The sequence below is a fragment of the Microbacterium sp. CH12i genome (assembly GCF_000685355.1).
In the GTDB taxonomy this organism is placed as follows: Bacteria; Actinomycetota; Actinomycetes; order Actinomycetales; family Microbacteriaceae; genus Microbacterium.
In genome coordinates this window covers 109,601-221,287 of the sequence record NZ_JHET01000001.1, presented here as the reverse complement: position 1 = coordinate 221,287, position 111,687 = coordinate 109,601, and the positions used below count along the sequence as shown (strand labels likewise).

115 protein-coding genes, 1 tRNA gene and 17 pseudogenes (2 of these 133 only partly in view) are annotated in these 111,687 nt (G+C 64.0%); 39 read left to right on the top strand and 94 right to left on the bottom strand.

What is annotated here, in order from left to right; genetic code table 11:
• Positions 1-288, top strand: a pseudogene (gene aceB / locus DC31_RS01255) (malate synthase A); it begins 1,367 nt to the left of the window's first position.
• A gap of 126 nt (positions 289-414) precedes the next feature.
• Complete coding sequence (locus DC31_RS01250) at positions 415-783, top strand: hypothetical protein (RefSeq protein WP_036276017.1); 369 nt, start codon at positions 415-417, stop codon at positions 781-783.
• A gap of 85 nt (positions 784-868) precedes the next feature.
• On the opposite strand, the gene DC31_RS01245 is transcribed toward DC31_RS01250, so the two are convergent.
• Positions 869-2,593, bottom strand: a complete 1,725-nt coding sequence (locus DC31_RS01245) for an acyl-CoA dehydrogenase (protein ID WP_036276015.1) — start codon at positions 2,591-2,593, stop codon at positions 869-871.
• A 127-nt stretch (positions 2,594-2,720) separates the two neighbouring features.
• Here DC31_RS01245 and DC31_RS01240 point away from each other — a divergent pair, with 127 nt between their 5' ends.
• Complete coding sequence (locus DC31_RS01240) at positions 2,721-3,935, top strand: pyridoxal phosphate-dependent aminotransferase (RefSeq protein WP_036276014.1); 1,215 nt, start codon at positions 2,721-2,723, stop codon at positions 3,933-3,935.
• Here the strand turns inward: DC31_RS01240 and DC31_RS01235 are convergent.
• From DC31_RS01235 to DC31_RS01215, 5 genes and pseudogenes are all read right to left on the bottom strand, one after another.
• Positions 3,932-4,327: a VOC family protein gene (locus DC31_RS01235; RefSeq protein WP_036276012.1), complete on the bottom strand. Its 396-nt coding sequence runs from the start codon at positions 4,325-4,327 to the stop codon at positions 3,932-3,934. The two genes, DC31_RS01240 and DC31_RS01235, sit on opposite strands and share 4 nt — an antisense overlap.
• A 23-nt stretch (positions 4,328-4,350) precedes the next feature.
• Positions 4,351-5,487, bottom strand: a complete 1,137-nt coding sequence (locus DC31_RS01230; RefSeq protein WP_036276011.1) for a UDP-N-acetylmuramate dehydrogenase — start codon at positions 5,485-5,487, stop codon at positions 4,351-4,353.
• Positions 5,488-5,504: 17 nt separating this feature from the next.
• Entirely contained in the window at positions 5,505-5,903 is a 399-nt protein-coding gene (locus tag DC31_RS01225) for a MaoC/PaaZ C-terminal domain-containing protein (RefSeq protein ID WP_036276010.1), read from the bottom strand.
• Positions 5,900-6,367, bottom strand: a complete 468-nt coding sequence (locus tag DC31_RS01220; protein ID WP_036276008.1) for an FAS1-like dehydratase domain-containing protein — start codon at positions 6,365-6,367, stop codon at positions 5,900-5,902. The genes DC31_RS01225 and DC31_RS01220 overlap by 4 nt, the downstream gene beginning before the upstream one ends.
• A gap of 31 nt (positions 6,368-6,398) precedes the next feature.
• Positions 6,399-7,197 (bottom strand): annotated as a pseudogene (locus DC31_RS01215) (sulfite exporter TauE/SafE family protein).
• Positions 7,198-7,367: 170 nt separating this feature from the next.
• On the opposite strand from DC31_RS01215, the pseudogene DC31_RS01210 reads away from it, so the two are divergent.
• Positions 7,368-8,941 (top strand): annotated as a pseudogene (locus tag DC31_RS01210) (AMP-binding protein).
• A gap of 65 nt (positions 8,942-9,006) precedes the next feature.
• Here DC31_RS01210 and rplQ read toward each other — a convergent pair.
• The 7 genes and pseudogenes from rplQ to DC31_RS01175 form a co-directional block, all read right to left on the bottom strand.
• Entirely contained in the window at positions 9,007-9,726 is a 720-nt protein-coding gene (rplQ, locus tag DC31_RS01205; RefSeq protein ID WP_036276006.1) for a 50S ribosomal protein L17, sunset domain variant, read from the bottom strand.
• A gap of 34 nt (positions 9,727-9,760) precedes the next feature.
• Positions 9,761-10,749, bottom strand: a pseudogene (locus tag DC31_RS01200) (DNA-directed RNA polymerase subunit alpha).
• A gap of 126 nt (positions 10,750-10,875) precedes the next feature.
• Positions 10,876-11,274, bottom strand: a complete 399-nt coding sequence (gene rpsK, locus DC31_RS01195) for a 30S ribosomal protein S11 (RefSeq protein WP_036276003.1) — start codon at positions 11,272-11,274, stop codon at positions 10,876-10,878.
• Positions 11,275-11,303: 29 nt separating this feature from the next.
• Positions 11,304-11,678, bottom strand: coding sequence for a 30S ribosomal protein S13 (gene rpsM, locus DC31_RS01190; protein ID WP_036276001.1), 375 nt, complete (start codon positions 11,676-11,678; stop codon positions 11,304-11,306).
• Positions 11,679-11,853: 175 nt separating this feature from the next.
• Positions 11,854-11,970, bottom strand: coding sequence for a 50S ribosomal protein L36 (rpmJ, locus tag DC31_RS01185; RefSeq protein ID WP_036275999.1), 117 nt, complete (start codon positions 11,968-11,970; stop codon positions 11,854-11,856).
• A gap of 62 nt (positions 11,971-12,032) precedes the next feature.
• Positions 12,033-12,254, bottom strand: a complete 222-nt coding sequence (gene infA, locus DC31_RS01180) for a translation initiation factor IF-1 (RefSeq protein ID WP_017201569.1) — start codon at positions 12,252-12,254, stop codon at positions 12,033-12,035.
• A gap of 171 nt (positions 12,255-12,425) precedes the next feature.
• Positions 12,426-13,091, bottom strand: a complete 666-nt coding sequence (locus DC31_RS01175; protein ID WP_036275998.1) for a DsbA family protein — start codon at positions 13,089-13,091, stop codon at positions 12,426-12,428.
• Between the two features lie 367 nt (positions 13,092-13,458).
• On the opposite strand from DC31_RS01175, the gene DC31_RS01170 reads away from it, so the two are divergent.
• Positions 13,459-14,451 carry a hypothetical protein gene (locus DC31_RS01170; RefSeq protein WP_051606290.1) on the top strand — a complete coding sequence of 331 codons (993 nt, stop codon included), beginning with the start codon at positions 13,459-13,461 and terminating at the stop codon, positions 14,449-14,451.
• A 116-nt stretch (positions 14,452-14,567) separates the two neighbouring features.
• Here the strand turns inward: DC31_RS01170 and map are convergent, their stop codons facing one another.
• From map to DC31_RS00990, 37 genes and pseudogenes are all read right to left on the bottom strand, one after another.
• On the bottom strand, positions 14,568-15,416 hold the full coding sequence (gene map, locus DC31_RS01165) for a type I methionyl aminopeptidase (protein ID WP_036275994.1): 849 nt from the start codon (positions 15,414-15,416) through the stop codon (positions 14,568-14,570).
• A 17-nt stretch (positions 15,417-15,433) separates the two neighbouring features.
• A pseudogene (locus tag DC31_RS01160) lies at positions 15,434-16,029 on the bottom strand (adenylate kinase).
• Positions 16,026-17,347, bottom strand: a pseudogene (secY, locus tag DC31_RS01155) (preprotein translocase subunit SecY). The pseudogenes DC31_RS01160 and secY overlap by 4 nt, the downstream one beginning before the upstream one ends.
• Positions 17,348-17,449: 102 nt before the next feature.
• Positions 17,450-18,154, bottom strand: a complete 705-nt coding sequence (gene rplO, locus DC31_RS17360) for a 50S ribosomal protein L15 (RefSeq protein WP_081813655.1) — start codon at positions 18,152-18,154, stop codon at positions 17,450-17,452.
• Positions 18,154-18,339, bottom strand: coding sequence for a 50S ribosomal protein L30 (rpmD, locus tag DC31_RS01145; RefSeq protein WP_036275991.1), 186 nt, complete (start codon positions 18,337-18,339; stop codon positions 18,154-18,156). Before rpmD ends, rplO begins: the two co-directional genes overlap by 1 nt.
• The gene (gene rpsE, locus DC31_RS01140; RefSeq protein ID WP_036275989.1) at positions 18,339-19,085 is read right to left on the bottom strand and encodes a 30S ribosomal protein S5; all 747 of its coding nucleotides are present in this window, start codon (positions 19,083-19,085) and stop codon (positions 18,339-18,341) included. Before rpsE ends, rpmD begins: the two co-directional genes overlap by 1 nt.
• Positions 19,082-19,441 (bottom strand): 50S ribosomal protein L18, encoded by a 360-nt coding sequence (rplR, locus tag DC31_RS01135; RefSeq protein ID WP_036275986.1) that lies wholly within the window; start codon positions 19,439-19,441, stop codon positions 19,082-19,084. The genes rpsE and rplR overlap by 4 nt, the downstream gene beginning before the upstream one ends.
• 2 nt (positions 19,442-19,443) lie before the next feature.
• Positions 19,444-19,980 (bottom strand): 50S ribosomal protein L6, encoded by a 537-nt coding sequence (gene rplF / locus DC31_RS01130; RefSeq protein ID WP_036275984.1) that lies wholly within the window; start codon positions 19,978-19,980, stop codon positions 19,444-19,446.
• A 6-nt stretch (positions 19,981-19,986) separates the two neighbouring features.
• Entirely contained in the window at positions 19,987-20,385 is a 399-nt protein-coding gene (rpsH, locus tag DC31_RS01125; protein ID WP_036275983.1) for a 30S ribosomal protein S8, read from the bottom strand.
• A 166-nt stretch (positions 20,386-20,551) separates the two neighbouring features.
• The gene (gene rplE, locus DC31_RS01120; protein ID WP_036275981.1) at positions 20,552-21,142 is read right to left on the bottom strand and encodes a 50S ribosomal protein L5; all 591 of its coding nucleotides are present in this window, start codon (positions 21,140-21,142) and stop codon (positions 20,552-20,554) included.
• The gene (gene rplX, locus DC31_RS01115) at positions 21,142-21,501 is read right to left on the bottom strand and encodes a 50S ribosomal protein L24 (protein WP_036275978.1); all 360 of its coding nucleotides are present in this window, start codon (positions 21,499-21,501) and stop codon (positions 21,142-21,144) included. Before rplX ends, rplE begins: the two co-directional genes overlap by 1 nt.
• A 2-nt stretch (positions 21,502-21,503) precedes the next feature.
• Positions 21,504-21,872: a 50S ribosomal protein L14 gene (rplN, locus tag DC31_RS01110; protein WP_036275976.1), complete on the bottom strand. Its 369-nt coding sequence runs from the start codon at positions 21,870-21,872 to the stop codon at positions 21,504-21,506.
• Between the two features lie 26 nt (positions 21,873-21,898).
• Positions 21,899-22,215: pseudogene (gene rpsQ / locus DC31_RS20070) on the bottom strand (30S ribosomal protein S17).
• On the bottom strand, positions 22,215-22,532 hold the full coding sequence (gene rpmC / locus DC31_RS18910; RefSeq protein WP_036275974.1) for a 50S ribosomal protein L29: 318 nt from the start codon (positions 22,530-22,532) through the stop codon (positions 22,215-22,217). The pseudogene rpsQ and the gene rpmC overlap by 1 nt, the downstream one beginning before the upstream one ends.
• Positions 22,532-22,951 carry a 50S ribosomal protein L16 gene (gene rplP, locus DC31_RS01095; RefSeq protein ID WP_036275972.1) on the bottom strand — a complete coding sequence of 140 codons (420 nt, stop codon included), beginning with the start codon at positions 22,949-22,951 and terminating at the stop codon, positions 22,532-22,534. Before rplP ends, rpmC begins: the two co-directional genes overlap by 1 nt.
• Positions 22,951-23,709 carry a 30S ribosomal protein S3 gene (rpsC, locus tag DC31_RS01090; protein WP_036275970.1) on the bottom strand — a complete coding sequence of 253 codons (759 nt, stop codon included), beginning with the start codon at positions 23,707-23,709 and terminating at the stop codon, positions 22,951-22,953. Before rpsC ends, rplP begins: the two co-directional genes overlap by 1 nt.
• Positions 23,709-24,106, bottom strand: a pseudogene (rplV, locus tag DC31_RS01085) (50S ribosomal protein L22). The gene rpsC and the pseudogene rplV overlap by 1 nt, the downstream one beginning before the upstream one ends.
• A gap of 25 nt (positions 24,107-24,131) precedes the next feature.
• The gene (gene rpsS, locus DC31_RS01080; RefSeq protein WP_036275966.1) at positions 24,132-24,413 is read right to left on the bottom strand and encodes a 30S ribosomal protein S19; all 282 of its coding nucleotides are present in this window, start codon (positions 24,411-24,413) and stop codon (positions 24,132-24,134) included.
• Positions 24,414-24,425: 12 nt separating this feature from the next.
• Positions 24,426-25,265 carry a 50S ribosomal protein L2 gene (gene rplB, locus DC31_RS01075; RefSeq protein WP_036275962.1) on the bottom strand — a complete coding sequence of 280 codons (840 nt, stop codon included), beginning with the start codon at positions 25,263-25,265 and terminating at the stop codon, positions 24,426-24,428.
• A 21-nt stretch (positions 25,266-25,286) separates the two neighbouring features.
• Entirely contained in the window at positions 25,287-25,610 is a 324-nt protein-coding gene (rplW, locus tag DC31_RS01070) for a 50S ribosomal protein L23 (RefSeq protein WP_036275961.1), read from the bottom strand.
• Positions 25,607-26,269: a 50S ribosomal protein L4 gene (gene rplD / locus DC31_RS01065; RefSeq protein ID WP_036275958.1), complete on the bottom strand. Its 663-nt coding sequence runs from the start codon at positions 26,267-26,269 to the stop codon at positions 25,607-25,609. Before rplD ends, rplW begins: the two co-directional genes overlap by 4 nt.
• A 3-nt stretch (positions 26,270-26,272) precedes the next feature.
• Positions 26,273-26,932 (bottom strand): 50S ribosomal protein L3, encoded by a 660-nt coding sequence (gene rplC, locus DC31_RS01060; RefSeq protein WP_036275957.1) that lies wholly within the window; start codon positions 26,930-26,932, stop codon positions 26,273-26,275.
• 8 nt (positions 26,933-26,940) lie between these two features.
• Positions 26,941-27,249: a 30S ribosomal protein S10 gene (gene rpsJ / locus DC31_RS01055; RefSeq protein WP_030147986.1), complete on the bottom strand. Its 309-nt coding sequence runs from the start codon at positions 27,247-27,249 to the stop codon at positions 26,941-26,943.
• 710 nt (positions 27,250-27,959) lie between these two features.
• Positions 27,960-28,172 (bottom strand): hypothetical protein, encoded by a 213-nt coding sequence (locus DC31_RS01050; RefSeq protein ID WP_036275954.1) that lies wholly within the window; start codon positions 28,170-28,172, stop codon positions 27,960-27,962.
• Positions 28,173-28,318: 146 nt separating this feature from the next.
• Positions 28,319-29,509 (bottom strand): elongation factor Tu, encoded by a 1,191-nt coding sequence (gene tuf, locus DC31_RS01045; RefSeq protein WP_036275952.1) that lies wholly within the window; start codon positions 29,507-29,509, stop codon positions 28,319-28,321.
• 149 nt (positions 29,510-29,658) lie between these two features.
• Positions 29,659-31,771: pseudogene (fusA, locus tag DC31_RS01040) on the bottom strand (elongation factor G).
• Between the two features lie 90 nt (positions 31,772-31,861).
• Complete coding sequence (gene rpsG, locus DC31_RS01035; RefSeq protein WP_033106048.1) at positions 31,862-32,332, bottom strand: 30S ribosomal protein S7; 471 nt, start codon at positions 32,330-32,332, stop codon at positions 31,862-31,864.
• A 5-nt stretch (positions 32,333-32,337) separates the two neighbouring features.
• Positions 32,338-32,706 (bottom strand): 30S ribosomal protein S12, encoded by a 369-nt coding sequence (gene rpsL, locus DC31_RS01030; RefSeq protein ID WP_033106047.1) that lies wholly within the window; start codon positions 32,704-32,706, stop codon positions 32,338-32,340.
• Between the two features lie 204 nt (positions 32,707-32,910).
• Complete coding sequence (locus DC31_RS01025) at positions 32,911-35,772, bottom strand: SCO7613 C-terminal domain-containing membrane protein (protein WP_036275946.1); 2,862 nt, start codon at positions 35,770-35,772, stop codon at positions 32,911-32,913.
• Complete coding sequence (locus DC31_RS01020) at positions 35,772-36,158, bottom strand: hypothetical protein (protein ID WP_036275944.1); 387 nt, start codon at positions 36,156-36,158, stop codon at positions 35,772-35,774. The genes DC31_RS01025 and DC31_RS01020 overlap by 1 nt, the downstream gene beginning before the upstream one ends.
• A gap of 418 nt (positions 36,159-36,576) precedes the next feature.
• Positions 36,577-36,813 (bottom strand): helix-turn-helix domain-containing protein, encoded by a 237-nt coding sequence (locus DC31_RS01015; protein WP_036275941.1) that lies wholly within the window; start codon positions 36,811-36,813, stop codon positions 36,577-36,579.
• Entirely contained in the window at positions 36,813-37,292 is a 480-nt protein-coding gene (locus tag DC31_RS01010; RefSeq protein WP_036275940.1) for a DUF2975 domain-containing protein, read from the bottom strand. Before DC31_RS01010 ends, DC31_RS01015 begins: the two co-directional genes overlap by 1 nt.
• Positions 37,293-37,470: 178 nt before the next feature.
• Positions 37,471-38,118, bottom strand: a complete 648-nt coding sequence (locus DC31_RS01005) for a hypothetical protein (protein ID WP_036275939.1) — start codon at positions 38,116-38,118, stop codon at positions 37,471-37,473.
• Positions 38,119-38,169: 51 nt separating this feature from the next.
• Positions 38,170-38,667, bottom strand: a complete 498-nt coding sequence (locus DC31_RS01000) for a hypothetical protein (protein ID WP_036275937.1) — start codon at positions 38,665-38,667, stop codon at positions 38,170-38,172.
• 8 nt (positions 38,668-38,675) lie between these two features.
• Complete coding sequence (locus DC31_RS17965) at positions 38,676-39,263, bottom strand: hypothetical protein (protein WP_152545302.1); 588 nt, start codon at positions 39,261-39,263, stop codon at positions 38,676-38,678.
• Positions 39,260-39,730, bottom strand: coding sequence for a hypothetical protein (locus DC31_RS17960; RefSeq protein WP_152545301.1), 471 nt, complete (start codon positions 39,728-39,730; stop codon positions 39,260-39,262). Before DC31_RS17960 ends, DC31_RS17965 begins: the two co-directional genes overlap by 4 nt.
• A gap of 335 nt (positions 39,731-40,065) precedes the next feature.
• On the bottom strand, positions 40,066-40,674 hold the full coding sequence (locus DC31_RS00990; protein WP_036275935.1) for a hypothetical protein: 609 nt from the start codon (positions 40,672-40,674) through the stop codon (positions 40,066-40,068).
• Positions 40,675-40,818: 144 nt separating this feature from the next.
• On the opposite strand from DC31_RS00990, the gene DC31_RS00985 reads away from it, so the two are divergent.
• Positions 40,819-41,307, top strand: a complete 489-nt coding sequence (locus tag DC31_RS00985) for a YajQ family cyclic di-GMP-binding protein (RefSeq protein ID WP_036275932.1) — start codon at positions 40,819-40,821, stop codon at positions 41,305-41,307.
• Between the two features lie 56 nt (positions 41,308-41,363).
• Here the strand turns inward: DC31_RS00985 and DC31_RS00980 are convergent, their stop codons facing one another.
• A complete protein-coding gene (locus DC31_RS00980; RefSeq protein ID WP_036275930.1) occupies positions 41,364-42,464 on the bottom strand; it encodes a tyrosine-type recombinase/integrase in 1,101 nt (366 codons plus the stop codon).
• 12 nt (positions 42,465-42,476) lie between these two features.
• On the opposite strand from DC31_RS00980, the gene DC31_RS00975 reads away from it, so the two are divergent.
• From DC31_RS00975 to DC31_RS17955, 3 genes and pseudogenes are all read left to right on the top strand, one after another.
• Complete coding sequence (locus tag DC31_RS00975) at positions 42,477-43,091, top strand: hypothetical protein (RefSeq protein WP_036275927.1); 615 nt, start codon at positions 42,477-42,479, stop codon at positions 43,089-43,091.
• A gap of 57 nt (positions 43,092-43,148) precedes the next feature.
• Complete coding sequence (locus tag DC31_RS00970; protein WP_036275925.1) at positions 43,149-43,328, top strand: helix-turn-helix transcriptional regulator; 180 nt, start codon at positions 43,149-43,151, stop codon at positions 43,326-43,328.
• A 135-nt stretch (positions 43,329-43,463) separates the two neighbouring features.
• Positions 43,464-43,760 (top strand): annotated as a pseudogene (locus tag DC31_RS17955) (hypothetical protein); the annotation flags it as partial.
• Here the strand turns inward: DC31_RS17955 and DC31_RS00965 are convergent.
• Positions 43,645-46,290, bottom strand: a complete 2,646-nt coding sequence (locus tag DC31_RS00965; RefSeq protein WP_235201252.1) for an AAA family ATPase — start codon at positions 46,288-46,290, stop codon at positions 43,645-43,647. The pseudogene DC31_RS17955 and the gene DC31_RS00965 overlap by 116 nt on opposite strands.
• A gap of 402 nt (positions 46,291-46,692) precedes the next feature.
• Here DC31_RS00965 and DC31_RS00955 point away from each other — a divergent pair, with 402 nt between their 5' ends.
• On the top strand, positions 46,693-47,004 hold the full coding sequence (locus DC31_RS00955; RefSeq protein WP_036275921.1) for a hypothetical protein: 312 nt from the start codon (positions 46,693-46,695) through the stop codon (positions 47,002-47,004).
• A gap of 228 nt (positions 47,005-47,232) precedes the next feature.
• Here the strand turns inward: DC31_RS00955 and DC31_RS00945 are convergent, their stop codons facing one another.
• The 5 genes and pseudogenes from DC31_RS00945 to DC31_RS00925 all read right to left on the bottom strand — a co-directional run bounded on the left by DC31_RS00945 (position 47,233) and on the right by DC31_RS00925 (position 51,422).
• Positions 47,233-47,766, bottom strand: a complete 534-nt coding sequence (locus tag DC31_RS00945) for a signal peptidase II (protein ID WP_029264099.1) — start codon at positions 47,764-47,766, stop codon at positions 47,233-47,235.
• Positions 47,763-48,371 (bottom strand): cadmium resistance transporter, encoded by a 609-nt coding sequence (locus tag DC31_RS00940; protein ID WP_036275918.1) that lies wholly within the window; start codon positions 48,369-48,371, stop codon positions 47,763-47,765. The genes DC31_RS00945 and DC31_RS00940 overlap by 4 nt, the downstream gene beginning before the upstream one ends.
• Positions 48,371-50,295 (bottom strand): annotated as a pseudogene (locus DC31_RS00935) (heavy metal translocating P-type ATPase). Before DC31_RS00935 ends, DC31_RS00940 begins: the two are co-directional and overlap by 1 nt.
• Positions 50,292-50,651 carry a Cd(II)/Pb(II)-sensing metalloregulatory transcriptional regulator CmtR gene (gene cmtR, locus DC31_RS00930; protein ID WP_036275916.1) on the bottom strand — a complete coding sequence of 120 codons (360 nt, stop codon included), beginning with the start codon at positions 50,649-50,651 and terminating at the stop codon, positions 50,292-50,294. The pseudogene DC31_RS00935 and the gene cmtR overlap by 4 nt, the downstream one beginning before the upstream one ends.
• Before the next feature lie 240 nt (positions 50,652-50,891).
• Positions 50,892-51,422, bottom strand: coding sequence for a DUF305 domain-containing protein (locus DC31_RS00925; protein ID WP_036276247.1), 531 nt, complete (start codon positions 51,420-51,422; stop codon positions 50,892-50,894).
• Positions 51,423-51,712: 290 nt separating this feature from the next.
• On the opposite strand from DC31_RS00925, the gene DC31_RS18340 reads away from it, so the two are divergent.
• Entirely contained in the window at positions 51,713-51,940 is a 228-nt protein-coding gene (locus DC31_RS18340) for a hypothetical protein (protein ID WP_036275914.1), read from the top strand.
• Between the two features lie 700 nt (positions 51,941-52,640).
• On the opposite strand, the gene DC31_RS00910 is transcribed toward DC31_RS18340, so the two are convergent.
• The 3 genes from DC31_RS00910 to DC31_RS00900 form a co-directional block, all read right to left on the bottom strand.
• Positions 52,641-53,480 carry a F510_1955 family glycosylhydrolase gene (locus tag DC31_RS00910; RefSeq protein ID WP_036275911.1) on the bottom strand — a complete coding sequence of 280 codons (840 nt, stop codon included), beginning with the start codon at positions 53,478-53,480 and terminating at the stop codon, positions 52,641-52,643.
• Positions 53,481-53,624: 144 nt separating this feature from the next.
• Positions 53,625-54,233 carry a DUF305 domain-containing protein gene (locus DC31_RS00905; RefSeq protein WP_036275909.1) on the bottom strand — a complete coding sequence of 203 codons (609 nt, stop codon included), beginning with the start codon at positions 54,231-54,233 and terminating at the stop codon, positions 53,625-53,627.
• A 91-nt stretch (positions 54,234-54,324) separates the two neighbouring features.
• Positions 54,325-54,768, bottom strand: coding sequence for a DUF6153 family protein (locus DC31_RS00900; RefSeq protein WP_036275907.1), 444 nt, complete (start codon positions 54,766-54,768; stop codon positions 54,325-54,327).
• 169 nt (positions 54,769-54,937) lie between these two features.
• On the opposite strand from DC31_RS00900, the gene DC31_RS00895 reads away from it, so the two are divergent.
• The 3 genes and pseudogenes from DC31_RS00895 (at position 54,938) to DC31_RS00885 (ending at position 57,820) form a co-directional block, all read left to right on the top strand.
• Positions 54,938-55,198 (top strand): YHS domain-containing protein, encoded by a 261-nt coding sequence (locus DC31_RS00895; protein ID WP_036275904.1) that lies wholly within the window; start codon positions 54,938-54,940, stop codon positions 55,196-55,198.
• A gap of 71 nt (positions 55,199-55,269) precedes the next feature.
• Positions 55,270-57,478, top strand: a pseudogene (locus tag DC31_RS00890) (heavy metal translocating P-type ATPase).
• A gap of 21 nt (positions 57,479-57,499) precedes the next feature.
• Positions 57,500-57,820 carry a metal-sensitive transcriptional regulator gene (locus tag DC31_RS00885; RefSeq protein WP_036275901.1) on the top strand — a complete coding sequence of 107 codons (321 nt, stop codon included), beginning with the start codon at positions 57,500-57,502 and terminating at the stop codon, positions 57,818-57,820.
• A gap of 142 nt (positions 57,821-57,962) precedes the next feature.
• Here DC31_RS00885 and DC31_RS18335 read toward each other — a convergent pair whose 3' ends face one another.
• Positions 57,963-58,127 (bottom strand): hypothetical protein, encoded by a 165-nt coding sequence (locus tag DC31_RS18335; protein ID WP_160173186.1) that lies wholly within the window; start codon positions 58,125-58,127, stop codon positions 57,963-57,965.
• A gap of 495 nt (positions 58,128-58,622) precedes the next feature.
• On the opposite strand from DC31_RS18335, the gene DC31_RS00880 reads away from it, so the two are divergent.
• A complete protein-coding gene (locus tag DC31_RS00880; protein ID WP_235201251.1) occupies positions 58,623-58,904 on the top strand; it encodes a thioredoxin family protein in 282 nt (93 codons plus the stop codon).
• 233 nt (positions 58,905-59,137) lie between these two features.
• On the opposite strand, the gene DC31_RS00875 is transcribed toward DC31_RS00880, so the two are convergent.
• On the bottom strand, positions 59,138-59,479 hold the full coding sequence (locus DC31_RS00875; protein WP_051606287.1) for an ArsR/SmtB family transcription factor: 342 nt from the start codon (positions 59,477-59,479) through the stop codon (positions 59,138-59,140).
• Between the two features lie 83 nt (positions 59,480-59,562).
• On the opposite strand from DC31_RS00875, the gene DC31_RS00870 reads away from it, so the two are divergent.
• The gene (locus DC31_RS00870) at positions 59,563-60,870 is read left to right on the top strand and encodes an FAD-dependent oxidoreductase (protein ID WP_152545299.1); all 1,308 of its coding nucleotides are present in this window, start codon (positions 59,563-59,565) and stop codon (positions 60,868-60,870) included.
• Positions 60,871-60,923: 53 nt separating this feature from the next.
• Here the strand turns inward: DC31_RS00870 and DC31_RS00865 are convergent, their stop codons facing one another.
• Entirely contained in the window at positions 60,924-61,325 is a 402-nt protein-coding gene (locus DC31_RS00865) for an arsenate-mycothiol transferase ArsC (protein ID WP_200872840.1), read from the bottom strand.
• Between the two features lie 126 nt (positions 61,326-61,451).
• On the opposite strand from DC31_RS00865, the gene trxB reads away from it, so the two are divergent.
• From trxB to DC31_RS00840, 5 genes are read left to right on the top strand one after another with little or no spacing between them, the layout of a single operon-like run.
• Complete coding sequence (gene trxB, locus DC31_RS00860; protein ID WP_036275897.1) at positions 61,452-62,429, top strand: thioredoxin-disulfide reductase; 978 nt, start codon at positions 61,452-61,454, stop codon at positions 62,427-62,429.
• Positions 62,426-62,752: a thioredoxin gene (gene trxA, locus DC31_RS00855; protein ID WP_036275894.1), complete on the top strand. Its 327-nt coding sequence runs from the start codon at positions 62,426-62,428 to the stop codon at positions 62,750-62,752. Before trxB ends, trxA begins: the two co-directional genes overlap by 4 nt.
• On the top strand, positions 62,749-63,858 hold the full coding sequence (arsB, locus tag DC31_RS00850) for an ACR3 family arsenite efflux transporter (RefSeq protein ID WP_036275892.1): 1,110 nt from the start codon (positions 62,749-62,751) through the stop codon (positions 63,856-63,858). The genes trxA and arsB overlap by 4 nt, the downstream gene beginning before the upstream one ends.
• A complete protein-coding gene (locus tag DC31_RS00845; RefSeq protein WP_036275890.1) occupies positions 63,858-64,847 on the top strand; it encodes a metalloregulator ArsR/SmtB family transcription factor in 990 nt (329 codons plus the stop codon). Before arsB ends, DC31_RS00845 begins: the two co-directional genes overlap by 1 nt.
• Before the next feature lie 27 nt (positions 64,848-64,874).
• The gene (locus DC31_RS00840) at positions 64,875-65,282 is read left to right on the top strand and encodes an arsenate reductase ArsC (protein WP_036275889.1); all 408 of its coding nucleotides are present in this window, start codon (positions 64,875-64,877) and stop codon (positions 65,280-65,282) included.
• A 575-nt stretch (positions 65,283-65,857) separates the two neighbouring features.
• Here the strand turns inward: DC31_RS00840 and DC31_RS00835 are convergent.
• Positions 65,858-66,928, bottom strand: coding sequence for an alpha/beta hydrolase (locus DC31_RS00835; protein WP_036275886.1), 1,071 nt, complete (start codon positions 66,926-66,928; stop codon positions 65,858-65,860).
• Positions 66,929-67,002: 74 nt separating this feature from the next.
• Between DC31_RS00835 and DC31_RS00830 the strand changes: the two genes are divergently transcribed.
• Positions 67,003-67,401: a hypothetical protein gene (locus DC31_RS00830; protein ID WP_051606286.1), complete on the top strand. Its 399-nt coding sequence runs from the start codon at positions 67,003-67,005 to the stop codon at positions 67,399-67,401.
• Between the two features lie 9 nt (positions 67,402-67,410).
• Here DC31_RS00830 and DC31_RS00825 read toward each other — a convergent pair whose 3' ends face one another.
• From DC31_RS00825 to DC31_RS00815, 3 genes are read right to left on the bottom strand one after another with little or no spacing between them, the layout of a single operon-like run.
• Positions 67,411-68,784 carry an FAD-dependent oxidoreductase gene (locus tag DC31_RS00825; RefSeq protein WP_036275883.1) on the bottom strand — a complete coding sequence of 458 codons (1,374 nt, stop codon included), beginning with the start codon at positions 68,782-68,784 and terminating at the stop codon, positions 67,411-67,413.
• 37 nt (positions 68,785-68,821) lie between these two features.
• Positions 68,822-69,883 (bottom strand): polyprenyl synthetase family protein, encoded by a 1,062-nt coding sequence (locus DC31_RS00820; protein ID WP_036275880.1) that lies wholly within the window; start codon positions 69,881-69,883, stop codon positions 68,822-68,824.
• A 21-nt stretch (positions 69,884-69,904) separates the two neighbouring features.
• A complete protein-coding gene (locus DC31_RS00815) occupies positions 69,905-70,639 on the bottom strand; it encodes a class I SAM-dependent methyltransferase (protein WP_051606313.1) in 735 nt (244 codons plus the stop codon).
• Between the two features lie 143 nt (positions 70,640-70,782).
• Between DC31_RS00815 and DC31_RS00810 the strand changes: the two genes are divergently transcribed.
• Positions 70,783-72,069 carry an isochorismate synthase gene (locus tag DC31_RS00810; protein WP_036275879.1) on the top strand — a complete coding sequence of 429 codons (1,287 nt, stop codon included), beginning with the start codon at positions 70,783-70,785 and terminating at the stop codon, positions 72,067-72,069.
• On the opposite strand, the gene DC31_RS00805 is transcribed toward DC31_RS00810, so the two are convergent.
• The 5 genes and pseudogenes from DC31_RS00805 to DC31_RS20060 all read right to left on the bottom strand — a co-directional run.
• Positions 72,066-72,920: a PPK2 family polyphosphate kinase gene (locus tag DC31_RS00805; RefSeq protein ID WP_036275876.1), complete on the bottom strand. Its 855-nt coding sequence runs from the start codon at positions 72,918-72,920 to the stop codon at positions 72,066-72,068. The two genes, DC31_RS00810 and DC31_RS00805, sit on opposite strands and share 4 nt — an antisense overlap.
• A 39-nt stretch (positions 72,921-72,959) precedes the next feature.
• Positions 72,960-74,630 carry a 2-succinyl-5-enolpyruvyl-6-hydroxy-3-cyclohexene-1-carboxylic-acid synthase gene (gene menD, locus DC31_RS00800; protein ID WP_036275874.1) on the bottom strand — a complete coding sequence of 557 codons (1,671 nt, stop codon included), beginning with the start codon at positions 74,628-74,630 and terminating at the stop codon, positions 72,960-72,962.
• A complete protein-coding gene (locus DC31_RS00795) occupies positions 74,627-74,974 on the bottom strand; it encodes a PLD nuclease N-terminal domain-containing protein (protein WP_036275872.1) in 348 nt (115 codons plus the stop codon). The genes menD and DC31_RS00795 overlap by 4 nt, the downstream gene beginning before the upstream one ends.
• A 52-nt stretch (positions 74,975-75,026) precedes the next feature.
• On the bottom strand, positions 75,027-75,647 hold the full coding sequence (locus DC31_RS20065) for an MFS transporter (protein WP_327036781.1): 621 nt from the start codon (positions 75,645-75,647) through the stop codon (positions 75,027-75,029).
• Positions 75,648-75,935: 288 nt separating this feature from the next.
• Positions 75,936-76,402 (bottom strand): annotated as a pseudogene (locus DC31_RS20060) (MFS transporter); the annotation flags it as partial.
• Positions 76,403-76,584: 182 nt separating this feature from the next.
• Between DC31_RS20060 and DC31_RS00785 the strand changes: the two are divergent.
• Complete coding sequence (locus DC31_RS00785; RefSeq protein ID WP_051606285.1) at positions 76,585-77,226, top strand: TetR/AcrR family transcriptional regulator; 642 nt, start codon at positions 76,585-76,587, stop codon at positions 77,224-77,226.
• A gap of 152 nt (positions 77,227-77,378) precedes the next feature.
• Here the strand turns inward: DC31_RS00785 and DC31_RS16710 are convergent, their stop codons facing one another.
• From DC31_RS16710 to DC31_RS00750, 10 genes are all read right to left on the bottom strand, one after another.
• Positions 77,379-78,215, bottom strand: coding sequence for a sugar phosphate isomerase/epimerase family protein (locus tag DC31_RS16710; RefSeq protein WP_051606284.1), 837 nt, complete (start codon positions 78,213-78,215; stop codon positions 77,379-77,381).
• Between the two features lie 29 nt (positions 78,216-78,244).
• Positions 78,245-79,027: an SDR family NAD(P)-dependent oxidoreductase gene (locus tag DC31_RS00780; protein WP_036275869.1), complete on the bottom strand. Its 783-nt coding sequence runs from the start codon at positions 79,025-79,027 to the stop codon at positions 78,245-78,247.
• Positions 79,028-79,116: 89 nt separating this feature from the next.
• Positions 79,117-80,106 (bottom strand): sugar ABC transporter substrate-binding protein, encoded by a 990-nt coding sequence (locus DC31_RS00775; RefSeq protein WP_036275866.1) that lies wholly within the window; start codon positions 80,104-80,106, stop codon positions 79,117-79,119.
• Between the two features lie 81 nt (positions 80,107-80,187).
• The gene (locus tag DC31_RS00770; protein WP_235201265.1) at positions 80,188-80,880 is read right to left on the bottom strand and encodes an ABC transporter permease; all 693 of its coding nucleotides are present in this window, start codon (positions 80,878-80,880) and stop codon (positions 80,188-80,190) included.
• Between the two features lie 11 nt (positions 80,881-80,891).
• Positions 80,892-81,182 carry an ABC transporter permease gene (locus DC31_RS18585; RefSeq protein WP_200872839.1) on the bottom strand — a complete coding sequence of 97 codons (291 nt, stop codon included), beginning with the start codon at positions 81,180-81,182 and terminating at the stop codon, positions 80,892-80,894.
• Positions 81,166-81,420, bottom strand: a complete 255-nt coding sequence (locus tag DC31_RS18580; RefSeq protein ID WP_051606283.1) for a hypothetical protein — start codon at positions 81,418-81,420, stop codon at positions 81,166-81,168. Before DC31_RS18580 ends, DC31_RS18585 begins: the two co-directional genes overlap by 17 nt.
• 23 nt (positions 81,421-81,443) lie before the next feature.
• A complete protein-coding gene (locus tag DC31_RS00765) occupies positions 81,444-82,700 on the bottom strand; it encodes a sugar ABC transporter ATP-binding protein (RefSeq protein WP_051606282.1) in 1,257 nt (418 codons plus the stop codon).
• Positions 82,697-83,764, bottom strand: coding sequence for a zinc-dependent alcohol dehydrogenase (locus DC31_RS00760; RefSeq protein ID WP_036275864.1), 1,068 nt, complete (start codon positions 83,762-83,764; stop codon positions 82,697-82,699). Before DC31_RS00760 ends, DC31_RS00765 begins: the two co-directional genes overlap by 4 nt.
• 28 nt (positions 83,765-83,792) lie before the next feature.
• A complete protein-coding gene (locus tag DC31_RS00755) occupies positions 83,793-84,767 on the bottom strand; it encodes a transketolase family protein (protein ID WP_051606281.1) in 975 nt (324 codons plus the stop codon).
• The gene (locus DC31_RS00750) at positions 84,767-85,648 is read right to left on the bottom strand and encodes a transketolase (protein WP_200872838.1); all 882 of its coding nucleotides are present in this window, start codon (positions 85,646-85,648) and stop codon (positions 84,767-84,769) included. Before DC31_RS00750 ends, DC31_RS00755 begins: the two co-directional genes overlap by 1 nt.
• 241 nt (positions 85,649-85,889) lie before the next feature.
• On the opposite strand from DC31_RS00750, the gene DC31_RS00745 reads away from it, so the two are divergent.
• Both DC31_RS00745 and DC31_RS00740 read left to right on the top strand, forming a co-directional pair.
• Positions 85,890-87,371, top strand: coding sequence for an aldehyde dehydrogenase family protein (locus DC31_RS00745; RefSeq protein WP_036275862.1), 1,482 nt, complete (start codon positions 85,890-85,892; stop codon positions 87,369-87,371).
• Positions 87,372-87,489: 118 nt separating this feature from the next.
• The gene (locus tag DC31_RS00740; RefSeq protein ID WP_036275860.1) at positions 87,490-88,059 is read left to right on the top strand and encodes a MarR family winged helix-turn-helix transcriptional regulator; all 570 of its coding nucleotides are present in this window, start codon (positions 87,490-87,492) and stop codon (positions 88,057-88,059) included.
• A 9-nt stretch (positions 88,060-88,068) separates the two neighbouring features.
• Here DC31_RS00740 and DC31_RS17950 read toward each other — a convergent pair.
• A tRNA-Met gene (locus tag DC31_RS17950) sits at positions 88,069-88,141 on the bottom strand.
• Between the two features lie 160 nt (positions 88,142-88,301).
• Between DC31_RS17950 and DC31_RS00735 the strand changes: the two genes are divergently transcribed.
• Positions 88,302-88,580, top strand: a complete 279-nt coding sequence (locus DC31_RS00735; protein ID WP_235201250.1) for a DUF4229 domain-containing protein — start codon at positions 88,302-88,304, stop codon at positions 88,578-88,580.
• 3 nt (positions 88,581-88,583) lie between these two features.
• Here the strand turns inward: DC31_RS00735 and DC31_RS00730 are convergent, their stop codons facing one another.
• The 3 genes and pseudogenes from DC31_RS00730 to DC31_RS00720 all read right to left on the bottom strand — a co-directional run bounded on the left by DC31_RS00730 (position 88,584) and on the right by DC31_RS00720 (position 90,416).
• On the bottom strand, positions 88,584-89,555 hold the full coding sequence (locus tag DC31_RS00730; protein WP_036276230.1) for a 1,4-dihydroxy-2-naphthoate polyprenyltransferase: 972 nt from the start codon (positions 89,553-89,555) through the stop codon (positions 88,584-88,586).
• Positions 89,556-89,663: 108 nt separating this feature from the next.
• Positions 89,664-89,951 (bottom strand): DUF4287 domain-containing protein, encoded by a 288-nt coding sequence (locus DC31_RS00725; RefSeq protein WP_036275857.1) that lies wholly within the window; start codon positions 89,949-89,951, stop codon positions 89,664-89,666.
• Between the two features lie 14 nt (positions 89,952-89,965).
• Positions 89,966-90,416, bottom strand: a pseudogene (locus tag DC31_RS00720) (Lrp/AsnC family transcriptional regulator).
• A 71-nt stretch (positions 90,417-90,487) separates the two neighbouring features.
• Between DC31_RS00720 and DC31_RS00715 the strand changes: the two are divergent.
• The 5 genes and pseudogenes from DC31_RS00715 to DC31_RS00695 all read left to right on the top strand — a co-directional run bounded on the left by DC31_RS00715 (position 90,488) and on the right by DC31_RS00695 (position 95,129).
• Positions 90,488-91,903, top strand: a complete 1,416-nt coding sequence (locus tag DC31_RS00715) for a DUF6421 family protein (RefSeq protein ID WP_036275854.1) — start codon at positions 90,488-90,490, stop codon at positions 91,901-91,903.
• Positions 91,896-92,546, top strand: a complete 651-nt coding sequence (locus DC31_RS00710) for an SDR family NAD(P)-dependent oxidoreductase (RefSeq protein WP_051606279.1) — start codon at positions 91,896-91,898, stop codon at positions 92,544-92,546. The genes DC31_RS00715 and DC31_RS00710 overlap by 8 nt, the downstream gene beginning before the upstream one ends.
• A 53-nt stretch (positions 92,547-92,599) precedes the next feature.
• A complete protein-coding gene (locus tag DC31_RS00705; protein WP_036275850.1) occupies positions 92,600-93,163 on the top strand; it encodes a hypothetical protein in 564 nt (187 codons plus the stop codon).
• A gap of 58 nt (positions 93,164-93,221) precedes the next feature.
• Positions 93,222-94,288: pseudogene (locus tag DC31_RS00700) on the top strand (threonine aldolase family protein).
• 103 nt (positions 94,289-94,391) lie between these two features.
• Positions 94,392-95,129, top strand: a complete 738-nt coding sequence (locus DC31_RS00695; RefSeq protein ID WP_036275848.1) for an SDR family NAD(P)-dependent oxidoreductase — start codon at positions 94,392-94,394, stop codon at positions 95,127-95,129.
• A gap of 122 nt (positions 95,130-95,251) precedes the next feature.
• Here DC31_RS00695 and DC31_RS00690 read toward each other — a convergent pair.
• Positions 95,252-95,850 (bottom strand): annotated as a pseudogene (locus DC31_RS00690) (NUDIX hydrolase family protein).
• Positions 95,851-95,894: 44 nt separating this feature from the next.
• Here DC31_RS00690 and DC31_RS00685 point away from each other — a divergent pair.
• Complete coding sequence (locus tag DC31_RS00685; protein WP_036275846.1) at positions 95,895-96,548, top strand: alpha/beta hydrolase; 654 nt, start codon at positions 95,895-95,897, stop codon at positions 96,546-96,548.
• Here the strand turns inward: DC31_RS00685 and DC31_RS00680 are convergent.
• Positions 96,537-96,806 (bottom strand): hypothetical protein, encoded by a 270-nt coding sequence (locus DC31_RS00680; protein WP_036275843.1) that lies wholly within the window; start codon positions 96,804-96,806, stop codon positions 96,537-96,539. The genes DC31_RS00685 and DC31_RS00680 overlap by 12 nt on opposite strands.
• 145 nt (positions 96,807-96,951) lie before the next feature.
• Positions 96,952-97,365 (bottom strand): DUF6157 family protein, encoded by a 414-nt coding sequence (locus DC31_RS00675; protein ID WP_036275840.1) that lies wholly within the window; start codon positions 97,363-97,365, stop codon positions 96,952-96,954.
• 71 nt (positions 97,366-97,436) lie between these two features.
• Here DC31_RS00675 and DC31_RS00670 point away from each other — a divergent pair.
• The 4 genes and pseudogenes from DC31_RS00670 (at position 97,437) to DC31_RS00655 (ending at position 104,190) form a co-directional block, all read left to right on the top strand.
• A pseudogene (locus DC31_RS00670) lies at positions 97,437-102,090 on the top strand (ATP-dependent helicase).
• A gap of 33 nt (positions 102,091-102,123) precedes the next feature.
• Entirely contained in the window at positions 102,124-102,915 is a 792-nt protein-coding gene (locus DC31_RS00665) for an EI24 domain-containing protein (RefSeq protein WP_051606278.1), read from the top strand.
• Positions 102,908-103,681 carry a DNA-formamidopyrimidine glycosylase family protein gene (locus tag DC31_RS00660; protein WP_036275839.1) on the top strand — a complete coding sequence of 258 codons (774 nt, stop codon included), beginning with the start codon at positions 102,908-102,910 and terminating at the stop codon, positions 103,679-103,681. Before DC31_RS00665 ends, DC31_RS00660 begins: the two co-directional genes overlap by 8 nt.
• Positions 103,682-103,782: 101 nt before the next feature.
• A complete protein-coding gene (locus DC31_RS00655) occupies positions 103,783-104,190 on the top strand; it encodes a DapH/DapD/GlmU-related protein (RefSeq protein ID WP_036275836.1) in 408 nt (135 codons plus the stop codon).
• Between the two features lie 55 nt (positions 104,191-104,245).
• Here DC31_RS00655 and DC31_RS00650 read toward each other — a convergent pair whose 3' ends face one another.
• The 4 genes from DC31_RS00650 to DC31_RS00640 are packed head-to-tail and all read right to left on the bottom strand — an operon-like array spanning position 104,246 to position 107,942.
• Positions 104,246-105,250 (bottom strand): PhnE/PtxC family ABC transporter permease, encoded by a 1,005-nt coding sequence (locus DC31_RS00650; RefSeq protein ID WP_051606277.1) that lies wholly within the window; start codon positions 105,248-105,250, stop codon positions 104,246-104,248.
• A complete protein-coding gene (locus DC31_RS16700) occupies positions 105,247-106,071 on the bottom strand; it encodes a PhnE/PtxC family ABC transporter permease (RefSeq protein WP_051606276.1) in 825 nt (274 codons plus the stop codon). Before DC31_RS16700 ends, DC31_RS00650 begins: the two co-directional genes overlap by 4 nt.
• Positions 106,068-106,964: a phosphonate ABC transporter ATP-binding protein gene (phnC, locus tag DC31_RS00645; RefSeq protein ID WP_051606275.1), complete on the bottom strand. Its 897-nt coding sequence runs from the start codon at positions 106,962-106,964 to the stop codon at positions 106,068-106,070. The genes DC31_RS16700 and phnC overlap by 4 nt, the downstream gene beginning before the upstream one ends.
• A gap of 39 nt (positions 106,965-107,003) precedes the next feature.
• Positions 107,004-107,942, bottom strand: a complete 939-nt coding sequence (locus tag DC31_RS00640; protein ID WP_051606274.1) for a PhnD/SsuA/transferrin family substrate-binding protein — start codon at positions 107,940-107,942, stop codon at positions 107,004-107,006.
• Between the two features lie 174 nt (positions 107,943-108,116).
• On the opposite strand from DC31_RS00640, the gene DC31_RS00635 reads away from it, so the two are divergent.
• Positions 108,117-108,845, top strand: coding sequence for a LysR substrate-binding domain-containing protein (locus DC31_RS00635; RefSeq protein ID WP_081813649.1), 729 nt, complete (start codon positions 108,117-108,119; stop codon positions 108,843-108,845).
• A 12-nt stretch (positions 108,846-108,857) separates the two neighbouring features.
• On the opposite strand, the gene DC31_RS00630 is transcribed toward DC31_RS00635, so the two are convergent.
• Entirely contained in the window at positions 108,858-111,392 is a 2,535-nt protein-coding gene (locus tag DC31_RS00630; RefSeq protein WP_036275834.1) for an ATP-dependent Clp protease ATP-binding subunit, read from the bottom strand.
• Between the two features lie 172 nt (positions 111,393-111,564).
• Between DC31_RS00630 and DC31_RS00625 the strand changes: the two genes are divergently transcribed.
• On the top strand, positions 111,565-111,687 hold the beginning of the coding sequence (locus DC31_RS00625; RefSeq protein WP_235201248.1) for an alkaline phosphatase family protein. The gene runs 1,527 nt beyond the window's last position; the window shows 123 of its 1,650 coding nt (coding positions 1-123); its start codon is at positions 111,565-111,567; its stop codon lies off the right edge, out of view.

Here is a 111,687-nt window from a genome sequence, read left to right as displayed (position 1 = left end):
GGTGCGGTAGCAATCGACAACCTGATGGAGGATGCCGCGACCGCAGAGATCAGCCGTTCGCAGGTGTGGCAGTGGATCCACCAGGATCGCACCACCGAAGACGGCACCCGCATCACGCCTGACTACATCGAGAGTCTGATCGCAGAAGTGCTGGGCGAGGTTTCGCGCACCGAGGATGACCGCTTCGATGACGCTGCTGATGTGTTCCGCGAGGTCGCCCTGCAGAAGGAGTTCCCCGCGTTCTTGACGCTGGGTGCGTACTCGCGGTTCCTCGTCGAAACCGCCTGACGCCGAGACTTCAGTTTCTGCACGAGAAACGTCCTGTCCGCACGTGTTTCATGCGGCAGGACGTTTCTCGTGTGCGGGCTGTGGATAACTCCGGAGAGGCGCGGGCAGAATCGGTACCGTTTGGGCATGTACGAGCTTCCGAACGCCGCACCGGCCACTTCCGCACGCCGACGCAGTGTGGCCCGCGCCCTCCTCATCGCCGGCGCGATCGCCTCAATGGTTGGGCTCCTCGGCAGTGCGATGATGCTCACCGATCCCGATGAGGTCGCTCCAGAGTCGCTGCTGATACCAATGCTGTTCGTGTACTTGTTCGCGTTCACCTGGTGGGCGGTCGCCGCGGCATTGATCACCGGCATCCTGCTCAGCGTCAGCGTGCCAAACCGGCAGCCGCTGCTGGTGTGGGGCGTGGTCGGAATGCTTGCTTTCGTCATTGCCGTGGCACTGCTGGCGTCAGCCGGACTTTTTCCGTGGCCGTTCCCGCCTCGGCTCGTGTAGTCGGACACGGGCTCAGGCATGTCACAGAAACAACGACCAGTGAACAACCGAGGCCGCCACTAGTCGGACATGCCGACCGGCGATGTCAGGCGACCTCACCCGCCGCCACGGTCTCGGCGAGCGCGTGCACGCGCGGCAGGTGGTGCGCACCGTAGAAGTCTGCGGCGGTCAGGCGGCCGGCATCCTGCGCCTCGGCGGTCGCGTGCGCGAGCACGGCGACGACGGCGAAGGCATGCATCCAGCCACCGGCGAGGGTGCCCAGCAGCATCAGATACGGCACGCTCACAGCGTAAGCGTCGCGCGGCGACCCGGCGAAGCCCTGCACTGCGGCGGTCGCCCGACGACTCGCATCCACTGCGCGGGTGAGGCGCTCAGCGGTGCGCGAGGCGACCGGATGCTCGTACCCGCGAAGCTGCGCAATGGTCTCGTCGATCTGCTCGAACAGCGACTCGGCCGTCGCTCCCTGATCGCGCAGCACCTTGCGACCGACGAGGTCGTTGGACTGAATTGCGGTCGTGCCCTCGTAGATCGGCATGATGCGCGCGTCGCGGTAGTGCTGGGCGACGCCGGTCTCTTCAATGAAGCCCATGCCGCCGTGCACCTGTATCGCATCCGAGGTCACCAGGAGAGCATCCTCGGTCGCCCAGCCCTTCAGAATGGGGACGAAGAACTCGGCGAGCGCGCCCGTGCCGTCAGTCCCCGAACGGTCGAACAGGTCGCCGACGAAGACTCCGAGCGCACGCATCGCGTAGATGCGGCTGGACATCGACAGCAACAACCGCTGCACATCGGGATGCTGGGCGATCGGCGTGCCGGCCGGACGCTCGAGCACCGAGCCCTGCAGACGCGAGCCTGCGTAGCTCACGGCCTGCTGGTACGCGCGGTCGGAGATTCCGGTGGCTTGGAAGCCCATCCCCGTACGTGCCGAATTCATCATCACGAACATGCCGGCAAGACCGCCGTGCAGATCACCCACGAGGTAGCCGGTGGCGTCTTCATACGCGAGCACACAGGTCGGGCTCCCGTGAATGCCGAGCTTGTGCTCGATGGCGACGGTCGTAACGGCGTTGCGCTCGCCCAGCGTGCCATCCTCGTTCACCAGGACACGAGGTGCGACGAAGAGCGACAGTCCCTTCGCGCCCTCTGGTGCGTCGGGGGTGCGTGCCAGCACCAGGTGCACGATGTTCTCGGCGATGTCGTGGTCGCCCCAGGTGATGAAGATCTTCTGGCCGCGGATCGCCCAGCTGCCGTCGCCACGCGGCGTCGCCATGGTGCGGATGGCGCCAAGGTCAGTGCCGGCTTCTGGCTCGGTGAGGTTCATCGTTCCGGTCCACTCGCCGCTGACGAGTTTGGTCAGGAACTTCTCTCGCAGCTCAGGAGAGGCGACGGCATCCAGTGCGTGAATCTCTCCCGCTGTGAGCAGCCAGCACAGCGCGAATGCGGCGTTCGACGCGTTCCAGATCTCGCCGAGACCGGCACGCACTGTGCCGGGCAGTCCGTCGCCTCCGGCCGAGGCGGGCGCTTCGGCGGTGATCCAGCCGGCTTCGACGAACGCGCGATACGCCTCGGCAAACCCTGCCGGGAGGTGCACATTTCCGTCGACGAGCTGCGCGCCCTCGCGATCGCCGATGGTCTCCAACGGTGCGAGAACGGATGCGGCGAACTCGCCAGCACCGGCGATGATCTCGGTGGCGTCTTCTGCGGTGAGCTCGCCGCCGGTGCCGCGGGCGACCAAGTCGACGCCGAATGCCTCGCGGTAGAGGAAGGCGTAGTCGTATACGGGCGGCTCGTACACTGAATCGGCGGCCATGGCGCACTCCTCACACATCAACAAAGGTCGGGACTGAGGGCCAGTCTACGCGAAACTGAGTATCAATCACTAGAGCAGTTGCCTGCGCACACTCACGCATCCAGACGCGCGCGAGTAGGCTCAGAGCGTGACCGAACGCGCACCCCTCTCTCGCAAATTGTCCGCCATCGCCGAGTCGGCAACGCTCAAAGTAGATGCCAAGGCCAAGGCCCTGAAAGCCGAGGGCAAGCCCGTCATCTCCTATGCCGCTGGCGAGCCCGATTTTGCGACGCCGCAGTTCATCGTGGATGCCGCAGCCGTTGCTCTCGCAGATCCCGCGAGCTACCGCTACACGCCCGCGCCCGGCCTGCCGGCGCTGCGCGAGGCTGTTGCGGTAAAGACCCTCCGCGATTCTGGCCTTGAGGTCTCCCCCAGCCAGGTCATCGTTACCAACGGCGGCAAGCAGGCCGTGTACCAGGCGTTCCAGGCCGTGGTGAATCCGGGTGATGAGGTGCTACTGCCCGCACCGTACTGGACCACTTACCCTGAGGCGATTCGCCTGGCAGACGGCATCCCCGTCGACGTCTTCGCCGGTGCCGACCAGGACTACAAGGTCACGGTCGAGCAGCTCGAGGCCGCTCGCACCGCACGCACCACAGTTCTCGTGTTCGTGTCGCCGTCGAACCCCACCGGCGCGGTCTACACGGCTGAAGAGACGAAGGCGATCGGCGAGTGGGCGCTCGAGCACGGCATCTGGATCATCTCCGACGAGATCTACCAGAACCTCACCTACGAAGGCGTCAAGGCCACCTCGATCGTCGAGGCGGTGCCGGATGCCGCTGGCCAGACGATCCTCGTGAACGGGGTCGCCAAGACCTACGCGATGACCGGATGGCGCGTGGGCTGGATGGTGGGCCCCGCCGACGCGATCAAGGTCGCTGGCAACCTGCAATCGCACCTGACGAGCAACGTGAACAACGTCGCCCAGCGCGGCGCGATTGCAGCCCTCACCGGACCCCAGACCGAGGCTCAGCAGTTCCGCGAGGCTTTTGACCGCCGGCGCCGGCTGATTGTGGCCGAGCTGTCGAAGATCGAAGGCGTGCGGGTGCCTAACCCGCTCGGAGCGTTCTACGTCTACCCCGATGTGCAGGGGTTGCTTGGTCGCGCCTGGCCCACCATGGCTGGGGGCAGCGTCACGCCGACGACGTCGCTAGAGCTGGCCGACTTCATTCTGGAGCAGGCCGAAGTTGCCGTCGTCCCGGGTGAGGCGTTCGGCCCCTCCGGGTACCTGCGCCTGTCGTACGCTCTCGCCGACGACGCTCTACTCGAAGGCATCCAGCGCCTCCAGCGCCTGTTCGCCTAGACCTGGTAGCCGAGCAACCAGCGGATGCCGTAGCGGTCAGTAACCTGGCCGTCGAAGTCACCCCACGGGCGCTGCTGCAGCGGATCAATCGCCGTGCCACCGTCCGACAGCTTCGTGAACCAGTCGTGGAGCACCTCAGGCTCTGCCGTACCGAGCAGTGAGAAGCTCGCGCCGACGATGTGCACGGCATCATCTGTTGGCCCGGCATCCGCTCCGAACAGTTCGACCGTCCCCTGCAGCATGCCGTGCCCGATCGCATCCGCCGGGCCATCGGTGCGCTGGGCGTCTGCATAGGTGTAAAGCACGAGTTCGCCACCGAACACCGACTGGTAGAAGTGCAGGGCCTCTGCAGCATTGCCGGGAAAGAACACGTACGGGATTAGTCCGCTCATCCCGCGAGCATACCCGGCTCGAGTTACAGCTCTACGTCGACGAGCACTGGTTCTGGCTGCAGCAACAGTCCGAATTCGGCGTGCACTCTGGCCTGAATGAACCGGGCGAGCTCTGCGATCTCACCGGCGCTCGCGCCACCACGGTTGGTAAGCGCGAGCGCGTGCTTGGTCGAAACTCCCGCGCGTGAGCGTGGCAGCTTGAACCCCTTCGAGATGCCCGCATGTTCGATGAGCCAGCCGGCACTGACCTTCACTTCACTGCGCACAGTGCTCGTCGGCGGCACGTATCCTTCATATGCGCCGAGCGGAATGATGGTGACCGCGTCGAGGTCTGGCGCCACCGGCCAGCGGGGGCATTCGGGCGGAAGCTGACGCGCCACCGACTCCGCCACGATCGCGTTCTGGAAGAACGACCCGGCACTGCTGGTGTCGGGGTCATAGGGATTGAGCAGCATGCCCTTCGACGCGCGAATGCGCAGAATCTCGTCGCGCACCAAGGCCAGCGGCACCGGCTTCTCGTCAGTGAGCCCCAACGCACGGCGCAGCTGTTCACCACGAACGATGCGTCCGGCTTCACCGACCTCAGCGAGGTCAAGCGTGACCGAGAGGATGACTGCGTGACGCTGTGGAACGCTGCCGTAGTGGTGCTTGAACACCGAGGTCCGAAATCCCAGCCCGAGCTCAGACGCCGGCACCGTCGAGACTTCGCCGGTCAACTCGTCGATCAGTTCGACTTCGACCAGCGTCTCCTGAATCTCCTGCCCGTACGCGCCGACGTTCTGCACGGGGGCGGCTCCCACGGTTCCGGGGATCCCACTCATCGCCTCAACACCAGCCAGGCCATGCTCAACCGTGTATGCGACGAAAGCATCCCAGTCGTGCCCGGCCTGTATGCGCACGCGAACCAGGCCTGCATGCGGCGACTCGAGCCGCTCGATGCCCGAGGTCAGCACGCGAATCACGGTTCCCGCATATGGTTCATCACCAACGAACAGGTTCGAACCGCCACCGAGCACGAACCACTCTTCGCCGCGCGACCACACCTCGCGCAGAGCGTCGATGAGCTCCGGGGTGGTCGTGGCGTCCAGCATCCGTTCGGGGGCGGCACCCGTGCGCAGCGTAGTCAACTGCGAGAGTGGAATCGGGGTGATCTCTGTCATCTCAGCGAACCGGTCGTTCAGAGGGCGACGCGCAGCTGCGCCTTGACGAGCACGGTGACCTCATCGCACTTCACGGTGAGGTCGATCCGCGCCGATATCTCATCGACGGCGCCGACCTTCGCAAGCACCGTCACGTCTGCGCCGTTCTCCGCGTCCACCACGACGGGGCGGGTGAAGCGCACGCCGTAGTCGATGATCTTCGTGTCGGCATCGAGTGACGAGATCACCACGGACGACGCAATACCCATGGTCAGCATCCCGTGCGCGAGCACGCCAGGTAGGCCGACGGATGCCGCAACGTCGTCGCGATAGTGGATGGGATTGAAATCTCCCGAGGCGCCCGCATAACGAACCAGTGATTCGCGGGTCAGGTGGATCGTGCGCTCGGCGATCACGTCTCCGATGGCGTAGTTCATGCGTCTACCTCCCCTACGTTGTCATCCGAGCCGACCAGCAGCACAGTGGTGGCGGTCACGACATGATCGCCCGCGGCGTCAGAGATCTCGGACTCACTGGTGATCATCGCGTTGCCTGCCATCATGCGGATGCCGGTGACCTTCAGCTGCGCGGTGAGCTCATCGCCAGCGACAATCGGGCGTGTGTAGGCGAATCGCTGCTCAGCATGGATCGTGCGGGACAGTTCGATTCCGGATCCAGGCTCATTGAGCAGCTGCTGCAGCGTGAGGTCTTGAACCACCATCGCGAAAGTCGGCGGTGCGACGACATCGGGGTGACCGAGTGCGCGTGCCGCCTCGACGTCAGTGTGCAGCGGAGCATCGGCGAAGACGGCTCGGGCGAACTCGCGCACCTTCTCGCGACCGACCAAGTATGGCTGCGTCGGCGGGAACTCCCGGCCGACAAGTTCGGAGTTGACGGGCATCCATCGAGTCTACCGACCGGATGCCACACCCTCAGCGCTTGCGCCCGCGGAGCGCCTTGATGGTCATCTGCACGGCGATCGCACGAGATATACGACAAACAACATGCTGCCGGTGAACGGGTCGATGCGCGTCGCCAGCCAGGCGCCGAGAGCCGTCATCGTGCACGCCGAGAGACCGATGATCCCCGCTGCCAGTAGGTCGACGTTGCGGTGGCGCAGGTTGCCGATCGTGCCAGAGATGGCCGTCGGGATCATCATCATTAGCGACGTGCCCTTGGCTTCGAGGTCACTCGTGCCGAACGCCAGCATCAGAACGGGGACGATAATCACGCCACCGCCAACGCCAATTGGCCCGCGATGACACCCGTGCAGACTCCGACGAGGGCGAGGGCTACGCCGTTGATCCATCCGAGCTCGAACACGGCATCCCTCGAAGGGACCACGAGGAAGAGGCTCACGATCACGAGCACCAGGAAGCCAACGAAGCCCCAACGCAGCGCGGTCTGTGAAATGCGCGGCAGCAGTCGGGTGCCGATCTGCGCACCGATGACGGCCCCGCCAGCGAGGATGATCGCGGGGACCCAGGCGACTGAGCCCGACGCGGCGTACGAGATCACGCCGACACTCGCGGTGGGAACAATCGCGGCGAGCGAGGTTCCGGCGGCGAGGCGTTGGTCGAACGGCAGCAGCAATACGAGAAGCGGAACAATGACAGTGCCGCCGCCGACACCGAAGAGGCCAGAGAGCAGGCCAGCGATAAGACCGATAGCTACGAAGGTGATGTAGGCCCTGGGGCCGCGAACTCTCGCCGCGACTTCGCCTTCACCCATGTGCTGTTCCTCTCGCCCATGCCGAAGCTCGACCGGTGAATCCAGCCTACTGCGGCGTAACATGTGCTCATCACGCCGCCCGCGAGGATGCTTGGGGCGCGGTGCATAAATGTGCGAGGCTGACTCGCATCGCCGATGACGTGTCGGCCCACAGGATCAAAGGAGATCTCATGGTTCGCAGTTCGTACCCCGACGTGGAGATTCCCGCACTCTCCGTATACGACTATCTTTTCGGCGATCTGGACGAATCACGTCTGGATGCCGTTGCCATCATCGATGGAACGAGCGGCGCCACCACCACGTACCGGCACCTTGTCGGCCAGATCGGGCTCTTCGCCGGGGCGTTGGCCGCACGCGGTGTCGGCGTGGGCACCACCGTCGCCGTTCTGTGCCCGAACGTCCCCGCGTTCGCCACCGTCTTCCACGGGATTCTGCGCGCGGGCGCCACGGCGACGACCATCAACTCGCTCTACACCGCCGAAGAGATCGCGAATCAGCTCACCGACGCGACGCCACGTGGCTGATCACCGTCAGCCCGCTGCTGCCAGGGGCGAAAGCCGCCGCCGAAAAGCTCGGAATCGACGCGGGCCATCTCATTGTCCTCGACGGAGCAGAGGGTCATCCATCTCTCCCTGCGCTTCTGGGAGAGGGCTATGCCGCACCCAATGTCTCGTTCGACCCTGCAACACATCTCGCAGTGCTGCCCTATTCTTCCGGCACCACAGGGCGACCGAAGGGCGTCATGCTCACGCATCGCAACCTTGTTGCGAACGTCAGTCAGTCCCGAACGACAATCTCGCTCGGCGACGATGACCGTGTCCTCGCAGTCCTTCCGTTCTTCCACATCTACGGAATGACCGTGTTGTTGAACTTTGCACTGCGCCAGCGCGCCGCGCTCGTGACACTGCCGAAGTTCGATCTCACCGAGTTCCTTCGCGTCATCTCTGAGCACCGCACGAGCTGGGTGTTTATCGCGCCGCCGATCGCGGTGGCATTGGCGAAGCATCCGCTCGTCGACCAATACGACATGTCTGCGGTAAAGGTCATCTTCTCGGGAGCCGCACCCCTCGACGGCGCGCTCGCGTCGGCGGTCGCGAAACGTCTCGGTTGCATCGTGGCTCAGGGGTACGGTATGACCGAGACCAGCCCGGTCACTCACGCGATCCCCTACGACCGCGATGACATCAATCGCTCGTCCGTGGGCCTCCTGCTCGCCAATACTGAGGCGCGTCTGCTCGATCCAGAGGATAGGTCAGAGATCGAAGTGCCGGCCGCCGGTGTGAGTGCGCCTGGCGAGCTGCTGATCCGCGGTCCACAGGTGATGAAGGGCTATCTGAATCGTCCGGACGCGACCGCAGAGATGCTCGATGACGACGGCTGGTTGCACACGGGCGATGTCGCCACGGTGACGAGCGACGGGATTTTCCAGATCGTTGACCGGTTGAAGGAGCTCATCAAGTACAAGGGATATCAGGTGGCCCCCGCCGTACTCGAAGCGGTGCTGCTCGAGCATCCAGCGATCGCGGATGCCGCTGTCATCGGTGCACCAGATGAGGACGGCCAAGAGGTGCCGAAGGCCTTCATCGTCGTCCAACAGGGTGAGACGCTCGATGCGGATGCCGTAATGGCTTATGTCGCGTCGCACGTCGCACCACACGAGAAAGTCCGTCAGGTCGAGTTCGTCGACGCCATCCCGAAGTCGAGCTCGGGCAAGATTCTGCGCAAGGATCTGCGCGCGCGCTGAGCCACTGTTAACGACGAAACCCGCCACTCCGAAAAGGAGCGGCGGGTTTCGTCAATTGCGTGAGATTACTTGCCGGCCTCTACGAAGCCTGCAGCCTCAGCAGCCTCAGCGGTGCGGAACCACACCTCGGCGACAGTCTGCTCGTACCACTGACCATCGGGACGGTGGAACTTCATCGAGTCCTTGTTGCCCTTGATGTCGAAGCCCTCGGGAGCCGAGCCATCTTCGTTCGCAGCAGCGGAATCTGCACCGAATTCGTTCGACTCGGTGTCGACGATCGCGGCGGCGGCAACAGCCTCTGCAGCTGCGCCCTCCTCCTGCGACTCGGCGCCGGCGTCAGCCTTGTCATCCTTGGCGGGCTTCTCAGCCTTGTCAGCCTTCTCCGTCTTCGGAGCAGCCTTCGAGGTCGCCTTCTTCTTCGGGGTGACGGGCTCGAGGACGAGCTCGATCACTGCCATCGGGGCGTTGTCGCCCTTACGGAAGCCGACCTTCGTGATGCGGGTGTAACCGCCCTCACGCTCGGCGACCAGCGGAGCGATCTCGGCGAAGAGAGTGTGCACGACACTCTTGTCACCGATGATGCCCAGAACGCGACGACGCGCGTGCAGGTCTCCGCGCTTGGCGAAGGTGATCAGTCGCTCAGCGACGGGACGCAGGCGCTTGGCCTTGGTCTCGGTCGTCTTGATCGACTTGTGGGTGAAGAGAGCCGCTGCGAGGTTGGCAAGCAGCAGGCGCTCGTGTGCGGGGCCGCCTCCGAGGCGGGGACCCTTTGTGGGCTTAGGCATATTGGTCTAACTCCTGGTCAGAATTTCGGGAAGGTCAGAAGGACTCGTCTTCGCCTGCGCTGTAGAAGTGGGCGCCATCAAACCGGGCACCGAATCCTTAAGCGACAGACCGAGCGAGATGAGCTTGTCGCGCACCTCGTCGACCGACTTCTGGCCGAAGTTGCGGATGTTCATGAGCTGCGTCTCCGACAGTGCCACGAGCTCGGACACCGTGTTGATGCCCTCACGCTTGAGGCAGTTGTAAGAGCGAACCGAGAGGTCAAGGTCTTCGATCGGCATCGACAGTTCGCTGGAGAGGACGGGCTCTACAGGTGCCGGGCCGATCTCAATGCCCTCAGCCTCGACGTTCAGCTCGCGAGCGAGACCGAACAGTTCGGTCAGGGTCTTCGCGGCCGAAGCGACAGCATCGCGCGGGACGATGTTGTTCTTCGTCTCGACATCCAGGATGAGCTTGTCGAAGTCGGTGCGCTCACCGGCACGAGTTGCCTCGACACGGTAGCTGACCTTGAGGACCGGCGAGTAGATCGAGTCGACAGGAACTTGCCCTGCCTCGGCGTACTCGTTGCGGTTCTGGGTCGCCGAAACGTAGCCGCGGCCACGCTCGATGGTGAGCTCAAGCTCGAACTTCGCGGTGTCGTTGAGAGTCGCGATGACGAGCTCGGGGTTGTGAACCTCGACACCGGCCGGAGCCGAGATGTCAGCGGCGGTAACTTCGCCCGCACCGGTCTTGCGCAGGTACGCAGTGATCGGCTCGTCGCGCTCACTCGAAACAACGAGTTGCTTGATGTTCAGGATGATCTCAGTGACATCTTCCTTGACACCGGGGATCGTGCTGAATTCGTGCAGCACGCCGTCGAGGCGGATGCTGGTGACAGCAGCGCCGGGGATCGACGAGAGCAGGCTGCGACGCATTGCGTTGCCGATGGTGTAGCCGAAACCGGGCTCGAGCGGCTCGATGATGAACCGGCTGCGGTTCTCGGCGATCTTTTCCTCGGTCAGTGTGGGACGCTGTGCGATGAGCACTCTGTGTTCCTTTCGATCACATGTCCGCTATATGACATGTGGGTGGTGAGGTGTGGAGTTTTAGAAGTGTGATGTCTGCAATCGGGTGTGTGAGGGATGCCGATGACATCCCTCACACAAACCAGATCAGACGCGGCGACGCTTCGGCGGACGGCAACCGTTGTGCGCCTGCGGCGTGACGTCCTGGATCGAACCCACTTCGAGGCCTGCGGCCGTCAGTGAGCGGATCGCAGTCTCGCGGCCCGAACCCGGACCCTTCACGAAGACGTCAACCTTCTTGACACCGTGCTCCTGCGCCTGGCGGGCGGCCGACTCGGCAGCCATACCAGCGGCGTACGGGGTCGACTTGCGCGAGCCCTTGAAGCCCACGCCACCTGACGATGCCCAGCTGATGACAGCGCCGGTCGGGTCGGTGATCGAAACGATGGTGTTGTTGAACGTCGACTTGATGTGGGCTTGGCCCAACGCGATGTTCTTCTTCTCTTTGCGGCGCGGCTTGCGCGCGGCGGCCTTAGGTGCAGCCATGAAAGTCTTCTCCTAGTCCCTGGCCGCGCTTAGCGGGCCTTCTTCTTGCCGGCGACGGTGCGCTTCGGGCCCTTGCGGGTACGGGCGTTGGTCTTGGTGCGCTGACCACGGACGGGCAGGCCACGACGGTGGCGGATGCCCTCGTAGGAGCCGATCTCGACCTTGCGGCGGATGTCTGCTGCAACCTCGCGGCGCAGGTCACCCTCCACCTTGTAGTTGCCTTCGATGTAGTCGCGAAGGACGATGAGCTGGTCGTCGCTGAGGTCCTTGACGCGGATGCTCTCGTCGATCTCCGTAGCCTTGAGGATCTCGACCGAGCGGGTACGGCCAACGCCGTAAATGTAGGTAAGGGCGATCACCACGCGCTTATCGCGCGGGATGTCTACGCCGGCAAGACGTGCCATGCGGTTCTCCTGAACTGAGTAGAGGTGTGGGGCAGGATATGGACCCGGGCCTCTGTCCCGAGGTGTCAGCTTCCGGTCCCTGAGCCTGTCGAAGGGCCCGGTTGGGAAGCGTCTTGATCCTGCTGTTTTTGTATTGAGTTATGAGATTGCGAGAGCGATGCCCTGGCACCGGGTGTTAGCCCTGGCGCTGCTTGTGACGCGGGTTGCTCTTGCAGATCACCATGACAACGCCGTGGCGGCGAATCACCTTGCAGTGATCGCACATGGGCTTGACGCTGGGGCTGACCTTCATGATGTTTCCTGTTCGCTGTCTTCGTACACACCCGAAAGATGTGCCGTTACTTCTCGACCGGTTTAGCGGTAGCGGTAAACGATACGGCCGCGGGTGAGGTCGTAGGGGCTGAGCTCCACGACCACGCGGTCTTCGGGAATGATGCGGATGTAGTTCTGCCGCATCTTGCCCGAGATCGTCGCAAGGACCTTATGTCCGTTGCTCAGCTCAACGCGGAACATCGCGTTGGGCAGTGCTTCGGATATGACGCCCTCGATCTCGATGACACCGTCTTTCTTAGCCATAGCCTCGCTGACGCTTCTGCAGACCGGTCGATCTGCGGTGAATGGATGAGTTGTGGTGCCGCGCTAGTCGGACACGCCGAAACTGGGCGCAAGGCACCAACGGTCTATCTTATCTGACACCGAGGCGTCAGGCAACTTGAACCCGAAGGCGACGACCGAGGCGTGCGGGTATTAGCCGAGAATGGCGTCGAGCTTTGCCGCATCGCCGGCCTGCAGGTCCAGCCGTTCGCCGTTGATCTCGACGGTCGGAGTACCCTGAATTTCGTGCGCGTTGGTCTGGTCCCCGACGAAATCCATGTAGGTGCCATCTGCGATGCAACCAGCGGCGGCCCCTGCACCGACCTGCTCGGCAAACGCCGACAGCTCATCGTCGGTGAGGCCAGTCGAGTTCTCGGCCGGCTGCTTCTCGAACAGCAGGTTGAAGAAGTCGAGGTACGATTCCGACGCCTTCTCTGCCACGCAGTAAGACGCAGCCGCTGCGCGAGTCGAGTACTCGGTGTTCCGCGAGAGGTGGTCAAGGATCGAGATCGGGTGCACGTTGAGCGTGATGTCGTTGTTGGCTGCAGCCTGCTGCAGCTTCTCGCCGTACTGCTGCTCGAAGGCGTTGCAGGCCGGGCACATGAAGTCAACGAAGGTGTCGATTTCATCGGCACCGGTACCAAAGCTGACCGCTCCGGTCTCATCGTTGATGATCGCGCTCTGCGGCGCAGCACCGGGCGCCGAGGCCTGATTGTTCAGGAAGACCACCAGGCCGCCGAGCACGACGAGTACGACGACAACCGCAATCGAGATTCCGACGGCGAACCAGTTGGTGTTGCTCTTGGCAGCAGCAGCCATTACTTTCCGATCTCTCGAGGCTCGCGCCCAGCACGAGTCCGACCAAAGTCTGCAGGCGCGTGCGCGCCCATATCCCTCTATTCTGCCGAGCAAGTCTATGCGGCCGTTGTGAACGCCGCGCGGCATCCCGCTGTCGTTCCCGGCATCCGCCCCTCGCATGAGAAGCCACTTTCTGCGTGGGTTCATCCTTTTCACGTGAGACACCACACCTCCCGTGGTGTCTCACGTGCGCTCTGGCGCCTCGCGCGAATTCTGGTTTCTCACCGGCGGGTGACGCCGTCCTGCACAGACGAGTTACTGCGCGCGTTGTCCACCGATCGTGTGATCAGGCGTTGGATGCTTCCCTCAACTCCGGCAGGATGCGGGGATGCCACTGCTCCTCACCGATCGCGCCACCGCTGTTTCGCCGCTCCCGTTGATCACCACGTCCGAGGCCCGGATGCTCGGGGTGCCGCTGTCCGGTAGCAGATGGTTGCGCGTGCGCAGCGGGACCTACGTCGACAGGAAGGCGTACAGCGCACTTCCCCCATGGCAGAAGTACGCCGTGCGCGTGCATGCATTCACCCGACGGCATCCGAATGCTGTTCTCTGTCTGGAATCCGCCGCCGTCGTCCATGGTCTTCCGCGCTTCGGAGAGACGCGCGCCATCCACGTGTTCGATCCTGATCGACCGCGCTCCCGAACATTCGGAGACGTCGTTGTGCACACCAGCCAGGATCCGCGAGAAGTGGTGCGTGTCAATGGAGTCCTCACCACCGGCATTCTTGACACAGTCGGCGACCTCAGTCGGCTGCTCCCGCTCGCGCAGGCCTTGTCCGTCACCGACAGCGCTATCTCGCCTGTGCAGGGCGGATCACTCGCCCTCGACGAGCTGCGCGCGCACTCTGAGCGGCAACGGAATCGACGTGGCCGCGCGCGGTTCCGCTGGGTGTGGGATCACGCGGACGGGTTAGCAGAATCACCCGCCGAGAGCATCAGCAGAGCCGTGATCGAATGGAGTGGCTTCGAATGCCCCGAACTGCAGCGGGAGTTCCGGTACGGCGGCGTTCTCGACCGCACCGACTTCTACTTTCCAACCAATGGCGCCATCGGTGAAACAGATGGTTGGCAGAAGTACCAGCTCGAAGACCCCGCCGAAGCTGCACGCCTGCTTACTGACGAGAAGCGGCGGGAGGATCGTCTGCGGCGGCAGGGGCATCCGTTCGCGCGCTGGGATCTCACCGGTGCATGGAAAGTCAACCCACTGGTCGAAGCACTGACCGCAGCGAACGTCGCGCGCATTGCCCCTCCGAATGAGCACCTGTTGGCGACGCTTAGGTCCAATCCACGCGCGAAGACAGCTCAGCGGAAACCACGTTGAGCAACAGCCCACATTGTCTGCATAAGACACCACGGCAGGCGTGTCGCCTCACGCAGAAATCTCAACCTCATGCAGAAAGTGATGTCTCGTCGCTCGGCCGAGCAGGACGCGCTAGATCAGCCCAGCGGCACCGGCACAACGCCGAACGGCGCAAGGCCTGCGGCGCCGCCATCCGGAGCAGTCAGCACCCAGATGCCACCGTCGTGGCGAGCAACGCTGTGCTCCCAGTGCGAGCCATCGGTCCCGTCGACCGTCGAGACGGTCCAGTCGTCATCCTCGATGTGTGTCTCATCGCCGCCGGCAGTGACCATCGGCTCGATCGCGAGGACGAGCCCCGACTTGATCTCCGGCCCCGGGTCAGGTGTGCGGTAGTTGAACACGCTCGGCGCCTCGTGCATCTTGCGTCCGATGCCATGGCCGACGTATTCGCGAAGGATGCCGTAGGGCTCCCCCGATACTTCAGAGACGCCCTGCGCCTCGATGTACTCCTGAATCGCCGCACCGAGTTCGCCAATGTGACGAGCGGATGCCATCGCAGCAATCCCCGCCCACATCGAACCCTCGGTCACCCGAGAGAGTTCCTCCCGCCGCGCGACAACGTCAGGGCGATCGGGATCGGGCACGACCACGGTGATCGCGCTGTCGCCGTTCCACCCCTCGTACTGCGCTCCGCAGTCAACCGAGACAATGTCACCGGCCTGCAACATACGACCGCCGGGAATCCCGTGCACGACCTCTTGGTTCACCGACACACAGACGGTGTGGTGGTACCCGCGCACGAGCTGGAAGTTCGACTCGGCTCCGCGACTACGGATCGTCCGGTTCGCCTGCGTGTCGAGCTCGAGCGTCGTGACGCCCGCCCGAATCAGCGGACGAAGCGCTTCGAGCGCTGCGGCCGTGATGAGTCCAGGCTCGACCATCGCCTGCAACTGAGCAGGCGTCTTGTAAATGGAGCGGCGAAACATGTCAGCGGATGATCGCGTCAGCGGGCGACGTGCAAGCCGCGGGCGGCAAGTGCCGCGAAGATGCGCTCGGTGATCTCGTCAAGCGAACCGACGCCATCGATGTTGTCGACGATGCCACGCGGACCGTAGACCTCGAGAATCGGAGCAGTCTCCTTCTCGTAGATCGCCAGCCGGTGCGCGATGGCCTCTTCCGTGTCATCCGAGCGCCCCTGCTCTTCTGCACGCAGACGAAGGCGGGCGATACTCTCTTCGCGTGCGACGTCAAGCAAGATGATGGCATCGAGCGCCTCGTCACGGCCGACGAGGAACTCATCGAGGTGCTCCACCTGCGCAGCGTTGCGAGGATACCCGTCGAGCAGGAAACCGTTCGCCGCATCGTCTTGCGAGATGCGATCGCGCACAAGGTCGCTCGTCAGCTCATCCGGAACGAGGTCACCCTTGTCGAGGATCGCTGTGACCTGCTGGCCAAGCGGTGTGCCCTCTTTGATGTTCGCGCGAAGATGTCACCGGTGGAGACCACCGGGATTCCGAAAGCTTCGGCAATGCGCACGCCCTGCGTGCCCTTGCCCGAACCCTGCGGGCCGACGATGAGAAGTCGTGCGGATGCTGTCAACGGAGGAGCCCTTCGTAGTGGCGCTGCTGAAGCTGTGCATCGATCTGCTTGACCGTCTCAAGACCCACACCCACGATGATGAGGATCGAGGCGCCACCGAACGGGAAGTTCTGGTTGGCGCCGACAGTGGACAAGGCGATCAGCGGGATGAGCGCGATCAGACCCAGGTAAATAGACCCAGGGAACGTAATGCGGGTAAGTACGAAGTCGAGATACTCGGCTGTCGGACGCCCCGCACGGATGCCGGGAATGAACCCGCCGTACTTCTTCATGTTGTCGGCAACCTCAACGGGGTTGAAGGTAATCGCGACGTAGAAGTAGGTGAAACCGATGATCAGCAGGAAGTAGATCGCCATGTAAAGCGGCTGATCCCCCGTGGTCAGGTTCTGCGAGACCCAGACCACCCAGGCGGCCGGTTCGCTGCCGTCTTGCGGGGTGTTGAACTGCGCAATGAGCATCGGAATGTACAGCAGCGAAGAGGCGAAGATGATCGGGATCACACCCGCCATGTTCACCTTGATCGGGATGTACGTGTTCGTGCCGCCGTAGGTGCGGCGTCCGACCATGCGCTTGGCGTACTGCACGGGGACACGACGCTGCGATTGCTCGACAAAGACGACGAGTCCGGTGACCAGGATGCCGACCGCAAGCACAAGCAAGAAGACTTCGAAGCCGTTCGACTCGAAGATCGCCCACATCGCCGACGGGAATGTGGCAGCGATCGACGTGAAGATCAACAGCGACATACCGTTGCCGATGCCACGTTCAGTGACGAGCTCGGCAAACCACATGATGAGGCCGGTACCCGCAGTCATCGCCATGATGATGAGCAGCTGCGCCCACCACACGTCGTTCGTTAGCAGCTGCTGACATGCCGCAATATCGGTCGTGCCGAACAGCTGGCCGCTGCGGGCCACGGTGACGAGCGTCGTCGACTGCAGCAGCGCAAGAGCGATGGTGAGGTACCGCGTGTACTGGGTGAGCCGGGCTTGTCCTGCCTGACCCTCCTTGTGCAGCGCCTCGAAGTGCGGGATGACCACACGAAGCAGCTGGGTGATGATCGTCGCCGTGATGTACGGCATGACCCCCAGCGCGAAGATCGACAGCTGGAGCAGTGCTCCACCTGAGAAGAGGTTGACGAGGCTCAGCAAACCCTCGGTGCCGGCGTTGAGACGCAGACACTCTTCAACGTTCGGGAAATGCACGAACGGCGCGGGAACATGCGAACCAAGACGGTAGATGGCGATGATCGCAGGGTGAAACCGATCTTCCGACGTAGGTCGGGCGTGCGGAAGATCCGCGCGATAGCGCTAAACAAAGGCGTTCCTCCTGAAAGGGATGCCGCCCGACTAGAGACGGCTGAAAGACCAGGGTAACCCAGAAGAGGGGCCGGAGAATCTCCGACCCCTCTCTGAAGTGGTTACTTGACGGATCCGCCCGCGGCCACGATCTTCTGCTCGGCAGAACCCGAGACCTTGTCGACCGAGACGGTGAGCTTCACTGCGATGTCGCCGTTTCCAAGAACCTTGACCTTCTCGTTCTTGCGAACGGCACCCTTGGCGACGAGGTCGACCACGGTGACGTCGCCACCCTTGGGGTACAGCTCCGCGAGCTTTTCCAGATTGACAACCTGGTACTCGACGCGGAACGGGTTCTTGAACCCGCGCAGCTTCGGGGTGCGCATGTGCAGAGGCATCTGCCCACCCTCAAAGCCGACACGAACGGTGTTGCGAGCCCTGGTGCCCTTGGTACCACGACCAGCGGTCTTACCCTTGGAACCTTCACCGCGACCCTTACGGGTCTTCGCGGTGTTAGCGCCGGGGATCGGACGCAGGTGATGAACCTTGAGCACACCGGGGCGCGATGCCGGAGCATCGGCCTTCGGGGCAGCCTTCTTGCTCTTGGGAGCAGGCTTCTTGGCGGCAGAGTCAGCCTTGGCGTCGGCAGCAGCAGCCTTGGGGGCAGCAGCCTTCTTCGCGGCGGGCTTCTTCTCCGCAGCATCCTTAGACGCTGCAGCCTTAGGGGCAGCAGCCTTCTTCGGAGCAGCCTTTGCGGCGGCCGCCTTGGGAGCAGCAGCCTTCTTCGTTGCCTTTTCGGCGTCGACTGCGTCGTTCTTCTCAGCCATTAGTCGATCTCCTCAACCTTGACGAGGTGTGCGACGGTCTTGACGTAGCCGCGCATCTGCGCGTCGTCGGGGCGAACGGTGGTGTCACCGATCCGCTTAAGACCGAGGCTGCGCAGCGTGTCACGCTGGTTCTGCTTCTCGCTCACCTTGGACTTGATCTGGGTCACCTTAAGACGGGCGGCCATCAGGCACCTACCTTCGCAGCGGCCGCAGCTGCGGCCTTTGCCTCGTTGCGCACGATGATCGCAGGCACGACAGCGTCGTACTCGAGACCACGGCGGGCGGCAACAGCACGGGGCTCTTCGAGGCTCTTCAGAGCCGCGACAGTCGCGTGCACAATGTTGATCGTGTTCGAAGAGCCGAGCGACTTCGAGAGCACATCGTGGATGCCGGCGCACTCGAGTACGGCGCGAACCGGACCACCGGCGATAACACCGGTACCAGCAGCAGCCGGACGAAGAAGCACGACACCGGCAGCGGCCTCACCCTGCACGGGGTGCGGGATCGTGGAGCCGACGCGGGGCACGCGGAAGAAGTTGCGCTTGGCCTCTTCAACACCCTTGGAGATAGCCAGGGGCACCTCACGGGCCTTGCCGTAGCCAACGCCGACCAGACCGTTGCCGTCACCGACGACCACGAGGGCGGTGAAGCTAAAGCGACGTCCACCCTTCACGACCTTCGAGACGCGGTTAATGGTGACAACGCGCTCAAGGAACTGGTTGTCGCCACGGTCGCGTGAATTACGGTCACGGCCACCCTGGCCTCGGCCATCGCCACGACCGCCGCCGCGGCGGCCTTCGCGTGCGGGCTCTGCCTGGGTGGTGCCGGCAGCCGTCTCGGAGACGACAGGTGCCGTCTCTGGAACGGCAGCAGCCGTTTCGGAAGCGGCAGCAGCCGTTTCGGTCACTTCGTTCTCCTTGTTGTCACTCACAGTGCCAGCCCCCCTTCGCGGGCGCCATCGGCGATGGCTGCGACGCGACCGGCGTAGCGGTTGCCGCCACGGTCGAACACGACGTCGAGGACACCAGCAGCCTTTGCGCGCTCGGCGAGAAGCTCGCCGACCTTGCGGGCTTTGGCGGTCTTGTCACCATCGAACGAGCGAAGCTCGGTCTCGAGCGTAGATGCCGAGGCGACGGTGTGGCCCTTGCTGTCATCGACCAGCTGGACGAAAACGTGGCGGGCTGAGCGGTTGACGACCAGGCGCGGACGCGCCTCGGTGCCAACGACCTTCTTGCGAAGGCGTGCGTGACGACGCGCGCGGGCGTCAGACTTTGACTTGAGAGCCATGGTTACTTACCACTCTTTCCGGCCTTGCGACGCACGTTCTCGCCGGCGTAGCGCACACCCTTGCCCTTGTACGGCTCGGGCTTGCGGATCTTGCGAATGTTCGCAGCTGCCTCACCGACAGCCTGCTTGTCGATACCACTCACGGTGAGCTTGTTGGTGCCCTCAACCGTGAAAGTGATGCCGGCCGGCGGGTCGATCAGAACCGGGTGCGAGAAGCCAAGAGCGAACTCAACCGAGTTGCCCTTCTGCTGAACGCGGTAACCGGTACCGACGACCTCAAGACCCTTGGTGTAGCCCTGGGTCACGCCGATGATGTTGTTGTTGATGAGCGTGCGGGTCAGGCCGTGAAGCGACCGCGACTCACGCTCGTCGTCGGGACGAGCGACAACCACCTGGTTGTCCTCGATCGCGACCTCGATGGGGCTGGCCACGTTCAGGGTGAGTTCACCCTTGGGGCCCTTCACCGCGACCTTACGACCGTCAACCGAAATGGTGACGTCCGAGGGGATCTCGATGGGAAGTCGTCCAATACGCGACATTTCGAATTACCACACGTAGGCGAGAACTTCTCCGCCCACGCCCTTCTGCTCAGCCTGACGATCAGTGAGAAGACCGGAGGAGGTGGACAGGATGGCTACGCCGAGGCCGCCGAGAACCGTAGGAAGCTCAGTCGAACGTGCGTAGACGCGAAGTCCAGGCTTCGACACGCGCTTGATGCCCGCGATCGAACGCTCCCGGTTGGGGCCGTACTTCAGCGTGAGAGTGAGGTTCTGTCCAACGCGAGCGTCGGTAACCTCCCAGCCGGAGATGTAGCCCTCCCGCTGGAGGATCTCGGCGATGTTCGTCTTGAGCTTGCTCGACGGCAGGGACACGGAGTCGTGGTGTGCCGAGTTCGCGTTGCGCAGACGGGTCAGCATGTCTGCGACCGGGTCTGTCATTGTCATGGTTATTTTCCTTTGTTCACGAGGTTTCGGCTGCCGTTACACGACAGACGACCTGCTATGAGATGCAATCTTCAATTGTAAGCGCACACACGGCTTCCGTCCGCCCCCTTCGACAAGCTCAGGGAGCAAGCTCCTCAAACTCAGGGTACGGACGGAAGCCGATGCATTACGCCTTGGCGCCTTCGGCAGTAAAGGGGAAGCCGAGGTAACGCAGAAGCGCACGACCCTCAGCATCCGTCTTCGCCGTCGTGACGACAGTGATGTCGAAACCGCGGACGCGGTCGATGTTGTCCTGATCGATCTCGTGGAACACACTCTGCTCCTGGAGACCGAACGTGTAGTTGCCGTGACCGTCGAACTGCTTAGGCGATAGTCCGCGGAAGTCGCGGATGCGCGGCAGAGCGAGCGAAACGAGGCGGTCAAGGAACTCCCACGCACGGTCACCGCGGAGGGTGACGTGGGCGCCAATGGGCTGACCTTCACGCAGCTTGAACTGCGCGATGGACTTGCGAGCCTTCGTGACAAGCGGCTTCTGGCCCGTGATCTTGGTGAGGTCAGTAACCGCACCATCGATCACCTTGCTGTCACGGGCCGCTTCACCGACACCGGTGTTGACGACGACCTTGACGAGACCAGGGATCTGCATCACGTTCTCGTAGCCGAACTCGTCCCGCATCTTCTGCTGGATCTCGGCCTTGTACTTCTGCTTCAGGCGCGGCTGGATCTTGCCAGCCGGCGCGGCAGTCTCGGTGCTCATCAGAGGTCCTTACCTGACTTCTTCGCGTAACGCACCCGGACGGTGCGCTTGACGCCGTCCTTGGTCTGCTCCTCGACCCGGTGGCCGACGCGAGTCGGCTTCTTGGTCTCGGGGTCAACGAGTGCGACGTTCGAGATGTGGATGGGAGCTTCGAGAGTCTCGATGCCGCCCGTCTTGGTGCCACGCTGCGTCTGGCCGACGCGGGTGTGCTTGGTGACGTAGTTGACGCCCTGGACGATCACACGGTTGCGCTCCGACAGGATCTCGAGGACCTTGCCCTGCTTGCCGCGGTCGCCGCCACGTTCGGGCTTTGCGCCCGAGATGACCTGTACGAGGTCGCCCTTTTTGATATTCGCCATGATCAAATAACCTCCGGCGCGAGCGAGACGATCTTCATGAACTTCTTGTCACGAAGCTCACGACCGACCGGCCCGAAGATGCGGGTGCCGCGAGGCTCCCCGTCGGTCTTCAGGATGACCGCTGCGTTCTCGTCGAACTTGATGTAGGAGCCGTCCGGACGACGGACTTCCTTCTTGGTGCGGACGATGACCGCCTTTACGACGTCGCCCTTCTTGACGTTGCCGCCCGGGATCGCGTCCTTAACCGTAGCCACGATGGTGTCGCCCAGACCTGCGTACCGGCGGCGTGAGCCACCGAGAACACGGATCGTGAGTAGTTCCTTCGCGCCGGTATTGTCGGCGACCTTGACGCGGGATTCCTGCTGAATCACTATTGCTCCTTAAGTAAGCCGGAGGCTTACTTGGCCTTCTCGACGATCTCGACCAGACGCCAGCGCTTGGTAGCGCTGAGCGGACGGGTCTCGCTGATGACTACGAGGTCGCCGATGCCCGCCGAGTTGGTCTCGTCGTGCACCTTGCGCTTCTCTGTACGGCGGATGACCTTGCCGTACAGGGGGTGCTTCACGCGATCTTCGACCTCAACGACGATGGTCTTGTCCATCTTGTCGCTGACGACGTAGCCGCGTTGCGTCTTGCGGTAACCACGGGCGTCTCGTCACGCACATCGTGCGAGACAGTCTCGACGGTCGCTTCCGCTTCCTTCTTGGTGGCCATTACTCAGCCTTCCCTTCGGCGTCAGCCGAGGCATCCTCGGACTTCTTCGCCTTTGACTTGGACGCCTTCTTGGCCGGGGCCGGGGCCGCAGCAGGCGTCGCACGGATGCCCAGCTCGCGCTCACGGATCACGGTGTACAGGCGCGCGATGTCGCGCTTGACGGCGCGAATGCGGCCGTGACTTTCCAGCTGGCCGGTGGCCGACTGGAAACGGAGGTTGAACAGCTCCTCCTTGGCCTTACGCAGCTCCTCGACGAGGCGCTGGTCTTCGAACGTATCGAGCTCTGCCGGAGCGAGCTCTTTGGTGCCGATCGCCATTACGCGTCGCCCTCCTCGCGCTTGATGATGCGTGCCTTGAGAGGCAGCTTGTGAATTGCCCGGTTGAGTGCCTCGCGAGCGAGTTCCTCACTCACGCCGGCGACCTCGAAGAGGACGCGACCCGGCTTGACGTTTGCGACCCACCACTCGGGCGAACCCTTACCGGAACCCATGCGGGTTTCCGCAGGCTTCTTCGTGAGCGGACGGTCAGGGTAGATGTTGATCCACACCTTTCCACCACGCTTGATGTGACGGGTCATCGCGATACGAGCGGACTCGATCTGACGGTTCGTCACGTAAGCGGGGGTAAGCGCCTGGATGCCGTACTCGCCGAAGGAAACCTTCGTGCCACCGGTAGCCTGGCCGCTGCGACCGGGGTGGTGCTGCTTGCGGAACTTGACCTTACGCGGGATGAGCATTATGCCGACGCTCCTTCTGCAACAGGTGCCTCGTTACGCGGGGCACGACGACGGTCGCCACCACGGTCGTCACGACCGCGAGACTTCGGCGCGTTAGCCTGCTCGCGAGCAAGCTCCTTGGCGGTGAGGTCACCCTTGTAGATCCAGACCTTCACACCAATGCGGCCGAAGGTGGTCTTTGCCTCGTAGAAGCCGTAGTCGATGTTCGCACGAAGCGTGTGCAGTGGCACACGACCCTCGCGGTAGAACTCCGAACGGCTCATCTCGGCGCCGCCGAGGCGGCCGGAGACCTGGATGCGGATGCCCTTGGCTCCAGCGCGCTGCGCGCCCTGGAGGCCCTTGCGCATCGCACGGCGGAAAGCGACACGAGCAGTGAGCTGCTCGGCGATACCCTGTGCAACGAGCTGAGCGTCAGCCTCGGGGTTCTTGACCTCGAGGATGTTCAGCTGGATCTGCTTGCCCGAGAGCTTCTCGAGGTCGCCGCGAATACGCTCGGCCTCGGCTCCACGACGACCGATCACGATGCCCGGACGGGCAGTGTGAATGTCGACGCGGACGCGGTCACGGGTGCGCTCGATCTCGATGTTCGAGACACCGGCGCGGTCGAGCTGCGTCTTCAGCAGGTTACGGATCTTGATGTCCTCGGCCACGTAATCTGCGTAACGCTGGCCCGGCTTCGTTGAGTCCGAGAACCAACGAGACACGTGGTCCGTGGTGATTCCGAGGCGGAAGCCGTAGGGGTTTACCTTCTGTCCCATTACTTGCTCGCCTTCTTCTTGCTTTCGCCCTCAGCTGCGTCGGCAGCTTCAGGCGTCGAGAGCACGACCGTGATGTGGCTCGTGCGCTTCTTGATCTGGAAGCGCGACCCTGAGCACGGGGGCGGAAACGCTTGAGCGTCGTGCCCTCGTCAACGTAGGCGTTAGCCACGTACAGGTCCTGCTCGTCGAGGTACTCGCCGTCGCGATCTGCCTTGACCTGTGCGTTGGCCATGGCCGAAGCAACAAGCTTGTAGATCGGCTCACTGGCGCTCTGTGCTGCGAACTTCAGGATCGCAAGAGCCTCCTGGGCCTGCTTGCCCTTGATGAGCGCGACGACACGACGAGCCTTCTGAGGGGTCACGCGGATGTGTCGCACGCGTGCGATGGACTCCACCATTTCTCTCTCCTCTATCGTCCCCGCGTTAGCGGCGACGGCCCTTCTTGTCGTCCTTCTCGTGGCCGCGGAAGGTGCGGGTGGGCGCAAACTCGCCCAGCTTGTGGCCGACCATGGCTTCGGTAACAAACACAGGAATGTGCTTGCGACCGTCGTGGACCGCGATCGTGTGACCCAGCATGGCTGGGACGATCATGGACCGGCGAGACCAGGTCTTGATGACGTTCTTGGAACCAGCTTCGTTCTGCACGACAACCTTGCGAAGCAGGTGATCGTCGACGAAGGGGCCCTTCTTGAGACTCCGTGGCATCTTCTTCTACTCCTACTTACGCTTCTTAGACGCGGTGCGACGACGAACGATGTACTTGTCGCTTTCCTTGTTGGCGTGACGGGTACGACCCTCTGCCTGGCCCCAGGGGGAAACAGGGTGACGACCACCAGAGGTCTTACCCTCACCACCACCGTGCGGGTGGTCAACCGGGTTCATGGCGACACCACGGACGGTCGGGCGGATGCCCTTCCAGCGGTTGCGGCCAGCCTTGCCCCAGTTGATGTTCGACTGCTCGGCGTTGCCGACCTCGCCGATCGTGGCGCGGCAGCGTGCGTCGACGTTGCGGATTTCACCCGACGGCAGACGAAGCTGCGCGTAGATGCCCTCCTTGGCGACCAGACGAACGGATGCACCAGCAGAACGAGCCATCTTCGCACCGCCACCGGGACGGAGTTCGATCGCGTGGATCACCGTTCCAGTCGGGATGTTCTTGAGGGGCAGGTTGTTGCCGGGCTTGATGTCAGCGCCGGCACCCGACTCGACGATGTCGCCCTGGTTCAGCTTGTTCGGGGCGATGATGTAACGCTTTTCGCCGTCGAAGTAGTGCAGCAGTGCGATGCGTGCGGTGCGGTTGGGGTCGTACTCGATGTGAGCGACCTTGGCGTTGACGCCGTCCTTGTCATTGCGACGGAAGTCGATGACACGGTACTGGCGCTTGTGGCCACCACCGATGTGACGGGTCGTGATGCGACCCTGGTTGTTGCGACCACCGGTCTTGGAAAGCGGGCGCAGCAGCGACTTCTCCGGCGTCGATCGAGTGATCTCGGCGAAGTCAGCCACCGACGAGCCTCGGCGACCCGGGGTCGTGGGCTTGTACTTGCGAATAGCCATGATTGTCCTTTATCTCCCGGGTCAGCCGATTGCCGTGAAGATGTCGATGGTGCCCGACTTCAGAGTCACGATGGCGCGCTTGGTGTCCTTGCGCTTTCCCGTGCCGAAGCGGGTGCGACGGGTCTTGCCGACGCGGTTGATGGTGTTGACCCCAGCAACCTTGACGCCGAAGACCTTCTCGATAGCGAGCTTGATCTCGGTCTTCGTAGCACGCGGGTCAACGAGGAAGGTGTACTTTCCTTCGTCGATCAGCGAGTAGCTCTTCTCAGAGACGACCGGCTTCAGGATGATGTCGCGGGGGTCCTTGTTGAACGCCGACTGGAGGGCGCTTGACTGCTCGGTCATGCCGAGACCTCCTCGGTTTTGGCGGTCTTCGAGGCAATGAAGCCCTCGAGTGCAGCCTTGGTGAAGACGATGTCGTCAGAAACGAGCACGTCGTAGGCGTTGAGCTGGTCGAAGCTGAGCACGTGGAGGTTCGAAAGGTTCCGAATGCTCTTCACGGTCAGTTCGTCGTTACGGTCGGTCACGACGAGGACGTGCTTCGACGTGGCGACAGTCGCGAGGAACTTCGCTGCTGTCTTCGTCGAAGGTGCGCCGTCGATTCCGAACGACTCGATAGCAAACACGCGGTCACCGCGGAAGCGATCGCTGAGCGCACCCAGGAGGGCGGCGGCAATCATCTTCTTCGGGGTGCGCTGCGAGTAGTCACGGGGCTTCGGGCCGTGGACGATGCCACCGCCGGTCATGTGCGGCGCGCGGATCGAGCCCTGACGGGCGTTACCCGTGCCCTTCTGCTTGAAGGGCTTGCGGCCAGCACCAGAAACCTCGCCACGACGCTTGGTCGAGTGCGTTCCCTGGCGAGCCGCCGCGAGCTGCGCGACGACGACCTGGTGGATGAGCGGAATGTTCGTCTTGGCGTCGAAGAGCGCGGCGGGCAGCTCGATAGAGCCAGCCTTCTTGCCGTCGGCCTTGAGTACGTCAAGCGCGAGAGTCGAGTCAGCCATGGACTAGGCCCCCTTCACAGCGTTGCGGACGTAGACGAGACGGCCACGAGCACCGGGGACGGCGCCCTTGACGAGCAGCAGACCCTTCTCGGTGTCGATGCCGTGCACCGTCAGGTTGAGGACGGTCACGCGCTCGCCACCCATACGGCCGGCCATGCGCATGCCCTTGAAGACGCGGCTCGGAGTCGACGATGCGCCGATGGAGCCGGGCTTGCGGTGGTTGCGGTGAGAACCGTGCGATGCAGAAACGCCCTTGAAGTTGTGGCGCTTCATGACACCCGCGGTGCCCTTGCCCTTGCTGGTGCCGACGACGTCGACCAGCTGGCCCGCTTCGAACAGACCGTCGACCGTGAGCTCCTGACCAAGCGAGTAGTCAGCAGCATCCGCAGTGCGAATCTCGGTCACGTGGCGGCGCGGCGTAACACCGGCAGCCTCGAAGTGAGCGGTGAGGGGCTTGTTGACCTTGCGCGGGTCGATCTGGCCAGCCGCGATCTGAACAGCGTTGTAGCCGTCCTTCTCGGGCGTGCGGATCTGAGTGACCACGTTCGGTGCCAGCTCGATGACGGTGACGGGGACGAACTTGCCATCCGCGTCCCACACCTGGGTCATGCCGAGCTTGGTGCCCAGCATTCCCTTGGAAATTTTTGCGTTGATGTCAGCCATGTCGATCCTTACAGCTTGATCTCGATGTTGACGTCAGCCGGGAGGTCGAGGCGCATCAGCGAATCGACGGCCTTGGGCGTCGGGTCGACGATGTCGATCAGACGCTTGTGCGTGCGCATCTCGAAGTGCTCACGGCTGTCCTTGTACTTGTGCGGCGACCGAATGACGCACACGACGTTCTTTTCGGTCGGAAGCGGTACAGGGCCGACGACAGTCGCGCCTGCACGGGTCACGGTGTCGACAATTTTACGTGCCGACGAGTCGATGACCTCATGGTCATACGACTTCAGGCGAATGCGGATCTTCTGTCCCGCCATTGTCTGCTCATCTCTCTATAAGCGTCGTACCGTCCTGGATCAGGTGACCCAGGGGCATTGGACGCACTGCACCACTGTTCTTCTATCAGCCCACTCACGCACGACGAAACGTCGCAACGAGATATCGGGGCTTGTCCTGCTACCCGCGGCCTAGAACTCTGCGCGTTAGCGCCGCCTATGCACTGCCCTGGTAGTGATCCGATGGGCGCATAGAACGCACCGCCGGAATGTGGAACTTATCTATTCTGCCATGCCTGATTTGACTTACGCAAACCCGGGCGTGTCGCGGTCCGTGCGAGACGGCTTCCGACCTCGTTCCACGGGTGGGCGATGGGACGAGGCATCCCCATGCCTCGTCCCATCTTGGGGAAGTGTTCAGTGCGAGGGGGCACACCGAACACAAGAACCCGAGCGTGAAGGGACGCTCGGGTCCTCGTCTAAGGCACAGTGAAACGCCCGCCGTTGCGGCGGGGTGAGGCGCGGGCGCACAGAGTGCGCGCGACGCACGATGATCCCCAAATCGTTCCCCAGTGTCCGGCACGGCCCCAGCCGTGCAGTGCAGTTCGTCGAACCCCTTCGACGAACCCGGCCGCGAGATCCCCAGGCGGCTAACTCATGGTAAACCATGACGGCCGAGAATCGAGCACCCGCGGCTGAAACATGAAAAGAGGCGATGCACCCGAAGTGCGTCGCCTCTTTCGAAGAACTATCTATTCGTTGCCAACAGCCTTGTCGGCGGCGTTGCGCACGTCGTCGATCTGCGCGGCAGCTCCCGGGGCGACCTTCTTGGCAAAATCAGCGATGCCATCAAGCACCTTGTCGCTGACATCCTCTGCCTGCTCACTCTTCACAATCTCTTCGATCTTGTCTTTGTTCTGCTCGAAAGCGTTTTTGCCCTGGTTGACAATGTCGTCGATACCCATGCGGGTCCCCCTTCAGAAGGTCATCATGCTGGCAGGTGCCGCCGGCCAGTCTTATTCTGCATGGCAATGCGTCCCAGCGGAAGAGCCGAGACAACGACAAAGGGGCCGGGCCCGAAGGCCCGACCCCTTTGCGAGGAAGCAGATGCTTACTTGTTGATCTTCGTGACCGTACCAGCGCCCACGGTGCGTCCACCCTCACGGATGGCGAAGCCGAGGCCGTCTTCCATGGCGATCGGCTGAATCAGCTCGACCGACATGTCGGTGGTGTCGCCAGGCATGACCATCTCGGTGCCCTCAGGCAACGTGATGACGCCGGTGACGTCGGTGGTGCGGAAGTAGAACTGCGGGCGGTAGTTCGTGTAGAACGGGTTGTGACGGCCGCCCTCTTCCTTGGAAAGGATGTACGCGGTGCCGTCGAAGTTCGTGTGCGGGGTAACCGAACCCGGCTGAACAACAACCTGGCCACGCTCAACGTCTTCACGCTTCAGACCGCGAAGCAGCAGACCACAGTTCTCGCCGGCCCATGCCTCGTCGAGCTGCTTGTGGAACATCTCAATACCCGTGACCGTGGTCTTCTGCGTCGGGCGGATGCCGACGATCTCGACCTCAGAGTTGATCTTGAGGGTTCCACGCTCGGCGCGGCCGGTGACAACGGTTCCACGACCGGTGATCGTGAAGACGTCCTCAACGGGCATCAGGAACGGCTTGTCACGGTCACGCTCCGGCTCAGGAACGCTGTCGTCGACAGCCTGCATGAGCTCGAGGATCTTGTTGACCCACTTCTCTTCGCCCTCGAGCGCCTTGAGCGCCGAGACCTGAATGACAGGAGCGTCCTCGTCGAAGCCCTGGGCCGCGAGCAGCTCGCGAACCTCGAGCTCAACGAGCTCAAGGATCTCTTCGTCGTCAACCATGTCGCTCTTGTTCAGCGCGACGAGCAGGTACGGCACGCCGACCTGCTTGGCGAGCAGAACGTGCTCACGGGTCTGAGCCATCGGGCCGTCGGTAGCGGCAACCACGAGGATCGCGCCGTCCATCTGAGCAGCACCGGTGATCATGTTCTTGACGTAGTCGGCGTGGCCGGGAGCGTCAACGTGCGCGTAGTGGCGCTTGGGGGTCTCGTACTCAATGTGCGAGATGTTAATCGTGATACCACGCTGGCGCTCTTCCGGCGCCGAGTCGATGGTAGCGAAGTCGCGCTGCACGTTGGTGGACGACGGGTACTTGTCAGCAAGCACCTTGGAAATGGCTGCGGACAGCGTCGTCTTGCCGTGGTCAACGTGACCGATGGTTCCGATGTTGACGTGCGGCTTGGTCCGCTCGAACTTGGCCTTGGCCACTGGGTCCTCCTCAGGACGTTCGTGTAGAGATTGCCGGGCACTGGATTGTGACCGGTTCGCTACGGGGTTTGATTCTCAGTTTAGTAGAGAGAGCTTTGTGAAGTTGTGTGTTCTCCGGGGAGGCCTCTCGACCTCCCCGGACGAAGGGCTTATTCGCCCTTGGCTTTTTGCACGATCTCGTCGGCAACTGCGCGAGGAACTTCCGCGTAGCTGTCGAACTCCATCGAGTACACCGCGCGACCCGAGGTCTTCGAGCGCAAGTCACCGATGTAACCGAACATCTCGGACAGCGGGACGTGTGCACGAACGACCTTGACGCCTGCGGCGTCTTCCATCGACTGGATCTGACCACGACGCGAGTTCAGGTCACCGATGACATCGCCCATGTACTCCTCAGGAGTACGAACTTCAACAGCCATAAGCGGCTCGAGAAGCACGGGGTTCGCCCGGCGGAGAGCTTCCTTGAAGCCCATGGAGCCGGCGATCTTGAACGCCATCTCCGAAGAGTCGACATCGTGCGCAGCACCATCGACGAGGGTCGCCTTGACGCCCACGATCGGGAATCCGGCAAGCACGCCGACGTTCATCGCATCCTGGAAACCAGCATCGATCGATCCGATGTACTCACGCGGGATGCGACCACCGGTGACCGAGTTCACGAACTCGTAGGTCTTGTCAGCATCCAGCGCAAGAGGCTCGATGTTGAACTGGATCTTCGCGAACTGACCAGAACCACCGGTCTGCTTCTTGTGCGTGTAGTCGTGCTTCTCGACGGTCTTCTTGATCGTCTCGCGGTACGCGACCTGGGGCTTTCCGACGTTGGCCTCGACGTTGAACTCGCGCTTCATGCGATCAACGAGGATGTCCAGGTGCAATTCGCCCATGCCCTTGATGGTCGTCTGACCAGTCTCGGGGTTGAGCTCAGTGCGGAACGTCGGGTCTTCCTCAGCAAGCTTCTGGATGGCGACACCCAGCTTCTCCTGGTCGGCCTTGGTCTTCGGCTCGATGGCGACCTCGATAACCGGGTCGGGGAACGTCATCGACTCGAGAACAACAGGCTTCGCGATGTCGGCGAGGGTGTCACCGGTGGTGGTGTCCTTCAAGCCGATAACTGCGTAAATGTTGCCAGCCGTAACAGCGTTGACCGGGTTCTCCTTGTTGGCGTGCATCTGGAAGATCTTCCCGATGCGCTCCTTCTTGCCCTTGGTCGAGTTGGTGACCGCAGAGCCAGAGTCGAGGTGACCGGAGTACACCCGAATGTAGGTGAGGCGACCGAAGAACGGGTGCACAGCAACCTTGAATGCGAGAGCCGAGAACGGGTCGTTGGCGTCGGGGTGACGCTCGATGATCGTGTCGTAGTCCTTCGGGTCATGCGCCTGAATGGCACCGACGTCGAGGGGGTTCGGCAGATAGTCGACAACGGCGTCAAGCATCGGCTGCACGCCGCGGTTCTGAACGCGGAGCCGCAGAGCACCGGGTAGATCTCGGACGCGACGACCATCTTGCGGATCGCACCCTTGATCTCGGCGACAGTGAGCTCTTCGCCGCCGAAGAACTTCTCGAGCAGCGCGTCGTCAGTCTCAGCGACAGTCTCGAGCAGACGCTGGCGGTACTCGTCAGCCTTCTCCTTGAGGTCGGCCGGGATCTCCTGGACCTCGTACGAGGCACCCATGGTCACGTCACCCTTGGAGTCACCCTCCCAGACGAGTGCACGCATCTCGACGAGGTCGATGACGCCGACGAACTCACTCTCAGCGCCGATAGGCAGCTGAATAACGAGCGGTCGTGCGCCGAGGCGGTTGACGATGGTATCGACTGTGTAGTAGAAGTCAGCGCCGAGCTTGTCCATCTTGTTGACGAAGCAGATACGCGGAACGTTGTACTTGTCAGCCTGACGCCACACGGTCTCGGACTGGGGCTCGACGCCCTCCTTACCGTCGAAGACGGCGACGGCGCATCGAGGACGCGCAGCGAGCGCTCTACCTCGACGGTGAAGTCCACGTGACCGGGGGTGTCGATGATGTTGATCTGGTTGTTATCCCAGAAGCAGGTCACGGCGGCAGACGTGATCGTGATGCCGCGCTCTTTCTCCTGCTCCATCCAGTCGGTGGTCGAGGCACCATCGTGCGTCTCGCCCAGCTTGCGGTTGACGCCCGTGTAGAACAGGATGCGCTCGGTGGTGGTGGTCTTGCCAGCATCGATGTGCGCCATGATGCCGATGTTGCGGACCTTGCTCAGGTCGGTGAGCACGTCTTGTGCCACGGGAGTGTCCTTATCTTCGTGATGTCGCGGAGCAACGAGGTGAGAGGTGCACGCTCAGGAACGACAAGCACTCCTGAGCGTGCAGAGCTGTTACCAGCGGTAGTGAGCGAACGCGCGGTTCGACTCGGCCATCTTGTGAGTGTCTTCACGGCGCTTGACCGCGGCACCCAGGCCGTTCGAGGCGTCCAGAATCTCGTTCTGGAGACGCTCGGTCATCGTCTTTTCACGACGACCCTTGGCGTAGCTGACAAGCCAGCGCAGTGCCAGCGTGTTCGCGCGGTGCGGCTTGACTTCAACCGGCACCTGGTAGGTCGAGCCACCAACGCGGCGGCTACGAACCTCAAGGGTGGGGCGCACGTTGTCGAGCGCCTTCTTGAGAGTGGCGACAGCATCCTGGCTGTTCTTCGCCTCGACGCCGCGGAGGGCACCATAGACGATCGACTCAGCCAGCGACTTCTTGCCGTCAACCAGAATCTTGTTCACCAGCGAGGTGACAATCGGAGCACCGTATACCGGGTCGTTGACTACGGGGCGCTTCGGGGCGGGACCCTTACGAGGCATCTAACTCAACCCTTCTTTGCGCCGTAGCGGGAACGAGCCTGCTTACGGTTCTTGACTGCCTGGGTGTCCAGGGCGCCACGGACGATCTTGTAACGCACACCGGGGAGGTCTTTGACACGACCGCCGCGGACGAGCACCAAAGAGTGCTCCTGCAGGTTGTGGCCCTCACCCGGAATGTAGGCGGTGACCTCGGCGCCGTTGCGGAGCTTCACACGAGCGACCTTGCGCATCGCCGAGTTCGGCTTCTTCGGCGTAGTGGTGTAGACGCGGGTGCATACCCCGGCCTGCTGCGGGTTCGACTTGAGCGCCGGCGCCTTGGTCTTAGTGACCTTGGGCGAGCGACCCTTGCGAACCAACTGCTGAATGGTTGGCACGTTCTCTCCTCATAGTGCTGCACGGTGACAGCGTGATGGGTTTCACATCAAACCCACCGGCACGACGGAATCGCCGAGCTTTTGGTGTGATGGGTATGCCGTGGGGGCAAACCGATATGGACCGGCGCCCAGCGCACACGTCAAGACGTGCACACACCTGATCAAGTGTAATGCTGCGTACCTGTCGGTCAAATGGCGCAGGGCTCAGCGCAGATCTCGCACCCGCGCGGCCACGGTATCAGCCTGCCCCGTGCGTCGCTCGTAAGTGACGGCGATGATGAGGAGCACCGCGCCGATCACGGCGAGGGTGATCCACCATGGCATTGATTCGACACCGCGGCCGATCTGCACAGCGAACACGAACACGTTCTCGATCGGCAGCACCAGCATCCCGAGCAGGAAGGGCGCGGCCAGCTTGCGGCCAGCGCCGACCATGATCGCGGCGAGCGCGAGCACCATGACGAGGATCGCGCGCCACGTGAGCGGGTCAGTGAACGTGGAGACAATCGACGCGCTCATCATCGTGACGAGACCGGGGGCGAGCCACGCCCACGAGCTCCGGTGATTCATAGGCCAGTTGCTGAGAGAGCGGGTATCTGACTCCCCCACCTTCGCCTGACGCATCCCCGCGATGCCGGCCACAAGGAGGAATCCACCCAACGGAAGCGAGAACCATTCGACTCGGAGGTCACGCGGGGACCAGGCAACCACCGCCGTCACGAACGCGATTGCAAACAGGAACCACACCGGCGGCAGCGTGGTGCGCTGCGCGCGGATCGCCGCGACAACGAGCAACACCAGAATGCCGACCATCAGCGTCCACATCAGCCAGATCGATCCCCAGTCGCGCTCGATCGCGCTCCAGGTGCCGGCCGCAAGCGCGAAGACGGCCGGCGCGTACAGCCAGCGAGATCGGCGCGCCCTATCGGATGCCGTGGAGCGGATGCCGCGGGCGGCGAGCGCCATCACGATGGCAGCCGACGCGGCCAGACCGAAGCACGCGAAGAACAGTCCCGCTCCGTGAAGGCCACCGGGTGCGAAAGCGAGATCGGCGCCCACGCCGATCCGTACGCCCTGCACTGGGCCGACTACGGCCGCGAGTCCGGCAGCGACGAACGTCGGCAACACGAGAATCTGCATGCGTGGGAACCGGCCGAGCCAGGCACCGAGCGCAAGCAGCGCGGCGCCCGCGGCGAGAAGAGCGAGCGCACGCCACGGCACGTCGGCTGCGGTGCTGGCATCGGTTCGCCCAAGGCTCAATAAACCAAGACTGGGCAGCACAGCAATTGCGAGTCCTGTGGCGAATAGCCCCCGCGCCCGATACCCGCGAGCGGTGAGGATGGCAGCGACCACCGTTGCTGCCAGCGCAGGCGGCAGCAAATACGCCTCAAGAAGATCAACGCTGTTCATGGCCCAGATGCACCAGAGCGCACCGGTGATAGCGGCACCGGCAACCCACCAGCCGTAGCGACGATGAGCGAACAATGCACTCGCGGCGGCGCCGACGCCCAGAAGCACCAGCACGAGGAATGTCGTGCCGAGACCCGCCGCATCACGGGCGAGAGCAAGGCCGGTAGCAATGGCTCCGGTGAGAAGTGCCGACGCTTCAATTGCCAGGCGAGCGGCGGTTGCGGCATCCGCTCGCAGGCCGTTTTGACGCAGCGCATCACGGATGAGAGTCGTCGACGGCAGCACGAGCGCGACAATCGCGGCGATGATCGGCAGCGTCACCGGCGATCCGCTGACGGCCAGCAGCTGCGCGCCGAGGCACACCACCACGACCGCGATGGTCGGAACAAGCATTCCCGCAGCAAGCGTGCGCAGAATGATGTTGAGCCCGGGACGCCGCGTGAGAAGCAACGAGAGCGCGAGGGCGAACATCAGGGCGGTGGACAGCGCCGTCCAGCCGCTGCGCTCGAAGATCACCTGCACGATTCCGGCGGCGAATGGCACCGTGGTCACGGTGAGTACGGCATACCACGAGCGTGCGCCCACCCGGCGGAGGAAGGTGACCGCGATCGCGCCGAGGAGTCCGACTGTCGTTGTGAGACACAGCACCGCGATACTGCCGAGCTCGGTTAGTGCAAGAGCCTGCGCAATGCAGATCAGGGCGTAGGCGAATCCTGCGCCGACGTGCAGAAAACGGATGCTGGCAGACACCGTCCCTCCGGCGAGCGCGAGCGCGGCAACCACCGCAATGCCGACGAGGGGTGCAACCTGTGCGTCGCGCCACGACACGATGATGCCGACGCCGATCGCGAAGTGGATACCGAGTTGGAGTGCTGTGCGGATGCCCGATCGGGCATCCCGAACACTCGGCAGCCACCGCATCGCTGCGGCCACGGCGGCTGCAGAGCCGAGAACGATGGCGAGCCGCGCGGGCAGCGGCAGAACGGGTAGGCACGCCAGTGTCACCACGGCGGTGCTCGCTATGAGAATGGCTGCGACGTCCGTGCCGAGCACCATGGCACCGAGGACAGCGCGCCGATTGGCAAGCCTGCCAAACAGCGCCAGGCCTGCGGCGATGCCACCCAGCCCCACCACGAATGCCCACGACCACGGATCGGCGAACACGCCAAGATCCCCCGCCCCGCGCACAAATGCCTCGACCGCACTGATGCCCGTGAGCGCGGCGAGCGCGAGCGGCATCAGGCTGATCACCGCCAACACACTGACCGCACCGGACGCGAGCACACCCCTGGACGCGCGGCGCGGCAGCGGAGAGACCGAGAACAGCGCGAACGACAGCGACGCAGTTGCGGGAATGGTCGCCACCCACCAGCGGATGTCTATGACCTCGACCTGCGCGGCCTGGACTGCGACAAGGACGGATGCCACGGCCGCAGCACCCGCGACATAACTCCACCACCTTCTGATGAGGTGGCGCGTCGCGAACAGCGCGTGCGCGACGATGAGTGCGAGTACGGCAGCGATCCCGAACAGGTAAAGAGGCGTCGCCGGAGTACCCAAAAGCACAATCGGCACTGCGCTGAGCACGGCCACCACCTGCAGAGCCACGAGCACGCGGCGTTCGGGCTCAAGCTGACCCGTTGCGCCGTCGGGCATCAGGCGCGTGCGAGTCGCGGCAATAGTTCGATGAGCCAGGCTGCGATGAATGCGGCGGCGATATGTCCGACGGCGGCCGCAAACCCGTCACCAATCGCATAGCCGAGCATCGCCGGCACGGTCGAGAGAGCGAGCAGCGCTCCCCCGCCCCAGATCCGAATTCGCGCGGCGAGACCCGCCGCGAGCATCATGACGCCGGCGACAGCGGTTGCGGCAGCGGTCAGCAACCATGTGGCATCGCTGATCTCGCTGAGTTGCGCGAACGCATAGACATCCAGGCCAACGAAAACCAGGCCGAGGCCACCCACTGCTTCTGCCGAGAACTGCAGTCCGCGGCGCGCGAGCAGCCACGATCCGCCGAGGAAGAGCAGCGTGACAAGCCCCACGATGACGCTGCGCAGCGCGCGGTCAGCGAGGTCGGCGTGAGGAAGGTGAACACAATCGCGGCGACGGCGAAGAGGCCTGATCCGGCGATGGCGAGCACCGACTGCAATGTGGCGCTGCTGCCGGCGGAGCGGGGAGTGGAGGCTGGGGCAGGAGGCGCCGAAGCCGCAACAGGAGTCGCGGCAGGAGGCATGGTAATTGTCCGCGGCACACGCAGCAGGAGTGCGTTTCGCGCGCGGAGAGCGGCTGCGGCGGCATTCGAGGCATCCCACACCTCGTTGCCCGCAGGGCCACGGAGGTCGGCGCCGCACCGCGGACAGCATCCGGCTTCAAGAACTGAGCCGGCACAGACCGGGCAGGCGCGGCTATCGAGGAGATGCTGGGCGATGGCTTCACCCCATGCGGTGGTGGCGGTTGCACTCACGCTGATCCCCCTTCGTCGCTCGATCCGTCTTCTGGGATCCAGCGCAGAATGTCGCCCGGTTGGCATTCGAGCACACGGCATATTGCTTCGAGCGTGGTGAACCGCACCGCCTTGGCGCGGCCGTTCTTGAGCACAGCCACGTTCGCGGGGGTGATGCCGATGGCATCCGCAAACTCATGAACGCTCATCTTCTTACGCGCGAGCTGCACATCCAGGTCGATGACGATGGGCATCAGACGACCTCGGACAAGTCCTGCTCGAGCTCGAGCGCCTTGCGCAAGAGTCCGCGCATCACGACGACGAGCAGGGCGAGTGCCGCGCTGACGACGATGCCGAGCACTGCGAGCAGCGTGAGCGAAAGGGACACTGCACGACTAGCGACGATAACCGCGTAGGAGACCGTGATCAGCAGCCCCGCGCTCGCAAGCGTCCAGAGGATGATGTCGACGAACCGGAACGCATCCGCACTGAAGATCCGTTCGGTGCGCACCAACGAGAGCAGCTGCCACACGCAGACCAGTGTGACTTCGACGAGCGCCAAGAAGATGATGGCACCGATGATTCCGGGGATCTCAAGCTGAGCAACATCCGGGTTGCGGATGGCAGTGATCCGCGCCACCTCAGGAATCACCAGGATCTGACTCGCCAGGAGGAGCACGAGCATGACGACGATCAGACTCTTGAGCACGGTGGTTACGCGGGGTTGCATCATCTGCCTATCGATAAGCGGTTGGTATCTATCGAAAAACGATAGCCTGAGGATGTCGCGCGCCCAAGCACGCGCGTCGCTCTCACAGCGAACGCACGGGTGGAGGCTTCCCTCGCCGCTGACGTCGGTGAGACACCGGTTGCCGCGTGAGACACCAGCTCCCGCATGAAACGAAGAGGTGCTACGGCGCTTCGGGGTCGAACGGAGAGTCGAGGGCCTCGGTGAGATCCGCGAGCAGAGCCTCAATCTGCGGTTCGACGTACTGCGAGATCACGGCTTGCACGTTGAGGCGATGCCGCAGCAGGAGGCTGCAAATTTCACGGCCGACCATGTTCGCGTACTCGTCGGCGAGGCCGACCTCTTGCCTAAGCGCGGCCTTCGCCTCATCACTCAGCGGCGGCAGGGGCGGCAGCTCGACGAGCTCGTCATCGGCGAGACCAGCGATCGTGAAGAGGAACGGCGCACCGGGCAGCGGGTCGGGGTCGAGCGGAAGCCCCTCGAATTCGGGCGCGAGATCTTCGGATGGTCGGTAGCTGCGCGCTCGATTGCGCGCCGCTTGCTGATCGAGTTCCGTCTGCAGCATCGGAAGGTTGCGTGCGGTGTATTCGGCAACGGCGTGATCGACGATCGTCTTGATGCGCGTTGAGAGTCCGTGCTGCACCCCGTGCGGAACGTTCCCGCTGATGCCGACCGCAGACAGGATGGGAGATCCGAGACAGCGACGACACGGTGCCATGCGACCTCGGTGCGTTGCCGGTTCCCAGCGCGGCACCCAGCGCAACCAGGCTTCAACTGCCTGGTCTACCTGCGCCTCTAGCGACCGCTCCACGTCTACAGCGTACGGCGATCCGCGTGATCGCAGCAGATTTCACGCCGCCAGTCACGCCTCATCGGAATCCTCGCGCTCCCACGGCCACCGCGGACGCTTTGCCCGCGTGCGTCGAAGCGCCACCCCGGCCCATGCCGCAATCGCGGCGACCACGAGCATGACAAGACTCGCCCCTCCGGTGACCAGCCCGCCCATCACTGCCAACGCCGTGACGAAATCCCCGCCAGCGAACAGGAGGCCCACTCCAACAGCAAGCAGATGAGCCAAGGTCGTAGCGATCGATATTGCCCATACCGAGCGAAATCGTGGTTGCGCAATCCGCAGTGCAAGCCAGAGGATGCCGGCGAACACTGCGACAGCGATGATCATGCCGATGATGCCGGGCGCCTGTCCGACTCCAGCCACCGAGATGATCTCGGCATCCGTCGCGATGCTCAACGCACCGAGCCCAAAGACCGCGAGTGCAAAGAATCCGATGGTCGCCATAACCGTCGCCAGAGCGGCCGAGACCCCCGCGGGAGCAGGCCCGCGAGGGTCAGACGGCGACATGTTCGTGATTACCTCGAGAGTGTCGGGCCGGCCTCAAGCGTGCGCTCGTACTCACGCTGAGCCTCGGCGTTGAGCTCGGTCTTGCGGGCACCACTGCGGGCGACCCATGCACCGAACCAGATGGTCAGCTCGCGCCCGAGGACGAAGGCTGCGATGGCGAACGGCGCGAACAGCTGCTCGCTGACCAGGTCGGTCGCTTCGGACGACGTGATCAGCCAGAAAGGGGCTTCGAAAAGCTGGCCGAGGATGTAGCCGCCGTACGATGCCACGCCGACGAGGAGTCCGAAGATGACCCACTTGCCCCAGCGTCCGCGGTTGATGAACGCGCCCAGCAGCCAGAAGCTGAGGAAGAACACCACGACAGGAACCCAGAAGCCCCACATCGTCAGCGGAGCGATCAGCTGATCAACGATGTTCTCACCGTTGACGTTGCCCTGAAGTGCATTCCAGCCCAGCCCGAGGCCCAGGTACAAGATCGCGAAGACGACGGTCGCCAGCAGTCCGATGAGTCCCGCTGTGCCGCGGTTGCTACGCTCACGCGGAGGCTCTGGCGCCTGTACGAAGATCGGCTGGTGCTGCGGCGTGGCAGCGATCACCGGCTCAGAGGCAACAACCGGCTCGGAAGCGACGACCCTGGTCTCGGTGTCGTCGGCTGCCGGAGGTGCGTACGCAGTGTCAGCAACAGACGTTTCGGGTGCAACGTCGGCGCCGTAACCGCGCTCCGCGAAGTAGTCGCTTCTGGGTGTGTCACTGGCAAAAGAGTCGTCGACACCCTTGGAGGACTCGGCGCGCGGCGTCGTGTCGAACGTGCCGGGATGGCTCCGCTCAGCGTCCTCAAAGGCGGCAAGGTCGGGGTCAGCTGCGCTGTAGTCGACAGCTGCATCGTCGCCAGCGTTATTCTCACCAGCGTTGCTCTCGACGACGTTGGTGTCATCGGCGGAGTGGGTCGCACGGGGAACGTCAGCGCGCGCGGCGTCAGCTCGGCGAGGCCGGCGTTCGCGCTGTCGACGACGTCGTTGACGTCTGCCGGATGCTCGGACCGGGGAACCTCGGGGTCACTCATGGGGGCGCCTCTCGTCGGAAGTGTGCAGTGTGAGGGTATCGCCGTGCGGGCGCACGTCCGCGCAGGCGTGCCGACGTGTCGCCTGACCGGCGGAGAATTAGGGGTTTATGAACTAGTGGGAGCGACGTGCGAAGCACGTCTCCCATAAAGTCGACCAGCATCGGGCCCATCGGGGCAGCCAACCAAATGAGCCCGACAACGACGCCCGCGCAAAAGAGTCCCGCGATCCAACTCATCACCAGATTGCGACCGCCGACCCGTGCCATGTCTCCACGGTACGGCGGGGCGCGAGTTTGTTCGTTGTGGACACGCGAGGAGTTGTGCCCCCGACCGGCTCAGCGGCGGCGCAGCCGCCAGAGCAGCCACCCGCCGATGATCGGGATGAGCAGAAACACGAGCAGGATGCCGGAATGCCAGAGGTCAAATGCCGTGGGGAGAAGCGGGTTGCGCTCTGTTGCTACTCCGTCCACGGACATAAACCGCGCGAGCCACATCACCACGCTGAGAAGCACTGCTGTCGCGAATGGCAACGTGATGGCGAGCACCTTCTCCCAGCGTCGCCAACGCGCACTGACTGCGACCATCACCGCGCCTACGAACCACCCCACCACGGGGACGATGAAGCCGCCGAACGCGAATACGAGTGCGGCCGTGATCGCGAAGACACGGCTCTGCGAGAACGGTTCCTTATTCGCGTGCACTGAATTCGCGTGCACTGAGCTGGCATCGGTCGTCCGCACCTCGGCTTGTGCCTCCTGCGCGATGGTCGCCGGGTCGCCGAGCTGCTCGATGCGCCCGGCAGTTGCCGTGGCATCCAGACCATCAAGCTCCTCCGCAATACCAGCGCGGATCTCTGTTGCGATGCCATGCGGGACGCTCTGCATCTCGGCATCAAGCCTCGCCAGGAAGTCATCGCGCTGGCGCGCGGCATCTGAGTTGATCATTCTTTTCCCTCCCACTAGACCCGTGACGACACGGGCGAATGGCGTCCACTGCGCGCGAAACTGCGCCAGCTGTGCGGTGCCGGTAGCATGCCACGCACGCTACCGCCTCCTGCCGTCCTCGCGTGGGATAGCTACACTGGCCACATGGCAGATTCATCCTTTGACATCGTCAGCAAGGTCGACCACCAGGAGGCCGAGAACGCCGTCAACCAGGCGCGTAAAGAGATCGAGCAGCGCTACGACTTCAAGGGCACCGGCTCGTCGGTTGAGTGGAGTGGCGAGTCGATCCTGATCAAGGCCGGCACCGAAGAGCGGGCGAAAGCTGTTCTCGACGTCCTGCAGTCGAAGCTGATCAAGCGCGGCATCTCGTTGAAGAGCCTTGAAACCGGTGAGCCATTCGCCAGTGGCAAGGAATACCGCATCTCCTGCACCATCAAGGACGGCATCTCGTCGGAGAACGCGAAGAAGATCGGCAAGATCATTCGCGACGAGGGTCCGAAGTCCGTGAAGAGCCAGATCCAGGGTGATGAGCTGCGGGTGCAGTCCAAGAGCCGCGACGACCTTCAGTCGATCATCGCGCTGCTCAAGGGCTCGGATCTCGACCTTGATCTGCAGTTCATCAACTACCGGTAGAGCATGATTCTGACCTGGGGTTTTCCTGGTTTAGTCCGCAGGGAGTCCGCAGAATCCTAGGATGTGGCTCGCACGCTGGCCGTTGGTCGCGCTGCGAGAGCCATGAAGTCCGCGGTCGCTGCCCTCGTCTTGTCCTCTGCCGATGGCCAGAGGTGGCTGTAGACGTTCAACGTGATCGATGGCGTTGAGTGGCCGAGCGCACGCTGCACCGTGACCACGTCGCAACCGGAAGCGATGAGGTTCGAAGCGAACGTGTGCCGCAGAGTGTGCAATGTGATGTCTTCCGGAAGCCCGACCTCTTCGCGGATGCGTCGCCACTCCCCCGCTGCGTTATTGCGATTCCAGAGCCGACCGAGCGGAGTCGTGAACAGTTGCTCTTCGGGGTCGGTTACAGCGTTCCGCGCGACATGTGCCGAAAGCGAGGCGGTGAGTTCACCAGGCACATAGACGGTCCGCTCGGAGTGGTACTTAGGCGGCACCAGCTTGGCGGCTTTGATCGTGGAGCCCTGCACCTGGCGTGCCACCCGGATTGAACGGCCGAGAAAATTGATGTCGGCGAGTTGGAGGCCTGCCGCTTCGCCCAGGCGCATGCCGGCGAAAACGCATACTTCGACGAAACCTCGGAACTCACCAGCTGCCTCCAGAACGGCGTGGACTTCGTCGGGGCCGAGAACCCGCATGGTGGCTTCGAGTTTGCGGGCGCGTGGAGGCTTGACTCCAGCTGTGGGATTCGTTGCAATGATGCGATCGACGACTGCCGCGCGGAACGCCATCTGCACATAGTTGAGACGCGTCTTGATCGTGGATGGCGCGAGCCCGCGTTTCAATTCTCCCGCGATCCATGCCTGGACGTGTGAGGCGTTCACGGTGCCGACCGAACCGCTCTTCCACGGCACGCTGGATACGGCAACCGTGGCCGCTTCGTGCGTTCCTTCGGCCCATGTCTGCCGTTGCATCCACGCGCTCGTCCAGTCGGACCATGTGATCTTTCCGGCCTTCGGGTCGACGTACTGTCCGGTGACCACGGCTGCCGCGACTTCGTTCAGCCATCGCTGAGCGTCGCGCTTCAATGCGAAGTGTCGGGCGTGTTCTTTACCTGCCGCGTCTCGATACCGCGCGCGCCAGACGCCGTCGTCTCGCTGCGTGATGGATGCCATCAGTGCTCCTTAGTGGGCTCGATCTCCACTCGCGAAACGCCCGGTCTGCCCTTCGACCAGGTCGCGCACGTGGGTGTCGAAGGCTTCGGTGAACTGCTGAGCGGATCGGGCTACCGGACCATCCATAAGTTCGTTGGCATCGAGAAGTCCGCGATGATGTTCCGCCGCCCGGGCCAGCCCTTCGAGTGCAGCGTCGACCGCTGTGCGCCTTACGACGTCGATGGTTACTTCTTCATCCAACTCACCGGGGGGCACCAGATCGATGGACTCCGCGAGCTGTCGCTGTTCAGCGAAGGAACTGTAAGCAAGCTCGTGGATCTCGTCCAAACGTTCACCGAACTCGCGAAGCTGCAACGTGAGATCAAGGTGATCGCCCGTCGAAAGCAACATCTGATGATGGATGCCAAAGACCTGGCCGAGCGCGTCGGCCTCGGTCAGTCGGAGGGGCCTTTCGCCCTTCTCGACCGCCCATACGGTGGCCTGCGACCATCGGAAGCCTTTTTTGCGCATCGCATCAGCGAGATCCTTCTGGCTCCCACCACCTCTAAGGCGCGTCACATTTCGGCCGATTTCTGCATCGTTTGCCATGAGACGACGATACTACGAAATTCTATTGCGCGCGACTAGATATCGTGATCTACTGGAGTATCCAGTTACTTCCAACTACGAACGGAGGTGAGAAGAATGGACAAGATCATGTTCATCGGCGACGTAGCCGACCGCTTGCGTCGGACACCAGCGCAGCTACGCTGGATGGTACACATGGGCACCGCCCCGCAGTCGGCGATTATCGCCGGCCGCCGTTGCTGGCGCGAGTCGGACGTAGAGAAGTACATCGCGGACGCGTTTTCCAGTGCACAATGACGCGATCCGCTCGAGCCGAAGGTGCGGCCGACTCCGACAGCAGGTCGGCCGCAGCACAGCTCGTAAATTTTCTGAGGGTCGCGCCCGACCGTCGCGTCTTGCACCGCGGGGCCCCGCTGACTCGTCGGCCAGCTTGGCTTCTACGTCGAGATTGTTGAAGACCAGTTGCGCCGCCACGCACACCGAGCGACCGTTGGCCTCCTGCAGTGCACGGACAAGAATGACAGCGTCGTGAGGTACGCCCTTGCAGGTAGCGATTGCCCCAATGAAGCCGACTCGGTACGGATCTGCGGCCCGCAATCGATCCGAGGATTAGTCAACGAGACATTCCGGCTGTGCTTACGCCAGCAACTCCGAATCCTTGCGGCCTCATCGTTTCGTCTCGCGCAGCCCGCCGTAGCTCCGCTTCGACTGCGCGAAGCGAGTCGCTGATAGTGACCTCCGTGGTGCCTCGCAACATCGTCGCGGCGAGGGAGCTTTTAGCTGCGGCATCCGTCCTGGCGACCACCACCGCGTGATTCCAGTGACGCCCACGGGTGAGTCCGACGTAGAGGCCGGCAGCATCCACATCGGGGCCGACAATCGCTTTATCAACGGTTTCTCCCTGGACGCCGTGCACTGTCGAGGCGTATGCGAGCTGAACGTGCTCGAGCGCATAGTCGCGACTCACCCGACGTCGTTCGCCACTGTCGCTGGGTGAGAGGAGGTCAACAAAGTCGGGCTCGATCCGGCTGACGATCCACTGCGCTCGGTTGTCGACTCCGGTGCGCCGGTCATTGCGGCGGGTCTGCACGGCGTCGCCGACCAGGAGTCGCTGCTCCCCCATCCCCGCCGCAACGCGGGTGGGGTCGAGTTCGCCGCACTCGATGCGTCGACCCTGGATCAATGCGTTGACCGCATCCACCTCGCTGTTCGTTCCGCAAACTATCGCGACGCGTTGACCGCGGCCTTCGGCGTCGAGGTATCCGTCGATCATCGCTTCTCTTGCGGCCTCGACACTGTCGACTCGTTGCAGGTGTCGGCCCGCATAGAGTCTTTCGGCGAGCTCGAGGGCGTGCGCACCGTCGCGCGGGTTGCGGAGCTGCAAAGTGAGCGCGGCATAGTCCGCGTCGTGGAAGCGGTGCACCGTGTCCAGTTCAATGGATGCTGGTGCGTGACGGATCGCGGATGCCATCGCTCCGGCATGGCCGACCGGAAGCGCCTGGTGCGGGTCGCCGACCATTGCCACGCCGGCGCCGGCTTCGAGGGCGAGCTCGAGTAGGGCGTTCGCCGCTTGCAGGTCCAGGACGCCGGCCTCATCCACCACGATGCGGTCCCCCAGGCGCAAGGAGTATCTCTGTGAACCGTCGTAGTTCAACCCGGTGGCACTATCCACTTGACCGATCTCGAGGCGGCGCCACACCTGCGATCCCGTTGGGTCGGTCGACCATCGGTAACCGTAGTCGTACAGAAGCGCATGGACGCTGGACGCCTCGGCTCCTGTCTCACGCGACGCGACCGATGCCGCCTTGCGGGTAGGAGCGACAACGAGCATCCGCCGTCGTTGCGACGTCAACGCGTGCAGTGTCGCGCGCAACATCGTGGTCTTTCCTGCGCCCGCTGGTCCGATGACGGTCACCAAGCCGATCGAGCCAGCGATGGCGCACGCCGCCGCCATTTGGGACGCGTCAAGGCAGTCAGCAGCCTTGACCGATCCAGCTCTGCGCCGCAGCTCGTCCGGCAACAGCGATCGGCCGGAAGTAGCGATCGCGTCCAACGCTTCGCCAACACGGATTTTCAGCCGCATCGTCTCGCGCGCCATCAGTGACTTCACATGCTCGGGAACCGCCGGCTGTGACGACAGGCTCACAGTCAGGCGACGGGCGCGATCGGCGATGCGGCGCAGGACTGCATCGAAATCAGCACGATCCGCGACCACGCCCGATCGCGACAGCACCCGTATCGCCCCTGCGCGGAGGTCATAGTGGCTGAACCGTCCGCTGGATCCGGTGGATCGGAGATCGGCATCGACTACCGCGGCGGCGGCAAGCATGTCGAGATCCAGATCGTCCACGCCGACGAGGTCGGCTGCTCGCGGCATCCGCGAGGTCAGGAGTGCGGCATCGATCGTGGCGAGTTCTTCGCGCACGGTCGCTTCCCAAGATTGCTCGTCGAGCAGGGAGGGCTTGTTAGGGCGCGCGACTGCCCACGCTCTGCGGTCAATCTGCTGCAGCACTTCGACGCTCGGCCTGGTTCCGCTGTGCGCGGCCTCCCACTGCGCGATCAAACGGACTCGATTTGTCTCGATCTGCGCCGATCGCCGAGACATCGGCGCGACTGCGGTGGCGAGCTCCGCGATCTCCCCGTCCGCACCGATCGTGTAGCCGTGACGGGTGAGTGCGGTGATCCATCGCGGATCCGTGCGGGCGGCGAGCTCACCCTCGGCATTGATGACGGTGTGGAACTTCATCGCGACTCGTGAATCAACGTTGGTCCACTTCCCGTCGTCACCGCGCACTTTCACGTTCAACCAGAGGTGCCGATGCGCATGCGGGTCCAGCGCGCGGGATCGACGGTGTTGCAACTCGACGACCTCGAGCCGAGCGATGGACTCGCGGATGAGTCCGCCGTGGCCTCGCCGCGCATTCAGCTCGCGTTGCCAAAGTGCTATGACGCGGTTGCGGATGCGGTCCTGAAGCGCCTCGAATTCTGCCGCCAAATCAGGATGCAGCAATGCGGCGATGCTGTACGACTTGGGGTGATTCAGCGTTCCGTCCAGGAGCAGGTCTGCATCGGGTCGCATGAGGGACGTGCCGCGTTGCTCCCCCGTGACCGGATCATGGCCGGTGAGCCACACACGCAGTCCGCCTGCTGAGAGCTCGTCGGAACTGACCACTCCATCCTCGACGACGAAGCGCGCCACCGTCGAGCCGCCGGTACCGCTGTAGTTCTCGAGCACCTCGACCACGGCAGAGTGGGGCAAGTGGGCATCGCACCTTCCCTCAAGCGCGTAGGAGATCGCGTGGCGAACACCGCGCGAATCGCCACCTCGCTTCCAGCGCTCCAAGCCACCTCGCACAGCACAAGATTACTCCATTTGCGAGTAACAAGTAACTAGCAATCACTATTGGTGCCTGCGTGCATTGCATTAGGTCGTACGCGTGATTGTCGGGCTTCTGATGACGGAATCGGTTCCGCTCTCGTGGTCAGCCGAATACGTACCACATGCGTTTCGGCGCGAATTGGTTTCGGCAGGGGGTTTCGGTGGATCGTTCTTCGGCGTGTCGCGCACTTTGCCTTCGCCGTCGACGAGATCACCGGAAACGATCGTTTTCGGTGGTAGCCCGGGCACGACATCAACAGCGAAGTCGAGGATGATTGAGTCGTGGAGATTGAGCTGCTTTATATCGCCGGTTGCCCCAGCTGGGTTGAGGCTGGCCGTCGTGTTTCTGAGGCGCTACGAGAAACAGGCCACGACGAATCGGAGGTTCACTACCGACTCATCCGGACGGAGGAGGAGGCGGGCGCAGTCTCGTTCGCGGGCTCCCCCACGATCACCCTGGATGGCAACGATCTCTTTCCGGGGTCGGGGCGAAGCAATGACCTCGCCTGCCGTATTTACAGCACCCCTGCTGGGCTGGCCGGGATGCCAACGGTTGAACAGATTCGAGAGGCGCTCTCCGCTCATGGCGACTGACGAGGACGTTGCGTGCACGTGCTGCGGGCGACATCTGCCACGCAAGAAGCTGCACGCACTCGGAGACGATCGCGCTTTCATCTGTCGACGATGCGGCTGGTGGGTGGCTCTGCGCCTACATCGCGACCGCCCGCCTGCCTAAGCGTGAACTCACTCAACGGCTGCCCACGGCGATCGCGCCGATGTAGAGGGCGAGTTGATGGGTGTCCCACCACCGCACAACGGATCTCACTCGGTGCTCTCATCCCCGGCGCGGATCATGAAAACTGCTCCGGTGATCGCTGCGGCGAAGATTACGATGTCGGCGATGTTGCCGATGAACCAGTTTCCGTAGGCGAGGAAGTCCACGACGTGACCACGGGCGAATCCGGGGTCCCGGAAAAGGCGGTCGCCTGCGTGTGAGGCGGAAGCGCCGCCGAGCGCGCCGATGACGATCGCCCATCTCACGCGTTGCACTCGGAACGCGAACACGATCGCTGTGACCGTGGCGGCGACAGCGAGCAGCGCGAACACCCAGGTGAAGCCTTCCCCGAAGGAGAATGCCGCTCCGGGGTTATAGGCGAGCTGCAAACCCAGCAGGTCACCGATCAGCGGGATGCGCTCACGGTCGGTGAGGGTCGCTTCGGCCCACACCTTGGTTCCCTGATCGATCAGCACGACGACCACGGCGATCAAGAGCGCTCCACCAGTGAGCTGCCGCCGCCGGGTCGACGACAGCTTGCGCGCAGCGGGCGGATGAGCCTCTGACTGGGAGGAGGTCATGCGAGCACCTCGATCAGACGGACGATGACCCCAGATTCGATCAGGATGAACAGGCCCAGGCCGATGAACACGGCCGGTACGAGCCAGTGCTCGACGCGCTCCAGCCCCTCGGTAACAGCCTTGTTGGTGCCGATCAGCCGGCCGGCCGCGCACCAGACCGCGACGAGGATCAGGAATACGACGATCATGATCGCGACGTCGCTGGGGGCGCTGGTGCGGAAGATCGGCGTGTAGAGGGAGATGTTGTCGGCCCCGTTGGCGATCGTGATCCCTGCGACGCCCCATAGTCCGACCGCGGTGATCTTGGAGTCGTCATCATCGTCATCGCTGTTACGGCGCAGGCCGCGAATGAGCGTCCAGATGCCGATGCCGAGCGGGATCAGACCCAGGAAACCGACCCATTCGTCCGGAACGATGGTGAGACCGAGAGCGGCGATCACGCTGATCACGACGAGGGTGATGAACCCGAGATACTGGCCCGCGACGATCTGCCACGGCCGGGGCTTCCCTCGACTGGAAGCCAGGAACAGCACGGTGAGCACGACAATGTCGTCGATGTTGGTTGCCGCGAACAGGCCGATCGCTGAACCGATAGTTGCGAGCATCAGCTTTCCAGTCGTGGCGTGCGGGTGCGTGCGGCGCGCAGACCGTTGAGGATCACGATGACCTCCGCGACCTCGTGGACCAGGACGACGGCCGCGAGCCCCAGGACGCCGAAGAGCGCGAGCGGGAGCAGTGCAGTGATGATCAGCAGCGACAGGATGATGTTCTGGTTGATGATCCGTCGACCGCGGCGGGCGTGATCGAACGCTCGCGGGATGAGGCGCAGATCATGGCCGGTGAAGGCCACGTCGGCGGATTCGATTGCCGCGTCGGAGCCGGTGGCGCCCATCGCGATACCGATGTCTGCGCCAGCGAGGGCCGGTGCGTCGTTGATTCCGTCGCCGATCATCGCGACCGGCCCCGCCTTTGACAGCTCGCCGATCGCGGTTGCCTTATCCTCGGGACGCAGTTCCGCGCGCACGTTGCTGATCCCGGCCTGCGCGGCCAGTGCACGAGCGGTGCGGGCGTTGTCTCCGGTGAGCATCGTCACGCCGACGCTTGGTTGGTGAGCGTCCGGACTACCTCGGGGACTTCAGGGCGCAGTTCGTCGCGGACGCCGATCGCGGCGACGGGGGTTCCGTCGCGGTGGACGATCACGACGGTCATGCCCTGCTCCTCCAACTCCGCGACCTGCTTCCCGAGGTCGCCCGCGTCCAGCCAGCGAGGACTGCCGACGGTGATTCTCGATCCGCCGACAGTGCCGTCGATGCCGTGCCCGGCCTGCTCGGTCACATCTGCAGCTGCCGGTGTGCCCGGGGCCGCGGCGGTGATCGCAGAGGCAAGGGGATGCGTGCTGTGCTGCTCCAGTGCGGCCGCCCAGGCCAGCGCCTGTGTCTCGGTCACGCCGTTCGCAGTGAGCACCGCGGTGACCGCAGGTTCGTTGCGGGTGAGGGTGCCGGTCTTGTCGACCGCGACGTGGCGGACCGTGCCGAAGCGCTCGAAGACGGCGCCGGACTTGATGATCACGCCGAACTTGCTTGCTGCGCCGATCGCGGCGACGACCGTCAGCGGCACCGAGATCGCCAGCGCACACGGAGAAGCGGCGACCAGCACGACAAGCGCGCGGGTGATCCACACCTCTGGATCGCCCAGCAGCGACCCGATGATCGCGACGAGCGCTGCGAGGATCAGAACGCCGGGTACGAGCGGGCGGGCGATCCTGTCCGCGAGACGTGCACGCTCGCCCTTCTCGGTCTGCGCCTTCTCGACCAGCTCCACGATCGTGGTGAGCGAGTTGTCGGTGCCCGCAGCGGTCGTTTCGACCTCCAGCGCGCCGGCGCTGTTGATCGCACCGGCCGACACCGCATCGCCGGGCTCGACCTCGACGGGGATCGACTCCCCGGTGATCGCCGAGGTGTCCAGGCTGGAGCGGCCAGAACGGACGATCCCGTCGGTTGCGATCCGCTCGCCGGGACGGACCACCATGACCTGGCCGACCGTCAGCTCTCTCGCGGGCACCTGCGCAGAGACGCCGTTCTGCAGCACGGTCGCTGTCTCCGGCACGAGCTTCAGCAGCGCCCTCAGCCCGCCCCGGGCACGGTCCATCGCTTTGTCCTCGAGCGCCTCAGCAATCGAGTACAAGAACGCCAGAGCCGCAGCCTCCTCCACGTAGCCGAGGATGACCGCGCCGATCGCGCTGATCGTCATCAGCAGCCCGATACCGAGCTTGCCCTTGAACAGTTTCCGGATCGCGCCGGGCGTGAACGTCGACGCACCGAGGAGCAGACCGGCCCAGAACAACACCAGCGCCGGGATCTCGAGGCCGGACCATTCAAGGATCAGACCGGCCAGGAATGCGACACCGGAGAAGACCGGCACCATGATCCCACGGTCCCTCCACCAGGGCCGCACAACCTCTTCGGTCTCATCCTCCGCCGCAGTGGCAGGCTGGGCAGGCTCGTGCTCGCAGCCACACGCCGCGCTCACGCGTCCGCCCCCGTCCCACAGCAGCCAGCCACCGTGCACGCAGAGTCCACGCACGGCGCGTGCTCATCGACCGCCAGCGTCACGTCCACGAGCGCGACGAGCGCAGCCGTAAGATGCGGGTCGGCGATCTCGTAACGAGTCTGGCGACCCTCCGGCTCGGCAACGACAATCCCGCAGTCACGCAGGCAGGTGAGATGGTTCGACACGTTCGAACGCGTCAGCTCCAGCTCACGAGAGAGCACAGCCGGGTAGCTCGGTCCACCGAGCAGAGACATTAGGATTCGGGAACGCGTGGGATCGGCCATGGCCCGGCCGAGCCGGTTCATGACATCGAGGCGTGAGGAAATAGTCAGCACACACTGAACTATACAGTGATTGATGACCTATTGGAACGGCTTCACCCCAGGCGACATCTCTGGGGCCTGGGTGTAAGTACATCCGGCTCACACCCCACCGAATACGCCTACCGAAACCCGCTTACGGCGCACGTTTCTGGCATTCGATCTGGTGTGCCTTCACTCACCGCGCCGCAAACGATCGTTTCCGGCAGGCTCTCGGAGCACAAGCCATGATCGATCGATTATCGCTACCAATCGTCATCCGTCGTCCGAGCACTGGCGGTCGGCTGCCCGTTCGAAGTCTGGAACGGGTCGGTCTTGCGCGTCCTCGGCCGTCAGCGCGAGGCCGTTGCTTTCGATGTCGGCGATGAGCCAGTCCATTTCGAGGATCTCCCGGCGCTGCGCTTCGCTGATTTCAACCGCAAGTTCGCAGACGCGGACATCCTGCAGCTGTGCTCGCTCGGATCGGGTGATCGCGAGCGAGTGATGCGGAATCATTGCGCGCATGTACGCGGTGTCGTCGACGGTGATCTGGCTGCGGTCGAGGGCGATGCCTCCTCCGAGGAGGAGAACGCTGACGATGATGACCGCAATGTTCGCTTTCCTGTGCTTGTACATGTTGAGCATCCAGGCCAGCATGACCAGCCCCATGGCGCCGCCCATAGTGAGCGCCATGAAGACGCGGCTTTCGCTGAAGCGTATGTGCCCCCATTCCCACACTCCAGCGAACATCGTCCAATACATCACGACCATGCCGGTGAGAATCATCGCCGCGAATCGCAAGTACATCGTCAGCGATCCGTGCTTTTTCGCCCCTGCTTGTCGTCCATTTGTTTCGTGCGCGTCCTTCGACATATTCCTCACCTGTCGTCTCGGTTCGTTGCGCGGTAGCGCGATTGATGACGACGTGTGGGGTAAGAGCGCTCGCTAGTCTGCTTCGGCCTGGTCAACGGGCATCACTGGATTGATGCGGGTAGCGAAGAACTGCACGACGCCGTCGCGGTGGCTATTCAGAGGGTTGCGAGGAGCGCGGCGCAGGCATCTTCGCATCGCCGGCAGGCCGCAGCACACACCGCGCAGTGTTCGTGCATCGTGTGCTTCTCGCACTCGTCGGCGCAGCTCGCGCATGCCGTGCGGCACGCTTCGAGGGTTGCGCGGGTGAGGTTGGCGTCGTACCCGGTGTGCCTGGACAGGATGCGTCCGGTGGTTTCGCAGAGGTCGGCGCAGTCCAGGTTCGTGCGGATGCACTTCGTCAGCTCGGCAACCATTTCCTCGCTCAGGCACGCGTCGGCGCATGCGGTGCATGATTGCGCGCACTCAACGCACGCCTCGATACACTCCACCAGCACCTTCCGGTCAGCCTGGCCAAGGTCCTCGGGTAGGTGCGGAGCATTTCCGCCGCGACAGTCATAGTGGCTCCTCTCGTCATTGTGGAGTCTTTAAACTACGACCGCACCTCGCTCCCGGGGACCCCGTTGAATACCCCGGGAGGGCATGGTAGTTCAGCGGCAGATCATCGTCGCAGCGATTACTGTGCGGTGACGATTATTCCGTTTCTGCAGCGTGACTGGGTGGAGCTCGAAGGATCAGAGCCAGGGCGACAATGACCATGATTACGGCGATGTCAAAGCTGGCGATCGTGTACGTCCACCAAGCGACGTCGGTCGATTGGGCATCACTGATCAGATGCGCGAGCGCGAGGGCTGGACCGCAGATCAAGAGCATATATCCAAGACGCACGAGCCTTCGATGCGTCCGCTCCGCGGGACTGCGAGGCGAAGGCGCGCCGGGTGAGGACGAGTGCACGGCCGTCAGATGGTGCATCGAGTCGAAGGGGGATCTGGAGCCGGTGGGGGTCATCAGAAGATCGCTCCAATGGCGAGAAAACTAGCAGCGGCGAGGAGAGCAACGGCGACCGTCGCCACGATGACGAACAACACGAGGTTCCGAAAGGGGTTCTTGGGCGCTTTCACGAGGAATCCTTGGGCACAGGTCTTTGCGCCCGCGTTATTGGGCGGGACTCAGCACAGTGGTGCTGTCCGGTGAGACTTCAACGATGCCCCGGTCATCGACGAGGATGACGCGGTCGTCGATGACCGTGAGGGCTTGAACGGCGCCTTGGAGGGATTCGAGGTGATGCCAGGTTCCATTTTCATCCTCTGTCCACAGGACGCCATCGGTGCCTGCGCCGAGAAGAGTGCCATCGGTGCGAGCCTCCAGCGCGTAGAGCACAGGTGTTCCGTCGACTGGAGTGAATGTGTTACCGCCGTCGCTGCTGAAGAGAACGCCTTCTTCGGCTGCAGCGTACAAACCGGATTCGGTGACCGCGAGATCAGCGGCGCCGAGGGACGCACGCTCCGTCCAGTTGTTTCCCTCGTCTGTGCTGGTGAGCAGGTTCACTTGGCTAGAGGGGACGCCGTAGAGGGTGCCGTCCGGGGCCGCGGTGAGGATGTGGAAGTCGGTGGTTCCGTTGAGAGCAATAGGCGACCAAGTGTTCCCGTAGTCGTCGCTGCGGATGATGCCGAGGTTGGGCGATCCGAGTTCGGCCGGGGTCTTTTCGCCGGGATGCCCGGAGGCGAACAGCGCGTCTCCCGAGACCGTGAATCCCATGGCGTCGAAGGCGTGACCGCCGATCGGGCCGGAGATATCCCCATCTGGTGTGAGAGTGAAGATTCCGTTGTGCGTGGCCACCAGCAGATCATCGCCCCGGGGATCTTGGGCGATGCCGTGGATGTGGTCGATGCGGGGAGCTGAGTCCGGGTTGCCGAGCGGTGTCGCGGTGCATCCGGTGGCGACAGCCGCCAGGACGGTCACAGTGACGGTTGCGAGAAGGAGTGAGCGTTTCATGATGGTTTCCGTTAGTGGCCTCAAGCGGGCCTGGCTTCACGACGCGCAACAAGAGCACGCCGACGTCTGACTGCTGCCGCAATGGGGCAGCACGGATGACAGGTCCGGGCGGGACGATCGGATACCGGCCCGCCCGGAGGATTCCTACAGCTGGCCGAGGAGTTCCTGCATCGTGGCGATCTCCGCCGTCTGGTCGTCGATCACCTGTTGCGCGAGCTCGAGGACGTCCGGGTTCTGCGCATCATCAAGCGCCGTCTGCGCCATGTCGACGGCACCTTCGTGGTGCACGATCATCTGCTCCAGGAACAGGCTGTTCGCCTCGACAGCATCCGCGCTCTCCAACATGGTCATGTCCTCTTCGGACATCATGCTGTCGTCACCGCCCATCGAACCGTGATCCATGCCTCCCATGGAGTCGGGGTCGTACTCCACACCCCAGTCTTCGAGCCATCCGAGCATCTTGTCGATCTCGGGGCCCTGCGCCGCCTTGATCTGCTCGGCAAGTTCCACCACGCGTGCGTCGGCACCGTCTTTAGCTAGCAGCATGTCGGCCATCTCGATCGCCTGCTCGTGATGAGGGATCATCATCGTGACGAACATCTCGTCAGCCTCGTTCGCTGCCGAAGTCGACGACGACTGAGACGGGGAGGTGGATTCGCTGGACGGTGCCGTGCTGTTGTCAGCGCAGCCGGTGAGAACCAGTGCAAGGGTCAGTACACCCGTACTGACAGCAACGGGAATCTTCTTATTCATGGTTGTTCCTTCGATACGTCGTGTGAGGGTTCGCAAATGATGGCGCCAGACGGCGCCAGGAATCCGACCCATCAGGGTCGGCGGCGACTACTCAGGTGCGACTTATCGAAAGGAACGTCAGCGAGGGTGCCCGGGGAAGGATCCCGATCGCTTCCCACCTCACCAGGCTTACAGCACGGTGAGGGGGCAGCCGGTGACGCTGAATCAATATCGGAGGGAGGAGGAGAAGCAGACCGGCAAGCAACGCCAGCACGCACGCAATCAGCATCTCGTTGTGACCCTGCCCATGTCCGGTGTTCACATGACACGCACCCTCACACGCGGTGGACTCGCTCGCGACGTTTGACGCCGCTACGGTGGCGTGCTCCTCCCCGGCTGCGGAGTGGGTGAGTCCGACGGATCCGTGTCCCGCAGGTTCGGAGGTGAAGGTGTGCATCGCCAGCAAGCCGACGATAACCATCAGCGTGGCCCCGCCGAGCATCAACAACGCGCGCAACGACAACTGCGGACGTGCGCCACGAACTGCGACGTGCATACTCGGCCTCCTCCATTCCGTGCAGGATGCTAACACCACGATCTATGCGGCCGCCCGCCCTGATCCTTCAGCGCCGCCATGTATATCCTAGTGCGGAATACCCCCAGGGGGTATATCGTTAGGCATACCGACGCCGCACTCCGGTGTTTGAGAGAAAGAGGAACAAAACATGTCAGACTCCACTGGATCCTGCTGCAGCCGCAACAGCCACGGTTCCGTCGACGCCGAAGGACGCAAGGATCTCCTCACCCCGCCCGCGGAAGATCTCGCCGAATGTCCTGTGATGGTAGGCAGCACCGTCATCAAGGCGGATGCAGAAGCTGCTGGCCTGTACCGCGATTACGACGGCACCCGGTACTACTTCTGCTGCGCTGGATGCGAGCCCGCGTTCGACGCCGACCCGGCTAAGTACGCCACCGCTGCTGCCTGACACCGTTTCACGGTGCGGGGCACGCCAGACAAGTCAGCCCCACGGTTCTCAATTCCGAGGAGGATAGGCCCATGAGCCACTCGCGTAACGACGGCGCGGAGCACACCCACGCCCACCACGACCACGCGGCGTCGACCCCCGCAGTGACGACCGAAACTGACCACGATGCGCACGCGGGACATCAAGCAATGGCGCATGCACCGCAGTCAGACGCGGCCGCGCACAGTCACAGAGACCACGGAAGCGACAACGCGCCCTCCGGTCACAACACCCACGCTGGACACGGCGGTCATGCAGGCCATGGCGACCACGTCGGGCAGTTCCGTCGCCTGTTCTGGATCATGCTCGTCCTCGCCGTCCCCACGGTCGCGTTGTCGGGCATGTTCTCGATGATCCTCGGCTACACCCTCCCCGATATTCCGGGTCTGTCCTGGGTATCCCCGGTGCTGGGCACTGTCATGTACGCGTGGGGTGGAAAGCCGTTCCTCGTCGGTGCAGTCAGCGAGCTCCGCGCTCGCAAGCCCGGCATGATGCTGCTCATTGGCCTCGCGATCACCGTCGCGTTCGCCGCCTCCTGGGGCGCGACGCTCGGCGTGCTCCATCACGAACTAGACTTCTGGTGGGAGCTCGCCCTCCTCATCGTCATCATGCTTCTCGGGCACTGGATCGAGATGCGCTCCCTCGCCCAGACGACTTCCGCCCTGGACTCACTCGCCGCTCTTCTCCCCGATGAGGCAGAGCGCGTCGAGAATGACCAGGTCGTCACGGTCTCACCGACCGATCTCGTCGTCGGCGACGTTGTCATCGTACGGCCGGGTGGCAGCGTCCCCGCCGACGGGCGCATCGTCGACGGACGGGCCTCGATGGACGAGTCCATGGTCACGGGCGAGTCCCGCACCGTGGAACGCGGCAGCGGCGACCACGTCACAGCCGGCACCGTTGCCACCGATTCCGGGCTTCGCGTCGAGATCACCGCGACCGGCGACGACACGACCCTCGCCGGCATCCAACGTCTCGTCACCCAAGCGCAAAGCTCCTCGTCCCGCGCACAGCGGCTCGCGGACACCGCCGCCGGATGGCTGTTCTGGTTCGCCCTGGGTGCTGCGGCGATCACCGCGATCGTCTGGACGTTGGTCGGCTTGCCTGACGCGGCTGTCATCCGCACCATCACCGTCCTCGTCATCGCCTGCCCGCACGCGCTGGGCCTGGCCATCCCGCTGGTCGTCTCAATCGCCACCGAACGCGCCGCCCGGGGCGGCGTTCTCGTCAAAGACCGGCTCGCGCTCGAAAGCATGCGCACCATCGACACGGTCCTGTTCGACAAGACCGGCACCCTCACCAAGGGCGAGCCCGTCGTCTCCGAGATTTCCGTCGTCGACGGCACCGACCCCGACCAGATCCTCGCACTGGCCGCCGCCGCAGAAACTGATAGTGAGCACCCGCTCGCGAAGGCCATCGTGCGCGCAGCCGCCGACAAGCAGCTCACCATCCCGCGCAACGGCGACTTCACTTCCTCGCCCGCTGTGGGCGTCACAGCGACCGTCGACGGGAAGATCATCCGAGTCGGTGGACCGCACCTGCTCACCGAGGAGAACGCCGACGAGCTCCCGGTCGCCGATCAGTGGCGGACGGATGGCGCGATCATCCTGCACGTCATCCAGGACGGCCGCGTCGTCGCGCGTGAAACTCGCCGACGAGGTGCGCTCGGAATCCCGGGAAGCCGTCGACGCCCTCCACGCACTCGACGTGCAAGTGGTGATGATTACCGGCGACGCGGAAGCCGTGGCGCAGGCCGTCGCCCAAGACCTCGGCATCGACCGCGTCTTCGCCGGAGTACGCCCGGAGGACAAGGCCGCCAAGGTCCAACAACTCCAGAACGAGGGCCGTAAGGTCGCAATGGTCGGCGACGGCGTCAACGACGCCCCTGCCCTCGCGCAGGCCGACGTTGGGCTGGCGATCGGTGCGGGCACAGATGTCGCGATCGCCTCTGCTGGTGTCATCCTCGCAAGCGACGACCCCCGCTCGGTACTCTCCGTGATCGAACTGTCACGGGCTTCGTACCGGAAGATGAAGCAGAATCTCTGGTGGGCTGCCGGATACAACATCATCTCCGTCCCTCTCGCCGCCGGCGTCCTCGCCCCCATCGGATTCGTGCTCCCGATGTCGGTCGGAGCGATCCTCATGTCACTATCCACCATCGTCGTCGCCCTCAACGCACAACTGCTGCGCCGACTCGACCTCCGCCCCGACACCACGACCCGCGTCATCCTGAACCGCTGACCACAACCGCCGGAGATCCAGATGGCTGATACCACCGTCCCTACAACGTCCTGCAACCACACAGAGCACGGGTACATCACGGACAAAGCCCGCTACCTTGCTCGCCTCAAGCGCATCGACGGACAATCACGCGGCATCCACCGCATGGTCGAGGACGAGAAGTACTGCATTGACATCCTCACTCAGATCTCCGCACTGACCAGCGCCCTGCAGAGCGTTGCCGTCGGGCTCCTCGAAGACCACCTGCGCCACTGTGTGGCAGATGCAGCTCGCGCCGGCAGCGACATCGCCGAAGAGAAGGTCCGGGAAGCGTCTCAGGCGATCGCCCGCCTCGTTCGCTGACTCGCGGCAGATTCGAAAGTGCCCGGACCGGTGAAGCGCAAGCAGTTCGATTCCTCGTGCGCATGTACTCGCGCCAGCTGTGTCGGCCTGCATGCGACGCGTCACCGCCCCCGCTCGACCTCTTCTTCCAGCTCGTGTCGGTTTAGTCGGGTCGCGAGAACTGCCGGATGTCGACGAGCGCCGGCCGACGTGCAGGGTTCGTGTCGTCACTGAGCCACGTGACGACATCCGCCGTCGTCTCGTCGACGTTGGCACCGCCAATCCATACGGACTCGTCCGCGTCACTGTCGACCGGGATGATGACCACGGCATTCGAGTGCTCGCATGCGTCCAGGCACCGCGAAACCACTACTCGAGCTCACCCAGCTCAGCGACTTGACCGACGCCCTCGATGAGGCAACAGGCCGCTAACGCCGAGGGTCGAATCCCCCCGGCTCTCGCCGAATACGCCTGCCGAAAGATCGTTACGGCGCACGTTTCTGGAAACCGAATCCCGGATTCGTGAGCTAGATAGCCGAAAACGATCGTTTTCGGTGGACCTCCGGTGTGACCCTCGTGGCGCCACCTTCTGCGCGTCGGCGTCGGCGTCGGAATCGGTGGGCAGATCTGGGTCATCACCGCGGGAGCGACGCAATGGACAGAGGTCGGAACCATTCACGGGACCGCACAGGCCATCGCGATCACCAACGCCGGCGACATGCTCATCGTCGACGACAGTGGGATCACCCATGCACCCCCAAGATTGAGCACCGAATAAGGAGGATCCTGGAACCATGAAGATCGAACCGTTACACATCGCTGAATGCCCCAGCTGGATCGAAGCCGGGCGCGTGTTTCCGAAGCCCTACGAGAGACGGGCCACGAAGCAACAGAACTGCACTATCGACTCATCCGCTCTAAAAAAGACGCGGCAGAGGTTCCCTTCGCGGGATCCCCCACGATCACCCTGAACGGAGAAGACCTCTTCCCCGGTGCTGATACCAGCGTCGACTTAGCCTGCCGAATCTATGCAACCCTGGCGGGTCTCGCTGGTCTCCCGACGGTCGAGCAGATCCGAGAGGCCATCCTCACTCATCGCAACTGACTCCGACCAGGTGTGCACATGCTGCGGGCGATCGCTTCCCCGTAAGAAGCTGCGGTAGAGGCGAGGCCGCCGGCCAAGGTCAGGATCGTCATTGCGCCGCGACGACGCGCACCGTACCGGCAGGCGATGACCGTGAAAGCCGCTTGATAGAGCACGGATTCCCCAGCTGATGACCCGCCCTACGGAGAGCGCGGCCACACGCTCACCCGAGCGGGGCGGCGCCTCCACAGCGGTCATACCGAACGAAGTGCGTCAGCCGCCGCATCCAGCGCGCCGTCATTGAGAGCGAAGTACGCCCACTTACCCCGTTGCTCCCGCGTCACCAGACCGGCATCGGTGAGCAGCTTCATATGATGAGAGACCGTCCCTTGCGAAAGCCCCACCGGCTCTGTGAGATCACAGATGCATGCCTCACCGCCGGCGCCGGCCGCGATCAACGACAGCAGCCTGACGCGCGTGGGGTCCCCGAGTGCTTTGAACACGCGGGCGACACGTTCCGCGTCCTCTGCGGTGAGCGAAGATGTGATGCGCGGCACGCAGCAGGTGTTCGCTTCGATGGTGGTTGGCAAGCTCACGGGGCTAGTCTGACACGTATTGACATTCTTCGATAGATGCGGAACTCTTTTCATATCGAATAACTTCGATTTGAGGAGATGTGATGGATGAGCTTCCAGTTGTCGTGATCGGGGCGGGCCCGCAGGGGCTTGCCGCAGCAGCGCACCTTGCCGAACGCGGTGTGGACGTCGTTGTCCTCGAGCGTGGCGAGGGGCCCGCAGCAGCAGTTTCGGAATGGGGCCATGTACGGCTCTTCTCGGCCTGGCCGGAACTGACCGATGCGGCGGCACGACGTCTCCTCGAATCCACCGGCTGGAGTGCCCCAGCCTCGGGATACCCGACCGGCGCCGAATGGGTGAATGAATACCTCGCGCCGCTCGCCGACGTTCTGGGAGAGCAGGTGAGGTACGCCACGACAGTGACGGGCGTCTCTCGTCAGGGGCGTGACAAGGTCGTCGACGGTGGGCGCAAGAGTCAGCCCTTCATCGTGCACCTGGTCGACTCAGACGGGCATGAATCGCGCCTGGGCGCCCGGTCCGTCATTGATGCAAGCGGCACGTGGGGTCTTCCGAATCCGGCGGGCAGTGATGGATTCCCCGCGCTCGGCGAAGCAAGGGCCTCGGCTTCGATCTCGTACCGCATCCCTGACGACGTCTCCGAACTCGCCGGGTCGCATGTCGTCGTCGTGGGCGCCGGGCACTCCGCCACGCATGCCGTGCTGCGCCTGAGCGAACTGGCCAGGCGATCGCCCGGCACCCGCGTCACGTGGCTTCTGCGTCGCGGGAGCGCCATGAATGTCTTCGGTGGTGGGCTCGGCGATGAGCTCCCGGAACGCGCTGCGCTCGGCTCTCGCGCCCGCAGGATGATCGATGAGGGTCTGGTGAACCTGGTCACCGGATTCCGGGTCGCGGAAATCCGTCAAGAGGATGAGGCGTTGACGATCATCGCCGAGGACGGACGTGAGGTCGTGGGCGTCGCTCATGTGTTCGCCCTGACCGGGTTCCGGCCCGACACGGAGATGCTGCGCGAGCTGCGTATCAGCCTTGACCCCGCTCTCGATGCCGTCGCCGGGATCGCCGCGGAGATCGACCCGAACATCCACTCGTGCGGTTCGGTATCGGCAACAGGTGCCAGAGAGCTCGCGCAGCCCGAGCACGGGTTCTTCATCGTTGGGGTGAAGTCCTACGGGCGTGCACCGACGTTCCTTGCTCTGACGGGATACGAGCAGGTGCGCAGCGTTACGGCACATCTCGCTGGAGATCACGAAGCCGCCGCGCGCAAGGATCTCGTCCTGCCGGATACCGGCGTGTGTGGCGGGTCGGGTGACTTCGACGACAACGCGGGAAGTTGCTGTGCAGCCCCGGCTCCGGCCGTGGTGCAGATCGGGTTGCGTCCCATCCCGGTCGGCTAACCGCACATGCGAAAGGGTGAGGCCTCAGATCGAGGTCTCACCCTTTCGCGATCTCAGCCGACCAGGCGGGCAGCGAGTTGGCGGACCTTCTCGGCGACAGCGTCACGCAGTTCCCGCACGCCGTCGGCTTCCCAGTTCGACGGGTCAGGGAAGGACCATTCGACCAGCTCTCCGCCGACAGGACCAGGGAGCGGGAGTCCCGGCTTCATCAACACCACCACATCGGCGGACGCGAGATCCTCGACCGTGACAGCACGCGGACGTGCTGCGCTCGTGTCGATCCCGAGTTCCTGCAACGACTCAGCAATCACCGGATTGATCGTTTCTGCCGGGCTGATACCCGCGCTCGTCGCCACCAACTGCTCGGAGCCGACATGTGTGAGTAGATGGGCGCCCAGCTGCGAACGCCCCGCGTTGTGCTTGCATATGAACAGGACGGTCCTTGGCTGGGTCATCGTGATTCTGCTTTCTAGGCTGCAGCACGAGCGCTGCACTGGCAATGATCCGCTCGCCAGGTGACGGGCAGGTGAACTCTTTTCAGCATGATTGCATTCGGCATCGATGGATGTCAATATAGACGTATGTCGATTCAAGAGGTTGAGCTGGTCATCATCGGTTCCGGACCCGCCGGGTACACCGCCGCCGTCTACGCGGCTCGTGCGGGGCTCGAACCAGTGATGCTCGCAGGTTCCGTCACCGCGGGTGGCGCGTTGATGACGACGACCGAGGTGGAGAACTTCCCCGGATTCGTCGACGGTGTGCAGGGCCCCGAACTGATGGAGTCGATGCGTGCCCAGGCCGAGCGTTTCGGAGCACGCATCCTGCTCGACGACGCAGTCAGTGTCGACCTCGAGGGCCCGATCAAGGTCATCGAGACCGGTGCCGGAGAGACCTTCCGCGCTCGCGCCGTCATCCTCACGATGGGGTCCGCTTACCGCAAGCTCGGACTGCCCGAAGAAGAGCGGCTGACCGGCCACGGCCTGTCGTGGTGTGCGACGTGCGATGGGTTCTTCTTCCGCGAGCAGGAGATCGTCGTCGTCGGCGGTGGCGACTCCGCGATGGAGGAGGCACTGTTCCTGACGCGTTTCGCCTCGAAGGTCACTGTCGTGCACCGCCGCGAAGAGTTCCGCGCCTCGAAGATCATGGCGCAGCGGGTGCTGGATCACCCGAAGATCGACGTCGCGTGGAACAGTGAGGTCGCAGGCATCATCGGTGACGAGAAGGTGCACGCTGTCGCCCTCCGCGACACCGTCACCGGAGCAGAACGCGAGCTTTCGGCAACCGGCGTCTTCGTGGCTATCGGCCATGACCCGCGCTCCGAACTGGTCATTGGGATCATCGACACGGATGCCAACGGATATGTGCTCGTCGAACATCCTTCCACCCGCACGAACCTTCCCGGAGTGTTCGCGGCTGGCGACCTGGTCGACCACACCTACCGTCAGGCCATCACCGCTGCGGGCACCGGATGCGCCGCCGCGCAGGACGCCCAGCACTACCTGTCCGCTCTCGACGAGAGCACCACGTTCGAACTCGAAACCGAGGAAGTGTTCGCATGAGCGCCCCCACACCCGTCACCGACGCCACATTCCAGACCGAGGTCCTCGATGCGGATCTCCCCGTCGTCGTCGACATCTGGGCCACCTGGTGCGGACCCTGCAAGCAGATCGCACCGCTGCTGGATCAGCTCGCCACCGAATACGACGGCCGGATCAAGATCGTCAAGCTCGACGCCGACCAGAACCCGGAGACAGTAGTGGCCGCCGGTGTCACCTCGATCCCCACCCTGGGTTTCTACAAGAACGGTGTCCGCACCGACATCCTCATCGGCGCGCACCCGAAGCCTGTTATCGCCGAGAAGATGGAGGCGCTGCTCGCATGAGTGCTGCAACCGTTCCCGCACCGACGTCAACGACGCGCCGCCTGTCCACCCTGGACCGCTGGCTGCCGCTGTGGATCGGGCTCGCCATGGTCGCCGGCATCCTCCTCGGACGCTTCGTCCCCGGCGTATCGCCACTGCTCGCAAGCCTCGAAGTGGGCGGGATCTCGATCCCCATCGCCCTCGGCCTGCTGGTGATGATGTACCCAGTCCTCGCGAAGGTCCGCTACGACAAGGTCGCAGCGGTCACCGGCGACAAGAAGCTGCTCATCTCCTCGCTCGTGCTGAACTGGCTGATCGGCCCCGCGCTGATGTTCGCCCTGGCCTGGATGTTCCTCCCCGATCTGCCCGAATACCGTACCGGCCTCATCATCGTCGGGCTCGCCCGATGCATCGCGATGGTCGTCATCTGGAACGACCTCGCCTGCGGTGACCGCGAAGCCGCCGCCGTACTCGTGGCGATCAACTCGGTGTTCCAGGTCGTGGCCTTCTCGCTGCTCGGCTGGTTCTACCTCACCATCCTCCCTGGATGGCTGGGGCTGGACACCCAGGGGTTGGACTTCTCGGTCGGAGCGATCGCGCTGAATGTGCTGATCTTCCTCGGCATCCCATTGCTGGCCGGATTCGCATCCCGGTTCATCGGCGAACGCCGCAAGGGCCGCGACTGGTATGAAGAGAAGTTCCTGCCGAAGATCGGCCCGTGGGCCCTCTACGGGCTGCTGTTCACCATCGTGCTGCTGTTCGCCCTACAGGGTGAACAGGTCACCTCTCGGCCCCTCGACGTCGCGCGGATCGCACTCCCGCTGCTGGTGTACTTCGCCCTGATGTGGTTCATCGGACTCTTCACCGGCAAAGCCCTCGGCCTCGGCTATGCCCGCTCATCGACGTTGGCGTTCACCGCCGCCGGCAACAACTTCGAACTCGCGATTGCCGTGGCCATCGGCACGTTCGGGGCGACGTCCGGCCAGGCACTCGCAGGCGTCGTCGGCCCGCTCATCGAGGTGCCCGTCCTCGTCGGGCTCGTCTACGTGTCGCTCTGGGCAGCACGCAAGTGGTTCCACACTGACCCATACACCGCAGCTCCATACACCGAGGTAAGGACGCCATGATGAATGTCACTTTGACCGCTGAAGATACCTGCAGTCCGGTCGCCTCGCACGCGATCGGGCAGGACGCGGCGTCATCCGTCGCAGCCACATTGAAGGCGCTCTCTGACCCCCTGCGCCTGCGGATGTTGTCCGCGATCGCCTCCGACCCGCGCGGGGAATCCTGCGTCTGCGACCTCGCTGAGCTCGCCGAAGTGTCACAGCCGACCGTGTCGCACCACCTCAAGGTACTCAAAGACGTCGACGTGCTGACCTCTGAGCGACGCGGCACTTGGGTCTGGTACAAGATCAACCCGAACCGCCGTCGTGCCGTCACCACGCTGCTGGATTCATTCGCGCCCGCTACCGTTGCACCCTGGACAGAAGACGCGGCCGCAGAGGCGCGCCGACCAGACTTCGACGCCCGTGTCACTCATCTCGCCGACGAGCTGGCCGCAGAGATCCCGGAGCTTGACTCAGCAACCGTCCTCACCATCGTCCGAGAGTCATACACAGCCCTCGCTCGCACCGCCAGGGTGACCTCGGCCCTGATCCCGCTCACGGAGCGGTTTGCCAGGCAACGGCTGAGCGACCTCACCCGCGACCGCGACACGGCAGTCCCGCAGGTGCTGTTCGTCTGTGTGGCGAACGCCGGCCGCTCGCAGCTCGCTGCCGCATTGGTCAATCAGCTCGCGGGCGGCAAGATCATCGCCCGCTCGGCCGGCTCCAGCCCCGCAGATGTCATCCACCCGCACGTGCGATCACTGCTCGCCGAGATCGAAGGCGACGGCGCCGCCGAGCGGTTCCCGAAACCTCTGACCGACGATGCCGTCAGGGCCGCGGATGTCGTCATCACCATGGGCTGCGGCGACGTCTGCCCGATCATTCCCGGCGTCCGCTACGAGGACTGGTCCGTCGGAGACCCTGCCCTCGCTTCCCGCGAAGGCGTCGAAGCGATCCGCGATGACATCACCGGCCGCGTGCGCACCCTCGTCGACAACCTTCTCAACTGACCACTTTCTCAAAAACCTGGAGTCAATATGACCGACACCACCGCAAAGCCCTCCGTCCTGTTCGTCTGCGTCCACAACGCCGGTCGCTCCCAGATGGCCGCCGGATTCCTCCGGGACATCGCCGGTGACCGCATCGAGGTGCGCTCCGCCGGATCCATGCCCGCTGACCAGATCAACCCCATCGCCGTCGACGCCATGGCCGAGCTCGGCATCGACATCACCGCCGAAGCCCCGAAGGTACTCACCACCGAAGCGGTGCAGGCCTCTGACGTCGTCATCACGATGGGCTGCGGCGACGCCTGCCCGTTCTTCCCCGGGAAGCGCTACGAGGACTGGGAGCTCGACGACCCGGCAGGTCAGGGAATCGACTCGGTCCGCCCCATCCGCGACGACATCCGTGCACGCATCGAGCAACTGGTAAGCGAACTCGTCTGACGCACCAGGCATGCTGGTGACGTTCTCATACGACTGCCTACCTGTGGGTGTCCGGATAGCCGCTTACGCCCTCAACGCCCGTTACGATCACGCACCCGAAACGGCTCCTGCCTCGAGTTTCACCCTCGCTCCGACAATCGGCTGATCACGCGGCGAGGGGACGACGCAGTGCCCGAGTGAGCGGTTGCTAAGCGGAGCTCGCAGCGCAGCGGAGAGCGGAGTCTGCAAATAGCGAACGGCAGGAACGGAGTCGTTTCCTCGCCGCTACACTCTCGCCGTCGGAGGGAGGTGAGCGGCGCTCAACGCCTTCTACGCCTGCGCGCTCGCGACAATCCGACCGACGGAAACGGCCGTCACGATCAGTGGCACCCGAGACACCTTCACCGACATAGGGGCGAGCGCCTACCGCCGAATGGCGCCGGCATCCCCCTGCGGCAGTCCGCAGCCAGTCCGCAAAAAGTCCGCAGAATTCTCCGCGCACGCCTTTCAGGCCCGTCCCACGACAACCAGAAATCCGCGTAATTCCGCGGATTTCACCTGCGGGCAACCACCGGCAAACACCCCGATGCAGTCCATCAACTACCGGTAGAGCTCGCTGCCCACCCGGTGACCCAGCGCTCCAGCCGCGCGTATGCATCGTCACGTGCATCCTTGCGCGACAGGAACACGTCATGCAACGCACCATCGACGCGTTCAATCGTGACGGATGACCCGAGCTTGAGGGCACGTTCGGCGATGTCGTCGACGACGAGCACGGTGTCTGCGGCGACGAGTTCATCAGACCATCGCGTCGGAGCCACCGAACGCGCGGAGAGCAGCACGCACACCGGCACGGGTATCTTCAAGCCTCCGGCGACGACTCGATGACCATTGAGGATCGCGTGCAGCCATCCGGCATGCACGGACATAGACGGCACAGGGCGCCACGCGTGGTTGATCTCGACCACATCATCTGCGACAGCGGCCTCGGTCTGCGCACGCGCGTAGAACCCCAGATCGATCTGCGGCGCGACCTCCATCGGGCGCAGCCGCGCCTGCAGTTCGACGACCGGTGCGATCGCCGCGCGCAACGCTGCGAGTTGGAGCTCAAGCCAGGGAGAGTTCAGGATGACCGCGTCCGCAACGTTCGGATGCCGTGACGCCCAGAGACTGAGCACCAGCCCGCCTGTCGAGTGCCCGAGAAGCACGAGTCGGCGGGCGGATGCCGCGGCATCAGCCCCTCGTTCCTTCGAAGAATGGCCCATCTCGTGGAGAGCCGCCTCGATGTCTTCGTCGTAGGTCGTGAGGTTGGCGATGTAACCGGGAGTTTGTCCGTCTCGCAGGCTTCGGCCGTACTTGCGCAGGTCAAGGGCGAAGAAGCGCGCTCCGCGCGAAGTCCAGAACCTGGCGAGACGCTTCTGGAAGAAATAGTCCGACCATCCGTGCACGTAGAGCACGTCGACACCGTCCAACAACGGCGTCTCGGGCTCGACAGCTCGTCCCTGAAGGCGAGCAACAAATCGCTTCCAGGCCGAGGGCTGAGGTGCGCCCGGCCCCGGCAGCGCGCGCACCAGCGTCGCGACGACATCGCCCTCGGCATCCGTTCCGAGCGGCAGAGTGAGCTGCTCAAACTCGTCCCCGAGAACGTCAGGAAGCCAATCAGTCATGCCCCCATGCTATTGAGTACTGCAGCGCCCTGCCCGCTCCCCTATGCTGAGCGCAACATCAGTCGGAGGTTCTTATGACACGCCCGCACCGTTCTCCCGCGATCCGTACCACCGCGGCGCTCCTCGCTATCGGCGCCGCTCTCACGTTCGTCGGCTGCGCCAAGGACTCCCCAGAGGACAACGCGTTGCCGCCGGTGATCGTCGACATCACGAAGATCGACGGGTCGACCGTTCAGGTGGCCGAGGGCAACGTCGTTGATTTCACCGGGGACGATAAAACGTTCACCGATTGGACAGCCAAGATCCAAGACCCCGAGATCGTCGAGTTCACTCCCGGCAAGGATGACGGCAGTGCGCAGTTCAATCCCGGTCTGGACGCGCTGAGCGTCGGCGAGACCGAAGTGACACTCGACAATTCGACGAGTGGCGATTCCGTCACTTTCACGGTCGAGGTCACCGAGCCCGTCGACTGAGAAGAAGCGCTACTCGGCGCGCGAGACTCGCAACATTTCGTCGCGCGGAACGACCTTGATGCGCGCGCGCTCGCGCGGTGCACCCAGCGCTACCTCGTGCTCGTCGAGGCGGTGCCAGCCTTCAAGATCGGTCCAGGCCACTCCCCGAGACTCGAGAAGTGCAGGAACCGCCCCCTCGGATGGGTCTTCCGGATGCCACCACGACCCCTGGTCGTTGACCAGATGCTGCACGGTTTCCATGGCGTCGGACTTGGTGTGGCCGATGAGGCCGACTGGTCCCCGCTTGATCCAGCCGGTGGCGTACACGCCAGACACCCGCTGGTTGGAGTCCTTGGCGATCACCTGACCCTCGTGGTTCGGGATCACTCCGTGCTTCTTATCGAAGGGCACGTCCTTCAGTGGTGAGCCGAAGTAGCCGACCGCCCGGTAAAGCTGACCGATCTCGACTTCACGCATTTCACCCGTGCCCTCGAGTCCGCCGGAGCCGTCTGGACGCGTGCGCTCGTAGACGAGCGCTGCGACCTTGCCATCGGCATCCTTTCTCACCTCGACGGGCTTTGCCCAGAAGTGCAGGTGCAGGCGACGGGATGCTTCGCCCCCCGCGTTGTTCACGCTCGGGCGAGTACGCCACTGCTGCAGGATGCGGTCGATGACCTTGACCTGCTTGTTGCTGGCCACCGCAGCCAGCGACGCCTCGTCGTAGTCAAAGTCTTCGTCGTAGACGACCATGTCGACGTCGCGCAACTCGCCGAGTTCGCGCAGCTCGAGTGGGGTGAACTTCACCTGCGCGGGGCCGCGACGGCCGAACACGTGCACATCGGTAATCTTCGATGCCTCAAGCAGCGCGTGCACGTTGTCGGGAATCTCGGTCGGCAGCAGGTCTTCAGCGTGCTTGGCCAGCATGCGCGCCGCGTCGAGTGCGACGTTGCCGTTGCCGAGAACTGCGACGGATGCGGCATCCAGGGGCCACTCGCGCGGCACATCGGGATGCCCGTCGAACCAGCTGACGAAGTCGGCCGCCCCGAACGATCCCTCGGCGTCGATCCCCGGGATATCGAGGTGGGTGTCGCGGATCGCGCCGGTAGCGAAAATCACGGCGTTGTAGTGCTTCTTCAGGTCTTCCAGCGTGATGTCCTCGCCGAAGCGGACGTTGCCAAACAGGCGAATATCGCCACGGTCGAGCACGTCGCGCAGAGCGTTAATGACGCCCTTGATGCGCGGGTGATCGGGGGCCACTCCATAGCGAACGAGCCCGTATGGAGCGGGAAGCTGCTCAAACAGATCGATGGAGACGTCGAAAGAGCGTTCTGTTTTCAACAGAATGTCGGCGGCGTAGATACCAGCGGGGCCTGCCCCGACGATGGCCAGGCGAAGCTTGGTCATGAGTGTCCTTTCGGATGCTGCGGTGATCGAAGAATGATCAGCTGCTGCGGTCTACAAGAGATTCTGCGAAGCGGGTCAGCGCCTCGCGCACCGTGCCCTTAGGCAGTGGGGCGAGTGCGTCGATGGCGTCGCGCGTCCAGGTGCGGGCGAGTTCGAGCGTGTTCTGGGTGACGATGTGATCTCGCAGCTCTGTCAAAGGCAGATCGAGGATCGTCGGATCTTCGCCATCCGCGATGCGAGTCACGCCGTCGTCAATTCGTGCGGCGAGTTCTGCCGCGGCGGCATCTGGTTCTGCCTTGAGCAGCAAGTACGGCATCGTCGGTACGCCAGCACGGAGGTCGGTGCCGGGCACCTTTCCGGTCTCTTCCGGCTTGGCAGACAGATCGATCACGTCGTCCAGCAGCTGGAAGGCGACGCCGACCTTCTCGCCGTACACGCGCAGTGGCTCGACGTACTCGGCCGGAGCGTTAGAGAAGATCGCACCACCCTGCGTGGCCGCCGCGATCAACGAACCGGTTTTGTCGGCAAGTACCTGGATGTAGAACTCGATGGGGTCATCGCCCGGTTGCACGCCGACGGTCTCGTGCAGCTGACCCATCACGAGCCGCTCGAAGGTGTCTGCCTGCAACCGGATTGCGCGCTCGCCGTAGCGAGCCATCAGCTGGCTCGCACGGGAGAAGAGGATGTCGCCGGTGAGGATGGCGACGTTGTTGCCCCACACCGCGTGGGCGGCGGGGACGCCGCGGCGGCGGTCAGCACCATCCATGACGTCATCGTGGTACAGCGAGCCGAGGTGGGTCATCTCAAGCGCCTTGGCGATGTCGATGACCGCGGCGATATTGCCCTCACCGAGCTGAGCGGTCAGCAGCGTCAGCACCGGGCGGACGCGCTTGCCGCCTGCTTCGTAGAGGTAGCGGCTCGCGGCATCCGCAATGGAGTCGGCGACGCGAAGATCTTCGGCAAGGCCGCTCTCAACGAGCTCGAGGCCGTCCTCGATCTCGCGGGCCATCCGCCGGGCGGCCGGTCCGATGAAAACGCGGTCGCTGAAGCCGAGACGGCTCGCGAGGCGCGAACCCGGGGCGGCAGGGCTCGAAGTCACGGGTTCCACCCTACCTGTGGCTCACGGTTGCTTCGTCGCGGGCTTGGAGGCGCGCCGGATCGCAGGCTTGGCTACTGGCTTCTTGGTCAGAGGCTTGTTAGCGGGCTTGGTCGCGCGGTGCAGCGCGACGATGCCGAAGGAGAGGTTGCGGTAAGCGACGTTGGTCCAGCCGGCCTCGCGGATCCAGTTCGAGAGCTGCTTCTGATCTGGCCAATCCTTGATCGACTCGTTCAGGTAGTCGTAGGCCTCACCGTTCGAACCGGCAACGCGCGCGACCCGCGGAAGCACCTGCGCGTTGTAGAAGCGGTAGAGCCCACGAAACGCCTTGCCTGGTGGGGTGGAGAACTCGTTGATGACAAGTCGCCCGCCGGGCTTTGTGACGCGGAACAGTTCAGCGAGCGCCTTCTTCGGCTGCTGCACGTTGCGCAAGCCATATGACATCGTCACGGCATCGAACTCGTTGTCGGCAAAGGGCAGATTCGTGGCATCCGCCTCGACGAAGCTGAGGTTCTTCAGGTGTCCGTGCCGACGCTTGCCCTCGGCGAGCATCCCTGGCGAAAAGTCGGCGGCGACGACATCCGCCCCGCTGCCCGCGAGGGACGCCGAGGAAGATGCGGTGCCCGCTGCCAGATCGAGGATGCGCTCGCCACGCTTCGGGGACACTGCGCGGGTGGTCGCTGCCCGCCAGAACGCATCATTGCCGAAGGTCATGACGGTGTTGGTGCGGTCGTATCCTGCGGCGACCTGGTCGAACATCCCGCTGACGCGCCGGGGGTCCTTGCCGAGGTCGGCGCGATTGTGCGAAGTCACTCCGTAAGTCTACGCGCGAGCCCGAGCACCTCGAGGCGGTCAAGCCACGGCGCGACTGCGGGCAGCGCCGCGCAACCTAAACTTGAGAGGTGAGCATCAGGCTGGTTGTGCAGACGCGTGAGATCGATCCCGTCGAAGACCTTCTGGCCTATGCGCACCCCTCAACTCCTCTGGCGTGGCTCCGTCGCGGCGACGGGATCGTCGCGGTCGGCGACGAGATGCCCGCGTTCATTCGGGTGCCTGCCGGCACTGCCCCGATGCGCAGCAGGCTCATCGCCGATTCGTGGCGCGAACTCGCCGCAGCAGCCCAAGTCGACGACCCGGTCGGTCTCCCCGGCACCGGCCTCGTCGGATTCGGCGCGCTCACGTTCGACGAAGATTCTGCGGCCGACAGCGTCTTGATCGTGCCGTCGATCATCCTCGGCAAGCACCGGGGCCGCGGCTGGATCACCCGCATCGCGACCTCGGGCGATGACCTCGCCCAGGACCTTCCGGATGCCACGCTTGAATCATGTGCGTACGGGCCGCACTGGGCGGGCACTCTCGGGCCTGGGGCTCAGACCCCGGAGGGGTACCAGGACTCCGTACGCGCAGCACTCGGCCGCATCAGTGCGGGCGAAGTAAGCAAGGTGGTGCTCGCCCGTGATCTCGCCGGAACAATTCCGGCTGGCTCTGACCTACGTCGTCTCGTGCGGGCACTGTCGACCGGCTACCCGGACACCTGGGCGTTCGCGGTTGACGGGTTGATCGGCGCGAGTCCCGAGACGCTCGTGACCGTGCAGGGCGGCACGATGACCGCGCGTGTACTCGCCGGAACGATCGGCCGCGGCGCGGATGCCGACGAAGACACCGCAGCGTCGGCGCATCTCGCGTCCAGCACCAAGGATCTTGATGAGCATGAGTATGCGGTACAGAGCGTCCTTACCGCGCTCCGTCCGCACACGCGCGCGCTGGCTGCCAGTGAGCAGCCCTTCCTGCTCAAGCTGCCGAATCTGTTCCATCTCGCCACCGACGTCGAGGGTGAATTGTCGGACGGCGGATCGTCACTCGACCTCATCGGCACGCTTCATCCGACCGCAGCCGTCGCTGGCACGCCGACATCCGCCGCAATCGCGGCGATCCGCGAGCTCGAGCCGTTCGACCGCGGCCGCTATGCCGGTCCGGTGGGCTGGGTCGACGGCAATGGCAACGGCGAATGGGCGATCGCGCTGCGCTGCGCTCAGTTCGAAGTCGGGACGATGCGCGCCGGCGCAGGCGCCGACTCAATCGGAGTCACCGCATACGCTGGCGCGGGCATTGTCGCCGCAAGCGATCCCGAGACCGAGTTGCTCGAAACCCGGGTGAAGTTCCGCCCGCTGGTCGACGCGCTGGCCTAGCTCGCGGCGAGGCGTTTCTTCTCGGCCTTGACGTCGAAGTCGGCGTCTGGCCACTGCGGATCGATGTCTTCCAACGCACCCAGCAGCAGTTCCTGCACCGCGAGCCGCGCGTACCATTTCCGGTCCGCCGGCACGACATGCCACGGCGCGACCTCGGTGGAGGTCCGCTCGAAGACCGTTTGATACGCGGCCATGTACTCCGGCCACAGCAGCCGCTCATCGACATCGCCCGGGTTGTACTTCCAGTACTTGTCAGGGCGGTCGAGGCGCTCCATCAGACGCTCTCGCTGCTCGTCCGAGGAGATGTGCAGCATGACCTTGATGATGCGAGTGCCGGATGCCGCAACCTTCGCCTCGAATTCGTTGATCGCATCGTAGCGACGTTCGATCTCTTCTGCCGAGGCCAGTGAGCGCACTTTACCGATCAGGACATCCTCGTAGTGTGATCGGTCGAAGACGCCGATGAATCCCGGTTCGGGGAGGCGCTTTTCGATACGCCACAGGAAGTCGTGGGCACGTTCCGCCTTGCTCGGTGCCTTGAATGCGGTCAGCAGGATCCCCTGCGGGTCCACCCCACCAACGACATGGCGGACAATGCCACCCTTGCCCGCAGAGTCCATCGCCTGCAGCACCAGCAGCACGGCATCCTTTGCCTCGCCAGCCCTGCTTTCTGCGTACAGCCGTTCCTGCAGTTCGCTCATCGAGTCCAGGCCGCCCGCGAGATCTACTTTCCCGCTGGCCTTGTCACCGTCGTACCCGGGATGACTGTCAGGATCCACATCCGCAAGGCGGAATCCCTCCCCCACGCGCAGAATGTCGGATACGTCGTCGGTCCAGCCTCGCTTGCTCATTCACCCATCCTGCCCGCAGGGGGACCGAAAACGCGAGCGTCAGCGCTCTAAAGGCACCTCGATGACCTGGCGACCACCGGTCGTCGTCGTCAGCGCCTGGTCAAGCGCCGCGCGCGTCGTGATCCGCTGGTACTCCCAGCCGTAGGCGAGCGCGAGGTGCTCAAGCTGCGCAGTGTGGGGCGTGTAGAAGGCGCGATCGAGATCTTCGCGCGGCGCGGAGCTCGCCACCTCGAGCGAATCGAAGATCGTTCCGCCACCGTCGTTTCCGACGATGACCTGCAGCCGCGGCGCCTGCTCATCCGGCGGCAGTAACAGCGCGCCGACGTCGTGCAAGAAGGCCAAATCCCCCAGCAACACACGCGTGACACCGGCTGCGCCATCCGCCTGGCTGCCGATGGCGATACCCGTTGCGGTCGCGATCGTGCCGTCGATTCCGGCGAGCCCGCGGTTCGCATGGACGGGCACTTTCTTGCCGCCGAGCACAGCATCGGCGACGCGAACCAGCCGGGACGATCCGAACATGAGTCGGTCGTGCGGCCAGGTCGCCCGCCACACCGCGTCGACGAGGAGCTCTCGATCGAGCGGACGGCGTACTGCCTCAAGCTCTGCACGCACCGCGTCACGGCGGACTGCGAAGTTAGTGGAAAGCAGACCCACCTGGTCTGGCGCGTTCTCGCTGAGATCGACCACGCGTGCGGCGGATGCTTCCAGCCACGCGCCGAGCCAAGAAGGGTCAGCGTCGCCGGACGCGACCGTGACCGATGCCACTGCCTGGGTGCGTCCGTTCAAGTTGAGCGCTTCTCCCCCGGCGCGGACGGCGATGACCTCGATTTCGTCGCGGCGCAACAGCGCGGTCACCTCACGGCTGAGTGTCGGATGCCCGAGCACCACAGCGCGCTCGATGCGCCCGCCGAGCGCGTCTTCGCGCAGAAGTTCGCGATAGCCGTGCACGACGTAACGGCCGAACCGCGCGCCACTGACGATCTCTGCGATCAGAGGCCACGTGCCCGCGAACGAGATCTCCTCGGCAGCGTGACCAGCGCCGGCGCCGGCGATCACGACGGTGCGCGGGCCACGTTCGAGGATGAAAGGCTCGGCGGGTGCCAGAGCGGGCGCAACCCCGGGCGCCGCCGTGAAATCATCAGGCAAAGCGCCAGAGAGAGGCTCACGCGCCGGCAGGTTCAGGTGCACCGGGCCAGCTATTGCGGGCAAGCCCGAGGGCACAGCATCCGCCCCCATCGCCGCGGCGACCGCGAGGGCTGCGAGGCCATCCCAATCGCCATCACCCGGTACTGGCGCATCGAGCGACAGCCGCACCCAGGGATCAAAGAGTCCGGGCTGCGTGGTCGCCTGGTTGGCGCCGATTCCGCGCAGCTCGGGCGGCCGGTCTGCGGTCAGCAGAAGAAGCGGAACGCCCGAGTGAAAAGCTTCCATCGCAGCGGGAAGAAGGTTTGCGGCGGCGGTGCCTGAGGTGCAGATGACGGCGGCCGGGACGCGCTTTTCGCGGGCGAGGCCGAGGGCGGTGAAGCCAGCAACGCGTTCATCGATGCGCACGTGAAGGCGCAACGACCCCTCGCGGGCGAGGTGGGTGGCGGCGAGCGCGAGAGCCTGCGAACGCGACCCGGGGGAGATCACGACGTCAGTGACGCCGTTCTCGACGAGCTGGGCGAGGAGGGACGCCGCAGCATCCGAGGCTCGCGACGTCGTCATGAACGCGGATCCGGTGCGGGGCCGTCCGTCTCGTCGTCCAGTCGGGCAAGCTCTTCTTCCAGCTGGCGGATGCGGGCATCCTGCTCGGTCTTGCCCAGGCTGCGCAGGAACTCGGGGTCATCGTCCGGAGCAACAAGACGCATGCCCCCCTGGTCGCTGCGACGTCGCCGACCCAGCGCAAACCAGAGGATGCCACCGAGCACGGGAATCAGCACGACAATCGCAATCCAGGCCCCCTTGGGCACACCACGGTGCCGCGTCGCCGGCTGCACAGCGCAGTCGACGATGCTGAAGACCCAGAAGATGAGGGCTAGGAAGCCCCCGACGATCAGTACTCTTGCCACGTCTTCAGTCTAGGCGGGTTGTCCGGGCCGAGATCCGACCCGGACTTGCCGCTCAGGCACGGACGAGATCGGTGGGTTCGGATGCTGGCACTTCCGGCAGCGATCCTGCCTCGTCACCTGCATCCGATAGTGGCGCCGTCGGCGCAGAACGACCAGCCGGTAGCCACAGCCCGACGACTGCCGCCGCGAACAGAACCGCTGCACCAACCAATACCGCCGGACGTGCGGCGTCGACGTACAGATTGGGGAGCAGTTCGCCACCGCCGCTCACGAAGATCGCAGTCATGACGGCGGTACCCAGAGCAATTCCGATCTCTCGCACGGTCGAGTTCACCCCGGAGGCCTTGGCATGATCGGCCACTCCGAGCGATGCGAGCAGTGCTGTTGCGGATGGCGCAAACACCAGCCCCATGCCGACACCAGCCATGATGAATGGCACGATCAGCGTCACATACGGGGTCGTCTCAGACAGAATGAGCGCTATCCACAGCAGCGCCGCCCCCTGTAGCGCGAGCCCGGTGACCATGATGATTCGTGTACCGACCCGCGGCGCGAAGACGCCAGCGAGCGGGGCGATGATCATCGGGGCGAGCGTCCACGGCGTAGTCTGCAACGCTGCCTCCAGCGGCGACGAACCCTGGACGACCTGCAGGTACTGGATCAGGATGAACACGGCACCGAAGGTGCCAAAGCTGAAGGCGAAACCAACAACGTTCGTGACAGAGAACGAACGGTCTGAGAACAAGCGCAACGGGATGAGCGGCGCACGCGTGCGGCGTTGCCAAAGCAGGAATCCGACGAGAAGCGCAACGCCTGCGGCGAGTTCGACAACCACCCCGAGGGACGTCCATCCATCGTCATTTCCGCGGACGATGCCGTGCACGAGCGCGAGCACGCTTGCGGCTGCGAGCACGGCGCCAACGAGATCAATGCGCGCCTTCGCTCCAAAGTCGTTGTTCAGGACGAAGAGCGCGAGCGGGATGGCGATGATCGCAACGGGAACGTTGAGCCAGAAGATCGCCTGCCAGTTCCAGCCTTCCATGACGGCTCCTCCCACGAGCGGGCCGACTGCGACGCCAAGCCCAGAGACTCCGCCCCAGATGCCGATTGCCAGCGGCCTGCGCTCTGGCGCCACGCCTCCGGCAAGAAGGGCGAGTGAGAGCGGGAGCACCCCGGCACCTCCGAAGCCTGAAGCGCGCGGGCGGCAATGAGCTGGGATGGATCAGAACTGAGCGCCGCAGCGACAGATCCGACTGCGAACAGTGCGATGCCGATCAAGAAGACCGTGCGGCGACCGAATCGATCGCCGAGAGCGGACGCGACGAGAATCATGCTCGCGAACGCCAACGTGTAGGCGTTGACGAACCACTGCAACTGTTCGACGCTCGCACCGAGTTCTCTGTGCAGCACGGGGAGGGCGTTGGTCATGACGAGGTTGTCCAGCGCCGCCATGAAAGTGGGCAGTGCGGCTGCGGCGATGATCAGACCGAAGGGGCGACGACGCGTGAGAGACGCGTGAGTGGTCATGATTGCTTCTTTCATCTCTGGTTGTAATCAGATGATTACTACGACACGACCGACTGTAGTAATCGACTGATAACATGTCAAGCATGAGTTCACGCAGTGTCGAAGATGTCAACGCAGACAGCACGACCACCCCACGCCGCCTGTCATCAGACGAGCGGCGCGAGCAGATCCTGCTCGCGGCCATCGCCGTCTTCGGCGCCCGCGGGTACGTCGGCACCACGACTGATGAGGTCGCCCGAGCTGCGGGAGTCAGCCAGCCTTACGTCGTGCGCCTGTTCGGCTCGAAGGAGAACCTCTTCCTCGGGGCCATGGACGAGGCGCTCGACCGCCTGATGACCTCGTTCCGCGCCGCTATTGCCGTCGATGACAGCGATCGAACGGCAAAGCAGAGCATCGGCGATGCATACGTCGAGCTGCTCAGCATCCGCGGTCTCCATCAGACACTCGCGCACAGCTACCTGCTGGGCGGACACCCCGTCATCGGTCCGGCCGCGCGAGCGGGTTTCACAATGGTCTGGCGTTTCTTTCGCGAAGAGGCTGGCCTCGACGCGGAACAGGCCAGAATGTTCTTGGCCGAGGGCATGCTCATCAGCACAATGATCGGGCTCCGCCTTGTCGACGACTACGGCACGGAACCCGAGGTCGACGAGCTGTTCCTGGCGTGCTTCCCCTCAGAGTTGCGCCAAGTTCTCGATCTCGTCCCACGCGGCAAAGAGCCCTGGTAAACACGCAGCGACCTTCTGCACTCAATGCGCCCGCCTTTCAGGCTTGAACAAGTCAGAACATGATCAGGCCGGATGCCGTGACAATCGCAGAGCGCGGCGGCCCACGCTACTCGTCGCCCAGCCGCGCTGGATGACACGCATCGCATCGGCGGCTAGTTCTGCTCCGTCGTCGTACGGGGCACGCCAGATCGCCAGCATGTCTGAGGCAGGCGTCGAAAGCACCGATCGCGAGAATGCTTCGACGCCCCACGCCCGACGTATCCATCATCCAAAGCGGACCGGACGATCTCGGGCAGATCTACGCTCCCGGTGCTCAGTGGTCCTCGCGCGGACTGGCCGAGCTCGAGATAGCCGAGGAGTGGCATCGCTACGCGGATCGCCTCGGACATGTCGGCTTCCTCGACGGCCATGTGGAACGTGTCCAGGTGGATGCGCAGGTGCTCAGATCCGGTCAGGCCGACGTACGCGACGGCTTGCGCAGCGGTATTCACCATCGAGGTCTCGTAGCGGTTGAGCACCTCGAACGTCATCATGATGCCGCGCTGGTGAGCGTAGTCAGCCACCGCCCCGACCGCGCGCGCCGATCGCTCGACCGCCGCGCGCGAGGTCGGCCCGGAGGGTGGTCCGAAGGGTCCGTAAGGCACACCATTCATCTGATCCCCGCCCAGCGCTGCGGTGAGATCAACGATGTGCCGTAACTGAGCGGCACCCGCCGCACGCTCGTCGGGATCCTCCGATGAGACATCCGCTCGCCCCCCTTGACCGCCCGCGATCGTAATCGGCGCAATCTTGTACTCGACGAGCACACGGGCGAGCGCACCAGCATCGATCGCCGCCGGGTCAAGCGGCGGCAAGACTATGCGCGAGTACCCTGCATCCGCCAGAGGTCGCAGAACCCCGGGCAGATCGCCAGGCGCGACATCCGGCACTAGCGCATTGATATGGCACGCCACATCGAGGTGGGCCCGGGCGGTCGAATCGGTGGTCATCAGGCACTCCGGAATCGGTATCGGCGGCGTCAGAAGCTGGGCAGGTCGAGGCGCTTCTTGAATACCGAGTAGCCGTCGTCGACATGGACCACAGTGCCGTTGATGACGTTCGACTCGTCGGATGCGAGGAAGGCCACCACGTCTGCGATCTCTTCGGGCGCGGTCATGGTGCCGCGCAGCTGTTCGGATGCGAACGTGCTTTTCAACTCGTCGCTGAACTGGTTGATGATCGCGGTACCCACACGACCGGGGGCGATCGCCACTGCGCGCACGCCGTACTCTGCGAGCTCATACGCCGCCGAGCGAGTGAAGGACATGACGGCGGCCTTTGCCGCGCTGTAAGTAAACGCGAGTTCGGCGGCCTGCTCGCCGTAGATCGAGGAGGTGCTGATAATCACACCGCCCGTGCCCTGATCGCGGAACTGCCGACCCGCGGCGAGGATGCCGTAGTAGACGCCATCCTGGTCGATGCTGATCATCGGGACATAGTCGACCTCGGGGTCATGGTCCAGCAATGGCTTTCCGCCAGCGATCCCCGCGTTGTTGAAGATTACGTCGAGTCGTCCGAACACCTCGACGGCCTTCGCGACGGCGTCGACGACATCCGCATACACGGATACATCGGTCTGTACAGCGGTGACCGACCCGGAAAAGCCGAGCGCCTCAACTTCAGCGACTACGCCCTCCGCCTGCGGCAGGTTCATGTCGGCGATAACGACCTTCGCGCCCTCACGAACAAATTTCAGTACTGTCGCGCGGCCGATGCCGCTGGCGCCGCCGGTAATGACAGCGACCTTGTCTTTCAAGCGCATGGAGATTCCTTTCAAGGAGAGTGATGATGTGGCGGGTGGCCCGCGCAGCGGGGCACCGGTCGCCCGGAGCCCCGCTGCGCGGAGATGGGCTACTCGAGCTTGTCCGAGGGAGTGATGTCGGACGCGTTTGTCTTGTTGACGAGCGTCGTCGCGACGGCCTCGAAATTCTCGGCGGGCATCGTCCCGTCCTCCTGGTACGCGAGCACGTACTCCAGCAACTCATCGAAGATCGACGGCCAGGGCTGCTCTACCGTGGCCAAGAATGCTCCTCCGGCCTCGATCCCGGCGATCGCCTCGCTGGTCGCGTCGACGCCGGTCACTTTGCCGTCGGCCCCCGCTTCGGTGATCGCCTGAGCCGCACCCAGGGCGGCGTCGTCCCAGCCGACCCAGACAGCATCGAGACCACCCGGGTTCGCGGTCAGATAATCGGCCACAAGCGCGAGCGCCTCGGTGCGCCCGGTCGCGGGCGAAGTCACCTTCTGGATCCCTCCGCCAGCGATCGTAGCGCCCGCTTTGGTGAGCGCCTCCTCGGCGAGGCCGGCCCGAAGACGGATGCCGGGGTGCGGATCGTGCCCGATGACCATAACGGTCTTGCCTTTAAGCCCGTCCAGCGTTTCGTCGAGTTCTCCGAGGGTCTGATCGACGATGCCCTGCTGGTCGGACGTGATGTTGGCCACGAAGGCGTCGGTCGGTTCGGTCGCAGCGTCTATCGCGACGATAGGAATCTCGGCGTCCTTCGCCGCAGTCACGATGGAACCAATGGAGGCGACATCGGTGAAGCCATTGAGAATCACATCGGCACCCTGACCGATCGCGCTCTCGACGGCGGGATTCATTTTCTGGAAGTCGAAGTCGCCTTGGATCATCGTGAGATCCCAGCCGAGCTCGTCAGCCTGGGTCTGAACGGTCTTGACCCACCAGGCGCCGATCGGAGTCTGATTCCCGGAAGTGAAAGCGATGACCTTGAATGGCTCGTCTGATCCGCCAGCCGCACCACCACCACCTGAACTCGAACATCCTGTCAGCGTGATCGTTGCCGCTACGGCGACAGCTGCGAGGGCCTTGAATTTAGTACGCACGTGTCTACTCCTTTGTTTCATTGCGTTGGGTGTTGAATTGGCTCCGGGCGGAGTCGGGCCGCCCCGGCGATGCCGCTGGGACTACCTCTCCCTGGTTTTGAAGGACGACAGGGTGACCGCGGCGATGATGATCAAGCCCGTCACCACTTGTTGGACGTAAGCGTTCACGCCGAGGATGTTCAGGCCATTGCTCATCACGCCGATGATCCCGACACCGACCATGGTGCCGACGATGTTCGCTGCGCCGGAGCGGACGATCGTCATTCCCAGGAACACGGCGGCGACAGAAAACAGCAAGTTGTCCTCGCCCTGAACCGCACTCGCGCTGCCCAATCTCGCCGCTAGAAGCACTCCGGCGATCGCCGACACGAGTCCGGCAACGGCGAATGCCAGCAGTCGCGCTCGCTTGACGTTGATGCCGGAAAGGCGCGAGACTTCGGCGTTGCCACCGATCGCGTACCACCGACGTCCCAGCGTCGTGAACTTGAGGAAGAACCAGAGGATTGCTGAGATGCCGATCGCGATGAAGACCGGCAGCGGGATCTCGAGGAACCGGCCCTGCCCGAGGAAATTGAACTCCGGCGGCAGATTGAACAGTGTCGTCCCGTCGGTCACGAGGAATGCGAGGCCGGTCACCGAGGTCAGAGTCGCCAGCGTCGCGACGAACGCAGACAGATTCAAATAGGCCACAAGCGCGCCGTTGATCACTCCAACAAGCAGTCCGACGATGAGCGCCACCGCGATGGCAATGGCCACTGGAACGCCTCCCAGCATCATTGAGGCCGCTACCGCGCCCGCCAGGCAGATGTCGCCGCAACCGATAGATCAAAATCGCCCACGACCATGACAATGGTCTGCGCTCCCGCGACGATCGCCAGGATCGCCACCTGATAGAGGATGTTGCGCACATTGGTGAAGCTGAGGAAGACGTCCGGCCGCATCGCGAAGAAGAAGATGATGAGCGCGACGAGGGCGAGCACCGTGCCGGATGAGAGTAGCGTCTGTCCTATCGATTGGCGGGGGACGGCTCTGCTATCTGATGTGTCCTCCAGGCCTGGGTTACGCGTCGTGGTCATGTGAATCAGCCTTTCCGTAGCAGTACGCCAGCAGGACTTCCTCGTCCGCTTCCAAGGCCGCGACCTCACCAGAGATCCGCCCTTCGTGCATGATCAGAACCCTGTCGCTCATGCCGATGAGCTCAGGGAGTTCCGAGCTCACCGCGACCACCGTCGTTCCGCCGGCCGCAAGCTCTCGGATCAGGCGATAGATCTCCGCCTTCGTGCCCACGTCGATGCCGCGGGTCGGCTCATCCATGAGAAGCACTTTGGGTCTCCGGGCTAGCATCTTGCGAGCACAACCTTCTGCTGGTTGCCGCCGGACAGCTCGCCGACCGCCTGTCTCTGACTTCGGGCTTTGATGTGCAGATCACCCATTCCCTTGCCGACGATGTCGGAGATGCGCGCATTTGATACGAGACCGAACGAGCTCACGGCCGGAATGTTGGCCAGGGCGATGTTGTCGCGGATCGTCGTGCCGAGGATCACGCCCTGGGTCCGGCGTTCCTCCGGAACGAGTGCGATTCCTGCGTCCAACGCTCTGCCGACCCCGGGCGAGTTCGGCAGGGTCTTGTTCCCGATCGATATGGTTCCGGCCGAATGCTTTTGGGCCCCGGACAAGATGCGCAACAGCTCGCTTCGGCCCGAGCCCGCGAGGCCTCCGATTCCGAGTACTTCGCCTTTGAAAGCGGTGAAGGAGACATCCTTGACGCGCCGACCGTCCAGGCCTTCCACAGCGAAGGCCACTTCCTTCGTGACAGTCGTGCGTTCCGGATACAGCTCTCCGCCAGGACGGCCGACCATGTTCGAGATGACCTCGTCGATGTTGGAGTCGGCGACATCCTTCGTGATGATCGTCTCGCCGTTGCGCATGATCGTGAGGCGATCGCAGAGTTCGAAGACCTCCTCGAGACGGTGCGACACATAGACGATGGCCACACCCTCGTCGCGCAGACTACGCAGCACCTTGAACAGCTCGGTGATTTCGGTGTCGGTGAGCGAGGCGGTCGGCTCGTCCAAGATCATGATCTGCGCATCGGTCGCCAGTGCGCGGGCGAACGCGACCATGGTCTGCTGCACCGGCGACAGCTCCCCCGCAAGCTTGCCCAGCGGGAGCTTCTGGTGAAGGCGGTTCAGCTGCTCACGTGCGCGGCGACGCATGGCTCCCCACTGCACGACCCCGCCGCGTGAAGGCGCCTGATCACCGAGCAGAATGTTCTCCGCAACGCTGAGCGTCGGAATGATGGACAGCTCCTGGTACAACGCCACGACACCAGCCCGGTTGGCCACGCGCACGTTGGGGAATTCGACCTCCTCGCCGTTCCGTCGCAGCGTTCCGGCATCCGGTGCATAGATTCCCGTGAGTACCTTGATGAGCGTCGATTTGCCTGCACCGTTCTCGCCGAGGAGCGCGTGGATTTCTCCGCTTCGCACCTCAAACTGCGCGCCGTTCAACGCGTGCACACCATCGAAGCGTTTGACGATGTTGCGAGCTTCGAGTGCCGATGTCGTCACGCTCATCTGATCGACTACCGTCATGACGCGCTCGCTTCGTCGATGTCGTTGCAGCGCAGCACGACTTTCGGATGGATACCGCTCACGTGCACGGAGAATGCCTCGGCAGCGTCCTCCAGATCAAAAACGGCGCGGGTGAGCTCGTCGAGTTCGAGGTAGGGGAGGATCTGCAGCGCCCGCGGGAACGCGTAAGGCGAGACGAACACACCGGTGAGCGTCAGCTCCTTCAGATACAGGTAGTCCGACAGGTTGACGGGCATCTCGAAGTCGTGCGGATACATAGCCCCGTAGATGACGGTCGCGCCCTTGGCCGCGATGTCCAGCAACCCCCGCACCGCGCGCGACGCTCCCGATGCGTCGATCACGACGTCGAAGCCGCTCCTGCCGGTGATTTCGTCGGCGCGTGCGTACTGGTCCTCAGCGGTCGGGTCGATGACAGCATCCGCCCCGTGGCGCAGCGCCATTTCGCGACGCTCGGCGATGGGCTCGATCATCGTCAGGGAGGTGGCGCCGCTCATTTTCAGGACCTGCAACGCGAGCTGACCGATCGGGCCGCCGCCGCAGATGACCACGCGGTCACCGACCTTGACGTGAGCTTTGTCGGCAATCCGCACTGCGACCGACGTGGGCTCGAGCAGGCACCCCTTCAGCAGCGACACCGAGTCGGGCAGCGCGTACACCTGCGACTCGTGCCACGTGACCGTCTCGGCCATTCCGGGGCGATTGTAGTCCTGGATGTGTTCGCAGAACTGCTGCCGCCCCGCACGGCAAGGCGTGCAGGCCCCGCAGAAGCGAAGGAAATTGCCCGCGACTCGATCGCCCTCGCGAAGGCCGTTGCGATGCGCTGCGGCACCCAGCGCTTCGACCACACCCGACAGCTCGTGTCCGAGCCCGATCGGCACTTCAGTGCCGAAGTACCCTTCTGCCAGGTGCGGGTCCGAACCGCAGATCGCGGAGTACGCGACTTTGATGCGGACGTCTTCGGGGCCGAGCTCGGGTTGCGGCATATCAACTACACCGATGATCCCGCGTGTTGACTCGTCGGGGTCTCGGAGACTCCCGATCCTAGTGACTGCGACTGTTCTCATTCATCTCTCCATTGAGCGAGCGGGTGGGTTACGAGCGTTCAGTCACCGGCGGCGATGACCCTGCGGCTGGCGGCGATCGTGGCGGCGAGGCCATAACCGTGTTTGTCGCGCAGCTCTTCGTCGTCGCCAAACCCGGCGTAGACCTGCGGGATACCGAGACGCTCGAAGGCGTCAGATGGATGCCACGATCGGCGATCACGTCAGCGACCCGGGAAGCGAGCCCGCCGTAGGCGAGGTGGTCCTCAAGCACGACGAAACGTCCGCCGGTCTCCTGCGCGCACTGCATGATGAGTTCTTCATCGATCGGTTTGAGGGTGAACATGTCGACGACGCGCACCGAGAAGCCTTCGCGCTCGAGCTCGACGGCGGCATCCAGCGCCTGGGCGACGACCGTGCCATGGGTGAAGATCGTGGCGTCGGTCCCCTGTCGGGCAATAATGCCCTTGCCAATGCGGAAGTCGTGCTCGCCGGGCTCGTACAGCACCTTGTCTTTCTTGCCGACGGCGAGGCGGATGTAGATCGGGCCGTCCATGGTCATCGACTGGCGCAGGATCTCGCCGACCATGATCGGGTCACCGATCGAGGTAACCGTCATATTCGTCAGCGCGCACATGAGCGCAAGGTCTTCGACGGCGTAGTGAGTCGAGCCACCATTGCCGACGAGCCCGCCATGCGTACCGATGATCTTCACCGGCAGGTTGGGGTAGCAGACGTCAGAACGCACCTGTTCAAGCGCGCGCATGCTGAGGAATGGCAGCATCCCCGACACGACCGGGATGTTCCCGTCGTACGCGAGGCCAGCCGCGATGCCGACGCACGCCTGCTCTGCGAGGCCCACGTCGAGGAAACGCTCGGGGAACTTGTCGCGGAACTCCACCAGGGTGGCACCGATGTCAGGTGTCAGCACCCAGAGATTCGGGTAGTCGTCGCCGAGTTCGGCGAGGGTGGTCCCGATAACCGATCGGGCCGAGAGCATTTCTCCGAATGTAAACGTGACAGGCATCAGGCGGGCTCCTTCATGTGGGATGCTTCGAGCGCGGCCATCGCCCGCTCCAGGTCAGCGGCGCCGAGGGATCCGGCGTGCCAGGCAAGATTGTGCTCCATGAAATCGACCCCCTTGCCCTTGACGGTTTCGCAGATCACCACGGTCGGCCGATCACTGTCCGTGGCCGGTAGTGCATCGATCGCTCCGACAAGCTGACCCATATCGTGGCCGTCGATGTGAACGACGTTCCAGCCGAATGCGGCCCACTTGTCGGGATACGGTTCGAATACGACACGCTCTTCGGCGAAACTCGTCATCAGCTGCCGGTTACGGTCTACGAAGGCGACCAGGTTGCCCAGCTCGTTGCTGCGGGCTGCCATCGCGGCCTCCCACACTGAGCCCTCCCCTGTCTCGCCATCCCCGAGCAGACACACCACGCGGTGCGATTCGCCACGGCCACGGCCACTCAGTGCCATACCCACGGCAAGGGGCAATCCGTGACCAAGCGATCCGGTCGAGCACTCAACTCCGGGCAGCTGCACTTTGCAGGGATGCATGCCGTAGGCACTGTCGAGCTGTCCGTAAGTGTCGACGATGCCCTCGTACGAGAAGAAGCCGCGCATCGACATCGCGATGTACATGCACACTGCCGCGTGGCCCTTACTCAGGACGAAACGGTCGCGCGCGGGATTGCGCAGGTCGGTCGGATCGACGTCTAGTCCGTAGTGGTACAGCGCTGTGAAGATGTCGGCCGCCGAAAGGTCACCGCCGATGTGAACAGCGCCCTCGTACGTTCCGCACAGGTGGAGCAGCTTCGATCTCAGCTCGAAAGCCAGGTCTTCCAGCTCGCTCACGCTATGCGGAATTCCGCTGCTCTGAAGGGTCATCTTTGCGCCCATCTCGCGCCTCCTCGTCAGTGGGTCGACGAGGGACCGGTTGCGGTGTCTTCATCGACGTTATTCTGCTTTCGGGCTTGGACTCTTGCGCCCGATGAGTGACGGTAACACGGTTCACTTTACAAGTAAACAGGAATGAGCATAAACTTGTTTAGCGGCATACACTTGCTTAACGGCACACATGGGTGTGTTCGCCATGGGAAGCAAAAGCAATGAGGAAGACACAGAGAGGTGTTTGATCGTCATGACTGAAATGTTGGAGACAGTCCATACCGGGCTGTACATCGGGGGTGCCGCGCGTCAGACAGTGGACACGCTCACCGTCGCAGACCCGGGCAAACCGGGCGTCACAGTGGGATCCGCGGCATCCGCGAGCCTGAAGGATGTCGACGATGCGGTCGCCGCGGCCAGCGCCGCGTTCCCCGCGTGGTCGGCCTTGAGCGCCACGGAACGCGCAGAGCAGATGCGCGCTGCTCTCGAGGGGATCGCCGAGGAGCGTGACGCAGATGCCGCCATCCTGTCGCAGGAGAACGGCAAGGTCCGCCTCGAAGCCTGGGTCGACTCACTCGTCTTCGAGATCCGCTGGAACCTGGCGCTCATGCTGGCCGACGAGGTCGAGGCCGAAAAGGTGCTGCCGGTAGTTCCGGGCATTCCGGTCGAGACAACCATCTCGTACCAGCCGCTCGGCGTAGTCACCGTGATCGTGCCGTTCAACTGGCCGATCGCGATCCTCGCCGCCGCACTGCCGCAAGCGCTGCTCGCCGGCAACACCGTGATCGTCAAGCCCCCGCCCACGACACCGCTGGCAACCACTCGTGTCGTGCAGCGAATCGCTGAGAAGCTGCCCGCCGGCGTGCTGAACGTCGTCACCGGCAAGGACGAGAACATGGGCGCCCTGATCTCGGACGTCGCGAAAGTCTGCTTCACCGGCAGCGTCGGCGGCGGCAAGCGGATCATGGAAGTCGCTTCCCAGTCGCTGACTCGCGTAACCCTCGAGCTGGGCGGAAACGACGCTGCGGTCTTCCTCGAAGACGCGATCCTCGATGACACCCACCTGGACCGCATTTACGCCGCCGTGTTCGACACGACGGGCCAGATCTGCATGAACGCTAAGCGTCTGTACGTGCACCACTCGCGTCTCGACGAACTGGTCGACGGCCTCACGGCCCGACTCGAGAAGGCAGTCATCGGCTACGGACTCGACGAGGGCACCACGATGGGCCCGCTGCACTCCCCTGCGCAGAAGGCGTTCGTCGCAGACCTCATCCAAGAGGCCAAGGATGCTGGCGCCGACGTCCGCGAATTCGGCGAGCTACCGGGTGGTGACCTGGCCGGCGGCAACTTCCTGCGTCCGGCGATCGTGATCGACCCCGACCCGACGCTGCGCGTGGTCACCGAAGAACAGTTCGGTCCAGTCATCCCGATCATCCCGTTCGCCACCGAAGACGAGGCTGTTGCCGCGGCCAACGACACATGGAGTGGCCTGTGCGGCTCCGTGTGGACAGCGGACGTGGACGCCGCCAACCGTGTCGGGTCCCAACTGGTCTGCGGCTACGTCTGGGTCAACGACCACGGCGCAACTCGCCTCGACCTGCGCGCACCGTTCGGCGGTATGAAGCAGTCCGGCATGGGTCGCGAGCAGGGCATCGAGGGCATCCGCGCATTCCAGGACACCCGATCGATCGCCCACATCGACACGGCGGCCCTCGCCGCGCAGGCGCACTGATGACACGCTGCGGCCGCCATCCTCGGCTCCTTCTGCCGAGAATGTCGGCCGCAGCATCCGCACGCGCGCACCCCGTGGCCGTACAGTTGCTGGGTAGACTCTCCACGCGGATTTCGACATGATCCGCCGCTGGAATGGAGTGCAGGTGACGGGCGAGACGGATATGAATTCGGGATCCGTCTTCGTCGGCGCATCCGAGGTCATCACCACGCCGCTCGAAAATGCCCTCGACCCCGGCAGTTTCACACCGCGACTGCTGCACCTGCTTTCGAATGCACTCGTCTGGCGCGAATCCCGACTGCTTCGCCAGGCATTCAATCTGGGGACGAACGATTGGCGCGTCATCTCGGCACTGGCTCTCCGCCCGGGCTCGACCTCAACCGACATCTCCGAGTTCGTGGCGATGAACAAGGCGATCGTGTCCAAGAGCGTCAACACCCTCATCGTCCGAGAGCTCATCGTTTCGGCAGATGGCAAGCGCGGCTCCCGCCATCTGTATCTCACTCGCGCGGGCGCCGACATGCATGACGCCATGAAACCGCTGTCGCTGCAGGGGCAGGAGATCGTCCTGGCGGATCTCAGCGACGCAGAGGTGGATCAGCTCAACGATCTGCTGACCCGGCTGCTGAAGAAGACACCAGAACTCTCGAGCGCTACGGATAGCCCGGCCGACCTCGACGGATCATGACTGCGTTAGACGCGACGGCGGGAGTCGAACCCACAACGCCCTCAGGTATGAGCTGAAGCCCGGGGCCACCCGGATCGCCGCGATGACAACGACGTTACCCGACCGTGACATTTCCGGCCAGGGCATCTTCATTAAATCTCGCTGAACGTCTGTGAATGACGGAAGATTTCACGTGCCTACACTGGAAGGGTGAAGCTCCCCCCCTCCTCGTTTACTCTGTGTTGCGTTTATTGGCGTTCCTGGTGCCACTCGCGATCATGTGGTTCTTCTTCCCCGTCATGCGAGAGTTCTGGTGGTTGACGGCGATCTTCGCCGCTCTGATCGGCGCGAGCGTCTCATTCCTTTTTCTGCGCAAGCCCTTGGCAAACGCGTCATCCGAGATCTATCAGCGCCGTGAGGCGCGCGTAGCGACCGGTAAGCAGACCGCTGAAGAGCGGGATGCCGCCGCCGAAGATGCCGCCTTCGACGACGCGCCGAGCAACGACAGCCAGTCAGCCGACAACAACTCGACCGACAGCTGAGCCTCAGCCGACGAACGCCCAATAGAGCGCGCCGGCGTACACGAGCGCGGTCAGCGACGTCAACCCGAGCGCAACGACCAGCTCGCGCGCTTGGCGATACCACCAGACGATGATGATCGCAGGAATCGCCGCGAGCAGTGCCATCAGCGCCAGCCAAGCGATCGGATACAGCAGCGCGATGAAGCTCGACAGTGCGAACGGCACCAGCAAGAACACCGTGTAAACGACCTGCGTCGCACGCTTGCCGATGACGACCGTGAGGGTGCGTTTGCCGACCGCGCGGTCCTGGTCGATGTCGCGCAGGTTGTTGGCGAGCAGCACTCCGCACGCAAAAAGGCCGACGGCAATCGCGCCGAGCCAGGACTCCTGGGGCAACTGGAACGCCTGAACCCACGTGGTCCCCAGGGTCGCGACGAGTCCGAAGAAGACGAACACGAATACCTCCCCGAGAGCGAAATATCCATAGGGGCGCTTGCCGCCGGTGTAGAACCAAGCCGCGACGATGCACGCGGCGCCGACGGCCAGCATCCACCACTGCCCGGTGCGGATGACGATCGCCAACCCAACGAGCGCGGCAAGCGCGAAGAACACGAGACCGATCTTCAGCACAGTGCGGGCCGTCACCCGGCCGGAAGCTGTCAATCGTGCAGGCCCGACGCGCTGTGCGTCTGTACCCCGGATGCCGTCGCTGTAGTCGTTGGTGAAGTTCACACCGATCTGCAGCAACACGGCGACAGCGAGGCAGGCCAACGCGATCACCCAGTGCAGTTCGCCGTCGACGAGCTGAGCAGCACCGGTACCGATGACGACGGGAGCAATGGCGAGTGGCAGAGTGCGCAGTCGCGCCGCACCGATCCAGTCACCCGCGGTGACTGGCGGCGCCTCGACGATGGGTCGCCTGGCCGGGTTGCCGCTGGTGCGCACCGGCTTCCGCTTCGGTGCCGACGTCTTGCGCGTTTTCGAGGATGCTGCCACGCAGGGAATCTTAGTCGGCGCGGCGATGTCATCTTCGTGCGTGCGCGCCGCGGCTCGGGCTGACCGCACCGATCAGGCTCATGTGCTGCTGGCGACAGGCGCCCCTGCCTAGTTCGGGTTGCTGTCTTTCCCGTCGAGCCACAGCGTGTCCGTGGCATCCGCATGGGTCCCCGTCGTGCCGACATGCTTGGCGCTGATTTGGGGGCCCTTCGTGATGACGTGCACGAGAGCCATCGCATGACCCTGGCCGAGCTGGTAGCCGTCTTTCAACCACGCGACGATCGGGGTCGCCTTCGTCGAGGCGTCGAATCCTTTCTCGCTTGCAAGGGCGATGAACTGACGCGGGGTGAGGCCCGTCTTGGTCTCGATGTTGTCGAGGTACGACTGAAACGACATTGGGCTCCTCTGACCTATTCTTCGACGGCGATCGGTCGGTTCTCGTAGTACGTCTGAAGAACGATTGTGGTTCTCGTGCTGACATTCGCGGTCAAGCGGATGTCGTTGACCAAACGCTCCAGCGCACGCGGCGATGCTACTCGAACAAAGAGCATGTAGCTCGCGTTACCGGCGACCGAGTGGCACGCTTCGACCTCGGCGAGATGCTCGAGCAGCTCGGGGGGCGTTGTCCGGCTGCGCAGGATCGAGCGGGGTGATCTCGATGAATGCCGACAGCGGCTTGCCCAGCGCCTCGGCATCGAGGATCGGACGGTATCCGGCGATCACGCCGCGCGATTCGAGTCGGCGCAGCCGCGACTGCACGGCAGAACTCGAGAGCCCGACAGCCTCCGAGAGCTGCGCGAGCGTCGCGCGCGCATCACGGGAGATCTCAGTGATGATCAAACGGTCGACAGCATCCTCCATAGGTGGAAGAATATCGGTGAAACTCTATTTCACCCGTAAACATTCCGTCATATCTGCGATTGGAGGTCCCGATGACCACTCCCACCACGATCAACGCCATCATCGGCGAACCCGAGGTCGTCGAAGACGCATCCGCCGCAGAGACCTCGGCCGCGTGGCGTCAGCTCAAAGGTGCTGCGATCGCCATCCGCGAGTTGCAGGTGAAGGACGGGTCGATTCCTGCGCCAGGAGACCACGTCGCGGCCCGCGCCCACGTCGCCGCGATCGTTGCCAGCATCCGCGCTCTCGCGCCGGCCTTCCCACACGACGCCGAATACCTCACAGCATCCATCGTCGATTTCGAACGCTGGGCATCAGAGAGGTTCGGCGTTCCGGATTTCTATGACTCTCTGGTCGCGTTCCAACCGCAGCAGCACCGGGTCGACGGCATCCGTCACCTTGTCGTCTTCCCGATGTACACGCAGAACGGTTCCACGGATCGTCTTGTCGAGGCACTGATTGTTCAGGCGATCTGGCCGGAGTTCGTCGCCGAACTCGAGGCGGGCGACTACGGAAACAAGCTGTTCGTCTCGTTGCGTCTGGTGGACTTCACACCTGGCTACGACACGAACTCGGCCGTGCTGTTCCCCGAGACCGTGGCGATGCGAGAGATCCCCGCCTTCACTTGGGGTGCGATCTTCCAAGACCGCGAAGCAGCCCGTTACCGGCGCGTGGTGCGCGCGGCATCCGAAATCACGAAGCTCTCACGCCCGGAAGCCGCAGCGCGGATGCTGGATGACCAGTCGCTCACCGAGAACGTCTTCGTGATGTGGGACATCATCCACGACCGCACACATATGCGCGGCGATCTGCCGTTCGACCCGTTCATGATCAAGCAGCGGATGCCGTACTTCCTGTATTCGCTGGAAGAATTGCGCTGCGACCTGACGGCGTTCCGCGAGAGCGTCGCGATCGAGAAGCGCCTCGCGGCGCGTGATGACCTGTCCGACACCGAACAGGAGACGCTCGAGCACGCCGCGCTCGTGCAGTACGCCGTGATCTTCGACCGAATCTTCCGCTTCGCGATCACCGGGTCGCGGGTGCGCAACTACGACGGACTGGGCGGACAGCTGCTGTTCGCGTGGATGCACCAGCGCGGCGTGCTGCATTGGACGGACACACAGCTCAGGTTCGATTGGGAAGGCGTACCGGATGCCGTGATCGCCCTCGGCGAGACGATCGACGAGCTGTACTGGCGTTCGATCGACCGGCCGAAGCCGGCACACTGGCTCGCGGCGTATGAGCTGGTCCGTTCGACGCTGGCTCCGCATCCGGCATCCGTCTGGGCACGCGGCCTGCCGGATGAAGTGCTGTCCGGGCTTCCCAAGGGATACACCGACCAGGTGCTGGACGACGAGTTTCCGCTGTCGATGTTCTTCGAGGCGCTCGAGAAGAAGATGCGGCCGGTGATCGAGTCGACGGCCGGGATTCGTGCGGGCGATGAGTGAGATGGGCGTGGCAGGGCGCACCGTGTTGCTCGCCGGAGCCACGAGTGCCTCCGGGCTGGCCGTCGCGAAGGCGTTGTTGGACTCCGGAGCACGAGTCGTCGCGACCGGGCGATCGGGCGATCGACTTGCCCCCCTCTCGGATGCCGGAGCACGAGTCGAAGTGGCAGATGCGACCTCGCTCGATGAGATGGCCGCAGTTGCCGCACGCGTCGGCGCCATCGACGGTGTCATCTCCCTCGTTGGCGGATGGCGCGGCGGCGGCGGTCTCGCCGGACAGTCTGACGACGACTTCGCTGCCCTCATGCCCGCGCTCGAAGCTGTGCGGGCGACGAGTCGTGCCTTCGACTCCGCGCTGCAGGCATCGGATGCTGGGCGCTTCGCGATCGTGTCATCCGTCTCGGTCGCGCGCCCTCTCGCCGGCGGCGCGAACTACGCTGCGGTGAAGGCCGCGAGCGAGGCGTGGGCCCGTGCAGTCGCACAGGGGTATGCGAAGGCTGCACAGAATTCCGGCGAGCCGCTGCGCGCAGCATCCGTCATCTTCCGAGCGAAGGCCCTCGACCCTGAATCGCTTGCGGCAGCTGTGGTTGCGCTTTGGGATGCTGATGCGACTGCACTCAACGATCGCGTGGTCGACCTCGTCTGAGCGAGTGCGGCATCCCGTCCGAGTCATCATTTCACCCGTGACAGGATGAATTGATGCAAGCGATGCTCGAGATGCTGTGGTGGCGGGCCATCGCGGCGATCGGCGTCGTGTTGGTCATGCTTGTGTGGCGCCCGGTCAGAGACCTACTCATCGGCTGGTTCGAACCGCGGGCGGGTTGGGGTTTGCAGATGGGCATCGACGGTGTCGTCGGTTTCACTACCGATGCGCACCCCTTGGGTGTGGTTGCTGGCGTGGCCGTTCTGACGCTGTCCGTGACGCTGGCATCACTGCCCACTGTGGTGTTCGTGATCGCCTGGCGCAAGATTCTCTCCGTCGGCGTGAAGGAGTCACGCCCGGCTGTGTTTCGCACCGCGTTGACCGCCGGACTCGTCATGATCGGCACCGTCGTGATTGGTTGGATCGATGCCGGAGGCGGCAGCATCACGCTGGATGCGGCCTGGGCGATGAGCATTCTGGGTTTTCTCGGCGGGCTCGCGATGCTCGTTTCCGAGCGCTTCTGTGCCGGCGTCGTGCGGATGAATGTCGTCATGGTGCTGTTGATCATCGTGGCGCTCAGCATCATGCTGGGGCTCTTCGTCGTTCCGCGCTTTTTCTGAAGTCGGTGTCATCTCCTTAGTTCTGCGCCACCGCGACCATCCGACATAGGCTGGTGCAGTGAGCACTCTGCATGACCCCGCGATCCGGGGATTCGCGTCGGACAACTACTCCGGCATCCACCCCGAAGCCTGGCGGCGATCGCCGCGGCGAACGACGGACACCAGATCGCCTATGGCGAGGACGTCTACAGCGAGCGACTGCAGGAAGTTTTCCGCGGACACCTCGGTGACGGCATCCAGGCCTTCCCGGTGTTCAACGGCACCGGTGCGAACGTTGTCGGCTTGCAGTCGATGCTTCCGCGCTGGGGCGCTGTGATCACGGCATCCAGTGCGCACATCAACGTCGATGAGGGCGGTGCACCCGAGCGGATTGGCGGCATGAAGCTGCTCACAGTCCCCACGGACGATGGCAAACTCACCCCCGAACTCGTCGACCGCGAAGCCTGGGGCTGGGGAGATGAGCACCGCGCGCAGCCGCTGGCCGTTTCGATCACGCAGTCCACCGAGCTCGGCACGCTCTACTCGGTCGACGAAATCCGTGCGCTTGCCGATCACGCGCACGGGCACGGCATGCACTTGCACATGGACGGCGCGCGCGTTTCCAACGCCGCTGCCGCGCTCGACCTTCCGCTTCGCGCCTTCACCCGCGATGCTGGCGTCGATGTGCTCAGCTTCGGCGGCACGAAGAACGGTGCCATGCTCGGTGAGGCGATCGTCGTGCTGAATGCTGAGGCTTCGACCGGACTCATTTACGGTCGCAAGTACAACATGCAGCTCTCGTCGAAGATGCGCTTCATCTCTGCGCAACTGATCGCGCTTTTGGAAGGCGACCTCTGGTTGCGTAACGCTCGCCACTCGAATGCGATGGCCGCACGACTGCGCGCCGGAGTTGAAGCAGGGCTGGCCGACGGCTCGATCAACGGCGTCTCGTTTACGCAAGAGACCCAGTCGAACGGCGTCTTCGCGGCGCTTCCGGATGGCGTTGCGGATCAACTGCGCGAGTCATTCCGCTTTTATGACTGGGATGCTGCGCGCAACGAGGTCCGCTGGATGTGCAGCTTCGACACCCTGGAATCGGACGTCGACGCGTTCGTCGCCGAACTCGGTCGCCTGACGACTCAGTAGACGAATTGTATTCGTTGGAATACAAACTAATCTCCTGCGTTGTACTGAATAAGCGGCCACGACACCCCGTCGAAGGCCGCTGTCTCAGAGGAAAGAGGAGATCATGGCTCGTTTCGATGGTCGTGTCGCACTGGTCACAGGTGGCGCAAGCGGAATCGGTAAGGCAACTTCACTTCGAATCGCATCCGAAGGCGGAGCGGTGGTCGTCGCTGACGTCCAGGATCAGCTCGGCGCAGAGGTCGTCGCTGAGATCGAGAAGAACGGCGGCAAGGCCCTGTTCCTGCACCTCGACGTCACCGACGAGAGCGGCTGGAACGACGCCGTCGCCACCACCGTCGAGAAGTTCGGCGGCCTCAACATCCTCGTCAACAACGCCGGCATCGGCGACACCGAACCCCTCGAAGTGACCACCCTCGCCACGTGGGACAAGGTCGTCGCAGTGACGCAGACCAGCGTCTTCCTCGGCATGAAGGCGGCAGCCGAGGCGCTCAAGAAGAGCGGCAACGGCTCGGTCGTCAACATCAGCTCGATGTACGGCATCGTCGGCTCAGGCGTGAGCCCCGCGTACCACGCTGCCAAGGGCGCTGTGCGTCTGCTCACCAAGACCACCGCTCTCGGATGGGCCAAGGAAGGCGTGCGCGTCAACTCGGTGCATCCGGGATTCATCGACACCCCGATCCTCGGTGAGACCGATCGCAACATGCTCATCGCGGGCACCCCGATGGGACGCCTCGGCAAGCCGGAGGAGATGGCAGCACTCATCACGTTCGTCGCCAGCGACGATGCGAGCTTCGCGACCGGATCTGAGTTCGTCGCAGACGGCGGCGTGACCGCCGGTTGATCTCGGGCTGGGCTGTTACGCGCTGCGGAGGGTGTGACGCACGGCGGAGGGATTTGCCGAAAAGCACCGCTGTGCGTAACAAGGTCCGCCGTACGTAACAAGCCGCGCGGGTCTCGGGCTGCTCAGCGAAGCAGCCCCAGACTCGCGAGCGCCTGGCGGATGAGCGTGCCTCGGCCACCCTCCATTTCAGCAGCCACCGCATCGGATGCCGCGGCCTCGGGCGCGAACCAGGTGACCTCGAGCGCGTCCTGACGAGGTTCGCAAGTGCCGGTGACTGGCACGACGAACGCGAGCGAGACAGCGTGCTGCCGCTCGTCGTGGAATGCGCTGAGCCCCGGCATCGGGAAGTATTCGGCGACAGTGAACGGTGTGGGCTGCGGCGGGAGCAGCGGGAAGGCCATCGGTCCCAGGTCGTTCTCGACGTGTCGGAACAGCGCATCGCGCACGGTTTCGCCGAACCGCACACGCCCCGAAACGATTGTGCGGGTCATTTCACCCATCGGTGTCGACCGCAGCAGCATGCCGACCTCGGTCACTTGCCCTACTCCGTCGGTGCGCACGGGATGGCCTCGACGTAGAGCATCGGCAACCGCCGTCGGGCGTCAGCAAGTTCGAACTCACTCAGCCAGCCGGGGTTGCTGGCGTCGGAGGGTGCTTCATTGAACCGCGAGAGGTCGTTGTCGGAATCCTCGGGGTCGGGGTCAGGCGTGCGGACCGTCATGTCTCATTTCTACCAGTGTCTGTGTCCGCTGGCAGGATGGGGGTGTGAGCAACTCCCTGACGATCGATGTCGACGCCACGCGCTGGACTCCCGGAGACCGCGCCGGCCGGCCGCTGCTTGTCCTCCTCCACGGCTACGGGGCCGACGAGAACGATCTGTTCGGCCTTGTGCCGCATCTTCCCGACGGCATCGCGGTGGCATCGGTGGCGGCGCCTCTCAGCCCCCCTTGGCCGATGCCCGGCCGTTCTTGGTATCCGCTTGACGGGCCTGATGGCCGCCATGGGGATGCCGTGACTCTCGCGGCGCAGTCGCTGCTCGACTGGCTGGATGCCGCGGCCGGAGATGCTCCGAAGGTCGCTCTGCTCGGGTTCTCACAGGGCGCCGCGGTGTCGTTGCAGGCGCTGCGCTTGGAGCCGTCTCGTTTTGGCGCTGTCGTCGCCCTCAGCGGCTACGCCTCGCCGGACGAACTACCCAATGACGAGTCATTGCGCGAATCCCGCCCGCACGTGTTCTGGGGTCGTGGCACGAACGACGATGTGATCCCGGCGCCATTGATCGAGCACACCTCTCAATGGCTGCCTGATCACTCAGAACTCACCGGCCGCGTTTACCCCGGACTCACGCACAGCATCTCCGAAGATGAGCTGGTCGACGTGCGCGTGTTCTTGGAGAAGTGGCTCGCCGCCTCAGAGGGCTGAGTCGGGGTCTTCGCCAGTCGCCTCGTCAGTCGCCCCGTCAGTCGCTTCGTCGACAGTGTGGCGCGGTTTGCGGCGCCGTCCGATCGATCCGATCGCGATCGCGAACACCAGTCCGACCGCTATTCCGATAGCGATACCTACGCCCATGTTGTCCAGCGCAGACCCCGTCGCCACGCCGATGCCCATGCCGATCGCGATGCCACCGCCCCAGCTCAGGCGCTGACGCATCTCGTTGCCACTCATCTGTTCATCGGCCATGCCCCCACGCTACGCGAGCGGGCGCACGGCGTCTCTGCGTTCATAACTCCTCCAAAGCCGGCGCCCGGCACGCGTTATCTGCCGAATCTGACCTGATTCGACAGATTCTGGAAGAGTACGGATTCTGGAAGAGTATGAACCGAAATCAGGCGCGACGGCTGCTGCGCATCGCCCTGGTGTGCGAGACCTCAGGGTCGGCGGCAAGAGCCGCGTACTCCTCAGAACCCCGCGCAACCAAGGCCACTCGCCCCTCTGCATCGTGGTGAATCCCCCAGCCGTAGCGCTTGCCCAGCGGCGACGACCGCAAACACGGCTGACCCTTCGAGAAGAACTCGGCGCGAGCTGCGGAGTCGCTCGGGTCGATTCCTTTTCGCAGCGCGTGCGTCTCGAAGATGACGTCGTCCGAGGTCATCTCGTAGGGGCGCTCCGCGATCAGCCGATAGTGCAACGCCGCGATGGAGAGGTTCTCCGCGATCGGCGGCTCGACGCCGCGCTCAGCGCGACAGTCCTCCGAGACATCGATGAAAGTGCTCTGGTAGTTCGTCGTGTGTGCGCTCATGAGGCCAGCATGGCCTGACGCACCAGCACAGTCCAGAGTCGGATGTCAGCGGCCTGTACGAAGATGGAGCAATGAGCGATGTGCTCGAGCGATTCACGCCCGCGACCCAAGACTGGTTCCGCGGTGCCTTTGCCGCGCCCACCAATGCGCAAGTCGGCGCGTGGGATGCGATCTCGGCCGGCAAGCACGCACTCGTGGTCGCGCCGACCGGCTCGGGCAAGACCCTCTCTGCCTTCCTCTGGGCGATCGACAGTGTGTTCCGCGAGCGGACGATGCCGCGGCATCCGAGATCGCAAAAAAACGAGGACCCGGCGCGCACCCGCATCCTCTACATTTCGCCTTTGAAGGCACTCGGCGTCGACGTCGAGCGCAACCTCCGCTCCCCGCTCGTCGGTATCGGGCAGGCTGCACGTCGCCTCGGCACCGAAGCCCCGGCTGTGAGCGTGGGGGTCCGCTCCGGCGACACGACATCGAGCGATCGGCGCAAGCTGGTCTCTGACCCGCCAGACATTCTGATCACCACCCCTGAGTCGCTCTATCTGATGCTCACCAGCCGTGCCGGCGAGACGCTGCGCAACGTGCACACGGTCATCATCGATGAGGTGCACGCGGTCGCCGCAACCAAGCGCGGAGCGCACCTTGCCGTGAGCCTCGAGCGACTAGAGACGCTTCGCCGAGCGGCCGGCGCAGCAAGGCCGGCACAGCGCATCGGATTGTCCGCCACGGTCCGCCCGATCGACGAGGTCGCACGCTTCCTCGGTGGCGCAGCGCCCGTCGATATCGTCGCGCCACGTGCATCGAAGACGTCGAGCTGAGCGTCGTCGTGCCGATGGACGACATGACCAATCCCCCGCCGCCACCCGGCGTTTCCGGCGAAGCCGACGATGCCGAGTACACCGAAGTGACCGGATCGGTGTGGCCGCACGTTGAAGAAGCCATCGTCGATCGAATCCTGCAGAACAACTCGACGATCGTCTTCGCAAACTCCCGCCGTCTGGCCGAGCGCCTGACAGGACGCCTCAACGAGATCTACGCCGAGCGGACCGGCGCTTCACTCCCGCCGCCCACGGGTCCTCCGGCGCAGATGATGGCGCAGGCCGGATCAACGGCGGGCGCGACCCTGTGCTCGCCAAGGCCCATCACGGCTCGGTCTCTAAAGAGCAGCGTGCCCTGGTTGAAGAAGACCTGAAGTCCGGCATCCTGCGTTGCGTTGTCGCAACCAGCAGTCTTGAACTCGGCATCGACATGGGTGCGGTCGATCTCGTGATCCAGGTCGAAGCTCCGCCCTCCGCAGCATCCGGTCTGCAGCGCGTCGGACGCGCGGGGCATCAGGTCGGCGAGATCAGTCGCGCAGCCCTCTTCCCGAAGCATCGTGGCGATGTCTTGCACACCGCGATCGTCACCGAGCGGATGCTGGCGGGCAAAATCGAGGCGATTCAGGTGCCGCGTAATCCGCTTGACATCCTCGCCCAGCAGACGGTGGCCGCCTGCGCTCTCGGGTCAATTAGCGTCGAGGAGTGGTTCGAGACCGTGCGGCGCAGCGCGCCTTTCCAGTCATTGCCACGCTCGGCATACGAGGCGACGCTCGACCTCCTCGCGGGACGTTTCCCCTCTGACGAGTTCGCCGAGCTCCGGCCCCGGCTGGTCTGGGATCGGGATGCCGGTACCCTCACCGGCCGTCCAGGGGCACAGCGAATCGCGGTCACGAGCGGCGGGACGATCCCCGATCGAGGCCTCTTTGGCGTCTTCGTTGCCGGCGAAGGAGCAGGGCGGCGCGTCGGTGAGCTCGACGAGGAGATGGTCTACGAATCCCGCGTCGGCGACGTCTTCACTCTCGGGACGACGAGCTGGCGCATCGCCGAGATCACCCATGATCGAGTCAACGTGCTTCCGGCCTATGGCCAGCCCGGCAAGGTGCCGTTCTGGCACGGCGACGGCATCGGACGCCCCTACGAGCTTGGCGAAGCGCTAGGCAAGTTCTCCCGCGAGGTCGATGCTGCGACACCCGAAAAGGCAGCACAACGCCTTATCGAGGCCGGGCTCGACGAGCAGGCGCGCGCGAATCTGATCGCGCATCTGAAGGAGCAGCGCGAGGCGACCGGCACGCTCCCCACTGACCGCACGCTGACCGTCGAGCGCGGTCGCGACGAGGTCGGCGACTGGCGCGTCATCCTGCATTCCCCATACGGCATGAAAGTGCACGCGCCCTGGACGCTGGCGATCAACGCACGCATCAGGGAGCGCCTCGGCGTCGATGGTTCGGCTGTCGCGAGTGACGACGGCATCATCGTGCGAGTCCCGGATGCTGACGCCGAGCCGCCAGGAGCCGAGCTGTTCGTCTTCGATGCCGACGAGATGGAACACGTCGTCACGGAAGAAGTTGGAGGGTCAGCGCTGTTCGCCTCGCGCTTCCGCGAGTGCGCCGCCCGCGCGCTGCTGATGCCGCGGATGAACCCGAACAAGCGCACCCCGCTCTGGCAGCAGCGACAGCGCTCGGCGCAGCTGCTCGAGGTAGCGAGGCGCCACCCGACCTTCCCAGTGATCCTCGAGACACTTCGGGAGGTCCTGCAAGACGTCTATGACCTGCCGTCGCTGCGCCGACTCACCACCGCCATCGCCGAACGTAAGGTCCGCCTCGTCGAGACCGAACCTGCTCAGCCATCGCCGTACGCCAGGGATCTGCTGTTCGGATATGTCGGCGCGTTCATGTACGAGGGCGATTCGCCGCTGGCCGAACGACGAGCGGCCGCGCTCTCGGTCGATCCCGCGCTGCTCGGGGAGCTACTTGGCACGATTGAACTGCGGGAACTGCTCGACCCAGACGTGCTCGCCCAGTTCGAACGCGAGGCGCAACGCCTCGACCCCGAACGGCACGTGCGCGGGCTGGAGGGTGTCGCAGACCTCTTGCGAATGCTGGGTCCGCTTGACGCCGACGAAATCGTCTTGCGGTTGGATGCTTCGACGCCCGACGCGTCTACGGGCTCACTGATCGAAGACGCCAAAGCCCACCTCAGCGCCCTGATCACCGCGCGCCGCGCGATCCCTGTGACTATCGGCGGTACCGCGCGGGTCGCCGCGATCGAAGATGCGGGACGCCTGCGCGATGCGCTCGGTGTGGCGCTTCCGACCGGGGTTCCGGTCGCATTCCTCGAGCCGATGGCCGATCCACTCGGCGACCTCGTTGCTCGCTTCGCGCGCACGCACGGGCCGTTCACGACGGACGCTGTGGCCACCAGGTTCGGCATCGGAGCCGCAGTCGCCCGACACACCTTGCAACGACTGGCGCATGCCGGACGAGTGACCAGCGGGATCTTCCTGCCGGATGCATCCGGCGCTAACGGCACCGAGAACGAATGGTGCGACACGGAGGTGCTGCGGCGGCTACGCATGCGGTCACTCGCCGCGATTCGTGGCAGCGTCGAGCCGGTCGCACCCGAGGCGTATGCACGGTTCCTTCCCGATTGGCAGCACCTGACTCGCCCTCTCGAAGGGCTCGACGGGGTGCTCTCGGTCATCGAGCAGCTGGCCGGTGTGCCGATTCCAGCGAGCGCGTGGGAGTCGCTCATTCTTCCGTCCCGCGTCCGCGATTACTCCCCCGCGCTTCTCGACGAACTCACCGCGAGCGGAGAGGTGATCTGGTCCGGTCACGGTACCCTCCCCGGGCGTGACGGCTGGGTCTCACTGCATCCGGCAGAGCTTGCCCCGTTTACGTTGCCCGAGGTTGAAGACGACCTCGCCCCGGATTCGCTCGAGGCGCGGCTACTGAGTTCTCTCGGCGCGGGGGGCGCCTACTTTGCCGCACAACTGAAAGAGATGAGCGGCGCCGAGAACGAGCAGTCGGTTCTCGAAGCGCTGTGGAACCTCACCTGGGCAGGTCGCGTCACCAACGACACGTTCGCACCGGTTCGACAGTTGCTCGCGGGTGGATCGCAGGCGCATAAGTCGGTGCGACGAGCACCACGCACCCGCACTTTCCGTGGCGTCTCATTCACCGGGCAGCCGACTCGTCCGACTGTCACCGGTGGGCGCTGGTCGGCGCTTCCGCACGCTTCGACAGGCTCAGGAAACAGACCGGGGACAGGCTCAGCGATCACTACCGCGGATGCCGCGCGCCGAGCAACCGTCACCGCGGGGCTGCTGCTCGACCGTTGCGGCGTCGTCACCCGAGGCGCAGTGCAGGCCGAAGGTGTACCAGGAGGATTCGCCCAGATGTACCGCGTCCTGGCCGGGTTCGAAGAGGCGGGGCACTGCCGCCGCGGATACGTGATCGAGGAGCTCGGAGCTGCCCAATTCGCAGCATCCGCCACGGTCGATCGCCTGCGAACCTTCGCCAATGTCGCCGACCCCGCACCGCTGCGCACGATCACCCTCGCCGCCACAGATCCCGCGAACCCTTACGGCGCAGCCCTCGGATGGCCGCGTCGAGACGGAGTTTCGCACCGCCCGGGCCGCAAGGCGGGTGGGCTGGTCGTCCTCGTCGATGGTGCCCTCGTGCTCTACCTTGAGCGCGGTGGGCGCACAGTGCTCGCCTTCGATGATGATCCGGAAGCGCTGCGTGCGGCGTCATCCGATCTCGTCTCCACCGCCCGCACGCGCCGCCTCGACACGCTCACCGTCGAGAAGATCAATGGCGAACCGATCTATGGCACAACATTTGCCACCGCGTTGCAAGAAGCCGGCTTCGTGCCGACCCCGCGCGGCTTCACCCTGCGCAAGGCGTTATGACAGGTACGCGATCGCACCTGGTTGACTGACAGCATGAGGGAATTCTTCACTGGCGTCCGAACTCTCGGGCGAGGTTTTGGTATGTGGCGCACCCACCCGAAGTTGCTGGCACTTGGTCTCTTGCCAGCCGTGATCGCATTCGTGGTCCTCGCTGCGGCTCTCGTGCCACTGGCCCTCACGCTCGGCCAGCTCACTGACTGGATTACCCCGTTCGCTGACGGCTGGGTTACTCCGTGGAAGGACCTATTGCGGGTCGGTCTCGGCATCGTGATCCTCATCGCTGCCCTTGCGCTTGCGGGTGCCGTGTTCACCGCCCTCACGCTGACAATCGGTGACCCGTTCTATCAGCGCATCTGGCGCGGCGTTGAGCGCTCGCTGGGTGGATCGGAGCCCACCGGCGACACAGGTCTCTGGACGACCATCGGTGAGGGTATTCGACTGGTGCTGCTCGGTATCCTCGTCGCGCTTCTCACTCTTGCGATCGGCTTCATCCCGGTCGTTGGCGGGGTTCTCGCGACCGTTACAGGCGTGTTCCTGTCTGGCCGTCTCGTCGCGCGAGAACTGACCGGCCGCGCGTTCGACGCCCGCGGGTTCACGACATCCGCGCGATCGCAGCTTCTGCGTTCCGGTCGGGCACGCGTTATCGGCTTCGGCGTCGCGACACAGCTGTGCTTCCTCGTGCCGTTCGGCGCGATCATCGCCATGCCGGCGGCGGTCGCAGGGTCCACGATCCTTGCCCGCGCGCTGAGCGAACGAGCCGGGATCTCTGTCGTCCCGCAAGGAATGCAGCCTCCACCTCCACCTCCCCCGCCACGTCATGCCTGAAGGCGACACCGTCTTTCGTACCGCCCGACGCCTGCACCAGGGGTTGGCTGGCGCAGAAGTCACGCGTTTCGACCTGCGCGTGCCGGCATTCGCGACTGCCGATCTGACCGGCCAACAGGTGCACAGCGTGTCAGCGCGCGGCAAACATCTACTGATGCGCATCGGCGAAACAACACTTCATTCGCATCTGCGCATGGACGGCGCGTGGCACCTCTACCGTCCCGGCGAGAAATGGCGACATCCGGCATTCAAGGTGCGCGCGATCGTCGGTACCGCCGAACGAGACGCCATCGGCATCGACATCGCCGAGGTCGAACTCGTCCCGACCAGCGAAGAAGACCAGCTACTGGCACATCTTGGCCCCGACCCGCTCTCCGACAACTGGGATGCCGCCGAGGCAGCTCGCCGCCTGCACGGTGATCAGCGCAGCATCCATGTCGCTCTTCTCGATCAGCAGAACGTCGCGGGATTCGGCAACGAATACGCGGCAGAGCTCCTCTTCCTGCGCGGCATTCTGCCGACAACTCCCGTCGCAGATGTCGACGTCGATGCGCTACTAGGTCTCGGTGTGCGCACCATTCGCGCCAACCGCGACCGGTCGAATCGTACCTTCACCGGTGTCGCGCGCCGGGGTCAGAACACCTGGGTATACGGCCGTACGAACAAACCCTGCCGGCGATGCGGCAGCCCTATCCGACGCGGAGAACAGGGTTCAGATCCCACTCGTGAACGCGTCACCTTCTGGTGTCCGTCGTGTCAACGGTGATCGTTCGGCCTGCTCAGCGACCGGACATCCCAATTCGGGAATGAAACACGCTCTCCCCTGGTTGTTGATATATCCGGGAGTCTCCGGACACGGGAGGAATCGTGGGAAAGAACTACATCGACATCGAAGACGACCAGGGCTCGACGTTGCGTTACCGCAAGCACGTCAACGGTCGTGGACTCATCGCGCACGGCGCGAAGGTGCACCCGAAGGCTGTTATCGAAGCCGGTGCCTATGTCGAACCAGGAGCGCGCGTCGGCGCGGGAGCACGAGTGATCCGCGGCGCGTGGGTCGAACCCGACGCCGTGATCGGCGAGAACGCCTACATCGACGCACACGCGCACATCGGCCAGGGTGCCGCCGTCGGTGACGGCGCGCACATCGGCGTCCGCACCGAGATCGGCGCAGGTGCACGCATCGCACGCGGCGCACGCATCGGCGACGACGAGATCGTCGCCGCAGGCCTCAGGATCGCCACCGACCGCAGAGGGCTCTGGCTCGCGGCCTGAGCCCCCACCGCGAGGCGCGCATCTCCCCCCAAGGCGCGCGTCTCGCTTCACATCGTTACTTCAGCGCTCGGCGGATCAGAATCGACGCGCTCTCGACGATCACGACCATTCCGATGATCACGAGCACATAGGCGAGCACCTCGTCGAAGTGGCGCCCCTGCAGTGCGTTCAGCAGCAGGAAGCCGATACCACCGGCACCGACGATGCCAAGCAGCGTCGCCGATCGAATGTTCTGCTCAAGCAGATACATCAAGTGGCTGACGAGCGCGGGCACAGACATCGGCACGGTCGAGGAGAAGAACACCTGTGCACGCGTGCCGCCCGCGGCGACGAGGGCGCGCTCGGGCCCGTTGGGCACCTCTTCCATCGAGTCACCGATCAGCTTCGCGAGCAGCCCGACGCCGCCGATGCCGAGCGCGAGCGCACCCGCCTGTGGTCCGATGCCCGCCGCGATGATGAACAGAATCGCAACGACGAGGTCGGGGATCGCGCGGATGACGAGCGCGATGCCGCGGAACAGGTTGCGCACCCCACTGTTCGGGGCAACATTGCGCGCAGATAGCGGACCAACGACGGCCGAGATGATCGTTGCCATGAGAGTGGCGGCAAAGGCGATCTGAATCGTCGTGATGACCGCGGCGAGCACCACCGACCAGTCCCTGCTGCCGAAATGCGGTGGCCAGATCGCGCGATCCCGCTCAGGATCGACGATCTCGTTCCACGCGGGGGTGAGAGTCTTCGACAGGTCGGGTGCGGCGTAAGCGAATGCCCAGATGACGAGGATGATGCCCAGCCACACCCACAGCGAGTTGCTGATGCGGTTGCGGTCCCACGGCCGGTGCATGGCGGCTTCGATCCGCGTGTTGCGGTTCTGTGTCTTGATCGCCGCCGTGTTCGTGCTGGCCGGCGCATCGGCGCTTTTGCGCGCGACTGCGCGCGCAACCGAGTCGCCGAATCCCTTGCCGGTGGGACGCACATTCAGCAAACGCGTGCGCACCAGAGAAGAAACAATCTCGAACACCACACACAGCACGATGATGATCACAACGAGCGGGATCACCCGCGCATGCCGGCGGCGCCGCCGTGCAGCGCGCCATCGAGTTCGTAGCCGATGCCGATGACACCGACCACACCGAGGATCACCGTCGAGCGCAGGTTGATGTCTGCGCGGTGCAGCGTGACCGCTACCCATGCGGGAAGAACCTGTGGGACGACGCCGGACCAGAATTCCTGAGACTTCGACCCACCCGCAGAGCGGATGGCGAGTCGCGGGCCTTCATCGATCTGTTCGATCGCGTCGGCGAACATCTTCGAGATCATGCCGACCGAATGGAGGCCAATGGCGACGATTGCGGGGAGCGTGCCCGAGTTGAACCACAGGAACGCGAGGATGACGACGAAGACGACGTCGGGAATCGCCCGCGCCACAACCCCGATGCCGCGGCAGATCGCCAGCACGGCCACGTGCGGTGTCGTGTTCGCGGCCGCCCCGTAGGCTACCGGGATCGACAGCACTGCGGCGAGCGCGGTTCCGGCGATCACGAGAGCAAGGGTGATCGCGATGGTGACGAGCATCTGCCAGATCGGCTCGAATCCGACCCAGGTGGTCACGAATGCCTTTGTGCCACCGGCCTGAACCTCGGCGGTGACCTCCCAGCCCGGCCACTGCATGGGGGTGGCCATCCCAAGGAAACGAGCGATATTGCCGCCAGTAGTGTCTAAGCTCTTCAGGCTGTAGTCGAGGCCGATGAATGACCAGACGCCGAGACCGAGAATTGCGATGATCGTTCCGTGGGAGACGACGGTCGATAGTCGTGGAGCAGGTCGAGGTGCCAGAGCGATGCGCTCGGCAAGCGAAGGGCGCTCGGCAAACGTGGTCATGCGGGTTCCTCGTTTGCCATGTCCTCAGCGAAGTGTCCACGTGCGGCGGCGCGACGCGCCTCTTCGCTGCGTACCTGCTCGCGTGCTTCGGCGAGTTCTGTTTCCAGCGCGTCGATCTCGCCGGTCGTGGTGGCAACGCGCCCGTAGATCTCCATGACCTCTTCGCGCGACAGAGATTCGGTGTGGGTGTCGAGCACGACCTTGCCGGCGCGTAGTCCGACGATGCGATCGCCCCAGCTGAGAGCGAGATCGACCTGGTGAAGCGAGCAGATCACAGTCAACGAGCGCTCTGCCGCGATCTCGCGGATGAGCGACATGACCTGGCTGCTCGACTCCGGGTCGAGAGAGGCGACGGGCTCGTCGGCCAGCAGGATCTCAGGATCCTGCATGAGCGCGCGGGCGATGGCGACGCGCTGCTGCTGACCGCCGGAAAGGTTATCGGCGCGCTGGTACGCGAACTCGAGCAGCCCGACGCGGTCGAGGTGTCCGAGGGCCTTTTCGCGCAGAGCGCGGGGATAAGTCAGGATGCCGACGCGCGGTCCGCGAAGAGTGTTCAGCCCACCAGTCAGCACGTTCTCCAGCACCGTGAGAGCGCCCACGAGTTCGAACTGCTGGAAGATGAATCCCACGCGTCCGCGAAGGGTGCGAAGCTCGCGACCGCGCAGCTGCGGAACTTCCTGTCCGAGCGAGACGATCGAGCCCTCGGTCGGCGTTTCCAGTCCGTTGACGTGGCGGAGGAGCGTCGACTTGCCCGAGCCGGAAAGGCCGAGCAAGACGACGATCTCGCCAGGATTGACGGACAGCGACACCCCCGAAAGAGCTGCGTGCGCGGCTCCCGGGTACGTCTTTCCCAGATCTGTGATCTGGACGGCGGGGATGTCGCTGTTCGTCATGCCAGTTCTCCTGGGTTGAGTGTGCGTCGGCGAGCGGGGTCAGGCCCGGCAGGCCTCGACCTCGTCGGCGATCTCGGTGCACAGGGTGCGGATGAGGTCGTAGTACTTGTCATCGACGGCACCGAAGCCGAACCAGCCATCCGTCAGGAACTCGTTGAGCTCAACGCCAGCGTCGGTGAGGTCGGACTGCGTGCTGTCAGCGAGAGCGGCAACCAGCTGGTCCTGCACATCCTGCGGCAGGCCGGCCTGCATCACGATGGGAGCGGCCGGAACCTGCACACGCGTGACCTCGACGAGCTCGCCAGACTCGATCAGCGGGTCAGCGTCGATGTCCTGCGCGAAGCCCACCTGGCAGTCCGTGCCCTCGGCGACCTTCTTGGCGTTGAGGTCATGCTCCTCGCCGAAGAGGCGGTTGTCCGCGGCGACGGTGACACCGGCCTCCAAGAGACCGCCCATCGGAACCGCGAAGCCCGAGGTCGACGTCGGGTTGACGAAGCAGACCGGCTGGTCAGCGAAGTCGGCAAGCGACTTCACATCGGTAGCTGCCGGGTTCTTCACTGCGACCGAGAAGTAGCCGGGCTCGGCACCTTCCTTGGTGATCTGCGCACCGATCGGCACGATGTCCGCGCCGGCATTTTGCGACTGGTAGTAGGTGAATGCCGAGATCTGAGCGATGTCGATCTGGTCCGCGGCAAGACCCTGCACAACAGCGGTGTAGTCGGTCGCCTGGAAGAGCTCGACCTTCTTGCCGGTGATCTCTGCGATCCAGTCCGCGATGGGCTGGGCATCCTGGTCGGCGCCCTCGTGGTCGGGGAGGACGGCGAAAACGAGCGTGTCGGAGTTGCCGGAGGCGAACGTGCCGTCTGTGTTCTCTCCGCCGGTGGCGGAGTCAGCGGGCGATGCCGCACAGGCGGCGAGGCCGAAGGCGAGAGTGAGACCGGCGGCGATCGCGAGACCGCGCTTCACAGTGGACTGCATGAGGAAACCTTTCGAAGGTACGGGTGCAGGGAGAATTGATCGGCGGGACAGCCGACGTTGAGGATTCAAGCGGCGACGGGAAGACCGCATTGGAGCGAGGCGTGTCGAGACCGTGAATGGGTGATGAACTCCCAGTTCGCGTGGCGGAGCTCGCCACACGAGTACCCTGAAGCAATGGCACACTCCGGCAGATCCCGACAACGCGCAGCGCTGGGCGGGCCTGCGCGTTCGACAAAGCGACAGAGCGTCAAGACGACGAAACAACCGGCGAAGAAGCCGGAGAAGACTCCTCAGCAGCGTCCGGAGTCAGCACCTGAACCTCATGCGTTCCGCCTCGGCGCGGTTCCCGGAGCAACTCCGGGCAAGTGGATCGATACGTGGAAACAGCGGATGCCGCACGTCACGCTCGAGCTTGTGCCGATTGAGAAGGCAACACAGCGAGCAGCCATCGACGACCTAGACGCCGCACTCGTGCGACTTCCCCTCCTCGATGAGAGTCTGCATCTCATCCCGCTCTACGACGAAGTACCGGTGGTCGTGGCATCCGCCGAGTCGCACTTAATGTCCGTCGATCGCCTGACGGCAGATGATCTGGTCGGCGAGGTGCTGATCACCCCACTCGACGATGTGCTCGGTCCCCTAGATCTGCCGACCGTCACCCCGAGCTTTCCCCCGATAGACACGACGGCGGATGCTATCGCCACAGTTGCCACGGGAGTGGGAATCGTCGTAGTGCCGATGTCGCTCGCCCGGCTGCACCAGCGCAAGGACGTCGACTATCGCCCGCTGCTCGCAGGTCCTAGCTCTACCGTCGCGCTCGCGTGGTCCCGCGAACGTACGAACGAAGACATCGACACTTTCGTGGGCATCGTGCGTGGGCGCACCGCGAACTCCTCGCGGTAGCGCCCGCGCCCCTCAGGCAACCAGCACTGCAGCCTCAACCACGAGCCCGTCGTCCCCGGCATCCAAGCGAACAGTCCCGCCGTCGGCGAGCGCCCCTGAGACCAGCAGATCCGCGATGCGGTCATCGACCTCGCGCTGGATCAGCCGACGCAACGGCCGCGCCCCGTACTCCGGCTCGTAGCCGTGCTCGCCGAGCCAGGCCACCGCAGCGTCCGTCACGTCGAGCGCAATATCGCGATCCGTGAGTCGCGCTGAAGTCGCCCCCAGCATCAACCGCACGATCCGAGCGATCTCCTCGCGGCTCAGCTTCTGGAACAGCACGATCTCATCGATGCGGTTCAGGAACTCCGGCCGCATGGCCTCACGGAGTTTCCCCATCACCCGATCCCGGAGGTCCTTCATCGAGGCGAAGCCGTTTGCTGAGGCATCCTGCGAGGAGACGAAGCCGAGCGCTCCGGAGCGCGAAGCGAGGAACTCGGACCCGATGTTTGAGGTCATCACGATCACCGTGTTGCGGAAGTCGACCGTCCGCCCCTGACCATCTGTGAGGCGCCCATCATCGAGCACCTGCAGCAGCAGGTTGAACACGTCGGGGTGTGCCTTCTCGATCTCGTCGAACAGCACGATTGAGTACGGATTGCGGCGCACTCGCTCGGTGAGCTGCCCGGCTTCGTCGTATCCGACGTATCCGGGAGGGGCTCCGACGAGACGCGATACCGTGTGCCGTTCGCCGAACTCGCTCATGTCGAAGCGGATCACGGCGTTCTCGTCGTCGAAGAGGCGGTCGGCCAGGGCCTTCGCCAATTCGGTCTTTCCGACTCCGGTGGGGCCGAGAAAGAGGAACGATCCGACAGGTCGACGTGCGTCGCCCATGCCGGTACGGCTGCGTCGTACGGCGCGTGCGACAGCGGTCACGGCGTCATTCTGTCCGATCACGCGCGCGTGCAGGTCGCTCTCGAGGTCTGCGAGGCGCTCGCGCTCGCCCTCGGTGAGCCGACTGGCCGGGATGCCGGTAGCCCGCGCGATCACCGCGGCGATCTCGCGTTCATCCACAACGGTGTCTGCGCTCTCGGTGCGCCCGGCCGTCACGTCGTCGATCCGCGACTGCGTCTTGACGATCTGGTCGCGCAATCGTGATGCTTCTTCGTACTTCTCCGCGGAGACGGCCGCGTTCTTCTGCGCCTCAAGACCGGCCAGCTCAGCCATCAGGTCGGACGCGTCCGCAGGACGACCGAGCTTCAGCCGCAGGCGGGCACCGGCCTGATCGATCAGGTCGATCGCCTTATCTGGCAGCACGCGATCGGGCAGGTAGCGGGCGCTCATCGTGACGGCCGCCCGCAGCGCGGCATCCGTATAAGTCACAGCGTGGTGCTGCTCGTACGCGCCTTTCAGCCCCTCAAGAATGCGGACGGCATCCTCGATCGAAGGCTCGTCGATCTTCACCGGCTGGAAGCGGCGCTCCAGAGCGGGATCCTTTTCGATCTTGCGATACTCCTTCAACGTCGTCGCACCCACCATGTGCAGGTCGCCGCGCGCGAGGCGGGGCTTCAAAATATTTCCTGCGTCCATGCCGCCGTCACCAGCGCCACCTGCGCCCACGACCGTGTGCACCTCGTCGATGAAGACGATCACCTCGTCCTTGTGCGCGGCGATCTCATCCATGGTCTTGGTGAGTCGCTCTTCGAAGTCACCCCGGTAGCGGGTGCCAGCGAGCATGCCTGGCAGGTCTAGCGAGATGATGCGGCGGCCTTTCAGCTGAGCCGGGACAGTGCCGTTGACGATCGCCTGGGCGATTCCGTCGACGATCGCGGTCTTGCCGACGCCTGCTTCGCCGATCAGCACGGGGTTGTTCTTCGTGCGGCGGCTGAGGATCTCGATGGTCTGCTCAATCTCGTCGCTGCGGCCGATCACCGGGTCCAGTTCGCCAGCGCGGGCGCGGGCCGTCAGGTCAATGCCGTATTTGTTGAGCATCGAATCGGATGCCGTGGCCGACGGCTCTGCGCCTTCGCCGCCGACGGGAGCAGCGACCTGCTCGCGAGCGCCCTGAGTGAGCGCCTCAGCGGTCACTCCAGCGCGGGCGAGGACTTGACCTGCTGGCACGTCCTGACCGAGAACGAGAGCGAAGAAGAGGTGTTCAGGTTCGATGTACGTGCCACCGGCGGAACGGGCGACTTGATACGCATGGAAGAGCGCACGGCTCGCGCTTGGCGTGATCGTAGCGGCACCCGTCTCTGCCGCGTCTCCTGGCAGTGGCAATCGGGCTTCCACGGCGTCAATGATCTGTTTTGGGTTTACGCCGATGCGCTCGATAGCCTGCACGACTGCGTCATCCTCAACGATTACGCGCAGTACGTGCAAGGCATCCAGTTCGGTCTGGCCACGTTCGAGCGCAAAGCGTCCAGAACGTTGCAGAATCCTCTGGGTGCGCGCCGTGAGGAACCGACTGAGGTCAATCGATCGGGTCTGCCTGGCCTGCTCACCTGCGAGATACCGCGCGAGGAAATCGTCGAACGAGCCTGCGCCGGTGTCGTTAAAATCGTTAGCCACTAAATCCTCCTGGGAAAGTTGAGTGCACTTCGCTCAAGTTCAACGCACAGCGCCAGATGCTATTCCCGACCCACCGCGTCAAGCGACGATAGATTAACGGCATGACCACTGAACCCGACGCCCCCAAGAACGCCTCACGTCGCAGTTCTTCAAGCTCGGCGGAGCAGCTGTTGTGGGCGCGGCAGCTGGCGGAGCCGCGGGCGCAGCAATCGGCGCCACGGCGGGATACCGGTCGGGGTTCGCTGCAGGCGACGACGAATTCGACACGCTCCAACCCCGTTCGAAGCCCGGCTTC

Bases quoted from the DNA above. Each gene is read 5' to 3' on its own strand.
- DC31_RS01250 (WP_036276017.1), top strand. From the start codon at position 415: ATGTACGAGCTTCCGAACGCCGCACCGGCCACTTCCGCACGCCGACGC.
- DC31_RS01245 (WP_036276015.1), bottom strand. From the start codon at position 2,593: ATGGCCGCCGATTCAGTGTACGAGCCGCCCGTATACGACTACGCCTTC.
- DC31_RS01235 (WP_036276012.1), bottom strand. From the start codon at position 4,327: ATGAGCGGACTAATCCCGTACGTGTTCTTTCCCGGCAATGCTGCAGAG.
- DC31_RS01230 (WP_036276011.1), bottom strand. From the start codon at position 5,487: ATGACAGAGATCACCCCGATTCCACTCTCGCAGTTGACTACGCTGCGC.
- DC31_RS01225 (WP_036276010.1), bottom strand. From the start codon at position 5,903: ATGAACTACGCCATCGGAGACGTGATCGCCGAGCGCACGATCCACCTG.
- DC31_RS01220 (WP_036276008.1), bottom strand. From the start codon at position 6,367: ATGCCCGTCAACTCCGAACTTGTCGGCCGGGAGTTCCCGCCGACGCAG.
- rplQ (WP_036276006.1), bottom strand. From the start codon at position 9,726: ATGCCTAAGCCCACAAAGGGTCCCCGCCTCGGAGGCGGCCCCGCACAC.
- rpsK (WP_036276003.1), bottom strand. From the start codon at position 11,274: ATGGCTGCACCTAAGGCCGCCGCGCGCAAGCCGCGCCGCAAAGAGAAG.
- rpsM (WP_036276001.1), bottom strand. From the start codon at position 11,678: ATGGCACGTCTTGCCGGCGTAGACATCCCGCGCGATAAGCGCGTGGTG.
- rpmJ (WP_036275999.1), bottom strand. From the start codon at position 11,970: ATGAAGGTCAGCCCCAGCGTCAAGCCCATGTGCGATCACTGCAAGGTG.
- infA (WP_017201569.1), bottom strand. From the start codon at position 12,254: ATGGCTAAGAAAGACGGTGTCATCGAGATCGAGGGCGTCATATCCGAA.
- DC31_RS01175 (WP_036275998.1), bottom strand. From the start codon at position 13,091: ATGGCTGCTGCTGCCAAGAGCAACACCAACTGGTTCGCCGTCGGAATC.
- DC31_RS01170 (WP_051606290.1), top strand. From the start codon at position 13,459: ATGCCACTGCTCCTCACCGATCGCGCCACCGCTGTTTCGCCGCTCCCG.
- map (WP_036275994.1), bottom strand. From the start codon at position 15,416: ATGTTTCGCCGCTCCATTTACAAGACGCCTGCTCAGTTGCAGGCGATG.
- rplO (WP_081813655.1), bottom strand. From the start codon at position 18,154: ATGGCTGAGAAGAACGACGCAGTCGACGCCGAAAAGGCAACGAAGAAG.
- rpmD (WP_036275991.1), bottom strand. From the start codon at position 18,339: ATGGCCGCCCGTCTTAAGGTGACCCAGATCAAGTCCAAGGTGAGCGAG.
- rplR (WP_036275986.1), bottom strand. From the start codon at position 19,441: ATGGCTCTCAAGTCAAAGTCTGACGCCCGCGCGCGTCGTCACGCACGC.
- rplF (WP_036275984.1), bottom strand. From the start codon at position 19,980: ATGTCGCGTATTGGACGACTTCCCATCGAGATCCCCTCGGACGTCACC.
- rpsH (WP_036275983.1), bottom strand. From the start codon at position 20,385: ATGACAATGACAGACCCGGTCGCAGACATGCTGACCCGTCTGCGCAAC.
- rplE (WP_036275981.1), bottom strand. From the start codon at position 21,142: ATGAGCACCGAGACTGCCGCGCCGGCTGGCAAGATCCAGCCGCGCCTG.
- rplX (WP_036275978.1), bottom strand. From the start codon at position 21,501: ATGGCGAATATCAAAAAGGGCGACCTCGTACAGGTCATCTCGGGCGCA.
- rpmC (WP_036275974.1), bottom strand. From the start codon at position 22,532: ATGGCGATCGGCACCAAAGAGCTCGCTCCGGCAGAGCTCGATACGTTC.
- rplP (WP_036275972.1), bottom strand. From the start codon at position 22,951: ATGCTCATCCCGCGTAAGGTCAAGTTCCGCAAGCAGCACCACCCCGGT.
- rpsC (WP_036275970.1), bottom strand. From the start codon at position 23,709: ATGGGACAGAAGGTAAACCCCTACGGCTTCCGCCTCGGAATCACCACG.
- rpsS (WP_036275966.1), bottom strand. From the start codon at position 24,413: ATGCCACGGAGTCTCAAGAAGGGCCCCTTCGTCGACGATCACCTGCTT.
- rplB (WP_036275962.1), bottom strand. From the start codon at position 25,265: ATGGCTATTCGCAAGTACAAGCCCACGACCCCGGGTCGCCGAGGCTCG.
- rplW (WP_036275961.1), bottom strand. From the start codon at position 25,610: ATGACCGAGCAGTCAAGCGCCCTCCAGTCGGCGTTCAACAAGGACCCC.
- rplD (WP_036275958.1), bottom strand. From the start codon at position 26,269: ATGGCTGACTCGACTCTCGCGCTTGACGTACTCAAGGCCGACGGCAAG.
- rplC (WP_036275957.1), bottom strand. From the start codon at position 26,932: ATGGCTGACATCAACGCAAAAATTTCCAAGGGAATGCTGGGCACCAAG.
- rpsJ (WP_030147986.1), bottom strand. From the start codon at position 27,249: ATGGCGGGACAGAAGATCCGCATTCGCCTGAAGTCGTATGACCATGAG.
- DC31_RS01050 (WP_036275954.1), bottom strand. From the start codon at position 28,172: ATGGGTATCGACGACATTGTCAACCAGGGCAAAAACGCTTTCGAGCAG.
- rpsG (WP_033106048.1), bottom strand. From the start codon at position 32,332: ATGCCTCGTAAGGGTCCCGCCCCGAAGCGCCCCGTAGTCAACGACCCG.
- DC31_RS01025 (WP_036275946.1), bottom strand. From the start codon at position 35,772: ATGCCCGACGGCGCAACGGGTCAGCTTGAGCCCGAACGCCGCGTGCTC.
- DC31_RS01015 (WP_036275941.1), bottom strand. From the start codon at position 36,813: ATGCCCATCGTCATCGACCTGGATGTGCAGCTCGCGCGTAAGAAGATG.
- DC31_RS01010 (WP_036275940.1), bottom strand. From the start codon at position 37,292: ATGATGCAACCCCGCGTAACCACCGTGCTCAAGAGTCTGATCGTCGTC.
- DC31_RS01000 (WP_036275937.1), bottom strand. From the start codon at position 38,667: ATGTCGCCGTCTGACCCTCGCGGGCCTGCTCCCGCGGGGGTCTCGGCC.
- DC31_RS17960 (WP_152545301.1), bottom strand. From the start codon at position 39,730: ATGAGTGACCCCGAGGTTCCCCGGTCCGAGCATCCGGCAGACGTCAAC.
- DC31_RS00990 (WP_036275935.1), bottom strand. From the start codon at position 40,674: ATGATCAACTCAGATGCCGCGCGCCAGCGCGATGACTTCCTGGCGAGG.
- DC31_RS00985 (WP_036275932.1), top strand. From the start codon at position 40,819: ATGGCAGATTCATCCTTTGACATCGTCAGCAAGGTCGACCACCAGGAG.
- DC31_RS00980 (WP_036275930.1), bottom strand. From the start codon at position 42,464: ATGGCATCCATCACGCAGCGAGACGACGGCGTCTGGCGCGCGCGGTAT.
- DC31_RS00970 (WP_036275925.1), top strand. From the start codon at position 43,149: ATGGACAAGATCATGTTCATCGGCGACGTAGCCGACCGCTTGCGTCGG.
- DC31_RS00945 (WP_029264099.1), bottom strand. From the start codon at position 47,766: ATGACCTCCTCCCAGTCAGAGGCTCATCCGCCCGCTGCGCGCAAGCTG.
- DC31_RS00940 (WP_036275918.1), bottom strand. From the start codon at position 48,371: ATGCTCGCAACTATCGGTTCAGCGATCGGCCTGTTCGCGGCAACCAAC.
- DC31_RS00925 (WP_036276247.1), bottom strand. From the start codon at position 51,422: ATGTACTTGCGATTCGCGGCGATGATTCTCACCGGCATGGTCGTGATG.
- DC31_RS00910 (WP_036275911.1), bottom strand. From the start codon at position 53,480: ATGAAACGCTCACTCCTTCTCGCAACCGTCACTGTGACCGTCCTGGCG.
- DC31_RS00905 (WP_036275909.1), bottom strand. From the start codon at position 54,233: ATGAATAAGAAGATTCCCGTTGCTGTCAGTACGGGTGTACTGACCCTT.
- DC31_RS00900 (WP_036275907.1), bottom strand. From the start codon at position 54,768: ATGCACGTCGCAGTTCGTGGCGCACGTCCGCAGTTGTCGTTGCGCGCG.
- DC31_RS00895 (WP_036275904.1), top strand. From the start codon at position 54,938: ATGTCAGACTCCACTGGATCCTGCTGCAGCCGCAACAGCCACGGTTCC.
- DC31_RS00885 (WP_036275901.1), top strand. From the start codon at position 57,500: ATGGCTGATACCACCGTCCCTACAACGTCCTGCAACCACACAGAGCAC.
- DC31_RS00880 (WP_235201251.1), top strand. From the start codon at position 58,623: ATGCCCCAGCTGGATCGAAGCCGGGCGCGTGTTTCCGAAGCCCTACGA.
- DC31_RS00870 (WP_152545299.1), top strand. From the start codon at position 59,563: ATGGATGAGCTTCCAGTTGTCGTGATCGGGGCGGGCCCGCAGGGGCTT.
- DC31_RS00865 (WP_200872840.1), bottom strand. From the start codon at position 61,325: ATGACCCAGCCAAGGACCGTCCTGTTCATATGCAAGCACAACGCGGGG.
- trxB (WP_036275897.1), top strand. From the start codon at position 61,452: ATGTCGATTCAAGAGGTTGAGCTGGTCATCATCGGTTCCGGACCCGCC.
- trxA (WP_036275894.1), top strand. From the start codon at position 62,426: ATGAGCGCCCCCACACCCGTCACCGACGCCACATTCCAGACCGAGGTC.
- arsB (WP_036275892.1), top strand. From the start codon at position 62,749: ATGAGTGCTGCAACCGTTCCCGCACCGACGTCAACGACGCGCCGCCTG.
- DC31_RS00845 (WP_036275890.1), top strand. From the start codon at position 63,858: ATGAATGTCACTTTGACCGCTGAAGATACCTGCAGTCCGGTCGCCTCG.
- DC31_RS00840 (WP_036275889.1), top strand. From the start codon at position 64,875: ATGACCGACACCACCGCAAAGCCCTCCGTCCTGTTCGTCTGCGTCCAC.
- DC31_RS00835 (WP_036275886.1), bottom strand. From the start codon at position 66,928: ATGACTGATTGGCTTCCTGACGTTCTCGGGGACGAGTTTGAGCAGCTC.
- DC31_RS00830 (WP_051606286.1), top strand. From the start codon at position 67,003: ATGACACGCCCGCACCGTTCTCCCGCGATCCGTACCACCGCGGCGCTC.
- DC31_RS00825 (WP_036275883.1), bottom strand. From the start codon at position 68,784: ATGACCAAGCTTCGCCTGGCCATCGTCGGGGCAGGCCCCGCTGGTATC.
- DC31_RS00815 (WP_051606313.1), bottom strand. From the start codon at position 70,639: ATGTTCGACCAGGTCGCCGCAGGATACGACCGCACCAACACCGTCATG.
- DC31_RS00805 (WP_036275876.1), bottom strand. From the start codon at position 72,920: ATGAGCAAGCGAGGCTGGACCGACGACGTATCCGACATTCTGCGCGTG.
- menD (WP_036275874.1), bottom strand. From the start codon at position 74,630: ATGACGACGTCGCGAGCCTCGGATGCTGCGGCGTCCCTCCTCGCCCAG.
- DC31_RS00785 (WP_051606285.1), top strand. From the start codon at position 76,585: ATGAGTTCACGCAGTGTCGAAGATGTCAACGCAGACAGCACGACCACC.
- DC31_RS16710 (WP_051606284.1), bottom strand. From the start codon at position 78,215: ATGACCACCGATTCGACCGCCCGGGCCCACCTCGATGTGGCGTGCCAT.
- DC31_RS00780 (WP_036275869.1), bottom strand. From the start codon at position 79,027: ATGCGCTTGAAAGACAAGGTCGCTGTCATTACCGGCGGCGCCAGCGGC.
- DC31_RS00770 (WP_235201265.1), bottom strand. From the start codon at position 80,880: ATGCTGGGAGGCGTTCCAGTGGCCATTGCCATCGCGGTGGCGCTCATC.
- DC31_RS18585 (WP_200872839.1), bottom strand. From the start codon at position 81,182: ATGACCACGACGCGTAACCCAGGCCTGGAGGACACATCAGATAGCAGA.
- DC31_RS18580 (WP_051606283.1), bottom strand. From the start codon at position 81,420: ATGGATGAGCCGACCCGCGGCATCGACGTGGGCACGAAGGCGGAGATC.
- DC31_RS00765 (WP_051606282.1), bottom strand. From the start codon at position 82,700: ATGACGGTAGTCGATCAGATGAGCGTGACGACATCGGCACTCGAAGCT.
- DC31_RS00760 (WP_036275864.1), bottom strand. From the start codon at position 83,764: ATGAGAACAGTCGCAGTCACTAGGATCGGGAGTCTCCGAGACCCCGAC.
- DC31_RS00755 (WP_051606281.1), bottom strand. From the start codon at position 84,767: ATGCCTGTCACGTTTACATTCGGAGAAATGCTCTCGGCCCGATCGGTT.
- DC31_RS00750 (WP_200872838.1), bottom strand. From the start codon at position 85,648: ATGGGCGCAAAGATGACCCTTCAGAGCAGCGGAATTCCGCATAGCGTG.
- DC31_RS00745 (WP_036275862.1), top strand. From the start codon at position 85,890: ATGACTGAAATGTTGGAGACAGTCCATACCGGGCTGTACATCGGGGGT.
- DC31_RS00740 (WP_036275860.1), top strand. From the start codon at position 87,490: ATGATCCGCCGCTGGAATGGAGTGCAGGTGACGGGCGAGACGGATATG.
- DC31_RS00725 (WP_036275857.1), bottom strand. From the start codon at position 89,951: ATGTCGTTTCAGTCGTACCTCGACAACATCGAGACCAAGACGGGCCTC.
- DC31_RS00715 (WP_036275854.1), top strand. From the start codon at position 90,488: ATGACCACTCCCACCACGATCAACGCCATCATCGGCGAACCCGAGGTC.
- DC31_RS00710 (WP_051606279.1), top strand. From the start codon at position 91,896: ATGAGTGAGATGGGCGTGGCAGGGCGCACCGTGTTGCTCGCCGGAGCC.
- DC31_RS00705 (WP_036275850.1), top strand. From the start codon at position 92,600: ATGCAAGCGATGCTCGAGATGCTGTGGTGGCGGGCCATCGCGGCGATC.
- DC31_RS00695 (WP_036275848.1), top strand. From the start codon at position 94,392: ATGGCTCGTTTCGATGGTCGTGTCGCACTGGTCACAGGTGGCGCAAGC.
- DC31_RS00680 (WP_036275843.1), bottom strand. From the start codon at position 96,806: ATGGCCGATGAACAGATGAGTGGCAACGAGATGCGTCAGCGCCTGAGC.
- DC31_RS00675 (WP_036275840.1), bottom strand. From the start codon at position 97,365: ATGAGCGCACACACGACGAACTACCAGAGCACTTTCATCGATGTCTCG.
- DC31_RS00665 (WP_051606278.1), top strand. From the start codon at position 102,124: ATGAGGGAATTCTTCACTGGCGTCCGAACTCTCGGGCGAGGTTTTGGT.
- DC31_RS00660 (WP_036275839.1), top strand. From the start codon at position 102,908: ATGCCTGAAGGCGACACCGTCTTTCGTACCGCCCGACGCCTGCACCAG.
- DC31_RS16700 (WP_051606276.1), bottom strand. From the start codon at position 106,071: ATGACCACGTTTGCCGAGCGCCCTTCGCTTGCCGAGCGCATCGCTCTG.
- phnC (WP_051606275.1), bottom strand. From the start codon at position 106,964: ATGACGAACAGCGACATCCCCGCCGTCCAGATCACAGATCTGGGAAAG.
- DC31_RS00640 (WP_051606274.1), bottom strand. From the start codon at position 107,942: ATGCAGTCCACTGTGAAGCGCGGTCTCGCGATCGCCGCCGGTCTCACT.
- DC31_RS00635 (WP_081813649.1), top strand. From the start codon at position 108,117: ATGGCACACTCCGGCAGATCCCGACAACGCGCAGCGCTGGGCGGGCCT.